General features: G+C 46.2%; 106 protein-coding genes, 15 tRNA genes, 1 rRNA gene and 1 pseudogene (1 of these 123 running past the window's edge). 89 read left to right on the plus strand and 34 right to left on the minus strand.

Annotated elements, in window-relative coordinates; translation table 11 throughout:
- The first annotated feature begins 183 nt into the window (after positions 1–183).
- The 20 genes from rrf to KNQ08_RS00100 all read left to right on the plus strand — a co-directional run bounded on the left by rrf (position 184) and on the right by KNQ08_RS00100 (position 4657).
- Positions 184–299, plus strand: a 5S ribosomal RNA gene (gene rrf, locus KNQ08_RS00005).
- Positions 300–305: 6 nt separating this feature from the next.
- A tRNA-Asn gene (locus KNQ08_RS00010) sits at positions 306–380 on the plus strand.
- A gap of 26 nt (positions 381–406) precedes the next feature.
- Positions 407–497 (plus strand) — tRNA-Ser (locus KNQ08_RS00015).
- A gap of 21 nt (positions 498–518) precedes the next feature.
- Positions 519–593 (plus strand) — tRNA-Glu (locus tag KNQ08_RS00020).
- A gap of 10 nt (positions 594–603) precedes the next feature.
- Positions 604–677: transfer RNA gene (locus tag KNQ08_RS00025), tRNA-Met, on the plus strand.
- A gap of 8 nt (positions 678–685) precedes the next feature.
- Positions 686–761, plus strand: a tRNA-Asp gene (locus KNQ08_RS00030).
- A 7-nt stretch (positions 762–768) separates the two neighbouring features.
- A tRNA-Phe gene (locus KNQ08_RS00035) sits at positions 769–844 on the plus strand.
- Between the two features lie 31 nt (positions 845–875).
- Positions 876–959: transfer RNA gene (locus KNQ08_RS00040), tRNA-Tyr, on the plus strand.
- A gap of 4 nt (positions 960–963) precedes the next feature.
- Positions 964–1034, plus strand: a tRNA-Trp gene (locus KNQ08_RS00045).
- A 9-nt stretch (positions 1035–1043) separates the two neighbouring features.
- A tRNA-His gene (locus KNQ08_RS00050) sits at positions 1044–1116 on the plus strand.
- A gap of 10 nt (positions 1117–1126) precedes the next feature.
- Positions 1127–1198, plus strand: a tRNA-Gln gene (locus KNQ08_RS00055).
- A gap of 8 nt (positions 1199–1206) precedes the next feature.
- Positions 1207–1281: transfer RNA gene (locus KNQ08_RS00060), tRNA-Gly, on the plus strand.
- Positions 1282–1287: 6 nt separating this feature from the next.
- Positions 1288–1361: transfer RNA gene (locus KNQ08_RS00065), tRNA-Cys, on the plus strand.
- A gap of 36 nt (positions 1362–1397) precedes the next feature.
- A tRNA-Leu gene (locus tag KNQ08_RS00070) sits at positions 1398–1478 on the plus strand.
- Between the two features lie 4 nt (positions 1479–1482).
- Positions 1483–1553: transfer RNA gene (locus KNQ08_RS00075), tRNA-Gly, on the plus strand.
- A 38-nt stretch (positions 1554–1591) separates the two neighbouring features.
- Positions 1592–1662: transfer RNA gene (locus KNQ08_RS00080), tRNA-Gly, on the plus strand.
- Positions 1663–1751: 89 nt separating this feature from the next.
- A complete protein-coding gene (gene queG / locus KNQ08_RS00085; protein WP_050677727.1) occupies positions 1752–2912 on the plus strand; it encodes a tRNA epoxyqueuosine(34) reductase QueG in 1161 nt (386 codons plus the stop codon).
- The gene (locus tag KNQ08_RS16940; RefSeq protein ID WP_214804341.1) at positions 2887–3366 is read left to right on the plus strand and encodes a methylated-DNA--[protein]-cysteine S-methyltransferase; all 480 of its coding nucleotides are present in this window, start codon (positions 2887–2889) and stop codon (positions 3364–3366) included. Before queG ends, KNQ08_RS16940 begins: the two co-directional genes overlap by 26 nt.
- A 3-nt stretch (positions 3367–3369) precedes the next feature.
- Positions 3370–3843, plus strand: a complete 474-nt coding sequence (trmL, locus tag KNQ08_RS00095; protein ID WP_023467320.1) for a tRNA (uridine(34)/cytosine(34)/5-carboxymethylaminomethyluridine(34)-2'-O)-methyltransferase TrmL — start codon at positions 3370–3372, stop codon at positions 3841–3843.
- Positions 3844–4090: 247 nt separating this feature from the next.
- A complete protein-coding gene (locus KNQ08_RS00100; protein ID WP_029340917.1) occupies positions 4091–4657 on the plus strand; it encodes a DUF5366 family protein in 567 nt (188 codons plus the stop codon).
- A gap of 1 nt (position 4658) precedes the next feature.
- Here KNQ08_RS00100 and KNQ08_RS00105 read toward each other — a convergent pair whose 3' ends face one another.
- Positions 4659–6434, minus strand: coding sequence for a transglycosylase domain-containing protein (locus KNQ08_RS00105; RefSeq protein WP_214804343.1), 1776 nt, complete (start codon positions 6432–6434; stop codon positions 4659–4661).
- Positions 6435–6641: 207 nt separating this feature from the next.
- On the opposite strand from KNQ08_RS00105, the gene KNQ08_RS00110 reads away from it, so the two are divergent.
- Genes KNQ08_RS00110 through KNQ08_RS00125 form a run of 4 tightly spaced genes read left to right on the plus strand, consistent with a single transcriptional unit; the run spans position 6642 to position 12834 of the window.
- Positions 6642–7802 (plus strand): glucose-1-phosphate adenylyltransferase, encoded by a 1161-nt coding sequence (locus KNQ08_RS00110; RefSeq protein ID WP_023467324.1) that lies wholly within the window; start codon positions 6642–6644, stop codon positions 7800–7802.
- Between the two features lie 13 nt (positions 7803–7815).
- Complete coding sequence (gene glgD / locus KNQ08_RS00115) at positions 7816–8916, plus strand: glucose-1-phosphate adenylyltransferase subunit GlgD (RefSeq protein WP_023467325.1); 1101 nt, start codon at positions 7816–7818, stop codon at positions 8914–8916.
- A 14-nt stretch (positions 8917–8930) separates the two neighbouring features.
- The gene (glgA, locus tag KNQ08_RS00120) at positions 8931–10382 is read left to right on the plus strand and encodes a glycogen synthase GlgA (RefSeq protein ID WP_149426891.1); all 1452 of its coding nucleotides are present in this window, start codon (positions 8931–8933) and stop codon (positions 10380–10382) included.
- A gap of 28 nt (positions 10383–10410) precedes the next feature.
- On the plus strand, positions 10411–12834 hold the full coding sequence (locus tag KNQ08_RS00125) for a glycogen/starch/alpha-glucan phosphorylase (protein ID WP_214804345.1): 2424 nt from the start codon (positions 10411–10413) through the stop codon (positions 12832–12834).
- Positions 12835–12875: 41 nt separating this feature from the next.
- Here KNQ08_RS00125 and KNQ08_RS00130 read toward each other — a convergent pair whose 3' ends face one another.
- A complete protein-coding gene (locus tag KNQ08_RS00130; RefSeq protein WP_149426893.1) occupies positions 12876–13694 on the minus strand; it encodes a sulfurtransferase in 819 nt (272 codons plus the stop codon).
- 93 nt (positions 13695–13787) lie between these two features.
- Here KNQ08_RS00130 and KNQ08_RS00135 point away from each other — a divergent pair, with 93 nt between their 5' ends.
- On the plus strand, positions 13788–15524 hold the full coding sequence (locus KNQ08_RS00135) for a phospho-sugar mutase (RefSeq protein WP_149426894.1): 1737 nt from the start codon (positions 13788–13790) through the stop codon (positions 15522–15524).
- A 137-nt stretch (positions 15525–15661) separates the two neighbouring features.
- Positions 15662–16558 (plus strand): aldo/keto reductase, encoded by an 897-nt coding sequence (locus KNQ08_RS00140; protein WP_214768879.1) that lies wholly within the window; start codon positions 15662–15664, stop codon positions 16556–16558.
- Positions 16559–16742: 184 nt separating this feature from the next.
- On the opposite strand, the gene KNQ08_RS00145 is transcribed toward KNQ08_RS00140, so the two are convergent.
- The 5 genes from KNQ08_RS00145 to KNQ08_RS00165 all read right to left on the minus strand — a co-directional run bounded on the left by KNQ08_RS00145 (position 16743) and on the right by KNQ08_RS00165 (position 20709).
- Positions 16743–16931 (minus strand): hypothetical protein, encoded by a 189-nt coding sequence (locus tag KNQ08_RS00145; protein ID WP_023467331.1) that lies wholly within the window; start codon positions 16929–16931, stop codon positions 16743–16745.
- A 141-nt stretch (positions 16932–17072) separates the two neighbouring features.
- The gene (locus tag KNQ08_RS00150; RefSeq protein WP_214804347.1) at positions 17073–17723 is read right to left on the minus strand and encodes an amino acid ABC transporter permease; all 651 of its coding nucleotides are present in this window, start codon (positions 17721–17723) and stop codon (positions 17073–17075) included.
- Entirely contained in the window at positions 17720–18487 is a 768-nt protein-coding gene (locus KNQ08_RS00155; protein ID WP_047396216.1) for a transporter substrate-binding domain-containing protein, read from the minus strand. The genes KNQ08_RS00150 and KNQ08_RS00155 overlap by 4 nt, the downstream gene beginning before the upstream one ends.
- A 163-nt stretch (positions 18488–18650) precedes the next feature.
- On the minus strand, positions 18651–19757 hold the full coding sequence (locus KNQ08_RS00160; protein WP_023467334.1) for an ABC transporter ATP-binding protein: 1107 nt from the start codon (positions 19755–19757) through the stop codon (positions 18651–18653).
- Positions 19758–19875: 118 nt separating this feature from the next.
- Positions 19876–20709 (minus strand): PucR family transcriptional regulator, encoded by an 834-nt coding sequence (locus KNQ08_RS00165; RefSeq protein WP_214804349.1) that lies wholly within the window; start codon positions 20707–20709, stop codon positions 19876–19878.
- Between the two features lie 74 nt (positions 20710–20783).
- Between KNQ08_RS00165 and KNQ08_RS00170 the strand changes: the two genes are divergently transcribed.
- Both KNQ08_RS00170 and KNQ08_RS00175 read left to right on the plus strand, forming a co-directional pair.
- Complete coding sequence (locus KNQ08_RS00170) at positions 20784–21920, plus strand: DUF445 family protein (RefSeq protein ID WP_214768886.1); 1137 nt, start codon at positions 20784–20786, stop codon at positions 21918–21920.
- Between the two features lie 20 nt (positions 21921–21940).
- A complete protein-coding gene (locus tag KNQ08_RS00175; protein ID WP_023467337.1) occupies positions 21941–22315 on the plus strand; it encodes a YlbF/YmcA family competence regulator in 375 nt (124 codons plus the stop codon).
- Between the two features lie 51 nt (positions 22316–22366).
- Here the strand turns inward: KNQ08_RS00175 and KNQ08_RS00180 are convergent, their stop codons facing one another.
- The 3 genes from KNQ08_RS00180 to KNQ08_RS00190 form a co-directional block, all read right to left on the minus strand.
- The gene (locus tag KNQ08_RS00180) at positions 22367–22579 is read right to left on the minus strand and encodes a YhzD family protein (protein ID WP_214768889.1); all 213 of its coding nucleotides are present in this window, start codon (positions 22577–22579) and stop codon (positions 22367–22369) included.
- A 58-nt stretch (positions 22580–22637) separates the two neighbouring features.
- Positions 22638–23717, minus strand: a complete 1080-nt coding sequence (gene dinB, locus KNQ08_RS00185) for a DNA polymerase IV (RefSeq protein ID WP_214804351.1) — start codon at positions 23715–23717, stop codon at positions 22638–22640.
- 63 nt (positions 23718–23780) lie between these two features.
- Positions 23781–24686 carry a magnesium transporter CorA family protein gene (locus tag KNQ08_RS00190; RefSeq protein WP_023467340.1) on the minus strand — a complete coding sequence of 302 codons (906 nt, stop codon included), beginning with the start codon at positions 24684–24686 and terminating at the stop codon, positions 23781–23783.
- Between the two features lie 104 nt (positions 24687–24790).
- Here KNQ08_RS00190 and KNQ08_RS00195 point away from each other — a divergent pair, with 104 nt between their 5' ends.
- Positions 24791–25711 carry an HD domain-containing protein gene (locus KNQ08_RS00195; protein ID WP_214768900.1) on the plus strand — a complete coding sequence of 307 codons (921 nt, stop codon included), beginning with the start codon at positions 24791–24793 and terminating at the stop codon, positions 25709–25711.
- A 12-nt stretch (positions 25712–25723) separates the two neighbouring features.
- A complete protein-coding gene (namA, locus tag KNQ08_RS00200; protein WP_214768902.1) occupies positions 25724–26755 on the plus strand; it encodes an NADPH dehydrogenase NamA in 1032 nt (343 codons plus the stop codon).
- A 60-nt stretch (positions 26756–26815) separates the two neighbouring features.
- Here namA and KNQ08_RS00205 read toward each other — a convergent pair whose 3' ends face one another.
- The 4 genes and pseudogenes from KNQ08_RS00205 to KNQ08_RS00220 all read right to left on the minus strand — a co-directional run.
- Positions 26816–27733 (minus strand): peptidylprolyl isomerase, encoded by a 918-nt coding sequence (locus tag KNQ08_RS00205; protein ID WP_050677713.1) that lies wholly within the window; start codon positions 27731–27733, stop codon positions 26816–26818.
- Between the two features lie 259 nt (positions 27734–27992).
- Positions 27993–28562: an HTH-type transcriptional regulator Hpr gene (locus KNQ08_RS00210; RefSeq protein WP_023467344.1), complete on the minus strand. Its 570-nt coding sequence runs from the start codon at positions 28560–28562 to the stop codon at positions 27993–27995.
- A gap of 83 nt (positions 28563–28645) precedes the next feature.
- A complete protein-coding gene (locus KNQ08_RS00215; protein ID WP_023467345.1) occupies positions 28646–28987 on the minus strand; it encodes a hypothetical protein in 342 nt (113 codons plus the stop codon).
- A gap of 114 nt (positions 28988–29101) precedes the next feature.
- Positions 29102–29530: pseudogene (locus KNQ08_RS00220) on the minus strand (HIT family protein); the annotation flags it as partial.
- 126 nt (positions 29531–29656) lie between these two features.
- On the opposite strand from KNQ08_RS00220, the gene KNQ08_RS00225 reads away from it, so the two are divergent.
- Positions 29657–30709, plus strand: coding sequence for a TcaA second domain-containing protein (locus KNQ08_RS00225; protein ID WP_064300384.1), 1053 nt, complete (start codon positions 29657–29659; stop codon positions 30707–30709).
- Positions 30710–30744: 35 nt separating this feature from the next.
- On the opposite strand, the gene KNQ08_RS00230 is transcribed toward KNQ08_RS00225, so the two are convergent.
- Both KNQ08_RS00230 and KNQ08_RS00235 read right to left on the minus strand, forming a co-directional pair.
- Entirely contained in the window at positions 30745–30996 is a 252-nt protein-coding gene (locus KNQ08_RS00230; RefSeq protein WP_029340936.1) for a GlsB/YeaQ/YmgE family stress response membrane protein, read from the minus strand.
- Between the two features lie 33 nt (positions 30997–31029).
- Positions 31030–31278: a GlsB/YeaQ/YmgE family stress response membrane protein gene (locus tag KNQ08_RS00235; protein ID WP_023467349.1), complete on the minus strand. Its 249-nt coding sequence runs from the start codon at positions 31276–31278 to the stop codon at positions 31030–31032.
- A 316-nt stretch (positions 31279–31594) separates the two neighbouring features.
- Here KNQ08_RS00235 and KNQ08_RS00240 point away from each other — a divergent pair, with 316 nt between their 5' ends.
- Positions 31595–32329 (plus strand): ABC transporter ATP-binding protein, encoded by a 735-nt coding sequence (locus KNQ08_RS00240; protein ID WP_133207904.1) that lies wholly within the window; start codon positions 31595–31597, stop codon positions 32327–32329.
- Complete coding sequence (locus KNQ08_RS00245) at positions 32326–33462, plus strand: ABC transporter permease (RefSeq protein ID WP_214768906.1); 1137 nt, start codon at positions 32326–32328, stop codon at positions 33460–33462. Before KNQ08_RS00240 ends, KNQ08_RS00245 begins: the two co-directional genes overlap by 4 nt.
- A 60-nt stretch (positions 33463–33522) precedes the next feature.
- On the opposite strand, the gene KNQ08_RS00250 is transcribed toward KNQ08_RS00245, so the two are convergent.
- Positions 33523–34821, minus strand: coding sequence for an ammonium transporter (locus tag KNQ08_RS00250; RefSeq protein ID WP_023467352.1), 1299 nt, complete (start codon positions 34819–34821; stop codon positions 33523–33525).
- 117 nt (positions 34822–34938) lie between these two features.
- Between KNQ08_RS00250 and KNQ08_RS00255 the strand changes: the two genes are divergently transcribed.
- From KNQ08_RS00255 to mscL, 7 genes are all read left to right on the plus strand, one after another.
- Positions 34939–35241, plus strand: coding sequence for a MerR family transcriptional regulator (locus KNQ08_RS00255; RefSeq protein WP_023467353.1), 303 nt, complete (start codon positions 34939–34941; stop codon positions 35239–35241).
- Between the two features lie 143 nt (positions 35242–35384).
- Positions 35385–36431 carry a uroporphyrinogen decarboxylase gene (gene hemE, locus KNQ08_RS00260; protein WP_023467354.1) on the plus strand — a complete coding sequence of 349 codons (1047 nt, stop codon included), beginning with the start codon at positions 35385–35387 and terminating at the stop codon, positions 36429–36431.
- A complete protein-coding gene (hemH, locus tag KNQ08_RS00265) occupies positions 36428–37360 on the plus strand; it encodes a ferrochelatase (protein WP_023467355.1) in 933 nt (310 codons plus the stop codon). Before hemE ends, hemH begins: the two co-directional genes overlap by 4 nt.
- Positions 37350–38759 (plus strand): protoporphyrinogen oxidase, encoded by a 1410-nt coding sequence (hemG, locus tag KNQ08_RS00270; protein WP_214768908.1) that lies wholly within the window; start codon positions 37350–37352, stop codon positions 38757–38759. Before hemH ends, hemG begins: the two co-directional genes overlap by 11 nt.
- A 136-nt stretch (positions 38760–38895) precedes the next feature.
- Complete coding sequence (gene cls, locus KNQ08_RS00275) at positions 38896–40347, plus strand: cardiolipin synthase (RefSeq protein ID WP_023467357.1); 1452 nt, start codon at positions 38896–38898, stop codon at positions 40345–40347.
- A gap of 75 nt (positions 40348–40422) precedes the next feature.
- The gene (locus tag KNQ08_RS00280) at positions 40423–41304 is read left to right on the plus strand and encodes a Cof-type HAD-IIB family hydrolase (protein WP_149426903.1); all 882 of its coding nucleotides are present in this window, start codon (positions 40423–40425) and stop codon (positions 41302–41304) included.
- Between the two features lie 12 nt (positions 41305–41316).
- A complete protein-coding gene (gene mscL, locus KNQ08_RS00285; protein ID WP_214768911.1) occupies positions 41317–41709 on the plus strand; it encodes a large-conductance mechanosensitive channel protein MscL in 393 nt (130 codons plus the stop codon).
- 254 nt (positions 41710–41963) lie between these two features.
- Here the strand turns inward: mscL and KNQ08_RS00290 are convergent, their stop codons facing one another.
- Entirely contained in the window at positions 41964–44126 is a 2163-nt protein-coding gene (locus tag KNQ08_RS00290) for an ATP-dependent helicase (RefSeq protein ID WP_149426904.1), read from the minus strand.
- A 246-nt stretch (positions 44127–44372) separates the two neighbouring features.
- Between KNQ08_RS00290 and KNQ08_RS00295 the strand changes: the two genes are divergently transcribed.
- Positions 44373–44870, plus strand: a complete 498-nt coding sequence (locus KNQ08_RS00295; protein WP_064300431.1) for a GNAT family N-acetyltransferase — start codon at positions 44373–44375, stop codon at positions 44868–44870.
- A gap of 49 nt (positions 44871–44919) precedes the next feature.
- Here KNQ08_RS00295 and KNQ08_RS00300 read toward each other — a convergent pair whose 3' ends face one another.
- The 3 genes from KNQ08_RS00300 to KNQ08_RS00310 all read right to left on the minus strand — a co-directional run bounded on the left by KNQ08_RS00300 (position 44920) and on the right by KNQ08_RS00310 (position 48552).
- Entirely contained in the window at positions 44920–46386 is a 1467-nt protein-coding gene (locus tag KNQ08_RS00300) for a glycoside hydrolase family 32 protein (RefSeq protein ID WP_214768913.1), read from the minus strand.
- An 86-nt stretch (positions 46387–46472) separates the two neighbouring features.
- Positions 46473–48056, minus strand: coding sequence for a diguanylate cyclase domain-containing protein (locus KNQ08_RS00305; protein ID WP_214768926.1), 1584 nt, complete (start codon positions 48054–48056; stop codon positions 46473–46475).
- A gap of 25 nt (positions 48057–48081) precedes the next feature.
- Complete coding sequence (locus tag KNQ08_RS00310) at positions 48082–48552, minus strand: GNAT family N-acetyltransferase (protein WP_214724370.1); 471 nt, start codon at positions 48550–48552, stop codon at positions 48082–48084.
- Between the two features lie 153 nt (positions 48553–48705).
- Here KNQ08_RS00310 and KNQ08_RS00315 point away from each other — a divergent pair, with 153 nt between their 5' ends.
- Positions 48706–49623: an ABC transporter ATP-binding protein gene (locus KNQ08_RS00315; protein ID WP_029340951.1), complete on the plus strand. Its 918-nt coding sequence runs from the start codon at positions 48706–48708 to the stop codon at positions 49621–49623.
- Positions 49601–50344 carry an ABC transporter permease gene (locus tag KNQ08_RS00320; protein WP_133207914.1) on the plus strand — a complete coding sequence of 248 codons (744 nt, stop codon included), beginning with the start codon at positions 49601–49603 and terminating at the stop codon, positions 50342–50344. The genes KNQ08_RS00315 and KNQ08_RS00320 overlap by 23 nt, the downstream gene beginning before the upstream one ends.
- A gap of 59 nt (positions 50345–50403) precedes the next feature.
- On the opposite strand, the gene KNQ08_RS00325 is transcribed toward KNQ08_RS00320, so the two are convergent.
- Entirely contained in the window at positions 50404–51045 is a 642-nt protein-coding gene (locus KNQ08_RS00325) for a YczE/YyaS/YitT family protein (RefSeq protein ID WP_064300371.1), read from the minus strand.
- Positions 51046–51215: 170 nt separating this feature from the next.
- On the opposite strand from KNQ08_RS00325, the gene KNQ08_RS00330 reads away from it, so the two are divergent.
- The 14 genes from KNQ08_RS00330 to KNQ08_RS00395 all read left to right on the plus strand — a co-directional run bounded on the left by KNQ08_RS00330 (position 51216) and on the right by KNQ08_RS00395 (position 64592).
- Positions 51216–51779, plus strand: a complete 564-nt coding sequence (locus KNQ08_RS00330) for a glycerol-3-phosphate responsive antiterminator (RefSeq protein WP_023467370.1) — start codon at positions 51216–51218, stop codon at positions 51777–51779.
- A 195-nt stretch (positions 51780–51974) separates the two neighbouring features.
- Positions 51975–52799 carry an MIP/aquaporin family protein gene (locus KNQ08_RS00335; protein WP_064300370.1) on the plus strand — a complete coding sequence of 275 codons (825 nt, stop codon included), beginning with the start codon at positions 51975–51977 and terminating at the stop codon, positions 52797–52799.
- Positions 52800–52829: 30 nt separating this feature from the next.
- Positions 52830–54320, plus strand: coding sequence for a glycerol kinase GlpK (gene glpK / locus KNQ08_RS00340; protein ID WP_050677155.1), 1491 nt, complete (start codon positions 52830–52832; stop codon positions 54318–54320).
- A 134-nt stretch (positions 54321–54454) separates the two neighbouring features.
- Positions 54455–56110, plus strand: coding sequence for a glycerol-3-phosphate dehydrogenase/oxidase (locus KNQ08_RS00345; RefSeq protein WP_023467373.1), 1656 nt, complete (start codon positions 54455–54457; stop codon positions 56108–56110).
- A 146-nt stretch (positions 56111–56256) separates the two neighbouring features.
- A complete protein-coding gene (locus KNQ08_RS00350) occupies positions 56257–56937 on the plus strand; it encodes a DsbA family oxidoreductase (protein WP_064300369.1) in 681 nt (226 codons plus the stop codon).
- Positions 56938–56976: 39 nt separating this feature from the next.
- Complete coding sequence (gene lplA / locus KNQ08_RS00355) at positions 56977–57966, plus strand: lipoate--protein ligase (protein ID WP_023467375.1); 990 nt, start codon at positions 56977–56979, stop codon at positions 57964–57966.
- Between the two features lie 50 nt (positions 57967–58016).
- Complete coding sequence (locus KNQ08_RS00360; protein WP_064300368.1) at positions 58017–58904, plus strand: SDR family oxidoreductase; 888 nt, start codon at positions 58017–58019, stop codon at positions 58902–58904.
- Between the two features lie 123 nt (positions 58905–59027).
- Positions 59028–60575, plus strand: a complete 1548-nt coding sequence (locus KNQ08_RS00365) for a fatty acid--CoA ligase family protein (protein WP_214804353.1) — start codon at positions 59028–59030, stop codon at positions 60573–60575.
- 67 nt (positions 60576–60642) lie between these two features.
- Positions 60643–61077, plus strand: coding sequence for a methylglyoxal synthase (gene mgsA, locus KNQ08_RS00370; RefSeq protein WP_029340960.1), 435 nt, complete (start codon positions 60643–60645; stop codon positions 61075–61077).
- Positions 61078–61173: 96 nt separating this feature from the next.
- Entirely contained in the window at positions 61174–61329 is a 156-nt protein-coding gene (locus KNQ08_RS00375; protein WP_167507527.1) for a hypothetical protein, read from the plus strand.
- A gap of 134 nt (positions 61330–61463) precedes the next feature.
- The gene (locus KNQ08_RS00380; protein WP_023467381.1) at positions 61464–62126 is read left to right on the plus strand and encodes a response regulator transcription factor; all 663 of its coding nucleotides are present in this window, start codon (positions 61464–61466) and stop codon (positions 62124–62126) included.
- Entirely contained in the window at positions 62123–63505 is a 1383-nt protein-coding gene (locus KNQ08_RS00385) for a HAMP domain-containing sensor histidine kinase (RefSeq protein WP_214724378.1), read from the plus strand. Before KNQ08_RS00380 ends, KNQ08_RS00385 begins: the two co-directional genes overlap by 4 nt.
- Positions 63506–63615: 110 nt before the next feature.
- Entirely contained in the window at positions 63616–64089 is a 474-nt protein-coding gene (locus tag KNQ08_RS00390; protein ID WP_029340962.1) for a competence protein ComK, read from the plus strand.
- Between the two features lie 95 nt (positions 64090–64184).
- The gene (locus KNQ08_RS00395; protein ID WP_023467385.1) at positions 64185–64592 is read left to right on the plus strand and encodes a hypothetical protein; all 408 of its coding nucleotides are present in this window, start codon (positions 64185–64187) and stop codon (positions 64590–64592) included.
- 43 nt (positions 64593–64635) lie between these two features.
- Here KNQ08_RS00395 and KNQ08_RS00400 read toward each other — a convergent pair whose 3' ends face one another.
- Both KNQ08_RS00400 and KNQ08_RS00405 read right to left on the minus strand, forming a co-directional pair.
- The gene (locus KNQ08_RS00400; protein ID WP_023467386.1) at positions 64636–64977 is read right to left on the minus strand and encodes a hypothetical protein; all 342 of its coding nucleotides are present in this window, start codon (positions 64975–64977) and stop codon (positions 64636–64638) included.
- A 60-nt stretch (positions 64978–65037) separates the two neighbouring features.
- On the minus strand, positions 65038–65415 hold the full coding sequence (locus KNQ08_RS00405) for a truncated hemoglobin (RefSeq protein WP_214804355.1): 378 nt from the start codon (positions 65413–65415) through the stop codon (positions 65038–65040).
- Between the two features lie 137 nt (positions 65416–65552).
- On the opposite strand from KNQ08_RS00405, the gene addB reads away from it, so the two are divergent.
- The 9 genes from addB (at position 65553) to KNQ08_RS00450 (ending at position 81112) form a co-directional block, all read left to right on the plus strand.
- Positions 65553–68984, plus strand: coding sequence for a helicase-exonuclease AddAB subunit AddB (gene addB / locus KNQ08_RS00410; RefSeq protein ID WP_214768935.1), 3432 nt, complete (start codon positions 65553–65555; stop codon positions 68982–68984).
- The gene (gene addA / locus KNQ08_RS00415) at positions 68981–72532 is read left to right on the plus strand and encodes a helicase-exonuclease AddAB subunit AddA (protein WP_214804357.1); all 3552 of its coding nucleotides are present in this window, start codon (positions 68981–68983) and stop codon (positions 72530–72532) included. Before addB ends, addA begins: the two co-directional genes overlap by 4 nt.
- A gap of 206 nt (positions 72533–72738) precedes the next feature.
- Positions 72739–73116 carry a response regulator gene (locus KNQ08_RS00420; RefSeq protein ID WP_023467390.1) on the plus strand — a complete coding sequence of 126 codons (378 nt, stop codon included), beginning with the start codon at positions 72739–72741 and terminating at the stop codon, positions 73114–73116.
- Complete coding sequence (locus KNQ08_RS00425) at positions 73097–75640, plus strand: ATP-binding protein (protein ID WP_214804359.1); 2544 nt, start codon at positions 73097–73099, stop codon at positions 75638–75640. The genes KNQ08_RS00420 and KNQ08_RS00425 overlap by 20 nt, the downstream gene beginning before the upstream one ends.
- Positions 75641–75724: 84 nt before the next feature.
- The gene (locus tag KNQ08_RS00430) at positions 75725–76105 is read left to right on the plus strand and encodes a DUF1516 family protein (protein WP_214804361.1); all 381 of its coding nucleotides are present in this window, start codon (positions 75725–75727) and stop codon (positions 76103–76105) included.
- 140 nt (positions 76106–76245) lie between these two features.
- Positions 76246–77244 carry a class I SAM-dependent methyltransferase gene (locus KNQ08_RS00435; RefSeq protein ID WP_023467393.1) on the plus strand — a complete coding sequence of 333 codons (999 nt, stop codon included), beginning with the start codon at positions 76246–76248 and terminating at the stop codon, positions 77242–77244.
- 106 nt (positions 77245–77350) lie between these two features.
- Positions 77351–78841, plus strand: a complete 1491-nt coding sequence (locus tag KNQ08_RS00440) for a phytoene desaturase family protein (RefSeq protein ID WP_214804363.1) — start codon at positions 77351–77353, stop codon at positions 78839–78841.
- A complete protein-coding gene (locus tag KNQ08_RS00445; RefSeq protein ID WP_064300359.1) occupies positions 78838–80319 on the plus strand; it encodes a phytoene desaturase family protein in 1482 nt (493 codons plus the stop codon). Before KNQ08_RS00440 ends, KNQ08_RS00445 begins: the two co-directional genes overlap by 4 nt.
- Positions 80279–81112, plus strand: coding sequence for a phytoene/squalene synthase family protein (locus KNQ08_RS00450; RefSeq protein ID WP_055966987.1), 834 nt, complete (start codon positions 80279–80281; stop codon positions 81110–81112). The genes KNQ08_RS00445 and KNQ08_RS00450 overlap by 41 nt, the downstream gene beginning before the upstream one ends.
- 421 nt (positions 81113–81533) lie before the next feature.
- On the opposite strand, the gene KNQ08_RS00455 is transcribed toward KNQ08_RS00450, so the two are convergent.
- The 7 genes from KNQ08_RS00455 to KNQ08_RS00485 form a co-directional block, all read right to left on the minus strand.
- Positions 81534–83006, minus strand: a complete 1473-nt coding sequence (locus KNQ08_RS00455) for a phytoene desaturase family protein (protein ID WP_035398446.1) — start codon at positions 83004–83006, stop codon at positions 81534–81536.
- A gap of 15 nt (positions 83007–83021) precedes the next feature.
- A complete protein-coding gene (locus KNQ08_RS00460; RefSeq protein ID WP_214804365.1) occupies positions 83022–84098 on the minus strand; it encodes a glycosyltransferase family 2 protein in 1077 nt (358 codons plus the stop codon).
- The gene (locus KNQ08_RS00465) at positions 84095–84796 is read right to left on the minus strand and encodes a lysophospholipid acyltransferase family protein (protein ID WP_251133345.1); all 702 of its coding nucleotides are present in this window, start codon (positions 84794–84796) and stop codon (positions 84095–84097) included. The genes KNQ08_RS00460 and KNQ08_RS00465 overlap by 4 nt, the downstream gene beginning before the upstream one ends.
- Positions 84765–85520 (minus strand): carotenoid biosynthesis protein, encoded by a 756-nt coding sequence (locus KNQ08_RS00470; protein ID WP_023467400.1) that lies wholly within the window; start codon positions 85518–85520, stop codon positions 84765–84767. Before KNQ08_RS00470 ends, KNQ08_RS00465 begins: the two co-directional genes overlap by 32 nt.
- Before the next feature lie 136 nt (positions 85521–85656).
- Positions 85657–86403: a CDP-diacylglycerol--serine O-phosphatidyltransferase gene (gene pssA / locus KNQ08_RS00475; protein ID WP_174316042.1), complete on the minus strand. Its 747-nt coding sequence runs from the start codon at positions 86401–86403 to the stop codon at positions 85657–85659.
- A gap of 21 nt (positions 86404–86424) precedes the next feature.
- Positions 86425–86892: a Cys-tRNA(Pro) deacylase gene (ybaK, locus tag KNQ08_RS00480; RefSeq protein WP_058265054.1), complete on the minus strand. Its 468-nt coding sequence runs from the start codon at positions 86890–86892 to the stop codon at positions 86425–86427.
- Positions 86852–88234 carry an MATE family efflux transporter gene (locus KNQ08_RS00485; protein ID WP_058265055.1) on the minus strand — a complete coding sequence of 461 codons (1383 nt, stop codon included), beginning with the start codon at positions 88232–88234 and terminating at the stop codon, positions 86852–86854. The genes ybaK and KNQ08_RS00485 overlap by 41 nt, the downstream gene beginning before the upstream one ends.
- Before the next feature lie 193 nt (positions 88235–88427).
- Here KNQ08_RS00485 and KNQ08_RS00490 point away from each other — a divergent pair, with 193 nt between their 5' ends.
- Positions 88428–89201, plus strand: a complete 774-nt coding sequence (locus KNQ08_RS00490; protein ID WP_064300354.1) for an enoyl-CoA hydratase/isomerase family protein — start codon at positions 88428–88430, stop codon at positions 89199–89201.
- Between the two features lie 57 nt (positions 89202–89258).
- On the opposite strand, the gene KNQ08_RS00495 is transcribed toward KNQ08_RS00490, so the two are convergent.
- Together KNQ08_RS00495 and KNQ08_RS00500 are read right to left on the minus strand one after the other, a co-directional pair.
- Positions 89259–90410 carry a cation:proton antiporter gene (locus KNQ08_RS00495; protein WP_214724389.1) on the minus strand — a complete coding sequence of 384 codons (1152 nt, stop codon included), beginning with the start codon at positions 90408–90410 and terminating at the stop codon, positions 89259–89261.
- 138 nt (positions 90411–90548) lie between these two features.
- Positions 90549–92336 carry a glycoside hydrolase family 13 protein gene (locus KNQ08_RS00500; protein WP_214804367.1) on the minus strand — a complete coding sequence of 596 codons (1788 nt, stop codon included), beginning with the start codon at positions 92334–92336 and terminating at the stop codon, positions 90549–90551.
- A 455-nt stretch (positions 92337–92791) separates the two neighbouring features.
- On the opposite strand from KNQ08_RS00500, the gene KNQ08_RS00505 reads away from it, so the two are divergent.
- The 7 genes from KNQ08_RS00505 to KNQ08_RS00535 all read left to right on the plus strand — a co-directional run bounded on the left by KNQ08_RS00505 (position 92792) and on the right by KNQ08_RS00535 (position 102544).
- Positions 92792–94048 carry an extracellular solute-binding protein gene (locus tag KNQ08_RS00505; protein ID WP_214805653.1) on the plus strand — a complete coding sequence of 419 codons (1257 nt, stop codon included), beginning with the start codon at positions 92792–92794 and terminating at the stop codon, positions 94046–94048.
- A 126-nt stretch (positions 94049–94174) separates the two neighbouring features.
- Positions 94175–95530: a carbohydrate ABC transporter permease gene (locus KNQ08_RS00510; RefSeq protein ID WP_133207934.1), complete on the plus strand. Its 1356-nt coding sequence runs from the start codon at positions 94175–94177 to the stop codon at positions 95528–95530.
- Position 95531: 1 nt separating this feature from the next.
- A complete protein-coding gene (locus tag KNQ08_RS00515; protein ID WP_050677686.1) occupies positions 95532–96365 on the plus strand; it encodes a sugar ABC transporter permease in 834 nt (277 codons plus the stop codon).
- 22 nt (positions 96366–96387) lie between these two features.
- A complete protein-coding gene (locus KNQ08_RS00520) occupies positions 96388–97911 on the plus strand; it encodes an alpha-amylase family glycosyl hydrolase (RefSeq protein ID WP_214804369.1) in 1524 nt (507 codons plus the stop codon).
- Between the two features lie 34 nt (positions 97912–97945).
- Positions 97946–98977, plus strand: a complete 1032-nt coding sequence (locus tag KNQ08_RS00525) for a LacI family DNA-binding transcriptional regulator (RefSeq protein WP_035398727.1) — start codon at positions 97946–97948, stop codon at positions 98975–98977.
- A 227-nt stretch (positions 98978–99204) separates the two neighbouring features.
- The gene (locus KNQ08_RS00530; protein WP_214804371.1) at positions 99205–101505 is read left to right on the plus strand and encodes a glycoside hydrolase family 65 protein; all 2301 of its coding nucleotides are present in this window, start codon (positions 99205–99207) and stop codon (positions 101503–101505) included.
- A 187-nt stretch (positions 101506–101692) separates the two neighbouring features.
- Entirely contained in the window at positions 101693–102544 is an 852-nt protein-coding gene (locus KNQ08_RS00535) for a YitT family protein (protein WP_023467413.1), read from the plus strand.
- A gap of 260 nt (positions 102545–102804) precedes the next feature.
- On the opposite strand, the gene KNQ08_RS00540 is transcribed toward KNQ08_RS00535, so the two are convergent.
- Positions 102805–103614 (minus strand): Cof-type HAD-IIB family hydrolase, encoded by an 810-nt coding sequence (locus KNQ08_RS00540; protein WP_214804373.1) that lies wholly within the window; start codon positions 103612–103614, stop codon positions 102805–102807.
- 198 nt (positions 103615–103812) lie between these two features.
- Between KNQ08_RS00540 and KNQ08_RS00545 the strand changes: the two genes are divergently transcribed.
- The 15 genes from KNQ08_RS00545 to KNQ08_RS00615 form a co-directional block, all read left to right on the plus strand.
- Positions 103813–104007 carry a YjzD family protein gene (locus KNQ08_RS00545; RefSeq protein WP_023467415.1) on the plus strand — a complete coding sequence of 65 codons (195 nt, stop codon included), beginning with the start codon at positions 103813–103815 and terminating at the stop codon, positions 104005–104007.
- A 63-nt stretch (positions 104008–104070) separates the two neighbouring features.
- On the plus strand, positions 104071–105204 hold the full coding sequence (iadA, locus tag KNQ08_RS00550; protein WP_214804375.1) for a beta-aspartyl-peptidase: 1134 nt from the start codon (positions 104071–104073) through the stop codon (positions 105202–105204).
- Between the two features lie 13 nt (positions 105205–105217).
- Positions 105218–105706: a thioredoxin family protein gene (locus tag KNQ08_RS00555; protein WP_050677692.1), complete on the plus strand. Its 489-nt coding sequence runs from the start codon at positions 105218–105220 to the stop codon at positions 105704–105706.
- Positions 105699–106478, plus strand: a complete 780-nt coding sequence (locus KNQ08_RS00560) for a phosphatidylserine decarboxylase (RefSeq protein WP_214724403.1) — start codon at positions 105699–105701, stop codon at positions 106476–106478. Before KNQ08_RS00555 ends, KNQ08_RS00560 begins: the two co-directional genes overlap by 8 nt.
- A gap of 50 nt (positions 106479–106528) precedes the next feature.
- Positions 106529–107878 carry an ArsB/NhaD family transporter gene (locus tag KNQ08_RS00565; protein WP_195865607.1) on the plus strand — a complete coding sequence of 450 codons (1350 nt, stop codon included), beginning with the start codon at positions 106529–106531 and terminating at the stop codon, positions 107876–107878.
- A gap of 136 nt (positions 107879–108014) precedes the next feature.
- Entirely contained in the window at positions 108015–108599 is a 585-nt protein-coding gene (locus KNQ08_RS00570; protein ID WP_023467420.1) for a YqeG family HAD IIIA-type phosphatase, read from the plus strand.
- A gap of 143 nt (positions 108600–108742) precedes the next feature.
- Positions 108743–109852, plus strand: coding sequence for a ribosome biogenesis GTPase YqeH (yqeH, locus tag KNQ08_RS00575; protein WP_023467421.1), 1110 nt, complete (start codon positions 108743–108745; stop codon positions 109850–109852).
- Positions 109852–110640 carry a shikimate dehydrogenase gene (gene aroE, locus KNQ08_RS00580; RefSeq protein WP_058265063.1) on the plus strand — a complete coding sequence of 263 codons (789 nt, stop codon included), beginning with the start codon at positions 109852–109854 and terminating at the stop codon, positions 110638–110640. The genes yqeH and aroE overlap by 1 nt, the downstream gene beginning before the upstream one ends.
- 2 nt (positions 110641–110642) lie before the next feature.
- Positions 110643–110936, plus strand: a complete 294-nt coding sequence (yhbY, locus tag KNQ08_RS00585; RefSeq protein WP_023467424.1) for a ribosome assembly RNA-binding protein YhbY — start codon at positions 110643–110645, stop codon at positions 110934–110936.
- Positions 110933–111502 (plus strand): nicotinate-nucleotide adenylyltransferase, encoded by a 570-nt coding sequence (nadD, locus tag KNQ08_RS00590; protein ID WP_058704797.1) that lies wholly within the window; start codon positions 110933–110935, stop codon positions 111500–111502. The genes yhbY and nadD overlap by 4 nt, the downstream gene beginning before the upstream one ends.
- Entirely contained in the window at positions 111492–112067 is a 576-nt protein-coding gene (gene yqeK, locus KNQ08_RS00595; RefSeq protein WP_023467426.1) for a bis(5'-nucleosyl)-tetraphosphatase (symmetrical) YqeK, read from the plus strand. The genes nadD and yqeK overlap by 11 nt, the downstream gene beginning before the upstream one ends.
- Positions 112064–112411, plus strand: a complete 348-nt coding sequence (gene rsfS / locus KNQ08_RS00600; protein WP_023467427.1) for a ribosome silencing factor — start codon at positions 112064–112066, stop codon at positions 112409–112411. The genes yqeK and rsfS overlap by 4 nt, the downstream gene beginning before the upstream one ends.
- The gene (locus KNQ08_RS00605) at positions 112411–113139 is read left to right on the plus strand and encodes a class I SAM-dependent DNA methyltransferase (protein WP_214804377.1); all 729 of its coding nucleotides are present in this window, start codon (positions 112411–112413) and stop codon (positions 113137–113139) included. The genes rsfS and KNQ08_RS00605 overlap by 1 nt, the downstream gene beginning before the upstream one ends.
- 228 nt (positions 113140–113367) lie before the next feature.
- A complete protein-coding gene (locus tag KNQ08_RS00610) occupies positions 113368–113976 on the plus strand; it encodes a helix-hairpin-helix domain-containing protein (protein ID WP_214804379.1) in 609 nt (202 codons plus the stop codon).
- Positions 113976–115343, plus strand: partial view of a DNA internalization-related competence protein ComEC/Rec2 gene (locus KNQ08_RS00615; RefSeq protein ID WP_214804381.1) — the 5' portion only. Its footprint extends 795 nt past the window's final position; the window shows 1368 of its 2163 coding nt (coding positions 1–1368); it begins with the start codon at positions 113976–113978; its stop codon lies beyond the right edge, outside the window. Before KNQ08_RS00610 ends, KNQ08_RS00615 begins: the two co-directional genes overlap by 1 nt.

Consider the following 115343-nt stretch of genomic DNA (forward strand, 5'->3'; position numbering starts at 1 on the left):
ACGATGAGGTAGATAGGTCACGGGTGGAAGCATGGCGACATGTGGAGCTGAGTGATACTAATCGGTCGAGGCCTTGTTCTAGCAGATGCATTGTTGATGACTTCAGTTTTGAGGGCGCGAGCCTTTCAAAAAAACGAAAAAAAGTCTTGACGTTATGTGAACATAATGTTAAGATAATAAATGTCTGGTGGCGATAGCCAAGTGGTCACACCCGTTCCCATGCCGAACACGGAAGTTAAGCACTTGAACGCCGAAAGTAGTTGGGGGCTTCCCCCCGTGAGGATAGGACGCTGCCAGGCGATCGTTCCGCAATAGCTCAGCGGTAGAGCAACCGGCTGTTAACCGGTAGGTCGTAGGTTCAAATCCTACTTGCGGAGCCATTTATTACTTCTTCACCACGTACAATGGAGAGCTGTCCGAGTGGCCGAAGGAGCACGATTGGAAATCGTGTAGGCGTCAAAAGCGTCTCAAGGGTTCGAATCCCTTGCTCTCCGCCATCATCACTTTCAATTCATAATGGCCCGTTGGTCAAGCGGTTAAGACACCGCCCTTTCACGGCGGTAACACGGGTTCGAATCCCGTACGGGTCACCATTTATAGCGTCGCGGGGTGGAGCAGTCTGGTAGCTCGTTGGGCTCATAACCCAAAGGTCGTCGGTTCAAATCCGGCCCCCGCAATTACATACGGTCCTGTGGTGTAGCGGTTAACATGCCTGCCTGTCACGCAGGAGATCGCGGGTTCGAATCCCGTCAGGACCGCCATTGTTAAGGCTTTGTAGCTCAGTTGGTAGAGCAAAGGACTGAAAATCCTTGTGTCGGCGGTTCGATTCCGTCCAAAGCCACCATCTTTATTAACAACATGATTTTCCCATTTGTGGGGGGGTAGCGAAGTGGCTAAACGCGGCGGACTGTAAATCCGCTCCCTCGGGTTCGGCGGTTCGAATCCGCCCCCCCCCACCACCATAGGGGCATAGTTTAGCGGTAGAACTACGGTCTCCAAAACCGTCAGCGCGGGTTCGATTCCTGCTGCCCCTGTTTACCATGGCGATTGTGGCGAAGTGGTTAACGCACCGGATTGTGATTCCGGCATTCGTGGGTTCAATTCCCATCAGTCGCCCTCTTATTATTGGGCTGTAGCCAAGTGGTAAGGCACTGGATTTTGATTCCAGCACGCGAAGGTTCGATCCCTTCCAGCCCAGCTTTTCAAGCGGAAGTAGTTCAGTGGTAGAATACGACCTTGCCAAGGTCGGGGTCGCGGGTTCGAATCCCGTCTTCCGCTCCAATGAGTGGCGCCATAGCCAAGTGGTAAGGCAGAGGACTGCAACTCCTTTATCGTCAGTTCGATTCTGACTGGCGCCTCCAACTATTTCTCAATTAAATAGTTTTGCAAGAGATTGTGCCGGTGTGGCGGAACTGGTAGACGCGCACGACTCAAAATCGTGTTCCTTTGGAGTGTCGGTTCGATTCCGACCACCGGTATCTTGCGGGTGTAGTTTAATGGTAAAACCTCAGCCTTCCAAGCTGATGACGAGGGTTCGATTCCCTTCACCCGCTTTATACTTTTTACACAATCTGATGTTTCACCTGATCATGCGGGTGTAGTTTAATGGTAAAACCTCAGCCTTCCAAGCTGATGACGAGGGTTCGATTCCCTTCACCCGCTTACTAAAAAAGAGCAATGTGTCGTTTTCGCTGACACCTTGCTCTTTTTGTTTAGGAATGGGATTTTAAAGAGGAAAGGAGTAGATCGTGATGGATGGTGTACAATTGAAATTGGCTTTACAAGAGTACGCAGCAGAGATTGGAATCGATGAGCTGAAGGTGACGACGGCTGATCCGTTTCTTGTTTTAAAACGTAGACTCCAAGCACAACAGGAGAAAGGATTTGCTTCTGGTTTCGAAGAGCCCGATCTCGATCTACGAACGACTCCTGCGTTACTCGTAGAAGATGCTGCTTCGATCATTGCCATTGCGGTCGCGTATCCAAGTACTCTCAAAAATGCACCTCGTGGCAAGGAAGGGGAGCGACGGGGGATTTTTTGTCGATCGTCCTGGGGACTGGATTATCACCAGGCGTTGCGACAACGCTTGACGTTACTTGAAGAAAAAATTCAAGAATTGAGTCCAGGTGCAAGGACGCGCTCGATGGTCGATACAGGAGAACTCGTCGATCGAGCAGTAGCAGAACGAGCAGGTATCGGATTCAGTGGGAAAAACTGCTCGATCATCAGTGAGGAGCACGGATCCTATCTCTATCTTGGTGAACTGATTACAGATATCGTCCTACCGCCTGATCAGCCAGTCGAAGAATTATGCGGGACATGCAATAAGTGTATCGACGCTTGTCCGACGGATGCGCTTGTTGAACCTGGCGTCATCGACGCTAAACGGTGTATCTCGTTTTTGACGCAGACGAAAACATTACTACCAGAACCATTCCGAATGGCGCTTGGGAACCGTCTATACGGTTGTGATACGTGTCAGCAAGTATGTCCGTATAACCGGAAGAAGAATGCGACACATCACGCTGAACTGCAGCCGGATCCAGAACAAGTCAAACCGCTCTTAGTTCCACTCTTATCCATGAGTAACCGTGAGTTCAAGAGCCGGTTCGGTACGTTGTCTGGCGCATGGCGTGGAAAAAAGCCGATTCAGCGTAATGCGATTTGTGCGCTCGTCCATTATCGAGACAAGAGCGCGATTGAGGCGCTACGGTTAATGACAGAAACGGATGCCCGGGAAGACATGCGGGCGCTTGCACTCTGGGCAGTCGGTCGAATTGGTGGAATTGAAGAAAAGTCATATATCGAATCACGTCTTTTAGCCGATACTGCAGTGGATGTGCAGACAGAAGGACAACGGTTACTTGAGGAGTGGGGGGAAGCAGATGCCATTTCAACAGCTCACTTATGAGTTTGGTACATTGCTCGTCGCATGGGAAAAAGAGCACATCGTGTATCTCGATTTTGGATTGAATGAAGAGCGTGCTCGAACCTATTTGCAAGAAGAAACCGACGACGGTGAATTACCGAAAGCTTGGCGCATGGCGTTTGATCGTTACGCAGGAGGCGATCGACAAGCGCTTGATACACTTCCTTGTCAGTTGCGTGTCACACCGTTTGCGGAGCAAGTGTTGCACGCTTTACGAACCGTTCCGTTTGGTCAGACGATCAGTTACGGTGAACTAGCTCGAATGATTGGGAAACCAAAGGCAGCACGAGCCGTTGGTGGTGCCTTGAACCGGAATCCGATCGCGTTAATTTATCCGTGTCACCGTGTCATAGGGGCGACTGGTAAACTGACGGGTTTTGCAAGTGGGATTGCCCATAAAGAAGCGCTTTTAGCGCATGAGATAGGAGAGAATTGAACCATGGCTATTCATGTCGTTATGTATCAACCGGAGATTCCTCAAAACACAGGAAATATTTCACGCACATGTGCAGCGACGCATTCCGTCCTTCACTTGATCCGACCGCTCGGCTTCTCGACGGACGATAAGCAGCTTAAACGTGCAGGTCTTGATTACTGGGAATTCGTCGATGTCCGTTATCATGATTCGTTAGAAGAACTGTGGGAGAAGCATCCGGAAGGTATTTTCTACTATATTACGAAATATGGAGAACAGTACCCGAGCCAAATTGACTTATCGGATGTTGAACAGGATTATTTCTTCGTCTTTGGTCGGGAAACAAAAGGATTACCGCTTGAAGTCATCGATGCGAACGCAGAGCGTTGTATCCGTCTACCCCAATCGAATCTCGTTCGCTCACTGAACGTCTCAAACACGGCAGCGATCATCGTCTATGAAGCATTGCGTCAGCAAGGCTATGCAGGACTTCTGTAACGTAAGATAAGCAAAAGCTCCATCCTGAAGTAGGATGGAGCTTTTATGAATTATTCGTTACCTTCAGGTTTTTTGTTGTAGCCTGCAGTGAAGATTGCTGTCAAAAACGCAAGACTTACGCCGACCATTAAGATAAATGCCATTTTTGTTTCCCCCTTCAGTCTCTTGAACCGATATAATCTATTATAGTATACCTGTAAGTGAAATTGTGTGCTACATATGAATTTTCTATGAATGGAGACTCCACATGCGTACGAATGTTTACCTATTAAGTTATGCTCCGCTGATCAGCATCTTGTTATTTAGTACGTCCCTTGCGATTGCAACGACGGAACTTGCATTACATTGGCTCGATCAAGTCGGCGTGTACGATGAACTACTGCAACTCTTGACGGCACGCGATACGAAGCTTGTCGTTTGGCTTGGTTTTTTGATCGTTTACTTCATGATCTTTAGTTCACTTAAACTATTGTCAGATACGATCAATCAGCTCGGTTTTGCCTTTTTTATCAAGGAACAAGAGGGTACGACACTCGGCATGTTACGTCCGGGTAGTATTCTGTTACTTATCGGAGGTTGTGTCAGCTTTGCCTTCATGACGTCCTTCTTGCATGTCGGAATCGTGTTGCTTGTGTCTTTTTTCATCTATTTTATCTTTTACACGGTACAAATTAGTAAAATGACGAGTGCAGCAGGAGCCGTCGGTTTGATTATCTTTTCTTTCTTAGCCTGGGGTGTTCTGCTTGCTGGTCTATCGTGGGTCGGTCTGACTTTATTCAATTCGTTCGGGGAAGCGATTTTATTTCCGAGTTGACTTAAGGACGTAAAATCGTCGCCCACGTCTGGACTTGTAACGTTGCATTCGCCTCAACAGGGAAGGGACGCGGGCGATCTGCCCCTAGCCAAATCCCTCCGATATGTTGATTTTTAATACCGACGAACCACATGTCTTTGTTATCGTTCGTCGTTCCTGTTTTTCCTCCGATATAGCGCGCAGAGGAATCATATCCTTTGTGTCCCGTTCCATACGTCATGACATTCTTTAAACCAGCCCGTAATTCCCGGTTCGTCTGACTGGACCAAATCCGTTGTTCTTTTTCTTGTGGTCGTTCGACCGTTCCATTTTTAAGCGTAATACTTTTGATCATCGATGCCGGTCGATAGATCCCGTCATTGACGAATACGGAATAAGCGTTCGTCAGTTCATATGGACTGATCCCGTATTGCAACCCACCTAGGGCACTCGTAAAGGCATCATCCTCACGTGTCCATTGGCTAAACTGGAATGGACGGATGGACTTCAATCCTTCCCGGAAAGAGACAGCAAATGCTCGAATTGCTGGTGTGTTATAGGAATAAGCGATCGCATCGGCAATCGTTACTTGTCCGAGAATTCGATTTCCGCTATTTGACGGACAGTATCCATCGATACAGACGGGACTACCGTCTAACGTGCTCGACAAGCGGGCTTTCGTCTTCTCAAGGTAAGGACCGTAGACAAGTAACGGTTTGATGGCTGAACCAGGTTGTCGGTACGACTGCACTGCTCGGTTGAACTGACCTGTCAAATTCGATTTGTAGCCGACAAGAGCCGTGACCCCGTGTGTTTGTCCGTCGATGCCAACATAAGCCCCCTCAATCGGGTTGGGTAGATTGCGAAGAGCTTCCTTAGCCCGTCGTTGTTCTGCTGAGTCGAGATATGTCGAGATGACCGCACCTTGTTGATGCAGATATTCTGCAGCATGCTTCTCACTCCAACCCTTTTTTTGAGCGGTCATCCGAACAGCAGCTTGAACGGTGGCATCGATATAGTCCGGATAAGGGACACTCGGTTTATAGGATCGAGGCGACACACGAGAAATAGCAAAATCTTTCGTCAGTACACGATCGCGTATTAACGCTTGAACGATTCGTTGCTGACGTTTTTTTGTGTTTTCAGGAAAGCGCAGCGGGTCATAAAGAGAAGGATTATTCGGAATTGCTGTCAGAAAACTGATTTCAGACCAACTTAACTCGCGTGCCGGCTTATTGAAATAGGATTTTGCGGCAAGTTCGATGCCATAAATATTATTCGCGAAATAGGCTTGATTGACATACGCTGTCATCAGTTCTTTTTTCGAATATTTTTGCTCCAAAGACACAGCAATTAACAACTCTTTTATTTTTCTAGTATATGTTTTTTCGTTTGTTAGATATGTCATTCTTGCTAGTTGTTGTGTGATCGTACTGCCACCTTGAGATTTAGAATCAGACTGGTTTTTCGTAAACGCGCGTAAGATTCCTGTGATGTCATATCCGTCATGTTGATAGAAACGCTGATCTTCGATAGCAACAAACGCTTGCTCGACTTTTTTCGGCAATGTTCGAGGTGTTAAGTCATCCCGTCGCAATCCGTCATAGAGCTCGACCCGTTTGTTTTCATAGGTTACGGTGATTGGTTGGTAGGAGGTCAGTGGATGTCGTGTCGTCTGTTCATCGGCCCAGAAAAAAAGTGTGCGTGCTGTTTTTAACTCATCTTTAATTGAAAATAAGGAAAACAGAAGCATCATCGTAAGACCAAGTAAGACGAGATATCCTGTCGTAATTCGCATGAGAACTCCTTTCAAAAAGCCATTTCATTCCTATTATCGGTCTTTTATGGAGAAATCAATAGATTTTTTTTCGATTTTTGTATTTTAATAAACCTATTTTGCAGGAATGTTATATTAAAAAGAGAAAAGATTGGGTATATAGAAGTATCTGTGGATTTTAGAACGCGAGTCATCTGTAAAAAAAGAGCATAAAATGGAGGGGACGAAATGGCTAAAAAGAATGTCGTTGCGATGTTACTTGCAGGCGGAGAAGGGAAACGTCTGGGAGCTTTGACGAAACACACTGCGAAACCAGCTGTTGCATTTGGAGGAAAATACCGGATCATTGATTTCCCACTTTCGAACTGTACGAACTCAGGAATCGATACAGTTGGCGTGTTGACGCAATACGAACCATTAGAGTTGAATCGATATCTTGGCATCGGAAGTCCATGGGATTTGGATCGCCGTAATGGCGGATTAACGATTCTTCCACCATACCAAGCACAGAACGGCAAAAACTGGTATGAGGGCACAGCAAATGCTATTTATCGAAACATGAGTTATATCAATCAATTTGACCCTGAATATGTTCTTGTTCTATCAGGCGACCATATTTATAAAATGGACTACGAAAAGATGATTGAGGAACACCGTGTGACAGGTTCTGATGTCACGATTTCCGTACGTGAAGTACCATGGGACGAGGCACCGCGATTTGGTATCCTCAATACGGACGATGACTTACGAATCAATGAATTCGAAGAAAAACCAAAAAATCCGAAATCAAATCTTGCATCGATGGGGATTTATGTCTTTAACTGGGATATCTTAAAACGCCACTTGATTCAAGATGCCGGCGATGCGGAATCAAGCTTTGACTTTGGTAAAAATATCATCCCGAACATGCTTTTTGAAAATCTCAATATCCGTGCGTATAAATTCAAAGGATACTGGAAAGACGTCGGGACGATTCAATCCCTTTGGGAAGCGAACATGGATCTATTGACGGCAGAGCCTGAATTCGATTTGTATGAACCGTCATGGAAAGTACATTCGGTCAACCCGAATCAGCAACCACAATACATTGGAAACGCTGCGACAGTCGAGACATCGATCATCAACGAAGGATGCCACATCGAAGGAGAAATCAATCATTCGGTTCTCTTCTATGGTGTCGATGTAGCAGAAGGATCACTCGTCAAAGACTCGGTCATCTTCCCGAACGTCAAAATCGGACGAGACGTCACGATTCACCGGGCGATCTTAGCAGATGGCGTGATCGTAGAAGATGGTGCAACGATTGGTTCTCCAGACGGAGAAGTTTTCGTCATCGAAGCAGACAGTATCGTCAAGAAGAACGAAGTCATCAAAGAAGCGATTCAATAAGGGGGATATTCGAATGAAGGTCGATTTATTAGGTGTCATCAATCTGAGTGGGGAAGAAGGCTTTTTCAAGGAATTGACGGAGCATCGTAACTTAGCGGCAGTTCCATTTGCAGGGCGTTATCGGTTGATCGATTTTACATTAACGAACATGGTACAAAACGATATCGCGAACATCGGGATTTTTACGCTCGAGAAATATCGTGGAATGATGGATCACCTTGGATCAGGAAAGGAATGGGATCTTGACCGTTCAAACGGCGGACTCTATATCTTCCCACCTGCATTGTCACAAGATGCGAACGAGTTCCGTGGGGATCTATCGAACTTCCACCTTCACCGTGATTTTTTCCTTCGCAGTAAAGAGAATTATGTCGTCGTCTCTGGTTCAAACATCTTATCCGCGGTGGATTATCGCGATGTATTACGTGAACATAAAGAATCGAATGCGGATATTACGGTCGTCTATACGAAGCGTGAACTACCTTGTAAATACTGCCGCCCGATCCGTTTTGGTGAACAGAATCGCGTGACAGCGATTGGATCACGCGGATTCCAGCCGACGGATGAGACGTTCTACATGGAGACGGTCGTTCTATCGAAAAATCTCTTTGTTCGTTTAATTGATGAAGCGATTGCTCGTGGTGAGTACGATTTACTTCAGAGTATCATTCGTTCGCAACTGAACCGTCTACACGTGCACGGTTATGAGTACAGTGGTACATCACAAGTCATTCACTCGCTTCGTTCATACTATCGTGAGAGCATGCTGTTGCTTGAACAATGGGGAGCAATCAATGACTTCCAGCACGTCTATACGAAAATCAAGCATGAGCCACCGACACGTTATCTACCGGGTTCTGACATCAAGAACTCACTTGTCGCGAACGGCTGTAAATTAGAAGGAACGACGACGGACAGCATCTTGTTCCGTGGTGTCAAAGTCGGTAAACACGCTCGTGTCAAGAATTCGATCATCATGCAAAAATCAGTCATTGAAGAAGGCGCGGTCGTCGAGTACGCGATTCTCGATAAAGAAGTCACTGTCAAACGCGGTCAAGTCATCCGCGGAACGGCAGAAGAACCAATCGTCATCAAAAAACAAACAATCGTTTAAAGGAGATGTCACTTATGAAGGTATGGTTTGCTGCCACGGAAGCGACACCCTTCATCAAGACAGGGGGGCTAGCTGACGTCGTCGGCTCGCTCCCTTTAGCGCTTGCTGAGGAAGGTGCAGACGTTTCAGTCGTTTTACCTAATTATGGTCAAATCAAGGAACAGTATAAATCAGAGATGGAGTTTTTATTCGACTTCATCGTGCCTGTCGGCTGGCGCCAGCAATTCGGTGCAGTTCTCCGTCTGAAACAAGATGGTGTGACGTTCTATTTCATCGATAATGAGTACTACTTCAAACGGGATGGCGTCATTTATGGACATTACGATGATGCGGAACGGTTTGCGTATTTCTCACGTGCTGTCCTTGAGATGATTCAACATTTGGATCGAAAGGAAGTACCGGACGTCATCCATTGTCACGATTGGCAAACAGGTGTGATTCCAGCGTTCTTACGCATCCATTATCAACACCTCGAGCGCTATCAAGACATTAAAACGGTCTTTACGATTCACAATCTACAATACCAAGGTGTCTTCCCGGAAGAAGTGCTTGGTGACTTACTTGGTTTGAGTCATGAACATTTCACAGCGGATGGGATTGCTCATAACGGGCTCGTCAATTACATGAAGGCAGGACTCGTCCACTCCAATCAAATCACGACAGTCAGTCCAACGTACCGTGATGAAATCATGGATCCGTATTACGGTGAGACACTTGAGCCGGTCTTGCAACATCGCGCTGTCGACGTGCGTGGCATCTTGAACGGGATCGACTATCGTCAATTTGATCCTGCGCATGATACGCATCTCGTTGAGACGTATTCCGTTGATACCGTCACGGAAGGAAAAGCAAAAAACAAGGCGGCTTTACAAGAGGAACTAGGTCTCCCAATCAATCCGGACGTACCATTGTTCGGTTTCGTATCTCGTCTTGTCGACCAAAAGGGAATCGATTTACTCGCGCATATTTTACCAGACTTGTTCGAACTCGATGCGCAGTTCATCATTCTCGGATCGGGTGAAGCGGAATATGAAGGATTGTTCCATCATGCGACATCGATTCGTCCAGACAAAATCGCTTCTTATATCGGATTTGACGTTGGTCTCGCACAACGGATCTACGCGGGCAGTGATGCCTTCTTGATGCCATCGCGTTTTGAACCGTGTGGTCTCAGTCAGTTGATTTCGATGAAGTATGGCTGTTTACCGGTCGTTCGGGAAACAGGTGGGCTCCGTGATACGGTCAAACCGTTCAATCAGTTCACATTAGAAGGAAATGGATTCTCGTTCGCGAATTATAATGCACATGAGTTTTTAGAAGCGATTAAACGTACGATTGAGGTGTATCATGATCGACCAGTCTTTGATCATTTGATTGAGACAGCGATGAATGAGGACTTCAGTTGGTTGCGTTCAGCCGACGAATACTTGGCGTTATATCGTTTGATTGCACCGTCCGCCACTTGATCGTATCACTGGGAAAAGGGGTTACGTCATGTTCAAAGATAAAGAGAAGTTCAAGGAGAGGTTTACGGAACGATTCGTTTCGATGCATGGCAAGGCAATAACGGAAGCAACAGAAAACGATATTTATCAGACACTTGCCTATCTGGTACGCGAGACGGTCACGACCGATTGGTTACGGACGAAGGAAACATATATCCATAAAAAAAGTAAGCAAGTCTATTACTTCTCACTCGAGTTTTTACTCGGACGTTTCCTGCATAACAATCTATTGAGTCTTGATGTCTTAAAGGATGTCGAGCGGGGACTTGAAGAACTCGGATATCAGCTCAGTGATTTGACGGAAGAAGAGCCGGAACCTGGACTTGGGAACGGGGGTCTCGGACGTCTCGCGGCGTGTTTCCTTGATTCCCTTGCTGCGCTCGGTCTTCCTGGACACGGGAACGGGATCCGGTATCAGTATGGTCTCTTCAAGCAAAAAATCATCGATGGTTATCAAGTCGAGTTACCGGATAACTGGCTGAAGAACGGGAACATGTGGGAAATCAGACGTTCTGATAAAGCAGTCGATGTTCCATTCGGTGGACACGTTTGGCTTGAAGAGGTCGGTGATGGATATCGCGTCCATCATGAACCGGCTGAAATCGTCCGTGCTGTTCCGTACGATATGCCGATCGTCGGCTATCAAAACAATGTCGTCAATAACCTGCGACTTTGGAGTGCTGAGTCTCCACTTGATGATGATGAATTACTTAGCCAATACCGTGGGAACTATAAAGATTTACTGGCACATAAACAATCGATTCAGACGATTTCAGAATTTCTGTATCCGGATGATACGACGTATGAAGGAAAAGAGTTGCGTTTGAAGCAACAATATTTCTTCGTCTCTGCTGGATTACGGAGTATCTTGACGTCCTTTAAAAAGCGAAATCATTCATTGAAGCAACTCGGCAACCATATCGCTATCCATATCAACGATACACATCCGGTCGTCGCGATTCCAGAGTTGATGCGGATTCTTGTCGATGAAGAAGGATTTGGCTGGGAAGAAGCATGGCGCATCACGAAGAGTGTCATGTCGTTTACGAACCACACGTTACTGTCAGAAGCACTCGAGCGCTGGCCGATCGATTTGTTCCGTCGCTTATTACCGCGCATCTACCTCATCATCGAGGAAATCAACCGACGCTTCTGTAAGGATGTGCTTGCGAACTATCCACACATGGAAGCGCATATGCGAGATATCGCCATCATCGCGGATGACCGGATCAATATGGCGAATCTGGCTGTTGTCGGCACGCATTCGACGAATGGTGTCGCTCAGATTCATACTGAGATTCTGAAGCAGCGCGAGATGCGCCTATTTTATGAGATGTTTCCGCTTCGCTTTAATAATAAGACGAACGGAATTACACATCGTCGCTGGTTCCTCTCATCAAACCCAGCACTGGCAAATCGTGTGACAGAAGCAATTGGGGATAGTTGGATTCAGCATCCGTCTGATTTGCAAAAGTTGACGAAATGGGCAGAGGATTCAGCATTACAGAAGGACATCGCCGAGATCAAACTTCAGCGCAAAGAAGAATTAGCGTTGCTCATTGAAAAAGAAACCGGTATCGTCGTGGACCCAACCTCGATTTTTGATGTTCAAGTCAAGCGATTGCATGCGTACAAACGTCAACTCTTGAATGCGTTACACATTCATTCGCTCTACTATCGTCTGAAGGAGGACCGTTCCTTCACGATGACACCGCGGACATTCATCTTTGGTGCAAAGGCGGCGCCAGGCTATCATTATGCAAAAGAAGTCATTCGTTATATCAATGCGTTAGCTCGCTTGATCAATCAGGATCCAGACGTCAGTCCATACTTAAAAGTCGTCTTCCTAGAAAACTATCGTGTATCGCTTGCTGAGAAGATTTTCCCGGCAAGTGACGTCAGTGAACAGATTTCGACTGCAAGTTATGAAGCCTCTGGAACCGGCAACATGAAATTCATGATGAATGGCGCATTGACGATTGGAACGCTCGACGGAGCGAACATCGAAATTCGAGACGAGGTCGGGGATGTGAACATCTTCATCTTCGGCTTAACACCGCAAGAAGTCATGAATTATAAACAATACGGCGGTTACAGTGCATACGATCAATACAGTGCCCAACCCGAGCTACGACGGATCATCGATAGTCTCGTCGATGGAACATTATTTGCTCCAGGTGAATTCCAAGCGATTTACGATTCATTATTGACGTATAATGATGAGTATCTGATCCTGAAAGACTTCATGTCGTATCAACAAGCGCAAGAACGAATCGATCGGATGTATCAGCAACCAGAAGAATGGTATAAACGCGTCATTCTTAATATTGCACGGTCAGGTGTGTTCTCAAGTGACCGCACGATTAAAGAGTATGCGAATGCGATCTGGAACATCAAACCGATTCAACTCTGAACAAAAAGACACTGACAGATGTTTCTGTCAGTGTCTGATGCTTACGAACGGGAGACATCTTCACCACGGCTGACCCAATCACTATAAGAGCCGGCGTAAAGCCGGACATCGGTTTTCCCGAGTGAATGGAGAGCGATGACATTGACACACGCTGTCACACCACTTCCACAATAGAGGATAGGGGCTGTGACCGGTAGGATGTCGGCGTACAATTCTTTCAAATCTTCCGCGTCCCGTAAGCGACCATCTGGTGAGAGTGCTTGTTCAAAGAAACAATTCACGGCACCTGGAATGTGGCCGGCGACGTGATCGAGTGGTTCGATTTCTCCACGGTATCGATCGGGCGCACGGGAATCGATGACCATCGTTTCTGTCAGCTGATCTTTCAACTCTTCGAACGAGACGAGCATCTCATCTTGAAAACGAGGCGCGTACTGAGAAGGTTCATAAGTAGGAACGTCGTCCGTGACCGGAAGATCGAACGCTAGGTAAGAGGAGAATCCGCCCTCAAGGACGACGACACGCTCATGTCCGATCCATTTAAATAACCACCAGGCACGAGCGGCATACGGAAAACCATCGTCATACAAGACGACGAAGTCGTCCGGTGTCACACCATGCTGTTCCAGTGTGTGTTGCCACGCTTCTTTTGAAGGAAGCGGATGCCGACCGCCGACCTCATCGATGGGACCGGAAAGGTCAGTTGTTAAATCCAGGTGCTGTGCACCTTCGACGTGTTGTTCCAAGAAAGCATTTCGTCCATATTCAGGTTGTTGCAAGTCATATCGGCAGTCAAACCAGCGAATCTGATCCGTTCGGACGAGCTGTTGAAGATCTGCCATTTGAATCGTAGGAAACATGCCTCATCACCTTACCCTTTCTAGTGTTAATCATATGAAAGGTATCGCATCATCGCAAGTCTTACCCTCATTTAAAAAAGGAGTCGATTTACCATGTCATGGAAAGAAACCTACCAAAAATGGGATCAGTTCGCTGATTTAGACAGTACATTAAAAGAAGAGTTAGTCACGTTAGCAACGGATGAAAAAGCAGCCGAAGAAGCATTCTATAAAGAACTCGAGTTCGGAACAGGTGGTATGCGTGGGGAAATCGGTGTCGGGACGAACCGGATGAACGTATATACGGTCCGAAAAGCATCACAAGGGTTCGCGGCATTCATTAAGGCGTCGGGGGAAGAAGCGGCAGCAAAAGGAATCGTCATCGCACACGATTCACGCCATTTCTCACCAGAATTTGCGCTAGAGGCGGCACGTACGCTCGCAAGCAACGGCATCAAAGCGTATCTGTTTGACGGTCTACGTCCGACACCGGAACTTTCGTTTGCAGTTCGGTCTTTACAAGCAGCGGGCGGGATCGTCATCACGGCGAGTCACAACCCACCAGAGTACAATGGCTACAAAGTATATGGAGATGACGGTGGACAACTTCCGCCAAAAGAAGCAGATGAACTCGTTTCGTACGTCAGCCAAATCGAAGATGAGCTATCGATTGAACTTGAGCAAGAAGAAGTCCTTCGCGCGAACGGTTTGATCGTCCGTGTCGGAGAAGAGCTCGACGAGGCGTATCAAGAAAAATTACAAACGATTCGTGTCTTACCTTCGATTCAATCGGAATTAGCGGATCCACTTAAAATCGTCTTCACACCACTTCACGGAACAGGTCTTGTGCCGGTAACAGAAGGCTTGAAACGGTATGGATTCGAACACGTGACAGTCGTTAAGGAGCAAGCAGAACCAGACGGTGCGTTCCCGACCGTGACGTCACCGAACCCGGAAGAACATGCTGCCTTTAAACTGGCGATCGAATATGGTGACCGGACAGATGCCGACATCTTGATTGCGACGGATCCCGATGCTGACCGTGTCGGAGTCGCAACACGTGATGCAGACGGAGAATGGACAGTCCTGACAGGGAATCAGACGGGAGCGTTATTGCTCGACTACATCCTTTCACAAAAAGCGGCGCAAGGAACACTGCCAGCGAACGGATTCGTCGCGAAGACGATCGTTACGTCGGAACTCGGCGCGTTGATTGCACGTCACTATGATCTTCATGTCGAGAACACGTTGACAGGCTTTAAGTTCATCGGGGAAAAAATCAAACAATACAACGCATCGGGTCAATATGAGTATCTCTTCGGATACGAGGAGAGCTATGGTTACCTTATCGGTGACTTCTGCCGAGACAAGGATGCCGTCCAAGCGTGCTTGTTAGCTGCTGAGATGGCTGCGTACCATAAGAAAGAAGGACGGACGCTCTATGAGGCATTACAGGCGATTTACGAGCAGTTCGGGTACTTTGAAGAGTCACTCCGCTCTCTGACACTCAAAGGGAAGGATGGCGTGGAACAGATCGGTCGTATCATGGATACGTTCCGTGAGAATCCGCCAAAACAAGTGGCTGGAGAACAGGTCGTCTTATTCGAGGACTATGATGCGAGCATCGCCCACGATTTGAAGACACATCAACCTTCACCGATCAACTTGCCAAAATCCAACGTACTGAAGTTTACGCTTAGCGATGGATCATGGTTCTGCCTTCGTCCATCGGGTACGGAACCAAAAATCAAATTCTACTTCAGCGTCACGTCACCAGATGCTGCTGAGACGACACGGAAACGTCAGCAAATCGAAGATGAAGTCATGCAAGAAGTCGAACAAATTCAATAAGTCCCATGCAGGATCACGTCATCGACGGGGTCCTGTTTTTTGTCTGAGAGCATCAAAAAGTGAAATCCGTGCAACCGGTACCATTTTGGGGTACAGTAAACAAGATAGAGTTTATACGATAGGGGAGTGGAAGATAGATGGAACGGATTCAACTAACAGAAGATTTATCATTCTCACGCATCATTCACGGCTTATGGCGATTGAATGAATGGGTGATGACGAAAGAAGAGCGGCTTGAATTGATCGAAGCATGTCTTGCTTTAGGAATTACGACGTTTGATCACGCAGATATCTATGGCGATTACACGAATGAACGCTTATTCGGAGAAGCGCTTGCTTTAAAACCGGAGTTACGTGACCGAATGGAGATCGTTACGAAGACGGGCATCAAGATGAAAGGGAATCATTTCTCGGATCAGTCGTTGTCATTCTACGATACGACGAAAGAGCATATCATCAAACAAGTCAACCGTTCTCTTCAAGAACTCGGTGTCGAGTACGTGGATACGTTGTTGATTCACCGTCCAGATCCGTTGATGGACCCGAACGAGATTGCTGAAGCGTTCGTAGAGTTGAAGGACGCAGGAAAGGTACGGACATTCGGTCTCTCGAACCATACACCTGCGCAACAAAGTCTGATTCAGTCGCGCTTACCATTCATGCTCGTGACGAACCAACTCGAGTTGTCGGTTTCGGAACTGAAACATTTCGAGGACGGATCCGTTGATCTCTGTCATGAAAATGAGATGCCGTTGATGGCATGGAGTCCGCTTGCGGGAGGTCGTCTCTTCAAGGACGAGCAATATGCTCCGTTACGCGAAAAATTAGCTGAGATCGCAGAGACGATCGGGGCAGAAGAAATCGACGAAGTCGCATATGCATGGTTGCTCAAACATCCAGCACGTATCATGCCAATCGTTGGTTCTGGTAAGATTGAACGCATCGAATCTGCGGTTCGTTCGACGAAATTGTCGTTGACACGCGAACAGTGGTTTGAGATTTTGAAGGCATCACGTGGTCGTGACGTCGATTAATTGATTTTGAGATAGAAGCGGATCAATGCGTAAATTGTCCGTTAGCGAAATAAAGTGAGGGGATCGTTTCCGATATATCATCCGGAAGCGATCCTTTCTTTCGCTTACGTATAGAACATATGTCAAAAAGTAAACAAAAAAAGCCCCATCTCAAGGGGGAGGAGAGATGGGGGAATCTATGAGGTTAAGCTTCTAAGCGAAGCATCTCCTGACGGTATTTATCTAAACGATCTTTACTTGCTGACATGGCAGCTTGGTCATTGGCTTGAATCGCATCGAAGAGCGTACTGAGCTCATAATCGATTTCGAGACGTAGCACTGGAATTCGCTGCTCTGCATCTTGTCTACGGAAAGCTTCAATTACTTGTTTCATCTCGGCCACGCTCCTTTATAAGTTGTCAGATAATTCTGATTTTTATTAGTATACTTGATTATTCCCGGATTGCCTAGTGCTAAACCTAAAAAAATCTAAAAAAACACACTTGAAATCCTGACGGTTCCAAGTGTGGAAAATTCATTCTGGAATGCTGAATCGTGCCTCTAAGCGATGTTGAACACTTTGAATGAGCGTTGACATGATCCAGTAAATCGCAGCTGAGAATAGCAGCAACGGCATGACGAGATACGTCGTAGCTGAAATCTGGTCAGAGACGTATGTCAATTCTTCGACAGCAACAATCGTACCGAGTGATGTCGATTTGATGATATCGATGACAGAGTTCGAAAGCGGTGGAATCGCCCGAGATAGTGCTTGCGGCAAGATGACGTCCTTGAATGTCTTACGACGCGGAATACCGAGCGAATCAGCTGCTTCCCATTGTCCACGATCGACAGAGGAGATGGCAGCTCGGAACGATTCTGAGATATACGCAGAAAAGTGAAGCGATAAGCCGAAAGCGAGAGCTTGGAATCCAGTCAATTGAAGGACAACGAGACCATTGTATAAAATCAGGATTTGTAACAGCAATGGTGTTCCTCGGAAGAAGGAGACGTATAAACGTGCAAAACCGCTAAAGACGGCAAGACGGCTATCACGCAAGACGGCAAGAATCAACCCGAGAATAAGCGCAAAGACGATGGCGAGACCACTTGCTAGAAGGGTCGTACCAATCGCCTTTGCGTAGACGTCCGAGTTATCCCGGACGATCGTCAGTAATTCACTCACTTACTGATATCCTCGTTGAAATACTTCTCACCGATTTTTGCAAGAGTGCCGTCTTCTTGCATCTCAGCGAGTGCTTTATTAAAGTCTTCTGTATACTTGCTGTTTTTCGCCATCATGAAGCCTGATTCGTTCTTATCGAACGTCTCACCGACCGCTTTGACTTTATAGCCTGCTTTTTTCAGCTCCGTTAAAACGAAGAGACGATCGTTCATAGCAGCATCAACACGACCTGCTTCAAGATCTTTTAAGACTTGGTTCGCACCTTTGTAGTACTTCACTTTCGCGCCAGCTTCTTCAGCCGTTTTGGCATAAAGTGAACCTTGTGTCGAACCGACTGTCTTTCCTTTTAAGTCGTCGAGTGTTTTGATGTCGTTCGTTTTATTGTTGACGATGATCGTTGAACCAGAGACTGTATACGCATCAGAGAAAGCGTATTTTTCTTGGCGCTCAGGCGTGATTCCCATTTGGTTCGCGATGACATCGATTCGTTTTGAATCGAGTGCTGGGATGAGTCCTTTGAAGTCCATCGCTTTGTAATCGACTTTATAGCCGGCACGTTTTGCGACTTCGTTCATGACGTCTACGTCATAACCTGTCAATTTTCCTTTTTCTTTATACGTGAAAGGTGGGTACGTTGCTTCTGTACCGACTGTAATGACTTTTGACTCTTTATCAGAACCTGCGTTGTCGTTCGAAGCGCCGCATGCTGCAAGCACCCCCGCTGTCGATAATGCTGCTACAGCTAATTTCAAACCGTGTTTCATAGCGCTCTCTCCTTTATAAATGAATGATTTCAATTCCTAGTTTTCGAATAGGATTAATTTTAAGCTACAAGCAGTATCATACAAAGTTACAGGAACGTCTGTCAATAAAAAAGACTGCCCTTAAAAGGACAGTCTGAAACATCGTAACTGATCGATGATGCGATTAACGGATCGTTGCTTCCGTCGCAGAGTCGAAGAAGTGTGCTTTCGTCATATCGAAGAAGAGATCAAGCTGCGATCCCATCTCGACGTGTGAACGCGAATCAACACGTGCCGTGAACGCTTGTTGTCCGACTTTTGAGTAGAGGTAAGACTCTGCACCCATCAATTCGGAGACTTCGATATGTGCTGGGAAGCGGTGTGCTGTTTTCGTGTCTTGGTAGATCAATTCCGCATGGATGTCCTCTGGACGAATTCCGAGGACGAGATCCTTGTTCGTGTAACCACGGTCGCGGAGAACTTTCATTTTTCCTTCTGGTACTTCGAACTTCTCTTCTGTTCCTGAAACGTGGAAGAGACCGTCTTCCGCTAATTTACCTGTCAAGAAGTTCATCGATGGTGAACCGATGAATCCGGCAACGAACATGTTATCTGGGTGATCATAGACTTCTTTCGGCGTACCGACTTGTTGAATGATACCCGCTTTCATGATGACGATTCGTGTCGCAAGCGTCATCGCTTCCGTCTGATCGTGCGTAACGTAAATCGTCGTCGTCTCAAGACGTTTGTGTAACTGAATGATTTCCTTACGCATTTGTACACGTAATTTAGCATCTAAGTTCGAGAGCGGCTCATCCATCAAGAAGACTTTAGCATCACGAACGATGGCGCGACCAATCGCTACCCGTTGGCGCTGACCACCAGAGAGTGCTTTTGGCTTCCGCTCGAGGTATTCTTCAAGACCGAGGATACGAGCTGCGTTATCAACGCGTTGCTTGATTTCATCTTTAGGGAACTTCCGAAGCTTTAATCCAAATGCCATGTTATCGAAGACGTTCATGTGTGGATACAGCGCGTAGTTTTGGAAGACCATCGCGATATCGCGATCTTTTGGCGCTACATCGTTCATGCGTTTACCGTCGATGATGAAATCCCCACCTGAGATTTCTTCGAGCCCAGCGATCATCCGGAGCGTCGTTGATTTACCGCAACCTGATGGTCCGACGAAGACGATGAATTCTTTATCTTTAATGTGAAGGTTGAAGTCATCAACCGCTTTTGCATCACCTGAGTAGATTTTATCGATATGTTCAAGACGAATTTCAGCCATGTGTAGTTCCCCCTAATGTAAATGATGAAATAATAACGCTTACAAGATTTAGTATAAAAGAAGTCAGGGAGTCTGCCTATGGACAACCTGACTAAATGCAAACGTTTTCAATTAGGCATCATGCTACAAGAAGTAAGGTATAGAGGAAAGTAGCACCTTCAAATGAGCGAACATCGATTCCAGTCTGCTCCGTCAACCGGTCGAGTCGATACTGGAGGCTATTTCGATGTAAGAATAGATGTTTTGCTGTCAGAGAGACGTTCAAATTAGATCGACAAAAAGCAAGGATTGTCTCACGAGACTCTGGCTCGAGGGAACGAATGAACTGATCGACGAGTGTCGCGCGGTGCCGGTCATCTAGACTCGCAAGACGAATCATGGCAGGCAAGAAACGTTCGATGTGCATCGAAGGAACGAAAGCAAGCGCTGCTTGTTCAAGTTGGAACTGAACGGCGATATCGCCTGCAGCACGTTGTTGACCAAGCAATACCTTACCGTCGAGTACAAAATCAGATTGTAACGCTAAAAATAAATCGGATAGTTCAGACTCAATGACAAACTCTTCGCGTTCGACGACCGTGAAGCGGTGTGTGCTAAAAGGAATAAGGATGCTCGTCTGCGAAAAGAAAGAGGAGAGCAATTGTTGAATTTCTTCACTTGTCCGTTCATCGGTTGGATTGAACAAAAAATGGACAAGTCGGAACGACTGATCTTCGAGGGCATGAGCAGATTGGATACGCTCTCGCCATAGATCGATATCAGACTGCGACGTCGTAATGATGCGTTCAGCGAATACATCAAGCAGTTGTTGTTCGCGGTCAGAGATGGCGGTCGCCTTGATTCCAAAACAGAGTCCATCTTCAAGGCGATATACGCTATACTGTTCCTGGCAATAAACATTCGGATCGGTCGTAAGCTGGTCATTGAATACAGTCATCAGTTGTCGTAACACACGGCATCACTCCTAAATCGTACATAACTATCTCGACTTTACCATAAGTCGAAAATCGGAAGGAATGATAACTTATGTCAGATACGTTTTTACTCGTATTGAAACTTGTCGGAATCATTGTCATTGGGGCCCTGATTGGCGCAGTCACGAATCATCTAGCGATTCGGATGTTATTTCGACCACTTGAACCGAAATACATCGGAAAATTTCGCGTACCCTTTACGCCGGGTCTGATTCCTAAACGGCGGGATGAACTGGCAGCGAATCTCGGACGGACGGTCGTCAAGCATCTTTTGACGCCAGAAGGGATCGGGAAACGTCTCGCATCACCAGCTGTTCGTGGAGCCGTCACGCGACTTGTCGAACAAGAAGTCATGAAATGGACACGCTCGGAAGAGACGACGGAAGCGTGGATTAGTCGCTTCATCGACGAACCCAAACAACGGATCCAAGGGAAAATCAGTTATCACTTGGAGCAGGAGTTTTCGCTTCTCATGGGTAAATGGCGTGAAAAATCCTTACGCGAGTTGATCGGGGAAGCCGGAGAACAAAAAATCGAGGAGGTCATGCCAAGACTCATCACATCCGTATTGCACCAAGCAGAGGAATATTTTGATGGACCAGAAGGACGTCTACAACTCGAGGAAACGGTTGCTCGTTTCATCCAACAGCGACTCGGAGGTGGGATGTTCGGGATGTTGCTCGCGAACGTCAACGTCGTTGATATGATTCAGCCGGAGCTGAAACGGGTACTTCAATCAGAGTCGACGTCTCAGTTCATCCTTGCCTTATTACGTCAGGAATGGCAAAAGGGACTGGATCGTCCACTGTCGTCCTATATGACGGAAGAGACGGAGTCGCGGATTCGACAGACCGTCAAAGAACAAGTCTTGGCGCGTTTACCGATTGAATCGATGCTTGCTACACCATTACGCGTCTGGTTGAATCCACTCGAATCACAATTACTCGAGCAACATGTCCCTGTCGTCATCGATCATCTATTCGAACGGACGACGAATCAAATCGGGCAAATCTTGCAGACGCTCGATCTCGAAACGATTGTTCGAGAAGAGGTCGGTTTGCTGGATACTGCATATCTCGAAGAAATCGTCTTATCGATTTCTAAGCGAGAATTCCGGGCTATCACTTGGCTTGGAGGGTTGTTAGGTGGTTTAATTGGATTGATACAGGCGGGGCTTTATCTCGTCTAAACAAATTGGAGGTTTTACTCATGGCAGAAACAAACTTATACGATCACGCGTACACACTGGAGCGTGCATTACGTGAAACTTCGGAGTATACGACATTAAAAGACTTGTACACGCAAGTTAACGCGGATCCGGAATCAAACGAATTGTTCGCGTCGTTCCGTAACATCCAACTCGAATTACAACAAAAACAGATGCAAGGTGAAGAAATCACACCAGACGATATGGCATCTGCCCAAACAAAGATGCTTGAAGTACAAAACAACCCACTAATCAGTCAGCTGATGCAAGAAGAGCAACGGATGCACACGATGCTGACGGAAGTCACACAAATCATCATGAAGCCGTTAGAAGAACTCTACGCGCCAATGATGGAGCAACAAGACGACGTTCAATAAGTAATCAAAAGGAAGACGGCCATAGTGGCGAGTCTTCCTTTTTTGTATGGCTCAAGATGAAGTAGGGACGATCCGTGGCAAATAAGCGCGCTCGAAATGAATGAGACGACCGGAACGTGTGACACGTGCTGCATGATGGGCGTACCCACTCTCATTAAGACGCCGAATCCCTTTTTCTCGTGCCTGTCCATCTGTTTCTGCTTCAAAGACGTCATCGAGTAACGTTTCACCACGATCTGAAAAGACTGTAATCGTATACTGCATACTTGTTCCTCCCTTGTCCGATTGGTCTTGTATTTAGTATAGTGAATCACTATTCATTTTACAAGCGTAAGTCCATATCCTGCCACGTCAGTTGTCTCGCAGCTGGAGGAGTAGTCAGGTGACTGACCGTCATACCAATCAAGCGGATCGGTCCGTCGAAGGTGATGCCATTGAACAGTTTCGTTGTTTCCTCAAGTAATCGTTCTTCGTCCGCCGTCTCTTCTGAAAATGTATGCCGTTTCGAACGTGACTGGAATGTATCGGTCTTCCACTTGATCGTGATCGTCCGGCAGACGAGTTCTTTTTTTTGAAGACTCGCAATGACGGATTTTGATTCTCGAATCAACGTCTCAAATATCGTATCGATATCCTCCGTATCTTCTTCAAATGTTGTCTCAGAACCAATCGATTTTCGCTCGCGTTCCGGACGAACCGGACGCTCGTCGATCCCGTGTGCCATCGCATGCAGTTCCGTTCCGCGATCACGTCCAAGTATTGCTCGTAATTGTTCGACCGGCATTGCTTGGACATCTGCGACGGTTTCAATCCCTTGCTTTCGTAACGCTTGTTCCGTGACTTTTCCGACGCCATGTAAATCTCCAATTTTTAATGGAGACAAGAAACTGAGGACGTCCTCTGGAGGAACGACCGTCAAGCCGTTCGGTTTCTCGTATCCGGAAGCGACCTTCGCGACGAGCTTAGAGTTCGAAACACCAGCAGAGGCCGTCAGACCTGTCCGTTCTTTAATTTGCTGAAGAACATATTGCGCGATATAGGTCGCACTTTTTTGATCAAAATAATTTTCCGTGACGTCAAGATACGCTTCATCAAGCGAGAGAGGCTCGACGAGCGGTGTCACTTCTCGAAAAAGCGCCATGATTTGCGCACTGACAGCTCGGTAGACGTCAAAGCGGGGACGAATGAAGACCGCACGGGGGCAAAGCTGGAAGGCACGTCTTGACGGCATCGCGCTATGGATCCCGTATTTCCGTGCTTCATAGGAACAGGTCGCTACGACACCACGTGCATGAGGCGGTCCACCGACGACGACGGGAACACCTTTTAATCGAGGACGATCGCGTTGCTCGACGGAAGCGTAAAAGGCGTCCATATCAATATGAATGATTTTTCGTTCCATCGTACAAGCGTCTCCTTTCAGTAGATATGATACAATTAGTATAACGAACTTATGTTCTGATATCTATTTTTTTGGTCGACTGTTCTTTGGCATCCGAACAAGAGCGCCTAACCATCCGCGCCAGCGCATCCAGTAGAAGATGCCACCGGTCGAGAGAAAGATCAGTCCTAGGGATAGGGCGTAACCGTATTTCCATTCTAATTCCGGCATGATTTTAAAGTTCATCCCCCAAATCGCACCGAGAGCCATCGTTGGTGTCGCGACGGCAGTAAAGATTGTTAATGCCTTCATGATTTCGTTTCCACGGAAGTTCGAGACGGTCGTCGATAAGTCGAGCAGGACCTCAATGTCTTTTTGATAATGTTCGATGAGCATCAACAGACGGCGGACACGTTTCGTAGCTAGTTTCAACGAGAGATCCTCGAGATACGCGTCCTCATCGAGAAATGATTCTTCGCCAGCCATGACGAGCTCTTGAAACGGAACGATTAAATCGGACCAGTTCTCGATCGTGTCGCGTAAAGCGAAGATGCTATCGAGTGAATCTTCATTGATGCTACCGCGCAGTTCATCTTGTCTTGAGAACAGTTCCGTCTCAAACTGATCGATACCGGCAAAATACGTGTTCAGCTGTAAAGCAAGAATCGTATAAAAAGCCGCAAAGGGATGCGCGGGAGAATAGGGAGCGACCAGGGACACGATTGAATCCGACAATCCGATTGTGATGAGTTTTTCTTTCGTTACGTAAAAGCAAATCGAGCGGCGGTCACTTTTGTCGACAGGATTTTGCCAGGTGACGACAGCGCCATAGAGAACCCCTTTTTCCGAGCGGGTGAAGTTCATGTCTTTCGATCGCAGCTGTGTGACCCAGTCCATTTCGGATTGGTCGACGGCAGCCGTCGGAAAGGTTTGTTCATAGTCAGCTAAATCGAGATAGCGGGACCAATTAAATTGAGGTTCCAGTTCCATGTTCATGACTCCCATATAGTAGAATGAAATAGTATATGCCTTAAGTGTAGTCAATGGAATATAAAAAAGACACCTATTTTACAGATAAAGGACGTGTTTCAAGTATGAAAGGAATTGGTAAATTAGCAGTTGGAGAAACGCTCGATCAACGAGCGATGATCAAGCAAGCGGTCAAAGGAATTGCAGCAAATGGGAAACCATACTTGACGCTCATCTTGACGGATAAGACAGGCGAAATCGAGACGAAGATGTGGGATACGAGTGATCTTGAAAAATATGCGCCGAAGTCGATCGTCCATGCTGCTGGAGAAGTCATGGACTATCGGGGACGGACACAACTCAAGCTCAAACAAATCACGGTCCTAGCGGAGACGAATGTCGAGGACTATGTCCAATCCGCGCCGATTCCGCGAGAGCAGATCGAGACGGAAGTACTCGCGTTCGTAGAATCGATTCAGAACAGTGATATGAAAAAGCTCGTTAAACATTTGATTACTTCACGATTCGACGCCTACTTCACGCATCCGGCAGCGGTCAAGAACCATCATGCTTTTTACTCGGGGCTGTCATACCACGTCCTTTCGATGTTGCGTCTAGCGGATCAAATCGCTCAACTCTATCCGACCTTAAACCGTGACGTGCTAATCAGTGGCATCATTCTGCACGATTATGCGAAAATCAAGGAGTTATCCGATCCGGTTGCACCGGAATATACGTTGCCTGGTAAACTCGTCGGTCATATTACGATGATGGTAGCGGAACTTGAGAAAGTCGGAGCAGAATTACAAATTGACGCAGAAGTACTGACGGTCTTGCAACATCTCGTCTTAAGTCATCACGGACGACCGGAATGGGGTTCTGCCGTCGCACCACAGATGCGCGAGGCAGAAGTTTTGTTCTTGATCGATAACCTTGATGCACGGATGACGATGATGGATCGTCTCCTTGAATATGTCGAGCCAGGACAGTTCTCGGAACGATCATTTGCACTAGATAATCGTGCTTTTTATCGTCCGAAGCTATAAGGGGGAAAAAAGATGAAGACGAAGTTGTTTGATACGGTTCAACTCGGAACGTTGACATTCCGCAATCGGGTCATCATGGCGCCGATGTGTATGTACAGTGCAAAAGAAGATGGACTCGTTACGGATTGGCATGTCACGCACTATGCAACCCGTGCAATGGGTGGTGTCGGTGGTGTCATCTTAGAAGCGAGTGCCGTCACGCCAGACGGTCGTATTTCAGCCGGTGACCTTGGGATTTGGTCAGATGCGCATATCGAAGGACTACAACGGATCGCAGAGCAAGTCAAAGCAGCGGGGGCAAAAGCAGGCATTCAACTGGCCCATGCTGGGCGCAAAAGTACGACGGCAGAACCACCCGTCGCACCGAGTGCTTTACCGTTTGATGACACATACGGTCATCCGCGAGCATTAACGCTTGAGGAAATCGCAACGATCAAACAACAGTTCATCGATGCAGCACTACGTGCGGAACGAGCAGGGTACGATTTCATTGAAATTCATGGGGCTCATGGTTATTTATTGAACACGTTCCTCTCTCCGTTATCGAATGTCCGCGATGATCAATACGGTGGATCGATTGAAAATCGGATGCGCTTGTTGCTAGAGATCATTGATGGGATTCAGGACGTCTCGAAGCTTTCGATTTGGGTCCGGATTTCAGCAGCGGATCACGCAACAGGAGGAATGACGGCAACGGACTATATTCCACTTGCAAAAGAACTAGCAGCACGTAACATCGATCTACTCGATTGCAGTTCAGGGGCTGTCGTCGCCAATGCCGTACCGGAAGTGTATCCAGGCTATCAAGTGAGCTATGCAGAAGAGTTGAAACGAGAGACAGGTATTGCAACAGGCGCGGTTGGATTGATTACGACAGCTGCCCATGCAGAAGAAATCGTCCGTAACGGTCGAGCAGATATAGTCCTGCTCGCACGTGAACTACTTCGCCAACCGTACTGGGTCTATCATGCGGCAGCCGAACTAGGAGACACGGTCGCCTTGCCGAAACAATACGAACGAGCACCGATTCGGACGGTACGCTAACTATTAATCATATGAAAAAACGACACAAAAAAGGGAAGCCCTAAAGGCTTCCTTTTTTGATTACTGCTGTTGTTGTTGCATCATCTGTTGTTGCATTTGTTGTTGTTCTTGTTTGTCTAAATCAAAAGCATCCTTGAAGTCTTTGTTTTCGATTTTAACATCGTATTCTTTCATGAGTGAACGGTAGATATCGTTCGGGTTGACTTGTGCTGCTTTTTCTTCAGCAAGTGCTTTTTTGATGCGTGATTTTTCTTTATCAAGTGTAAAGTCTTTCTTTTCTTTACGATCGACTACTTTGATGATGTGGTAACCGAACTGTGTTTTAATTGGATCGGAGATTTTACCTTCAACGCCATCCTTGAACGCATAATCTTCGAATTCCTTGACCATTTTACCTTTTGTGAAGTATCCAAGGTCTCCACCTTTTGTACCGCTACCTGTATCTGTTGATTTCTCTTTTGCGAGTTTCGCGAAGTCTGCGCCGTCATCCAATTGTTTTTTGATGTCTTTTGCTTCTGACTCTTTCGCAACGAGGATATGGCTTGCTTTAACTTCGACTTTTTCTTGGTCAAAACGCTCTTGGATTTCTTTATCTGTTACTTTTGATTTCGCAGATTTTGCTTCCGTTAAGAGCATTTGTGTGCGAAGAACTTTCTCGAATTCTTTTTCGTTCTTGATTCCAGCAGATTTCAATGTTGTACTGAACTGCTCTTTATCCGGGAACTGGTCCTTTGTCTTCTTGACTTCTGCTTCGACTTCTTTATCCGTGACTTCTTTGCCGTATTTCTTCTCAAGCAATTTGTTCATCGTTTGCTGGAAGGCGATTTGAGCACCAGCTTTTTCGTATGCTTCTTCTTGGACGTCAGCCTTGTTGACTTCGCCACCTTTGTAATTGATGACGGCTTCGTCATTTGATCCACATGCTGCTAACGTAAATACACTTGCGACTGCTGCTGCGCCTAACAATTTCTTTTTCATACATACACCCCTAATTTACCATTTATTTCAACCGTTTTATCATATCATATTCTCGTCTGGTTGACAGCTGTATCTTGTCATGCCGAGAGATACTTGCTCTTTTCCATGCTATCACATCCAAGTAGCCGGTTGAGGATAATTTTTATGGGAAATTGTGAGGGAAATAACGCTCTTGAGACATAGTAGTAATGTCCTTGTCATGAGGAAAAAAGACCTAAAAAAAGCATTCTAGCTAGAGGCTAAAACGCTTTTAGTAAGGTTATGCTTTTTTGATTGAGTCCATGACTGGATCTTGAGGGCGACGATCTGCTTCTTCTGTGATCATCTTTGATGTCTCAGCGAATATGTCCATGAAGCTGTCGCCATACAAGCGACGTACGATCGCAGAAATGTCCGTTAATTCCGGGAACTTCCCGTACAGTTCCTGAAGAGGAAGTGATGCACGGAAGACACCGTTTTCTTCAGGGCGGAACGCTTGAATCGTCTCAAGCAAGAGTGATTCGCCCTCTGGTGTCAACTGGACGTAGGTATTTCGTTTATCTGTTTCCTTTTTTGAGAACGTCAACAGTCCGCGGTCTTCTAACTTCTTCGAGAAGTTGAACGCCGTCGAGACGTGCATGACACCATACTTCGCAATCTCTGAAATCGAGGCACCGCCTAGCGCGTGCGAAATCCACAAGATATGATGTTCATTGATGTTCAGATCAAAAGGCTTGATCCAATTTTGCCAATCTTTTTCTACCGTTTTCCATAGTGCTTTGCTTAACTGGACAATCTTGTGGCTATACAACAAAGCCTCTTGTCCAGGATATAACTTTTCGTGTTCCATATCTGACTCATCCTTTCGAAAGGTGACAATGGCTCAAACGCGCAAAATGCAAACTATACAAAAACAAATCGAAGCAACGGATCTTACTTTTGTGGAGAAAGCTGGTCTGCTTCCTGTTTCGCTTCATCAGCGAGAGACTGGATCTTCGTGAGCGATGCTTGGACTTCCGTTTGGTATTCCGAGACGCTCTGCATGACTTCTTCTTTGAAGTGCATACCAGACGCTTTTGCTGTCTCTACTAAGTTCTTGCCCTCCTGGGTCAAATCCTGCACATTCGTTACGATTGTAGAATAAGAATTTCGACGTTGATGACCGTTCGAAGAGTCGCTTTTCGTACCTTGGCGAAGCGCCTTCAGACCGTAAAAAGTCACAAGTGTTAGCGTAGCACCAAAAGCGACCCAGTTACGGGCGGGACGCTTCGACATATTGAACCTCCTTTTTAATATTAAAATATTTGTTTCATATTATTTTACCGAAAATCGAATGAAAGAAACCTATTTCGGCAATATTTTTCTAAGAATAGAAGAAAAAGAACAGACTTAGATGCGAGAAGCGATCGAGTTAGCGAGTTCAGCCAATTCCTCTACCGTGTAATCGTCATTATGAACTTCCCATTTCGCGCCGAAACCGTCTTGTTTATCGTGACGCGGAATGAGGTGCAGGTGGAAGTGGGAGACCGATTGACCCGCTACTTTTCCTGTATTCGATAAGAGATTCATGCCAGCTGCCTCTGTCTCTTGTTGAAGCGCACGACTGATTTGCGGGATCGTCGCAAATACGTCTTGTGCTTGTTCAGGAGAAAGATCATACAAATTATCGGCATGTTGTTTTGGGATGACGAGCGTATGTCCTTTCGTCACTTGTGACAAATCGAGGAAGGCGAGAACTTGTTCGTTCTCGAATACGATATGACCAGGGACTTCTTTGCGAGCAATTTTACAGAAGATACATGACTCTTTTTGCATGGAACGTTCACTCCTTTGGGTAAGATAACATTAGTATACGGAAAGTTTCCGACTTCCGCACGATTGACAGTCAAATTGAACCCGATACACTTAGAAACATACAGCTACTGAAGGGAAGGAGCGAACTGCATGGCATCACGAGTAGCCTCGACGGCACAAAAAAAGCGAAAACGGCGTCTGCTCGTCGGTAGCGTTATCGTCGTCGGTCTTTTCTTATTCGTTGCCTTTTGGTTTGGGCGTAACATGCAAGAAGCGGCGAAAATGGAGAAAACAGACGAGCGTCTTGCTACCTTGTTAAAGGAAAAGGATCAGCGTGGATTCCAAAAGCTAGTCACGATGAACGATAAGTCACTACCGATGAGTGAGGCGACGCGACTCGTTAACTGGTTGACGGCTGATGCAGAGCGGACGGACCGGGTCATCGCACAAGTCAAACAGGATCAAGACGCAGGTAAGCAAGTGAAGACACATCTGTTTTCGTTACAAGAAGAGGATGGATGGCTTTGGTATGACCGGTACTCTCTCGATGTGAATCCTCAACGGTTAACCGTTTCGAGTGATCTACCGGGAACAAAGGTTTCACTAGATGGAGAAGAAGTCGGGACAATCGATCAGAAATCTCTTGAAGTCAAGCGTTCTCCTGGAGAGTACGATGTTCAAGTAAGTGCGGAACAATCAGGACAGACCGTCCAGGAATCAAAGACTGTACAACTCGGAGATGAACCGAACGCGACAGTCGACTTTAAATTAGCTGATCGGTTCAATACGACCGTTTCGAACGAATATGCAGTCGATATCAAAACGTTACTTGAGACGGAAGTGAAAGCCCGGACTGGAAAAAGTATCGATACGATGACTGGCTATCTTGGACGTTCGCGTGACTCGTTTGAGAATACGTTCGGCACGCCTGATTCGACCGTTGCCAATCGAGCGCGGTACGATGGATATGAAGTAACCTATCAGTCGGGGCAGGTGGAAGAATTGTTAATCCGATTGAATAAGACTCCGGATGAACTTGAAGCCATCGCTGGAAAACCAGAACGAAAGAAGCGAGAGCAAGTCGGTACGGTTTGGGAATATCCGTCTAGTTTTCTCGAAGGTGTGTTCGAATGGTTGAATCTGCGAGCAGAAAAACGTGTCGTCGAGCGAGAAGACGGTATGTGGTTACAATTAAAAGACTAAAAAAATCCTCGGACAGAACGTCCGAGGATTTTTGGTTATCGTTTATTCACCGCACGGAGAATGAACGATACGATGAGGATAAGAATGATAGCTCCGAGTAAAGCAGGTACGATTGCGAATCCAGCAACCATTGGACCCCAATCTCCGAATAATGCTTGACCAATCAATGCACCAACGAAACCAGCGATGATGTTACCGATAATACCACCTGGAACATCTTTACCTAAAATCAAGCTTGCTAACCAACCAATAATACCACCAACGATTAATGCCCATAAGAATCCCATTTAAAACACTCCTTTTCAATTTAAGATATATGATTACTTACGTACTGCCCGGAGAATAAGTGAGACGATGAAGATCAAGATGACTGCTCCGAGAATAGCCGGAATGACTGCGAAACCAGCGATTTTTGGTCCCATTGAACCAAAGATGGCTTGACCGATCATCGAACCGATGAAACCAGCGATAATGTTACCGATGATGCCACCCGGCACATCTTTCCCGATAATTAAACTTGCGATCCAACCGATGAGACCACCAATGATGAGTGCCCATAAGAAACCCATTTTAAAACATCTCCTCTACATATTAGTTTTACCTGTTTTCAGGCAGTTATAAACACGTGCGAAAATGAAAAAATCTGAAATCGTTCATTCTTTAAATGACTAGACAATTAGACCACTTGATAGAGAATGAATGGACGATTCATTGATTTCACTTTCAATTTACATGTAAATCGTTTTCATATATTGATGTAACGATTACACTTAGAGTAATTGCCGAAAAAACAAGTATTAAAACATTATATTTTAAAAAACTAGGCGTTAAGCTAGAAAAACGAAGCAAATCTACTTTACGATGAGCCTAAAGGGAGTGGCGAACATGTTATTAGATATCAAAGGTTTATCAGGCGGATATGGATCGAAAACCGTCCTTCATGACATTAATATCGAAGTGGATCGGGGTGAACTCGTTGGTTTAATTGGTTTAAACGGTGCTGGGAAATCGACGACTATCAAGCACATACTCGGTCTTTTGCCAGTCAAGACGGGATCAGTTCGAATCAATGGAATGGATTTAGCAACGAACGAAACCGAGTATCGTCGCCAAGTTGCATACATTCCAGAACAACCGATGTTATATGAACAACTGACATTACGGGAGCACCTTCGTCTGATGGCGCAAGGATATGATGTCGAAGAAGCGATCGCGACAGAACGCGCGCAACATTACGCTGAACGACTTCGGATGACGAAGCAACTCGAATGGTTTCCAAGTGTCTTCTCAAAAGGAATGAAACAAAAAGCGATGATCTTGTGCGCACTCGTCACAGGGAGTGAGCTGTTGATCGTCGATGAACCGTTTGTTGGACTAGATCCGCTCGCGATTCGCGAGTTATTACAGATTTTTAGTGAACTGAAACAGGATGGAAAAGGGATCTTAATGTCAACACATATCCTTGAGACAGCAGAACGGCATTGTAATCGTTTCGTACTCTTACATGAGGGTCACATTGCAGCGGAAGGGACGACAGCTGCTTTACGCGCACGATATGGACTGCAAGATGGAACGCTGGATGATCTGTACGTCGCTGCAATCGAGGAGGCGGAACGATGAGCAGCCAGTCCTTATGGAGGGAACGGTATCAGGCGGCGATGACCGAGACGGTGAAATACACAAGGTATATGGCGAATGGTGGACTATTATTCACCGTGTACTTCGTTATTTTGTACGGTTTAGTCGTATACGGTCGTTTCCTCGACCAACTCGATCCATCGTTTCCTGGTCGGTTCGTCATGGCAGCCTTGTTTCTGATTTTACCGCTCTACCGGACGAGTCGGACGTTTCTCGTTGAGGCGGACCAAGTGTTTTTGTTACCGGTATTAGCGAAGTTATCAGGGTTTATGCAACAAGTACGAGCGTACAATGCGGTCTTTGGTATCATCCGTGCCGTGATTCCATTTTTAGCTGTCGTTGTTCTCTATGTTCGAACGGAACAGACGACACCACTTGAACTTGTTTTACTTGGGGTAGCACTTGCTTTGTTCGGAGCGGCTGCGAATTTATCCAAGCTTGAAGGCATCGCACATCGGACGGTGTTGCTGTATGCGTTCGGAGCGGCGCTACTCGTCATCATCGATATGGCGTGGATGACAATCGTCGTCGCACTTCTCTTAATGGTCGTACTCCATTTGAAGCGTCAGGACCATCTTCCTCTACGCGAATGGATTGCACTTGAGCAGGAATCGCGCGATCGTTTTTACCGACTAGCAAATTGGTTCGTCGATGTACCTCATTTGACAGCAACGTATAAACGCCGTCGTCTCTTAAGTAACATGGTCGAGCGGATTCCACATCGAGCGCAAACGACATTCGATTACCTGTATGTCAAACAGTTCATCCGGAGTGGGGACGGCATCGGATTGATTGTTCGTTTGACATTGATTGGGGTCGTGTTCATGTGGTTGGCAAACGGTAACGAGTTGTTCGTTGCGCTTGCAATCCCTGCGTTTGCAGGACTTACAAGCTTTCAGCTAGCACCGTTCACGAAGGCAGTGGACCAACACCTATTGACTCGTCTATTACCGTTTGGAAATGCTGTACAGGCGAAACGGAAAATCATCCGCTTCGCAGCAATCAGTCAATGCATCGTCCTGACGCTACTTGGATTCTTCTTCAGTGGATCCCTCTATGTCGTTGGTGGGGCAGCCTTGGCGCTTGTGATTGGTGAATACTACGCTCGAAAGTAATAAACAAGAAAGAGCCTACGCGATGAATCCATCGTGTAGGCTCTTGTTCTTTACTAATTATTAATTGACACGTTCGTTTGAGAGGTCTTCTTCTTCAACCATACGTAATTCTTTGCTGACAGGAGCAGGGAGATCGTAAGAAGATTGACCATGTTCTGCAACATCCAATCCGCGGAGTTCATCTTCGCGTGTGATCCGAAGACCAATCGTAAGGTCGAGAACTTTTAAGAATGCGTAACTTAAGACGCTGACGATGACGACGGCAAAGACGACACCAAGTGCTTGAACGCCGAGTTGCGTAAAACCGCCACCATAGAAGAGACCAGCTTGTCCGATCCCTGTGATTTCAACGAGTCGTGGTGAAGCGAAGAATCCAGTTGCGAGTGTACCCCAGATACCAGCGACGCCATGAACGGAGAAGGCACATAATGGATCATCCACACGGCTTGCGAGAAGAATGCTCGTTCCATATGTGATCACACCAGCGAGGAAACCGATGACGACAGCTGCCCACGGTTCGACGAAGGCACAGGCTGCTGTGATGGCGACGAGTGCAGCTAACACGCCGTTGATGATCGAAGGGATATCTGCGACACGACGGTGCCAGAATGAGATGGCAAGAGCACCGAGGGCACCTGCTGCAGTCGCAAGTAACGTCGTCAAGGCAACGTAACTAAAGAATCCATCGGCAATCGTTAGTGTCGAACCAGCGTTGAAGCCGAACCAACATAACCAGAGGATGAAGGCACCAACGACAGAATAGATGACGTTGTGTCCAAGTAACGGTGTTTTTTCAGCACCGATTCGTTTCTTGAGCAGTAAAGCGGCAACGAGTGCGGCAATCCCACCTTGTAAGTGAACGACCGTTGATCCAGCGAAGTCTTGCATCCCGAGCGAACCAAGGAATCCACCTGCCCAAACGGAACGTGCGATGATCGGATAGATGATAGCAACGAAAAACGTTCCGAACAACAGGTAGACGGATAATTTAGCACGTTCTGCGAATCCGCCCCAAGCGATCGCGAGGGAGACAGCGACGAATGAGAGTTGGAAGAGGAACTTCACATCAATCGTGATGTTCGACCAATCAAGACTGCTGAATCCTCCTTGTAAAAAGAATCCTTCCGTTCCGATGATAGAATTGCCATCACCGAACGTCAATCCGAATCCGATGGCCCAAAAGGCGAGAGCGGCAACCGAGAAGCTGATGATTTGTTTGACGGCGACGTGCCCCGCGTTCTTCGCCCGTAACATCCCTGTTTCTAGAAGTAAGAATCCGATTTGCATCGTAAAGACGAGCAGTGCTGCGAATAAGACATAAAACGTATCGACTGAGATAGCGAGTTGTTCCAGTTTCATTGTCGTTCCTCCTTTATCCATTTAAAGTATGTGTTTACTTTAGACGGAAATACTTTCAAAGAAACGTGTTGTGTCAGAAAATCTGACATGGTATTTTTGTGGAAAGGAGTGACGAAGATGAACTACCGCGAAAAAAAGGTGATGTCGATCGGAATCGTCTGTGAATTGACCGGCTTGTCAGAACGTCAGATTCGTTACTATGAGGAACGGAAGCTAATCTTTCCAGAACGGACAAATGGAAAGACACGAAAATATTCGTTTACGGATGTCGAGCGACTCGTCGAAGTCGCGGAAAAAATCGAGGATGGCTGGCGCACGCACGAAATTCGAGAAAAAGAACGCAAGGTAACGGAACAACAACGTTCTGACTTGATTCGTGGTCAGTTGAATGCTGCATTCGGTCTTTACAAGAAACAGTGAACATTTCATGAACTGGTAACAGAACTGTCATTTTGTAAACGATTTATTGGCACAGACTTCTTAATTTCAGATATAATGTTTCTGTGTTCACAAACTTATCGTACGTTTTTTTGGGGCGTTAGAACGAGTATAAAGGGGTAGTTATGATGAAGAAATTCAATGATACGTTTTTGCGGGCGATCCGTGGCGAGCAGATTGATCACGTTCCCGTCTGGTACATGCGACAAGCAGGTCGTTATCAAGCGGAATATCGTGAAATCAAGAAGACGCGGACGCTTTTCGAGATCACACATGACTCGGAACTAGGCGCATATGTGACAGAACTACCTGTAAAACAATTAGGGGTCGATGCAGCGATTCTGTATAAAGACATCATGACGCCACTTCCATCGATGGGCGTTGACGTCGAAATCAAGAGTGGTATCGGTCCAGTCATCGCGAACCCGATTCGCACGATGGCAGATGTCGAAGCATTACAACCATTTAACCGTGAAGATATTCCATATATCTATGAAACGATTCGTTTGTTACGGGAACGACTCGAAGTACCGTTGATTGGTTTTTCCGGGGCACCATTCACGCTTGCGAGCTATATGATTGAAGGTGGTCCTTCGAAGGGATACCATAAAACGAAAGCATTGATGTATGGACAACCTGAGGTATGGCATGCCTTAATGGAGAAACTAGGTGACATGGTCATCGATTACATCAAATCACAAGTGGATGCAGGAATCCAAGCGTTCCAAATCTTTGATTCATGGGTCGGAACGACAAGCCGGAAAGATTATGTCCGTTACATCAAGCCAACGATGGAACGCATTTTCACGGAATTAAAAGATACAGGCGTGCCGATGATCATGTTCGGTGTAGGAGCGAGTCACTTGGCAGAAGAATGGCACAGTTTACCGTTAGACGTCGTCGGACTTGATTGGCGTTTGTCGATTGACGAAGCACGTGAGCGTGGACTGACGAAACCTGTCCAAGGAAACCTCGACCCGTCTTATCTGTTAGCACCATGGGATATCCTTGAAGCAAAAACGAAGGAAATTCTCGACATGGGAATGAAGCAACCAGGATTTATCTTTAACCTCGGTCACGGCATCTTCCCGGAAGTCGATCCAGAAGTATTGAAACGTTTGACTGCATTTATCCATGATTATTCGAAAGAAAAAATGGAGGTAGGAAAATGAAGACGTTAGGACTACTTGTTATGGCGTACGGTACGCCATATAAACCAGAAGATATCGAGCGTTATTATACGCACATCCGTCGCGGGCGCAAACCGTCTCCAGAAGCATTGGCAGAGTTGACGGAACGTTACGAAGCCATCGGTGGTGTCTCACCACTCGCACAAGTCACGATTGATCAGGCTGAAGAGCTACACCGTCAACTGTCTGAGAAATATGCTGGTGAAATCGAGTTCAAACTCTATCTTGGTCTGAAACACATCGAGCCATTCGTTGAGGATGCTGTCGAGCAAATGGCAAAAGACGGCATTACGGAAGCGGTCACGGTCGTTTTAGCACCTCACTATTCGACGTTCAGTATCCGTTCATACAATGGTCGTGCGAAGGAAGTCGCGGACCAACACGGTATTCGTCTCGCATCCGTCGAATCGTGGTACAAAGAAGAAGCGTTTCTCGATTGGTGGGGTAAAGAAATCCGCAAGACGTTCGACGCTTTACCAGTACCTGAAGAAAAAGCCGTTCTCGTCGTTTCAGCACACAGTCTACCTGAAAAAATCATTGCAAACGGTGATCCATACCCAGAACAATTGAAGGAAACAGCTGAATTGATCGCGCAACGTGCTGGTGTACCGCATATGATCACAGGCTGGCAATCGGCTGGACAAACGCCAGAACCATGGCTTGGACCAGATGTTCAGGATTTGACACGTGACGTCTACGAAGAAAAAGGATACGAAGCATTCGTCTATGTACCCGTTGGTTTCGTTGCCGATCACCTAGAAGTATTGTTCGATAATGATTACGAGTGTAAAGTCGTCTGCGACGAACTCGGAATTCACTATGCGCGACCTGTCATGCCAAACGCGGATCCAGCTTTCATGAAAGCTGTCACGGAAGCCGTCGCGAAACAGGTGGGTAGTTATGTCCAGTAAACGTCTCGTCATCGTGGGCGGTGGTATATCAGGACTTGCAGCCGCCTATTATGCAGAGAAGCAGTTTCCGGAGATGAACATCACGTTACTCGAGGCAGAGGGTCGTCTCGGTGGTAAGGTGGCGACATATCGGGACGAAGGATTGACGATCGAGCGGGGACCGGATTCATACGTCGCACGGAAACACGTGTTGACGGATCTCATCGAAGAGATTGGATTAGGGGAGCAACTCGTTCGCAATAACACGTCGCAAGCGTATATCTTGGATGCGCGCGGTCTCCACCCGATTCCAAAAGGTGCCGTCATGGGCATCCCGACCGATTTAGAGTTATTCGCAGAGACGTCTCTACTGACGGAAGAAGAAAAGGCAGAGGTGACAGAACGCTTGCTTCACCCTGCTCCTGATTTGACGATTCCGGAAACAGACATCCCATTAGGGGAATACCTGCGTCCGCGTCTTGGAGATGCGCTCGTCGAGAAGTTGATCGAACCGCTTCTTTCAGGCATCTATGCGGGTGATATCGACCGGATGAGTACGTTCGCGACCTATCCGCAATTCGTTGCGAATGAGCAAAAGGCTGGAAGCTTGTTCGAAGGGATGCGCCTCATGCGTCCGCTTGATCAACAACAAGGTCCGACGCTCAAAGCGACAGGTCAATTCCTATCACTTGCTACTGGACTCGAGTCTCTCGTCGAGCGTTTAGAAGAGGTGCTCGAACGGACAGAGATTCGTCTTGAGACACCGCTTCGCTCCATTGAACGGGAAGAAGACGGGCGATATCGTCTCGAAACGGATCATGGTCCAGAATATGCCGATGATATTTTGTTGACGATTCCGCATCGCCAAGTCGTGTCCCTGTTACCAGATGCGACGCTTCCAGGGCTTGCGAACCTTTCAACACACTCGACGGCGACGGTCACGTTGATTTTCGATAAGGAAACTGCGTTACCGATTGATGGAACGGGATTCATCGTCAACCGTCGGGCGCCGTATTCAATTACAGCATGCACGGCGATTGATCAAAAGTGGAATCATGCAGCACCGAATCATACCGTGCTTCGTGCCTTCGTCGGACGCCCCGGAAAAGATGCACTCGTTCGTGAATCAGACGAAGTGATTGAACGCGTCGTCTTAGAAGATCTTGAAAACATCTGTGGTCGTCCTTTGCAACCGGAGCGTGTCGTCATTAGTCGTCTCTTAGACGGCTTACCGGCCTATACGGTAGGACATGCACAGCGGATTCAAGAAGTGCGAGAAATCGTCGCTTCTCATTATCCGCACATTCATTTAGCCGGACTCGCCTATGATGGTGTTGGATTGCCAGACTGTGTAGCAGGTGTCAAAGCGACGCTTGAACAAATGGCGTTACAACAACTGGAACCTTGTCCAGAATCATGACACGCCTAAACCTTTTTGAAGCTAGCAGTGCTTCAAAAAGGTTTTTTTGTCTTCAGAAGAATGACACGGAAGGAAACGGGAATAAGAGACAGAGGAATCAAAATCGAAGAATACCGTTGAAGCGGGAGGGAATCGTATGGTGGAAGTATGGAGTACGTTCACGATCATCATCGTCTACGGATTGCTTATCATGAATATCTTGGCTGTTCTGACGGTTATTTTTCTCGAGCGGCGCGATATTGGTGCGACGTGGGCATGGGTATTCATCTTGTATTTCGTTCCGCTCGTTGGATTTCTCGTCTATCTGTTTTTCGGAAGATTGTTGAAAAAAACGAATTTTTATCGTGTCACGGATGAAGAACAACTGGAACAGGATAGACGGATCGCCTTACAGAAAAAAGAACTTGTAACGATGGGACGGCACCCGATGATTCAAAAGCACCGGGATATGATTCGGATGAACCTGATGTCGAACGGTTCCCTGCTCAGTCTCTCGAATCAACTGCAGATTCTTTCGGATGGCGAGCAGAAGTTCAATCGGATGATTCAAGATATCCGCCAGGCAGAGCATGAAGTGAATATCCAATATTACATCATTCAGAAAGATCGTCTCGGGTTAGCGTTGATCGATACATTGACCGATTGTGCCCGTCGCGGGATCAAAGTACGTCTATTGTATGATGCTGTCGGATCACGAAGTCTCAAACGGACGGATTTTAAGGATTTACTCGCACACGGAGGAGAAGTGTTTGCCTTTTTCCCGTCGACGATTGGATTCGTTAATTTTCGATTGAACAACCGCAATCACCGTAAATCCTGTATCATTGACGGTCGAATCGGCTACATTGGTGGGTTCAACGTTGGTACGGAATATCTCGGTATCGATGAAAAGTTCGGCTACTGGCGGGATACACATTTTCGCTTGGAAGGTGACGTCGTTCATGATCAACTCGATCGCTTTATTCTCGACTGGAACCAAGCAAGTGACGTCTATACGGAAAAATCTTTGTTTTACTATGGAACGCATAGGATTCAGGATATATTACCGATGCAAATCGTCACATCGGGTCCGGATTCCCGTTCAGAGTATTTGAAGCTTGCCTTAATCAAGATGATCAACGAAGCAAAACGGACGATTTATATCCAATCGCCTTATTTCATTCCAGACACGAGTTATTTAGATGCATGTAAGGCAGCCCTTCTGTCCGGAGTGGAAGTCCGCATCATGATTCCGAACAAGCCGGATCACCCATTCGTTTACTGGGCAACGACTGCTGCTGTAGGAGAGTTGTTATCGTACGGAGCTAAAGTCTACACGTATGAACCTGGATTTTTACACGCAAAGACGATCGTCGTCGATGGCGAGATTGCTTCAGTCGGGACGACGAATATCGATGCGCGAAGCTTTCGGTTGAACTTTGAAATGAACACGATCGTCTATGATCAGGCAATAGCGATTGAACTAGAACGTCTCTTCCTCGCTGATTGTGAGGTATCAAAGCTCATGACGGTCGAGTCGTATGCCGCGCGTTCAAGAACGATCAAATTCAAGGAAAGTATTTCGCGTTTATTGTCACCGATTTTGTAAACCGCGTTTACGACCAGTCAAAATGTGAAAAATGGTATAGTGGTATGGAAATAGAAAAAGAGGAGAGTGAAGACGATGGCAAATTCAATCAAACTACTCGTATCAGACATGGATGGAACCGTTCTTTCGGGCAAGCAACGAATTGAACCGGAGACGATTCAGGCAATTGAAGCGGCACGCGAACAAGGTGTCGAATTTGCAATCGCGACAGGACGTAACTACTTAAATGCAAAAGAATTAACAGATGCAGCAGGAATCCACTGTCCGATCATTGCTTCAAACGGGGCACGTGTGATGACCGTAGATGGAGAAGAGTTGAGTGCGACGACGTTGACGACGGAACAAGCACAGCAAATTTACGGTATCATCAGTCAATATGAAGTTTTCTTCGAGATGTTCTGTGATCGAGGACTCGTGACAGCACAAGGAGCGACGATCGACGCAGCCTATGATTCCCTGAAAGAGTTGAGTGAAGAAAGTGATCGGGCAAAACAAGTGCTTGATTTCTTCCACGATCGTTATTATGTCCACGAAGACGTCAAGATGATTGATGGATTCCGGTCGTACATTCGTAACCAAGCAGGAAAAGTATTTAAATTCATTTCATTCTCGTTTGATCAAGAATTAATGAAAAAAATCTGGCAGGAAATCGAGCAGAAGGTCGACGGTGTCTATGTCACGTCGTCAGGACACGATAACATTGAAGTCATGGCAGTCGGTGCCGATAAAGGAACGGCAGTTAAAATCCTCGCAGACCACCTCGGTGTGCCAATCGAACAGGTCGCTGTCATCGGTGATAACCTGAATGATCTTCCAATGTTCAAAGTTGCCGGCAAAGCGATCGCGATGGGGAATGGTCATGATGAGGCAAAAGCGATTGCCCATCACGTGACGAAAACAAATGATGAGCACGGCGTCGGATATGCGATTCAGCAGTTGGCGTCCCGTGCTTGGTAAGGGGGACGTTTCATGTTTAAGGCATTCAAGGAATTCGCATTTCGAGGAAATGTGATCGACTTAGCGGTCGGAGTTATTCTTGGTGCTGCGTTTAGCGGGATCATCAAATCCCTTGTTGACAGCGTCTTCATGCCACTGATCGGTATCATCATCGGGGGCATTGATGTCAAAGGATTGTCGGTCATGGTCGGAAATGCAGAGTTGCAGTACGGTCAATTTCTTCAAGCGAGCATCGAATTCTTGTTGATCGCCTTTGCGCTGTTTATATTCGTCAAAGGCATCACTTCATTCCGGAAGAAGGAAGAAGTCATCGAAGAAGAAGCGGTACCAACGACAGAAGAAAAATTATTGACAGAAATCAGAGATGCCTTGATTCATCAAAATGAGTCGTCGACGAAAAACTGACGTATATAATTGGGATTAACTTAAAAAGAAGGACTCGTCTTTTCACGCCCTTTCCTCAGGCGAGACACAAGCCAGTTTTCCTGCTTCATTCAAGCAGGAAAGCGGGTCTTGTTTGTCTCTGACAGCGCGATGCGCTTTTTCCTGTAGGAGTGTCGTGAAACGAGGCCTTCTTTTTTTACGAGATAAGGGTGGCAGATCATCATTCTGCGACCCTTATCTTTATGGAGACTGACTTATGAATCAGTCCATTTAAATCATAAAATTTCGAGTAATGCATTTTCAGAGCAGACTTGTAACGAAAGCTGTTTTTTCATTCCTTGATCAAATGAAATTTCTAGCACGTCGTCAACCAGGTGCAAGACGGTTCCGGGACCAAATGCTGTATGCGAGACACGCATGTTCTCAGTGATCGGTAGTGGGGGGACGCTAGCTCGCGCTGCAACAGCAGTTCGCTTGCGCTCTACTTTTCGTTTTGCAGCATCAGGCGTGACGAGGCGATGAACGTCTTCGACGAATGGCGAGACATCAAATGATTTCGATTTAAAACGATAGGACAGAAGATGTAGTTCGTGTCGCGCCCGTGTCATGCCGACGTAAAACAAACGTGCAGCTTCTTCCATATCATCGAGTTGTCCATTCTTGTACGCCTTGATCGTATCAGCTGATGGAAGAATACCAGAAACGAGATCAATCATGAAAACGCGATCGAATTCAAGTCCTTTTGCACTGTGAAAGGTCGAAAGGGTGACCGCATTTTGATTTTTATTTTGTTTCGCATCACGCATCAATTGTTCGAGATGCGTGATCCGTTCACGAAAAGCGAGTAGCGTTGGTACATCACTTGCGATGTTATCAATCGTATTCAATGTTTCAAGCAGGTGATCGAGACTAAAACCGAGACTCTCACTCATTTTCCGCAAATTCTTTTCGTAACCCAGTTCATGACGAATCAGAGAGAGGGCAGCAGAGGGTCGAACGGTTTGGATGGAAGCGAACGTGCGCTTCATTTGTTGAAGTTGTTTCTTTTGATAAAACTTCATCTCGATTTTGTTTATGAGTAGATCAAATACAGATTCGCCCGTACCGAACTGCTGCAATTGAGAAAGTTGCGCTTTTGAAATGTACCCGGCGAATTTCGTATGAATAGTTGCTAACACATCGATATCTGTCGGATCTTGTGCGAATGTCATGAAGTTTAAGATATCCTTCAAAATCCAATGACTGAAGAATTTATGATCGACATCCTTAATATAAAACGGAATATTTGCTTGATCCAAAGCATTCATGACGTTGATCGAAGAAGCATTGTTGCGATATAAGATGGCCACTTCGCGGTAATTCGTCTCTGTCCGTAGTTGATTCAACAGATAGCGAGTCTGATCCTCGTAAGTTGGTAACGTCTCTAAGATGATCGGACGAACAGCAGCGTTCTCCGTGAACATCTGTTTCGGATAGCGTGCTTTATTGCGCTGAATGAATTGGTTCGCGACGGATACGATGTCTTGAGACGAACGATAATTTTGTTCCATGTAAAGAATCGTCGCATTCGGATACGTATCTTTGAAGTGCAAAATTTTAGAAGCGTCCGCGCCACGCCAGCTGTATAGCGTCTGATCATCGTCTGCAACGACACAAAGTCGGTTATGCGGTAAGGCTAACTTTTCGACCAATTGATGTTGAACGAGTGACGTATCCTGGCTCTCATCCGTTAGGATATAGTCAAAGCGACGCTGATAATGTTGCAACAGACGACGGTCTTGCTCCAAAATCGTATTCGCATACGTCAACATATCATCAAAGTCGAGTAACGGATGTAAGGGATCACGCGACTTGAATTGTTCATACGCCACATAAATATCAGGGAAATGTTTGATCGTCGTCGGTACTGCCTTGATTTCCTTTAAAGAAAGAAGACGGTTCTTGACAAAGGAAATCATTCGTAATAACTCATCCATCTGGTCGTCGGTAATGACACTCCGATTAATTTCCTGGAAAATACGCCGGAGTAACATACGTTTATGTGGCGCATTCGGATGTTGTTGATCCATTGGTCCCTCAATGATCGTATAGGAAAGACGCTGCTGGGATGTATGATCCCGAACGACTTGAAAAGCAAAGCTATGAATCGTCGAGAATGCCGCTGTCGTTCCAATTAATTCGTGAAATAGATGATAAAAACGATCCGCCATCTCGCGAGCTGCTGCCTTACTGAAGGTCAGCCCTAAAATACGATGTGGTTCGATCTTTTTTTGTAAAATCAAATAGGCAATCTTAAAATTAAGCGTCGTTGTTTTTCCAGAGCCGGGTGAGGCGAGTAACAGCAACGGACCATGGTCATGTTCGATTGCCTGTTGTTGGACAGGATTCAGTTGAATGCCGGTCAATCGCTCCATCTGTTCGAAAAAATCTTCATGCATGATACAGTTCACCTCGAGCGTATTTATTTCTCGTCCAATAATCGAACTTTCCCTAGTGTATCATTTTTAGTGTCAGGATTGGATTACGGAAAGAAGAACCGTGGAATAAAGAGACAAGAGCCTATTGGATGTTATGTAAGACGAGTACCCTAAAAGACTAGGCAAATGGATACAAAAACATTAAAATGGGAATAGATGTAAGAGAGTACTCTCTTGTCCTGTACAAAGAGGGAAGGCGGAATGAGAATGTCTGTAGTGAAATTACACATGTATACGAATGAACATTATGAACAATGTGATGCGTTCATTCTTCCGGAAGAACAAGTCCAGTTTACTTCTTTTCCGACGGATGTCGTCACAGATGCAGTTGCCCATCCAGATAAATTCCCGGTTGTCATCAAAAAAGACGAGCTCGTCGTCGGATTTTTTATTCTTCATCTTAACCCCCCTAAAACACATCGAACACATGAACAAAGTGTCCTATTACGTGCCTTTTCCATTGATGCACGCCATCAACAGCAAGGATATGCGAAAGAGGCAATGATGCAGTTGCCAGAGTTCGTCCATCATCATTTTCCAGAAGTCACAGCGATTACACTAGCGGTCAATAAAAAGAATATTGCTGCAAAATCACTGTACTTCAAGACGGGATACGTCGATACGTTACAGTCCGTCATGGGTCCGATTGGGGAGCAACACATCCTTGCCTTTGATTTAGAAAAAGAACTACGATTGAAGCATTGAATTAAAAAAAGCATTTTCCTGATTCTATTCAGGAAAATGCTTTTTTTACTTAAGATAAATCGTAGAGTGATAGATGCGCACCTGCTTCACCAGAGAAGACAATCCCTCGACTGGATGTTTTCGGGAAAATCCGTCCAGATGCAACGGCTTCTCCGTCATTCAGGAAAAGTTCAAACGAAGAACGATCCACGAACAAACGTAATGTATGCAAGTCCTTCGCAAGAATCGTCGATCGCGAAGTACCGAATGATTCAGCAGGGACTTCCGCACCTGAACGGCTTCGATCGATTGTAAATTGACGTGATACAGCATCGTAGTGGAATACCGTCTCTTCTGTAGCGTCTTGACGAATCGAGAAGCGGAACGAGTCCGACGACAGTTTTAAGTCTGTCATCACGAGCTCGAAAATCTCGGCTTCCGCAATTGTCACGTCTTGTTCGAAAAGAATCGTTTCGTCAAACAGCGTCTCTTTTCGTAGCTGTGTCAGTTCACGGACAGGTCGTTGACGAAGTTGCCCCTGTTCGATCGTTAATTCACGTGGCAATGTCAAAGCATGTGCCCAGTTATAGATGTCAGAAGGATAACTGATATCCGGTAACCCCATCCAACCAACAAGAATCCGTCGACCATCTGCCGCCTCAGTTGTTTGTGGCGCGTAGAAGTCAAATCCGAAATCGAGTTCTTGGAACGATTCGTGTGTGAATGTTAAGTCGGGTAAAGCTAACGGTTCGCCGATGAAATAACCGGACTGGAAAATATTTTGATAGTTCTGACCATCTGGTTCAATCCCTTGAGGGCTAAAGAGGAGGATTCCTTTTCCATCCAGCTCGAAATAATCAGGACATTCCCACATATAACCGAATGTCGGGTAGTTCGTCTGTAACTCACCGAGGAATGTCCATTGCTCTGCATCTTGAGACTGATAGATGACAGTACAGCCCGTCAAGTCACTGCGCTGTGCACCAATGATGCAGTACCAGATGCCCGATGCATCTTGGAAGACTTTCGGATCACGGAAATGTTCCGTATATCCTTCAGGAACGTTTGGAATAGCAGGTGGTAAATGTTTTTCGATTCGTCCATCCGAGCGGAGATGACCGACGATTTGGCTCGTATGGCGATTCCAATCCGCATCCCGTTTATTACCGGTGTACATGATGTGCACTTGATCATCTTTAATGAAGCCACTACCGGAATAAGCACCGTGCGAATCTGGATCGTCATTTGGGATCAAGGCGGCTCCTTCATCGAACCAATGTACAAGATCTTTTGATGTCATGTGATACCAGTACTTCAGCCCGTGTACGGGTCCGAGTGGAAACCATTGATAAAACAAATGATAGAGACCATCATGATAGACGAAGCCGTTCGGATCATTCAAAAGTCCGGTCGGAGGTTGAATATGGTAAGAAAATCGCCAAGGAGATGTTCGAACTTCTTCCTTCATCGCTTGGTAAACGCTCGGATCGACATCCGAGAGGGGACGGTATCGTGCTTCACGTGTCCATTGATTCATGTTGACAGCTCCTCGTTGAAAAATTATACGCTTCTCGTTCACCTTACGGAGGAGAGCTGCGCTTGTCAATCCTCCGTCCTGAATGGTCAATGAACGGACATACATCCTCTGCCGTTTTGCTTCGAACGATAGAGCGCTAAATCAGCGCGATGCATGACTTGTTCAAGTGATTCTCCTGTCACCTGTTCGGCGACTCCGATACTCATCCCGATGTGGACGGTTTGTTCTTCTAAGTGATACGGCATCGAGACGTGAGCGATCCATTGTTCACCTAAGTATCGTGCTTCTGTTAAGGATTGAGTGGTCAAGACGATGATGAACTCATCGCCGCCCAGACGAGCCACGAATCCACCAGGTGGAAGCAACTGTTCGAGACGTTGACTGACCTCGATCAGCAGGAGATCACCTAGCGCGTGACCATACGTATCATTGACTGCTTTAAAGCCGTCTAAATCAAGGCAAAGATAGATAGAATGCGTTTCTGCAGGCAATTGTTCGATGTATTGAGCAAGACCGTTGCGGTTCGCGAGACCAGTCAGGCTATCGCGTTGTGACAAGCGTTCAAACGTTAATTTCTCTTGTTCGGTATGTAGCAAGCGATGAATCAGTCGTTGTAAGGCATCCGTCAGTGTCTCGATTTCTCGGATTCCACGATGATTCGGGAGTGATTTTGAGGGATCATCCTGCATCTGTTGGGCGGCATGTGTGATTTTTAATAATGGTCGTGTCAATAGCTTCGCTAACATCCAGCCAAGTACGGCTGTAACGAAAGAGGCAATCAAACCAGCGATGAAAATCGTTTGACGTAAAGCATCGGCATCAGCGAACGCAATCGAAGTCGGTTGACGTACGAGAACCGTCCAACCTAAGCCATCGTAATCCTTGTAACCTCGGCTTGTGCTTTGACCAGAGACAAATTCTTTCCCTTGCCAGGAAGCGGTCGCAGAAGCATTCGAAGTCAGCGTTACGCTATCGGGTAATGTTTTACCGCTCCATCCGCTTGGTCCAAGTAAAATCGTTTTTCGATCTTGACTAATGATGAAGACATCGACTTGTTGGAGAGAGGACGTGGCGCTTTGAAAACTTTGTTCGATCGCTTTTGCCCATTCGAAGCTGAGATGTGTCGCAAGGACACCAGAAAATCGACCCTTATCATACAAAGGTGTACTAATATCGACGAACTGTAACGGTTCACCGCTTGGGTTCGGCAATAATTTTGCGAGTAGGACAGCTTCATGGACATCTCCGATGAATGGTTGTGATAAGGCTTGTTGGAAGACGGGACGTTCCTTGATCGATGTTCCTTCCAGAATCTGATTCGTTGACGCAACGACGTTACCTTCCGTATCTAATCGACCAATCCAAGAAAAGTCAGGAATCTGCCGTTGTAACTCTTCGAGTGTCCGTCGCGTTTCTGTTTTTTGTTCTGTTTGTTGAATCGTTGATAAGGAACCCAGCAATTTTACTTCGGCATAACGTGACCACATGTAATGATCAAGCTTATCAGATAGTTGGTGAGCGGTCGTTGACAGATTCATCCCGACTTCCGATTGGAGTCGGTTTGTTGCATGTTGACTAATGAAGAAAGTTAATCCGAGCGTCATGCTAAAAAATAGCAGGGAAATCAATCCCGCTAACAAAACATCAAAGCGAAGTGAGGGTTTGGACATTGTGTGATACTCCATTCATACGTTTTCATTTGTTTTTACTTACATCATACACGTAGACGTCTACGAGTTGTTCGCGGTTCGAGAAACTCGTTCGCGCGTATCGGAAATCGTGTTTTTCCCAAAAACGACGGGCTCTTAAATTATCAGGTAAGACCGCGAGATGAATGTGAGGTTCCTGACTTAGGAATCGATCACAAAAAGCGGATAGTAACCGACTGCTAATTCCCGTACCGTGTTGAGAAGCATCCATTAAGAATAAACCGATCCAAGGTGTACCGTTTTTTGGATGCTTCGGTAGGTAGTCAATCAGTAAGACGGGTTCTCCGTCCACATATCCAATCAGCGATACGGTATCGGGATTTAAAAACTCTTCCTGTAAGGTCGAATCAGAGAGCGGAAGCACTCGTTCTTCTAAGAGCGCATATTCAGGAACGCTCGCGTACAACGATTGGATGATCGGAAAGTGATCATGTGTTACTTGTTCAAAAAGAATCATCTAGCGACTCCATTCTTTATTTTTAGTATAAAATTTCTGCTGTTACGCCTTTTTAATTGGAATCGGATTACATATTTGTAAGAAATGAAACTTATCCTTTAAAATCACGTACACTAATAGCATAGACAAAATATGAATGAGGAGGAAGAGCAGATGTTAAAGATTGAAAATATCTCAAAGCGTCTCGGGAAAGAGCAAATTTTAAAAGACGTCAGTTTTGAGGTATCCCCAGGAGAAGTGTTCGGCTTCCTCGGACCGAACGGAGCAGGGAAGACGACGACGATTCGCATCATCACGGGACTACTCGAGCAGGATGCAGGGAAAGTCACGGTCAATGGATTTGATGTCGTAGAAGAGCGTTCGAAAGCGTTGACGCAAATTGGAGCAATCGTGGAGAACCCAGCGTTTTATCCTTATCTGACAGGAAAACAAAACTTGGTTCATGCAAAAAACCTCATTCCGGGACTCGGTCAAGTTGATTATGATGCACTAGCACGACTCGTTGGTCTTGAAGGAAAGCTTTCAAAAAAAGTCGGAGAGTACTCACTCGGAATGAAGCAACGACTCGGAATTGCTCGTGCCTTGCTACATAACCCGCGCGTCTTGATTTTAGATGAACCAACGAATGGTCTGGATCCATCCGGGATTGCGGAGCTTCGTGAATATTTACGCCAAATGGCGCGTGAGCAAGATATCGCGATTTTAATTTCAAGCCATATGTTGAGTGAGATGGAACAAATCAGTGATCGTTACGCGATCATCGATCAGGGTGTCATCAAGTCGGTCGAGTCCGTTCGTAATGAGACCGGAGCGAAAATCGCTCTTCGTGTCAATGCGGAAGCGATGACAGATGTACTCGATGCCCTTCGCGTCGCAAACTACCCATCAGAAGTACTCGAGAATAAAATCATTATCACCGCACCGGAAAGTGAATGTCCAGCTATCGCTCGACTCGTCGTGCCGATTGCCGATTTACATGAACTGACCGTTAAACGCTTGACGCTTGAGGAACAATTCCTGCAAGTAACGAAAAAAGAGGGGGATTCACATGCTTTCGCTCATACAAAATGAATGGATGAAATGGTGGACGACTAAAAAAGCGAAAATCGTTTTAGCGCTATATGTCGTTATTGCAGTTGGTATTATCATCATTGCAAAGACAAATGATTTTGAGTTCACACGTTATGATTATTATTCATTAACGTTCCTTTTACTGACATCTCTATTAGGAATCATCACGATTGTCTTCACGGCAGAAGCCATCGGGAATGAAGTACGTTATGACACGATGAAACACTTATTAATGAGTCCGTATTCACGAATGACGATTTATTTCTCGAAACTTATCTTTTCGATCTTGATCATGTTGCTCCAATTCGTGTTCATCGCTGCGATCGTCTACGCAGGCTCATTTGCGTTTTCAGAGGCAGGAGATCCAATTCTGTTCCGCGATACGATCGTCGAAGTTGTCAGTCCGATTTTTACAATATTCATGACGTTATTCTTCTCATTGTTGTTCCGTTCTGTTGGAATGATTATCGGCTTCACCGTACTAGCACAGTTCTTTACGAGCATTGCGGGTAACTTACTGGTTGGTTTCAAACCAGCAATCGCTAAGTGGATCGTATTCATGCATTTAGACTGGTCAATGTATTTCAAGGATTCTATGACCTATGGTACGAGTGAAGCGATGGGAACAACTTTGACGTTCTCCGCCTTGTTCGTATTGGCTCATATCATCGTCTTGTTAGGTGCATCGATTCTTGTCTTCCAAAGAAAATCATATACGTAAATGAAAGAGTTGCTACTGATAGATGAATTTGTCTATCAGTAGCAGCTCTTTTACAGTATTCAAGAACTTGTCCGTTTAGGTGGACGTGCCGTAATCGGGAACAATCGCTGAAACCATTCGATCAGTGGACCGTTCAATAAGAGGAAAATGAAAGTTCCGACTCCGATGCCGATCAGTTCGCGTTCAATCAGTGAAAAGAGGCAAGCAATCAAAAAAGGAATACCGAGGCTGATCGTTGCTCCGAGCGATGTACTTTTAAAGCGGCTGATCAGTGACTTCATCAAGTAATCCGGTGGCATCAATACGAATCCGATTTGGAGATAGAGGGCGAGTCCAAGTGAAATCAATGGCATACCGATCAACATGTACACGGCGCGCATCCAAAGTCCCTGTGGTGTGTAAATCAATTGATGGATGGATAAGAAGAAATCAATCGCAGCGCCGAAAAGGACGACGAGTGCAAAACTGAGAACAATCGTCCACCAACTAAATCGACTCCCGAGAGAAAGTGCTGCAATCAAAGCAAGCACATGTAAGACGATGATCGCTAGTCCGACAGTTAAAGGTGAGATGGCCGCGACGGCCTCACTCGCTGAAGTCCAAGGTGCACTCCCGATCGAGGCGGTCACCATGAAGCTGTTTCCTAAGGCGTTAATTAAAATAGAGAATAAATAGATGACAATCCGTTTTTGCTGACTCATTGACGTGCACAGACGGTAGGACTGCGCGTTCACCTCCTGAAAAAAAATCGTTTCGTTAAGCTATACCCTAATCGTAGCGCTCTTTTCACTTATTTTCATGAAAAGAGCATTGCCTATTCCTCCTATTTCACGACATACTTAGGACACATTACGAATCAGGGGGAGAACATATGACATATTTTGGACAGAAGATCCTGCCTTCCGTTAGAAAATTAGAAGACTTTGAAAAGATGCTGAAGAGTCCATATGAATATGGGGTCTTACTCGAAATGCACGTATCGCGCTTAAAAGCAGTCTATGAGATGGCGCATCGTTACGACAAAAAAATGTTTTTGCACATGGATCTCGTTCAAGGATTAAAAAATGATGAATACGCAACGGAATACGTCTGCCAAGAATTAAAGCCGTATGGTGTCATTTCGACGAAGGCGAGCGTCATCTTGAAAGCACGTCAAAAAAAGGTCAAGACGATGCAACGCATGTTCTTACTCGATTCCAGTTCACTCGAAAAAAGTTATCAACTCATGGAACGGACGCAACCTGATTACATCGAGGTGTTACCTGGATTAATGCCAAAGTACATTCAAGAAGTGAAAGAAAAGACGGGGCGTCTCGTATTCGCCGGTGGACTCATCGATACGGTCGAGGAAGTGGAACAAGCAATTGAAGCAGGTGCCTCAAGTATCACAACATCGAATAAGGACTTGTGGCGTCATTTTGAACCACGCTCCTAACCGGATTGTGATGAAAATCATTCAGATTGTTTGACAGCGTTTTCACTGATTGTTATAGTGATATCAAGTTGATACAAAGTGACGGAGAAAAGGGAGATTCACGTGTGAGTCCTGCTTGAAGAACATTCAAGTATGAACTGACGTGGATCTCCTTTTTATGTTGCTTTTTTCACATAACCAAAAGGAGGAACACATATGTCACCCATTTTAGCGGAATTTTTAGGCACAGCTTTGCTTGTCGCGCTTGGGAACGGTGTAGGTGCAGGCGTTAGTTTGACGAAATCGTTTGCAAAGGATGCAGGCTGGATCGTCATCACGTTTGCGTGGGGTTTTGCCGTGGCGATTGCAGCGTATGCCGTCGGTCAATTCAGTGGAGCACACCTTAACCCAGCAGTAACGCTTGGTTTAGCCTTTGACGGTTCATTTGCATGGACGGACGTACCAGGCTATATCGTCGCTCAAATTGCCGGCGGGATACTTGGTGCAAGTCTTGTTTTCGTCCATTACTTACCACATTGGGCAGAGACGAAAGACCCAGCAGCGAAACTCGGCGTCTTTGCGACGTCACCAGCGATTCCACATACATTTGCCAATCTAATGAGTGAAATGATTGCAACATTCTTACTTGTCATCGGGTTGTTGTCGATCGGAGCGAATAAGTTCTCAGATGGTCTGAATCCATTGATCGTCGGTTTCTTGATCGTCAGCCTCGGTATGTCATTCGGAGGCACGACAGGATATGCGATGAATCCGGCGCGGGACCTTGGTCCACGTATCGCTCACTTCATCTTACCGATTCATGGAAAAGGATCATCGAACTGGGGATACTCATGGATTCCGGTTCTCGGACCAGTTCTCGGTGGAAGTCTTGGCGGATTGTTTTATCGTTCGGTCTTCACAGGAAAAGATACACCGGCTTTTTGGATTGTAGGACTTGTGACAATCGTCATATTAGGCTTATGCTATAGATTCGGTGTTCGTCCGAACAAAACAACGTCAGTGGAGTCAAAGTCAGCTTAACTTATTTAGATACAAAAGGATGGGGAAGAGATGGAGAACTACATTTTGTCATTGGATCAGGGAACGACGAGTACACGTGCGATCCTGTTTAATCGTGCCGGCGAGATCGTCCATTCAGCGCAACAGGAATTCACGCAGTATTTTCCGAAACCAGGTTGGGTCGAACACAACGCAAACGAGATTTGGGGAAGTGTCCTTGCTGTCGTGGCGACTTGTCTGACGGAGGCGAACGTAAAGCCGTCGCAGATTGCTGGTATTGGAATCACAAATCAACGTGAAACAGCTGTCGTTTGGGAAAAAGAAACAGGGAAACCGATTCACAATGCAGTCGTGTGGCAATCGAGACAAACGGCTGAAATCTGTGAAGCGCTTCGAGCAGCCGGTCATGCCGAGCTCTTCCGTGAGAAGACAGGTCTATTGATTGACGCTTATTTCTCTGGTACGAAAGTCAAATGGATTTTAGATCATGTCGAAGGAGCACGGGAACGTGCTGAACGTGGTGAACTACTGTTCGGTACGATCGATACGTGGCTCATCTGGAAATTATCCGGCGGAAAAGCACATGTGACCGACTATTCGAATGCAAGTCGTACGTTGATGTATAACATTCATGAATTAAAATGGGATGACGAGTTACTCGGCATCTTAGATGTCCCGAAAGCCATGCTTCCGGAAGTACGACCATCTTCTGAAGTGTACGCAGAGACAGCAGGGTATCACTTCTTCGGAGAAGCAGTTCCAATTGCTGGAGCAGCAGGCGATCAGCAAGCCGCATTGTTTGGCCAAGCATGTTTTGATACAGGAATGGCGAAAAACACATACGGTACGGGTTGCTTCATGCTGATGAACACAGGGGAAGAGGCTGTGAAATCAGATCACGGATTGCTGACGACGATCGCGTGGGGCGTCGATGGAAAAGTGGAGTATGCCTTAGAAGGAAGTATCTTCGTCGCAGGATCTGCGATTCAGTGGTTACGTGACGGCTTACGTCTCATTGATGATGCCAAAGAATCAGAAGGATACGCAACACGCGTCACGTCTTCAGACGGTGTCTACGTCGTACCAGCATTCGTTGGTCTTGGTACACCTTACTGGGATTCAGACGTTCGTGGTGCCGTCTTCGGTTTGACACGTGGTACGGAAAAAGAACATTTCATCCGCGCGACACTTGAATCACTCGCTTATCAGACACGCGACGTCCTATCTGCGATGGAGCAAGATTCAGGCATCGAGATGAAAACGCTCCGTGTCGATGGTGGAGCAGTTAAAAACGACTTCTTGATGCAGTTCCAAGGTGACATCATCCAAGCGCCAGTTGAGCGTCCGGAAATCAATGAAACGACGGCGTTAGGTGCAGCGTACCTCGCAGGTCTTGCTGTTGGATTCTTTGAGAACCGTGAACAGATTGCGACGCAATGGAAAAAAGAACGTCGTTTCGAGCCGAGTATGGCGAAAGAAGAGACGGATGCGCTCTACGGTGGATGGCAAAAAGCTGTTCAAGCTACGATGTTGTTCAAATGATGTGAGGTATGTTATAGTAAGGTCAAGTTAATAAATCGGTCGGAGAATATGGAGAGACCACAGCAGCAGTTGACATAGTCAGCGTGTTTGTTGTGGTCTCTTTTTTTTTCGAACCTAAACAGGAGGAACTATTCATGGCTAACCAACCATTTTCAAGCAAAAACCGTGCAGATGTCTATAATCGATTAACACGTGAAGAACTCGATCTACTCGTCGTAGGTGGCGGTATCACAGGTGCGGGGATCGCCCTCGATGCAGCGTCACGCGGTATGAAGATTGGCCTCGTCGAAATGCAGGATTTCGCGTCCGGTACGTCTAGTCGTTCAACAAAATTAGTCCATGGTGGTCTACGTTATTTAAAACAATTCGAAGTTCAGATGGTCGCTGAAGTCGGTAAAGAACGTGCGATCGTTTACGAAAACGGACCACACGTCACGACACCAGAGTGGATGTTGCTTCCGATGCATAAAGGCGGTACGTTCGGACCGTTCAGTACGTCAATCGGTCTTCGTGTTTATGACTTCTTAGCAGGTGTTAAACGTTCGGAATGGCGGACGATGTTATCTGCGAAAGAAACATTAGCGAAAGAACCACTCGTCAAACAACAAGGTCTTAAAGGTGGCGGTTACTACGTTGAGTACCGCACAGATGACGCCCGTCTAACAATCGAAGTCATGAAAGAAGCGGTTGAACACGGTGCACGCGTCGTCAACTATACAAAAGCGGAAGAAATCATCTACGATGCTGGAAAAGTCGTCGGCATGCGTGTGACGGACCTCTTGACAGGTGACGTACATGAAATCCGTGCGAAAAAAGTCGTCAACGCGACAGGTCCATGGGTCGATGAATTACGTGAAAAAGATGGCTCTAAAGTCGGGAAACAACTTCGTTTGACAAAAGGGGTCCACGTCGTCATCGATCAATCGAAATTCCCACTCAAACAAGCGGTCTACTTCGATACACCAGACGGTCGGATGATTTTCGCGATTCCACGTGATGGAAAAGCGTACGTTGGTACGACAGATACGTTCTTCGATAAAGATACTGCACATCCGAAGTTCACAGTCGAAGACCAAGACTACGTCCTAGACGCGATTCACTATATGTTCCCAGAGGTTAAAGTGACAGCGGAAGACGTGGAATCAAGCTGGGCTGGTGTACGTCCATTGATTTATGAAGAAGGAAAAGATCCTTCTGAAATCTCTCGTAAAGATGAAGTATGGCAGTCTGAGTCAGGTCTCATCACGATTGCGGGTGGGAAATTGACTGGATACCGTAAAATGGGTGAGCACGTCGTTGATCTCGTCGCTAAACTCTTGAAAAAAGAAGAAAACGTCGCGTACGCACGTTGCTCGACGAAAAACATGCCAATGTCTGGTGGACACGTCGGCGGAGCAAAAGGATTTGCTGAATTCCTAAAAGCTCAAACAGCAACGAACGGTCTAACGACAGAAGAAGTTCAATTCCTAGCAAAACGCTACGGTTCGAACTTACCGAAAGTACTGGAATACGCAGCAGCATTCGATGCAGCAACGACAGCTCTTCCACGTTCTGTCTATGCACAACTCCACTACAGCATCGAACATGAAATGGTCGCTCGTCCGATCGACTTCTTCATCCGCCGTACAGGTGCTGTCTTCTTCGATATCGCTTGGGCTCGTGCTCATAAAGATGCCGTCATCGAAGAGATGAAATCTGTCTTGAACTGGACAGCAGAACAAACAGATGCTTATACGAAAGAACTCGATATCGAGATCGAAGATGCAGCACATGCACTCGTGACAGAATAAGCTCTCTAACTCATCAAGGAATCAAGATCAATATGATCTTGATTTCTTTTTTTACATATTCGTATTGACGCGGGCGGAAAGATTGCAACTCTTTCTAGAGGCGACTATGCTTAATGTATGAAATTGCACAAAAGGAGAGAACACAGATGAAAGTAGAAGTATGGTCGGATTACGCATGTCCGTTTTGTTATATTGGGAAGCGTCGTTTAGAACAAGCAATTGCGAACGAAAAGTTAGATGTCGAGGTCGAATTCAAGAGCTTTGAACTCGATCCAGATGCACCAGCAGTACCGACGCAAGGATTATACGAAATTCTTGCTTCAAAATATGGAACGACTCTCGAGCAAGCACGGAATATGTCGCAAGGTGTCGTTGATACGGCACGTCAGGAAGGCTTGCACTACGAGATGGATCGTGTCATCCCAGCCAATACATTTGAGGCTCATCGTCTGACTCAATTCGCTAAAAAACATGGTAAGATGAATGCAGTATCAGAAGCCTTGTTCACAGCGTACTTCATGAATGGAGAAGATCTGAATGACCGAGCTATTCTGACACGGATCGCAGTAGATGCTGGACTTGCTGAGGCAGATGTCAAAGCGTTTCTTGCGTCAGAAGAACTGGCGACAGATGTTCGAGAAGAAGAAGCGATGGCACAACAACTGGGTGTCCGTGGTGTACCGTTCTTCGTCTTTGACCGGAAATATGCCATTTCTGGCGCACAACCAGTGGAAGCCTTCGAACAAGTCTTCGCGAAGATGCGCCAAGAACAAACACTTGAAGTCATCGCTGAAGGTGACGCGTGTGGTGTTGACGGCTGTAACTGATCACATTATGATTCCATCACAAAGGAGCACGAAACCCTTATGAAATTCATCTTCCATCCTGAGATTCGCGATGCGCGAATCAATCTCGCTGTCGAAGAATTCATCTTGAACAACCTGAACGTTAATGAAGAAGACTATTTCTTGTTTTATATCAATGGTCCGTCGATCATCGTCGGAAAAAACCAGAACACGAATGAAGAAGTCAATTTGAAATATGTCGAAGAAAACGGCATCCACGTCGTCCGTCGTCTTTCAGGTGGTGGCGCGGTGTATCATGACGAAGGAAACTTGAACTTCAGTTTCTTGACAAAAGATGACGGTGATTCGTTCAACAACTATAAAAAGTTCACGGAGCCAGTCGTACAAGCGCTGCATAAACTCGGTGTCGAAGCGGAGTTATCTGGACGAAACGATATTCATGTCGGAAGTCGGAAAATCAGTGGGAATGCTCAGTTCACGACTAAAGGGCGGATGTTTAGTCACGGTACACTGATGCTCGATTCGAACATCGAAGAAGTCGTCAATGCGCTTGTCGTCAGTGAAGAGAAGATGCGCTCTAAAGGCATTAAATCAGTCCGGAGTCGTGTCGCGAATATCTCGGAATTCCTGTCAGAACCATTGACGATGGAACAATTCGTCGATCATCTCCTTGCTTCGATCTATGAAGGGAAAGAGATTGAACGGTATATCTTAACCGAAGAGGACTGGGATAAAGTACGTGCCATCTCGGCAGAACGTTATGGCAACTGGGAGTGGAATTTCGGGAAATCGCCGAAATTCGACGTCATTCATAAAAAACGTTTCCCAATCGGTACGATTGACTTCCGATTAAACGTCAAAAAAGGCATCATCGAAGAAGCGAAGATTTACGGTGACTTCTTTGGCGTCGAGGATGCAGAAGAAATCGCACGGGCGCTCGAAGGTTCGCGCTATGATCGCGCGTCACTTCGCGAAGTGCTCGGTCGGTACGAATTGAAAAAATATTTCGGTGCCGTCGAACTAGATGAGGTGCTAGACGTTTTAGCGTAAGTCTTTATGGGAAAACTCCTTCTATCAACTGCATAGGGGGAGTTTTTTTCATGGGCTATAATAAAGATAATTTTTTAGAAGGTTCGTTGACGGACTTTATTGATTTCGAACGGATTTCAGAACAGTTACCAAAAACGGAGGATGAACAGCCGTTACCATATTATGAGCGTGATGATTATAAGGCAGCAGGAAAATTAGAGGGGAAAGTCGCGATCGTCACGGGCGGCAACTCTGGAATCGGGCGTGCTGTCTCAATTGCTTATGTCCGAGAAGGAGCGAAAGTTGTCATCGCCTTCTACGGTGATCAAGAAGGGGCAGAAGAAACAAAGGCACGCCTTGAGGAATTAGGAGGCGAAGTCCTACTTTCTAAAGGAGATATCGGAGATGCGGATTACTGTGAAACACTGGTCCAAAAAACAATCGATCGTTTCGGTCGCTTAGATATCATCGTCAACAATGCGAGTATGCAAAAACCAGAAGATAGTCTGAAGGATATTACAGACGAGTCGATGGAAAAGACGTTCAAGACGAATATCTTCGGAATGATGCGTCTTGCCCGTGCTGCCTTACCGCACCTTTCACTCGGTTCTGCCATCATCAATACGACATCTTCAACGGCATACGAAGGGAACGCGCTTTTGATTGACTATTCTGCGACGAAGGGCGCAATCGTCAGCTTCACGCGGAGTCTTTCGATGAACTTAGCGAAGGAAGGAATTCGTGTCAATGCCGTCGCACCGGGTCCAATCTGGACACCGCTCATCACGGAAACGTTCCCGCATGAATCAGTCAAGACATTCGGGAAAAATACACCGATGGATCGCCCAGGGCAGCCGGCTGAGATGGCATCGGCATATGTTTTCCTCGCGTGTAACGATTCAAGTTATATGACAGGACAAGTCCTTCACTTGAATGGTGGCGTCATTGTCAACGGTTAAAAAGAAACTCTGTGAAAACGTTTCCAAAAAGTGTTACACTATCCATACGGTCGCTTTTGACTACGTATGGATTTTTTTACGTAAAAAATGAATAGTCATTCATTCGAAAGGGGAATTTTGCTCATGCTTGGATTGATTCAATCCGTCGAAGAAACTGCTCGAACACATCCGGATTCAACGGCATATGTGTTTGAGGACACGCAAGTCAGCTATCGTGAGTTTGTCGAGAAGTTTCACCGGGCAGCCGGTGCGCTTGAAGCGAACGGGATCCGAAAAGGCGATCATGTCGCGCTGATTTTAGGGAATAGCCCAGCATTCCTAGTGGCATATTACGCCATCATGAAACAAGGGGCAATCGCGATTCCGATCAACCCTACATACACACCGGATGAAATCGGGTATATCCTGATGAACGGTGATGTGAAGGGGATTTTAGGGATTGCACCGCTCGTCGAAGCTGCAAAAGATCGTCTCGTGCATTTACCGAATCTTAAGATTGTCGTCTCTGTTCCTTACGCGGATCAAGAAGGACCAAACGAAACACATCAACAAGTGACGTTCATCACGCTCGATCGCTGGCTCGAAATCGAACATCCCTTGACCGAAGTGACGAATGAACTGGACGACATCGCTGTCATTCTCTATACGAGTGGAACGACAGGAAAACCAAAAGGTGCGATGTTATCCCACCGTAATCTGACGTCGAATGCGCGCTCGATTGGGGATTATCTACATGTATCCAGTAACGACCGGACACTTGCCGTATTACCGATGTTCCATGTCTTTTGTTTGACGGTCGTCGTCAATGCGTCACTCGCACATGGAGCGTCAATCATCATTGCTTCACGTTTTTCACCACAAGAGACGTTTGAGTTAGCGAAAAAAGAACAGGTGACGATTTTTGCGGGTGTACCGACGATGTATAATTTTTTACTGCAAACCGTGAAGGCTCATCCGGAATATGCGACCTATTTTGAATCAACACGTTTGTTCGTCTCAGGGGGAGCGAGTCTTCCAGTGCCGCTTCTTGAAGCATTTGATCGAACATTCCAATGTCATATCCTCGAAGGATATGGTTTATCGGAAGCATCACCCGTCACTTGTTTCAATCCGGTCAATGGTGTTCAAAAACCAGGCTCGATTGGAACATCGATCGTCGATGTCGAAAACAAAGTCGTCGATGAACTCGGACAAGAATTACCAGATGGTCAAGTCGGAGAATTGATCGTTCGGGGACCAAACGTCATGACCGGTTATTACAAGATGCCGGAAGAGTCGCAAGCGACGTTACGCGATGGCTGGTTATATACGGGTGATTTGGCTCGTCGAGATGAAGACGGGTATTTCTATATCGTCGATCGCAAAAAAGATATGATCATCGTCGGTGGGTACAACGTCTACCCGCGTGAAGTCGAAGAAGTCCTCTACCAACATCCGAACGTCATTGAAGCCGCCGTCATCGGTATACCGGATGAGGAGATGGGCGAAGCCGTCAAAGCATTCGTTGTTGCTCGTGAGACGATGACGGAAGAGGAAACGCAGGCATTCTGTGCTACATCACTCGCGAAATATAAATGTCCGACACAGATTGAATTCATCGAGCAATTGCCTCGTAACACGACCGGAAAGATTTTACGGACCGTGTTGAAGAAACAACCGACGAACTCATGAGTGGAATCAAGAACTTCAGGTTTCTGAAGTTCTTTTTCTGTGCATAGACCAGAAGGAGGGGATACGAATGAATATTGCATTGATCGCACATGATGAAAAGAAAGATGAGATGATGGGCTTTACACGGGCTTACGCCGCATTCTTTAAGAAAAATACGTTATACGCGACAGGAACGACTGGACAACGGATCATGGAAGCAACAGACTTGCATGTCCATCGTTGTAAATCTGGACCACTCGGTGGGGATCAAGAAATCGGCGCCCTCGTGGCACAAGGGAAAATCGATATCGTGATTTTTTTACGGGATCCACTGACGGCACAACCGCATGAGCCGGACGTCTCCGCACTCATTCGATTGTGTGACGTGTACGATCTGCCGCTTGCGACGAATGTCGGAACTGCTGAAATTTTAATCAATGGACTCGAACAAGGACAATTCGATTGGAAGGAAATCATCCGAAAGCGTCATGAACTGGAACAAAAAAAGTTTTTAGACGATTAATTTCATGAGAACGCTTCTCATTTTCGATTGAGCATGCTATAGTCAGTTTGAGGATGATACTGATTATCAATTGCGATGGAAAAGGTGGCGAAGAAAATGGAGATTCTATTAATGACGGGTGTAACGGTATTGCTAGGAGGCGGCGTTGGATTCTTGACGCACGTCGTAAAAATGGAACGTCGTCAACAGGCAACAACTGTGACTTCAAAGAACGAGCAAGTAGCGTATCCAGCGCTCCGTCTCGTCAAATAATAGAAAATTTACGACTTCGCCTTTCTTTTCTTTTGAAAAGAAAGGTTTTTTTGAATTATTATCCACTCTCCCATAATTTTGCGGAATTCCTTTGATACACTGAAACAAAGCACATTAGTCGAGGAGTGAGAGCCATGCATACAATCTATTTAGTTGATGATGAAGTGAACTTGAATCGTGTACTCGTGAAATATTTGGAGCAAGAAGGATGGCAGGTGAAATCGTTTACGTCTGGTGAGGCAGCAGCCTCTGCCATCGTTGAAAAGCCTGACTTATGGATTTTAGACATCATGCTACCGGATATGGATGGTTTTCAATTGATTAAGCGGATCAAGGCACATGATGAGACGACACCTGTCATCTTCATCTCGGCTCGTGATGAGGACATCGATAAAATCATCGGTCTTGAGATGGGATCGGACGATTACATCGCAAAACCGTTCCTTCCGCGAGAACTCGTCATCCGCGTCAAAAAGATTTTGGCACGAACGTATGCGACACCAAAGAGTGGTGTCATCCAATACGGTGATTATATGATTTATCCAGAGAAACGAATCATCGAAGAGAATGGTCAAGAAATCGATTTGACGTCGAAAGAGTACGATTTGTTGATTTTATTCGCCACACAAATCGGGACGCCGATGTCACGCGAGCAGATTCTCGTCAGCGTCTGGGGTGACGATTATTTCGGTTCGGACCGAGTCGTCGATGATCTCGTTCGTCGCGTCCGTAAAAAATTATCGAAACTCGAGCTCGAAACGATTTACGGGATCGGTTATCGCTTGGTGTCTGCATGAAAAACCGCAGTCTCGGATTCCAGATTTGGGCGATGTTTCTGCTCGTCATCGTCACGCTTTCTGCGGTCATTCTCCTGGTCATTCGGTCATCGATCGGAAATTTCATCGATGAACAGGTCTATGCGACACTTGAGAATAGCGAAGTCTTCTTCTCGAAGGACGCCTCCGTCATCGAGATGCTTCAGGATAATCCGATTGAATTTGACCGCCGAAAACAGGAGTCCCGTTCTGTTAATATCTTACTCCTTTCTAAAAACGGAAAGCTCTATTACGGTGGAGCACCACAACAGCTGATCAATCAGATGTACCGTGATGCGATTGATCAAAAAACAGTTACGGCAAAGTATACGACGCGTCTTGATAAAGAAGATGTATACTACAGTATTCGGAAAATCGAGGATAGTGGTGAAACGTACTATCGTGTCTCTTATGTTTGGGATGCGTATCGACAAGAACTGATTACGCAGTTATTCTCGAAAATCGGATTCGTCGTCATCATTGGAAGTATCTTTACGCTATTCATTGCGTTTTGGTTAGCGCGACGGTTGACACAACCACTCGTCGAAATCGAGGGAGCGGTCGGGAAGATCGCGGCTCAGAAATGGGATACACCACTTCCACTTGATCGCGGGGATGAAATCGGACGACTCGCACGATCCGTTGATGCGATGCGGATGGATCTTGAAAAACAAGATAAGGCACAAAAATCATTACTTCAAAACATCTCCCATGATTTGAAGACACCGATCATGGTCATCCGAAGTTATGCTCAATCCATCTCAGACGGGATTTATCCGGATGGTGATTTGACCGGATCCGTATCCGTCATTGATGAAGAAGCGGAGCGGTTGGAGAAAAAAGTCGCAGCTCTACTTTATGTCACGAAGCTCGACTATTTCGAGCTCGATCGTTCGACATGGGACAATGTTGACATCGACCGGATGGTGCATCTGTTGAAAAATCGCTTTTCTGGGACGAAATCACTTGACTGGCATGTCAGTGGAGAAGCGGGAATCGTTCTTGGTGAAGGAGAGCAGTTACGTGTTGCGCTCGAAAATGTCATGGACAATGCGATTCGTTATGCCGAAACACGAATCGATATCCGATTGTCCGGAACAGCGGATCAGGTGCATATCGAAATCGAAAATGACGGACCACCGCTTGACGCCTCCTCGCCACTGTTCCATCAATTCTCACGTGGCAAGGAAGGAAAGTTTGGGCTTGGTCTCTATATCGTCAAACGGATCGTTGAGCGTCACGATGGAACGGTCGCAATCGAAAACCGTTCTGCGGGAAATGGAGTTGGAAAAGTTTGTGTGATTTTTAATTTCCCACGTCATTTTATTGAGCAAGAGGAAAAAAAACCAAAAGAATTTTAAAAACGGGATCTTTGGATCTCGTTTTTTTCGTTAGGAAATAATCGTTCCGTTCATGCAAGGCAAAAGGAAGTTTGATATAACCAATATAATCCAGGAAGGGAGCGAAGGAGATGTCATACCCAATCACGGAAGAAACGTTAGCCTTGATCCCGCGATACGGTCAATACGGTGAACCGCAGACACTCGTCATCAAGGAACATTCTGAAAGTATTTTAGATGGTCATCCCATTAAGTTGATTGAAGAATCCTGTTTGTATTTTGGTTCGTCCATGCGTGGAAGAATCGAAGCAGCGCGGCATATTCTTGGTCCGAACCGAAAGACCCCTGTTTTAGTGGATTGGCAAGCACAAACGATTTTCTTTCCGACGACCGCAAAAGAAAAGGCGGAATGTATTTGGATTAATTTCAAACAGATGAAGACTGTTCAGAAAAAATCCGGCAAAGTACAAGTCGAATTTCAGACGGGTCAATGCATCGATACGGATGCATCTGCGTATAGCATCGAACGACAACGGATTAAAACACTGGAATTGGCGTATGAAATGCAACGTCGTTTTCAGTTGCCGGAGTTTAAGAATCGGTGAAAAGTGGAAACACATAACAGGAATCTTACTTACGTAAGGAGAAACAGTAGAGAGAAATCATAGGGAGGTGAAGCGGTAACTTTTACCGCGACACGATGAATGAATCATACGAATGGTTAAATCGCCGAAAATTACAGCCTGGATTTGGTGCGACTGGAGGCAGACGCTTTATCAGTTCCCGCATCGTGCGTCCGGAAAATACACCGGGTAAACGAATCAAAGGAATTAAACGGGCGCGACAATTGGTCGTCGATGATGCTGGAAATCGCCGTTGGGTCACGAAACGCATCGTCGTGACGGATGCTGCGAAACACGTCACGATGAACCGTCGGACATCCATCGCCTTGAAAGAGACGAATGAGTCCCGCCTTGAGCAAGTCAAACAAAAACTAGCATCCAACAAAAAGGTCTTATTACCGATCTTGGCGGCAACAGGGATCGCTGTCGCAGGTGGCGTTCTTGCTTACGTCCTTCGTCGGAAGAAAAAACAATCTGATCAATAAAAAATAAGCCGTTCTCCAATCGGAGGACGGCTTATTTCATACATTACAAGAATCGTTTTCGTAAAGAAGTCGAGAGTGCTTTTTCTGCGATTTCTTCTAGTTCCGTCAAGTTTGTCGGATCAAAGCTATCATTGTAGAAACGACCTACGAAGTCGACACGGTCGTAATCGAGTTCCTTGAAAATCAAGTGTTTATGGTCGTCATAAAAAACGACACGATAGTAATCAGATCCGCGTTCAAGGGTTACGAGACCTTTGATGTGATCCAATTTTTTTTGTTCTTCGGTTTGCTCTTCCTCGAGCGTGTCATCCTCGTTCGTCGATGCTTCTGCTTGCTCGATCGCATTCTTTACGAGTTCAGGTCGTTGTTCTTGTTCTTCCGTCATGTTTTATCGCCTCCAATTATTATTTTACATGGAAATGGACAGATGAGAAAGAAAAATCCCTCAGTCCATCTGGTGTGCTTCACAAACGCGTAGTACATTCATCGCGCCAATTCGTAATCGATCGAGTAGTTGGAGTCGTGCTTCTTCATTTGGAATTGTCTCAAGAGAAGCTACTTCCATCAGTTCCAACCAACGGATGGCATGTTCTTTTTGAATCGGTAATAACCGGTGAATCATCGCCAAACTCGCCGGCGGTTGATCCGGGTCGCGCGGTCCTCCTGTCAATTGGGTCAAGAAGACGAGTTGTGCCTGTTCGACACGTTGTCGATCGTCAGGGAACAACGGTCGCAATAGTGAATCATGGTAGACTTGATGATAGAACGAGCGAACCAAGGATGTGAGTACATGCTCGCCTCCGACGGTTTCGTAAAGTGACAAGGAGCATCACCTGCCTTACATAGGATGTGTCCTGATTATAGCAAATTTATACTTAGAAGACATGCGCCAAAAACAGTACATTTGTTCTTGTTTGTGAGATACTAAGAGTAAAGAAAAACGAGGAGGAGGTTTTCTTGATGAACCATATGCATATTGGTCGTGCCGGTAGTGGGAAAACGACACAATTGATCGAGCGCGTCGTACAAGAACTCGAGCAACGACCATTAGGGGAGAAGATGTATTTCATCGTTCCGGATCAAATGTCATTTGAAATGGAGCGGCGGATTGCGACAGATGAACGGATAGCAGGTCTTGTTCGTCTTGAGGTCATGAGTCTACGGCGCTTTGCGTTTCATATCTTACGCGATTACGGGAATCAAGCGATTCCATTTCTCGATGAGACGGGGACACAGCTATTACTGCGACAGGTCGTCGAGGAATCAGAAGACGAACTGAAGATTTTTAAACGAACTAAAAACATGCCAGGATTTTTCCAAGGACTTGATGAGCTCATCGCGTCGTTTAAACGCTCGTTGATTGAGCCAGACATGTTGCGTCAAGTGAGTGATCGCTCTCTCGAACGGTCACCGAAATTAAACGACCTTGCGTTGATTTATGAGCGCTTTACGGAACGAATTGTCGATAAAGCACTCCATGCAGACGATTACTATACGACGTTGCTCGAATTACTTCCAAAAGCGCGACTGGATCAAGCGACGATCATCGTCGACGGATTTTATGAATTTTCGCTCCAGGAACAACAAGTTTTACTCGCCTTGATGCAACAAGTGGCTGAAATGCATATTAGTTTTACGATGGATGCAACGGATCCTTATGCGAAACAAACTTCTTTTGGTGTGTCTCAGCGGTGCTACATGCAATTGATCGGTCAGATGCAGGAACTGTCGATTCCATATGAAGAAATTTTGTATGATCAACCAATCAAGTTTCAATCAGAAGGGCTACGACATTTGGAGCAGGCCTTGTTGAAGCCGGGATATCCTCCTGTCGATCATGACATTGAGGGCTTTCAGATGACAGCTGCAGTTAACCGTCAAGTTGAAGCAGAATCAGCCGTGCGGAAAGCGATTCAACTCGTTCGACAAAAAGGGTATCGGTTTCATGAGATGGCATTCGTCGTGCGACATCTTGAGCCGTATGCGGATCACTTGGAACGAGCCTTCCACATGTATGATGTTCCATATTTCTTGGATCAACGTGAGTCGATGGTTCATCATCCACTCGTTGACTTGATTCAATCTGCTTTAGACATCGTAACGTCGGGTTATCGGGAAGAAACGGTCTTTCGTTTACTGAAGACGGAGCTCTTGCCGATTCCCGCAGAAGATGCGCGTCTAGCGCTCGATCGTTTTGAGACCTTCGTGCTCGAACGCGGCATCAAAGGGTCGATGTGGCAACAACCGTGGCAATTAAAGCGGCGCCTAGCAGAGGAAGTTCGCTTAACGGAAGAGGAGCTTGCGCAAGAAGAAGAACTGAACCATTTACGAACATTCGTCGTCGACTTGATTGAACCGTTGCACCGTCGGCTGAAACAGGCGAAGACGATGAGCGCGTATACGAAAGGTCTTTATCAATTCCTTGAAGAACAAAAAATTGCAGAACGTTTAATGGAATGGCGTAAGCAAGCACTAGAGCAGGATCAATTACTTGTTGCGCGCGAGCATGATCAAGTATATGAAGCGATACTTCATCTATTCGAGCAGCTAGAAGCTGCTGCGCCTGAGCATACCTTATCAACGGATTTGTTCGTCCAGATGGTCGAGACAGGACTTGAGAGCCTTCGTTTTGCACTTGTTCCGCCATCGCTCGATCAAGTCATCGCGACGGACTATGTCCGTGGACGATTACAACGAGTAAAAGTCGTCTTTTTACTCGGAGCGAATGATGGTCTGATTCCGTTCGTTCAAGATCAATCAAAGTTACTGTCCGAAAATGATCATGACTTTTTACATGAGCATGGTATTCCGGTTGGAAAAGCGTCTCTTGATGTGTTTGATGATGAGCTGTTTTACCTGTATCAAGGGATGATGGCTCCAAGTGAAGCCTTGTATGTCAGTTACGCACTTGTCGATGAAGAAGGTAAGGCGCTTCAGCCGGCAGCGATCACAAAACAATTAAAGCGACAATTGTTGCTCGATCGTCCGATCAAAACACACTTTGCGGAAGCTGGGGAACACGCACCGCAAGAACAACTTGATTTCGTAACGAGTCCAGATCGCGCGGCAGCAGCGACGGCGATCGAGCTGCGCCGTTTGCAACGACGTTATCCGATTCAGCCGATTTGGTTCGAAGTGTACAATACGCTTCTCGAAAACGGACAGGGACGTGAACGGATGGGGTTATTCTCGAGTGCCTTGTTCTATCAAAATCAAGCGGAAGCCTTGCCGGAAGGTTTGGCGCATCGTCTATATGGTGATTCACTGCAAGCGAGCGTTTCGCGTTTTGAGACCTATAACGCCTGCTCGTATAAGCATTTTGCTCGATACGGACTTCGTTTACGCGAGCGGAAGCTGTATAAATTTGAAGCACCGGACATCGGGAATCTGTTCCACGGCGCATTAAATGATCTGTCGCTCAGTATTAAAGCTTCTGGACGACACTGGCGAGAGATCGACGGCGAGACGTGCGGAACACTTGCGAAGGAAGCTGTCGAAAAGGTGACACCGGAAATTCAGAATGCGATCTTGATGAGTTCGAGTCGGTTCGGGTATATCAAGAAAAAATTGACGGATGTCGTCGAACAAACAGCTAAAATGCTTGTGGAACAAGCAAAACGAACAGATTTTGAACCTGACTTATTTGAAATCAGTTTTGGGAATGCGACGTTCCCGCCATTACGCTTTACGTTACCGGATGGAACAGAAATTGAATTCACGGGTCGCATCGACCGGATTGATCAGGCGACGATTGGTGATCAGCTATACGTTCGAATCATTGATTATAAATCAAGTGCTCGAGGACTTGATTTTGCGGAAATCTATTATGGGCTTGCGATTCAGATGTTGTTGTATTTGAAGACGGTCGTGGAGCAATCGGAGCTGCTCTATCAACAGCAGGCAAAACCAGCTGGTGCGTTATATTTCCACGTCAAAAACCCGATGTTACGGGGCGATTTATCGGCTGACGAAGAAGAGCGCAACCAACTGTTACTCGAGTCCTATCAAATGCAAGGCGTCATTCTCGAGAATGACGAGGTACTACGAGCGATGGATCATATTGCGTACGATGAACGAAAAAAATCACCGCTCGTCAAAGTGACATTCACAAAAAACGGACTGCATAAGACGCAGACGAAAGGTGTCGTACAAGAGGAAGATTTATCAGCGCTGATGGATCATGCATGGGAGGCATTAAAAGACAGCAGTCAAGATATCTATGATGGGGATATCGCCATCAATCCATTCGATTATCAGGAACGGACACCGTGTAGTTTTTGTGAGTATCGTTCAGTCTGTCAGTTCGATGAATCGCTTGGGAATCAGTATCGCCCATTAAAACCGATGTCTGAAAAAGAGGTACTGGAACGGTTGAAGGAGGAAGAAGAATGAGCGTGCGTTGGACGGAAGAACAACAACAAGCCATTTCAGCTAGAGGTGGACATATCCTCGTCTCAGCGGCAGCGGGATCAGGGAAGACAGCGGTCCTCGTTGAACGGCTGACGCAACGATTGATTGATCCCGAAGATGAGTTGTCGGCTGATCGGATTCTCGTCGCTACCTTTACGAATGCGGCAGCACGTGAGATGAAGACGCGGGTCATTGAGGTGATGGACCAGCGCATCAAAGAGGCACCGGATGATTTGTATTTGAAAAAACAGCGTCAATTAATGAACCGGGCACAAATTACAACGATTCATTCGTTCTGTTTGTCGATTCTGCGCGAGAATTATTACCGGATTGGTCTAGATCCTGCGTTTCGAATTGCCGATGAATCTGAATTACTGTTATTGCAAGACGATGTCTTAGAAGCGGTCTTTGAGTCCTTTTATGCTTCTGAGGACCCGGGATTCTATGATTTGATTGATAGTTATACGTCAGATCGGGATGATCAAGCGATGCTGACACTGATTTCGAATCTCTATCGGTTTTCCCGTTCCTTACCGGATCCGGAAGCTTTTTATGCACATTTAATCAGTCAGTACGATCAGCCAATTGACCCGGATGATTCTCCACTCATGCAACGACTAGTCGAATTAGAGTGGGAAAGTCTCTCGAATTTATTAGGACGTTACCGAGAACTTGCTTTTGAGCTGGAGCAGTCTGGTTATACGGAAATGGGACAGATGATGCGTCAGGACATTGCTCCTTTTACCTCGCTTGAGACGTCGGCACGCCACTGGTCGATGGTTGCGCTTGCTTTTCAAGCAGTAGAGTTCGGTCGCTGGAAGAGTCCACGCGGGGATGAAGGAATCAAACCGTTTCAAGCAGAGCGGACGCGACTCGTAGCGGAATTCAAGAAAATGAAAGAGCTGTTCGTCCAAAAGACTGGTGTTGATTACTTGGAGGACTTGCGGTCGCAGCTTCGACACGTGGAGACGATCGTGACACTCGTACGTCAATTTGCAAGCGATTATCTCGAAGCGAAACAACAACGTGGTATCGTCGATTTTTCGGATCTTGAACATTTTGCATTAGAGATCTTGACGGACGAAGGACAACCGTCAGACGTGGCAAAACTTCTGAAGGAACGTTTCGTCGAAGTACTCGTCGACGAATATCAAGATACGAACGAGGTTCAGGAACGTATCATCCAATTGGTCTCGAAAACAGATGAGGCAACAGGAAATCTCTTCATGGTCGGTGACGTCAAACAATCCATCTATAAATTTCGCCATGCAGAGCCAGGACTGTTCCTTGAAAAATTCAAACGATTCCAACAGACCGATGTGGGAACACGGATCGATTTAACAAAAAACTTCCGGAGTCGTCTTGAAGTGCTGGATGGAACGAATCAAATTTTCCGCCAAGTAATGGATGAGACGGTCGGGGAGATTGATTACGATGAAGCCGCTCACCTTCGACTCGGGAATCTGAGTTATCTCGAATCGGAGCAAGTGGCACCTGAATTACTTTTGATTGATCCACTTGATAGTGAAAAGGAAGAGGTTGAAGCACGAGCGATTGCAACGCGAATTTTAGAACTCGTTGATTCGAAACATCCACATTTAATCTATGATGCGAAAGCCAACCGATTCCGGACCTGTGAATACCGCGACATCGTCGTCTTAGCACGGTCGCGTGGTAAGCGTGTCCAAGCGCTTGTCGAAGTGCTCGAACAGTATGAGATTCCGGTCTATGCGGATACGACAGGCGGATACTTCCAAGCGACGGAAATTCAAATCATGATGGCATTGCTCAAGACGATCGATAATCCGCTTCAAGACATTCCATTCGCGAGTCTGTTACGATCGCCGATTTTTGGGGTGACGGATCGAGATTTAGGACGGATTCGAGCAAAACAAAAAGAAGGAAGCTTTTATGAGGCAGCACTAGCAATGGCGGCAGAGGAATCATCACTCGGAATTCGAATGGATGAAATCATCCGTCAGATTCAATCATGGCGAACTGAAGCACGTGGGAGTGCCCTACCTGCCTTCATTCGATCGCTCTTTGATCAGACCGGCTATTTTGAATACGTCGGCTGTCTCGCCGGAGGCAAAAGTCGTCAAGCCAACTTGAACGCTTTATATGAGCGAGCGAAGCAATATGAGACGTCCGGTTATCGTGGCCTCTATCGTTTCCTTCGTCTAATCAATCGATTAATTGAACGAGGAGAAGACTTCGCAGAAGCCCGTTCGCTTGGAGAAGACGAGGACGTCGTTCGCATCATGACGATCCACCAATCAAAGGGACTCGAGTTCCCCGTGACGATCGTCAGCCAATTGACGAAGCAATTCAACAAACAGGATCAAATGCAGGCGATTCAGTTGCATAAGACGTATGGCATTGCCCTAGATGCGATTGATCCGATTCGTCGTTTGCGATCTGGGACACTCTTAAAAGAAGTCATCCGCCGGGAAATGGATCGAGAGATGAAGGCAGAAGAGATGCGCGTCTTGTATGTTGCGATGACTCGAGCGAAGGAAAAGCTGATTCTCGTCGGGACAGTCAAGGATTTAGAGGCTCAACTGGCGACCTGGCAGATGACGCCACCAGATGAAGTCTTACTACCTGAAAATGATCGACGCCAAGCGAAGAGTTACGCGGAATGGGTCGTTCCGGCAGTCTTACGCAGTAGTTTACTACGTCCGGATGAGACGGATTGGTCGATTCGTGTGATGTCGTTAGAGGAGTTAGCACCGTATCAAGAAATCTCAACACTCGTGGAGCAACTCGAACATGTTCAGAAGCTTGAAAAAATCGATGTGCCGGTTAATTCACAAGTCAAAGAAATCGTCGAAGCGGCATTTTCGTATCAGTATCCGCATGCGCTTGCGACAGAGACGGCAGCAAAACAGACCGTCACGGAACTGAAGCGGGCGGAGCAACTGGAGCGTGCAGCATTCGAAACGACATATCGCCAGACGACGTATTACCGTACGCCACAATTCCTAGGACCTGTTTTAAGTGGAGCGGAACGAGGAACGGTCTTACACTTAGCGATGCAATTATATGAACCGGACGAACCGATTTCGCAACAAATTGATCAGTGGGAAGCAACGGAACGCATTACGCCGATTGAAGCGACGACGATGCGGGAAGCGACAACACAGTTACAAGGATTCCTCGACTCTGAAATCGGACAATTGTTCAGCGAACGATTACGGACGAACCACGTCTATCGAGAGTTGCCATTCACATATAAGATTGGGGCATCGCGTTTCCGGAAAGACTGGACAGGTCCAGTGGATGACGCAGTCATGCAAGGAATCGTCGATTGTTTGATTCAGGATGGAGAGTCCTATATCTTGCTCGATTATAAATCGGATCAAATCGTTACGGCGGAAGTCGGACAGACAGCTGCTGATGTGTTACGGGATCGGTACGCAACTCAGTTGAATCTGTATCAAGAAGCGTTAGAAGCGATTCTTCATATTCAAATTTCACGCAAGGTCATCTATGCGTTTGCTTTAGAAGAAACGATTGATTTAGTTTAATTTAATTTTGATACGATCGAGACCTTCCTCGTCCTCCTACTTCAGGTAGAGATGAGGGAGGTTTTAGTATGGGTCGAAAGAGGGATGAGGAATAAGGAGATAAAATCAGTTTCTAAAGTGATTTCCGTTTCTTATTGTGAAAGAACTGTGTAAAATAAAGAAGATATGTTACTTTGGTGATGGATAATTTTGGGAGGTTTTAATAGATGGCACGTATTTTATTAGCAGAAGACGAAGATGTCTTACGAATGTTAGTACTCGATACACTAGAAGATGAAGGATATACGATCGACGAAGCGACGGACGGTGACGAAGCGTATCAAAAAATCATGAACGCTGAGTATGATCTCGTTTTACTCGATTACATGATGCCTGGAATGACAGGGATTGAAGTCATCGAGAAAGTCCGACAACATCCAGATAAGCAACACTTAAAAATCATGATGTTGACGGCTAAAAGTCAACAATCAGACCGCGAACGAGCAGAAGAAATTGGTGCAAATTACTTTTTCTCGAAGCCATTTAGTCCGTTAGAACTGATTGATGTCGTGGGAGGAATACTGAGTGATCACCAAGTGGATTAATCGAAAACTCGGGCGCCAACTCATGGCCTCCTTTTATGTCGTATTAGCTACATTGATGATTTCATCATTGATCGTCTACAACTACACCGATACGAAACTGCAGGCGACTCGGGCGAAATTAGAAGATATCCGTGACCGGAGTGCACGTGCGGGTGCTTTATGGGAAGAGTGGCAGGATGTCCAGTTCAACATGCGCGGTTATGCCTTGATGGGGAATGGTGATCTATACAATCAAGTCATGGCTCAACAAGATAAGATTGATCAGCAGACAGAATGGTTCGAAAAAAATGCGATTTATGATCAAGGAAAGGCATTCGCCCAGTCCTCGAGAGAATTGTATGGTTATTATTTCGATGCGATTTTGCCGCTTATTCAATCCTATGTCCAAGCGAAAGAATCTGGAGATGTCACGGAATCCTTCTTAAAAGGAACAACACTTGCTGAACTGCCACTTGGTCAGCAATTATTAGCTGAAGGTAAGATTCAATTAGATGCTCAAGGAAACATTGATGTACTTTCGGAAATCAATAAGAGCGAGCTAGCACTCGGCGGTTATCGTGAATTTTTGGAGGATTGGGCACAACGGACGAGCGACCAACTGGAACGGGAAATCCGGACGACACAGCTGATTTGGTTAGCGAATATCGTCGTCTTACTTGCCGTCTTGATTTTCTTTATTTATCCGTTTATTCGCCGCATCACGATGGAATTATTATCTCTCGTCAAGAACAGTCAACGGCTTGCGAACGGTGAAGATGTTTCGAGCGTCAAAGTACCGAATCGTAAAGATGAAATCGGAATCCTGGCGTTATCCTTCAATCAGATGGCAAGTTCGATTTCCGAGAACAAGCAGCATTTATTAGCGAAAAATGAAGAATTACAGGCGCAACAGGAAGAATTACAAGCACAGCAGGAAGAATTGCAAGCACAGCAAGAAGAACTCGAAGAAGCATTAGAGCTGACGATGCGGAATGAGCAACATTTGCAGTATCGGAATGATTTGACAGAAACGCTCGCGGCACGTGAGTCGTTGACTGCTTATCCAGAAATCATTGAGAAGCTCGTCACGATCACAGATTCTGAGATTGGTGCATTAGTATTTGTTGATGAAGAAGATAGTTATTCTGTCGTTACGTATGGAATGACGGATGAATTGGCAGAACAGCTGCTTCAAAACGATGCGTCTCTCTTAAAACGAGCTGAGTCACTAAAGTCACCTGTTCATTCTTCTAAACAAGTCGCAAGCAATCATCCACTGCCGTACCCGTACTATATGTACGAAACAGCTGTACCGATTCTTGAACCGACGTCTGGTGACATCATCGCGTATATCTACCTTGTCCGTTATCGCGATCAGTTTACGAACGAACAGATGCGTGATGTCATGTCCTTCTCCCGTCAATTATCGCTATCGCTTTTACGGATGCGGTTGTTTGACGAGATGACGAAAGAGAAAACGAAGACAGAGCGGATTCTCGATTCGATTCGAGAGGCGGTCATCTATCTTGAACCGGGTAAAGAAGAGGTCTTCGTCAATCGACCATTATACGATTTATTCCCGGAATTACGTTATGGTGTTCAGACTGAACAGGAGACATTGCAAACGTGCTTAGAAGTCATTCGATCCGTCGTCGACGAACCAGAAGTCTTTAGCCGTTATGTTGATTCAGTTCTGCGTGGAGAATTACCGACCGATAGTTTACAGTTCTCGATTCGAAACGAAACGGTATTCATTCAATTTTATGTCGAGGTGATCCATATCCATCACGTACATAAAGGAACGATGCTCGTCATGCGTGATGTAACGAAAGAGACTGAAATGGATCGTTTGAAATCAGAACTCGTTTCAACCGTCTCTCATGAACTTCGGACGCCACTCTCTTCGATTTACGGATTTACAGAACTCATGCTCAACCGAGACATCGAAGAGTCGCGCCAAGATCGATATTTGCGGACGATCCATTCCGAAACGGAACGTCTTGCGAATCTCGTCAATGATTTCTTAGATGTCCAGCGCATGGAGTCGGGCACACAATCGTATAAAAAAGCATCCGTGAACATCTATACGATTGCTGAAGAAACGACACAATTTTATGCGGCTTCGACACAGGCTCATCGGATTACGTTCCGTCACGAGGGAAATCAGTTGCCTGTCATTGAAGCAGACGAAGAAAAAATCAGACAGTTGCTCAATAATTTATTGAATAATGCGGTGAAATATTCACCATCTGGTGGTGCGATCGATGTCGTACTCATGACATCACTTGATCAAGTCATTCTTCAAGTTCGAGATGAGGGAATCGGGATTCCAGAACAATCGCTGAGTCGTCTATTCGAAAAGTTCTATCGCGTCGATAACTCGGATAGTCGAAAAATTGGTGGGACTGGTCTAGGACTAGCTATCTGTAAGGAAATCGTCACGGGTCATGGTGGAGAAATTCATGTCGAGTCAGTCGTGAAGGAAGGTAGTCTTTTTACCGTCAAATTTCCACTTGTCCAGTCTACACATGTGACGATCTCCTGAAAAAACCATATATCAACAAAATAACACTAGGTGTTCGTCCTGAAATCAGATACGATGAAATAGGAAAAGAAAGGAGGAAATGAAATGACAATCACAGCATTCGTTCACACACACGTCTTACTTTGGGTACTTTTATTGGTTACGTTCTTCGTCGCTTTTTCGATGTACAAGAACAACAAAAAAGCTGCAAAAGGGATTCATATGGCGTTCCGTCTGTTGCTTTTATTGACATTCGCGACAGGTCTTTATCTGTACATCAAAATCATGGGGATGTCTGAAAATCCAGACCCACTCTACCATGCGAAGATTACACTCGGCTTATTGTCGCTCATCTTCGGAGAGTTGACACTTGTTCGACTTAAAAAAGGAAAAGCTTATTCCGGTTTCGTCATCGGATTCATCGTGCTTGTCCTTGTGACAGTATTCCTAGGCTATTCACTCCCATACGGTATGAAATTCTTCTAAGTTCATGCGGGATCAAAGAGTCCTTTTCGACCTCATAGGTTGAAAAGGGCTCTTTTTGTCATGTTCGTTAGTAATTTTTGTTTACAAGTGGTTGTTATTTGGGAAAAGGGATGTATTACACAGTAGAGAGGGGAACGCTTGTGGCACAGTTGAAGGAATGGACGAAAGTTTTCCGGGCACGAAAATGGATGAAACGCGCAGAACCGGTGTTACCACTTTGGCATGGGTATATCGGTTATAAATATGGATTATTCGATGCTCTTCAAACAGGAGCAACACAAGCAGAGGCACAGCTACGGATGCAGCGTCCGCTGACACAGGAAGCGTTATCCCGCTGGTTCGAAGTCGGCGTCGCAGTCGGTCACTTGAAGAAAAAAGATTTACGCTATACAGCGACTCGCCATGTTCTTCCGGAACTCTCTCAATCAGACGATCGGAGTATCGGATTCATGTTATCGGAAATGATGGAGCTGCACTTGCCAGCACTATTCTCTTATCCTCAATTTTTAGAAGAGGGTCAACAAAAGACCTTTAATGGAGAGGAACATGGAGACATCGTGGCTGAAACTTCAGCTCTCGTTGAGACTGTTGCTTTCCCAGCAGTACGCCATATCATTCGGAGTCGTAATCTGACCTCACTTCTTGATATTGGTTGTGCTTATGGTGGGTATCTCCGTAAAATCCATGAGGCATTGCCGGACTTACGACTCGCCGGAATCGATATTGAAGAATCCGTCATCGCAGAAGCAAAACGACGAGATACGAGCGGAGAGATTGATTTTGTCGTTGGAGACATCAAAACGTTTGATGTCAAAGAGACATATGACGGTGTCATGATGAATAATATTTTGTATTACTTCCCGCAACCGGAACGCCTTGCACTATTAAAAGGAGTTCGTCGTTTCGTCAAGGATGATGGAACAGTCATTCTCGTCACACCATTACGTGACAGTTCACATGGTGCACCTTTCTCAGCAGCATTCAATGCCTTCATGACGTTGCATGAGAATCTGTATCCATTACCAAGTAAGGAAGAATTGAAAGAAGATCTAACGAAAGCTGGGTTTGAAAACATTTCGATCACACCATTCTTAAAAGAAGGTGCCTGGTATATCGTCACTGCAAACGCCACTTCCTAAGCGAAGTCTGGCGTTTTTACAGTTGGAAGACAGTTCAAATTTGTTGCTTTTACTATGTGCTTAGTATAATAGTTGAAACGATGAGAGATAAAAAGGAGAGATTTGGGTGAAGCGACGCGTAGCAGTGATTGGAGCAGGACCTGGGGGACTTGCATGTGCCTTGTTATTAGCAGGAAAAGGAGTAGACGTCACCGTTTACGAAAAACAAACGCAAGTCGGTGGACGAACTTCTGCCGTCAAGCTAGGTGACTATACGTTCGATCGAGGACCAACATTCCTTAATATGCCGCATATTTTAGAAAACGTTTTTCACGAAGCCGGTTTACGATTAGAAGATTATTTAGATTTAAAGGCGCTTGATCCGATGTATACACTCTATTTCAAAGGCGGAACAGAGGAGTTTACGATGACGACGGATCGGGACCGGATGAAAGAGGCAATCGAACGACAATTTCCTGGAAACGGGGAAGGGTACGATCGATTCATGGCAGAGCAAGCACTTAAGCTTGGAAAACTCATGCCAATCTTACAGACACGTCACGATCGGCTGACGGATTACTTATCACCGCGTGTCTTAACGGCACTTCCGCGCCTATCGCTCGGACGATCGCTTTATGATGTTTTATCCGACTACTTCACGAGCGAAGAATTGAAGTATTCTTTTACATTCCAAGCGAAATACTTAGGCATGTCAGCTTGGGAATGTCCAGGTGGTTTTTCGATCTTGTCTTACATGGAACATGCTTACGGTGTCCATCATCCGATTGGTGGAATGCATCAAGTACCGCTTGCAATGCAACGTGCGATCGAAGAGCTAGGCGGAACCGTACAGTTAGGTGCGGGCATCGAACAATTGATCTTAAACGGAAAAGCTGTCGAAGGAGTCATCCTCGAGTCAGGTCAACATGAGTTATTCGATGAAGTCATCATCGGTGCTGATTTTGCGCATGCGATGAATCATCTGGTGCCGGAAGGGGTTCTGAAAAAATGGTCCCGACCAAAAATTGACCGTAAAAAATTCTCGTGTTCGACGTTCATGTTATATCTTGGTGTCAACCAGACGTTCGATGCACCACACCATACGATTTACTTTGCAGAGGATTATGAGAAAAACGTTCGCGAGATGACGCAGACTTTAGAATTATCGGATGACTTTTCGTTCTATGTCCAAAATCCATCCGTGATTGATCCAACGCTAGCACCTGAAGGCAAGTCTGCTATGTATGTCCTAGTGCCAGTGCCGAACAATTACTCTGAACTTGATTGGTCGATCGAAGGACCGAAACTACGTCGTCGTGTTCTGGACGCTCTTGAAACGCGTTCACCGTATAAAGGGATTGAGGCGGCAATCGAAGTCGAAGAGATGTTCACGCCAGACGACTGGGAAGCGATGGGGATCCATCAAGGCGCGACGTTCAATCTCGGTCATCAGTTGACACAGATGATGTACTTCCGCCCGCATAATCAATTTGAAGAGCTCGATCATCTGTATCTCGTCGGAGGTGGCACACATCCGGGTAGCGGATTACCGACGATTTTCGAATCCGCGCGTATTACGGCAGAACTCGTGCTCAAAAAAGAAGGGGTGCGGACATGAAGATAGGATTCGTAGGAGCCGGTGTCGGTACACTGCATGCAGCGCTTTTGCTGACAGCAAGACATCCTGGAGTCGAGATTACGATTTTTGAAAAAGAAGCGCATGTCGGTGGTCGATTACGATCCGTCGATTTTGAATCGGGTGGCCGCATCGATGAAGGTCCGACGATCGTTCTGATGCCAGGCAAGTTAAAAGAGCAGTTAGCAGAAGCCGGCGTGACGGGAGTAGAACTTGAACGGGTCGATCCATTGTATGACCTTCACTTCGACGATGGTACCGTCGTCACGAAAGTAGCCGATGTCGTGGATCAAGCGATCGCGATCGAACGTCAATTCGGTGAAGGTCGTGGATTTTATGAATTCATGCATCAAAAAGAAAAGGATTATGAGACGAGTGTATCGAAATTTTTAGAACGTGGTTATCGTCGGAAGACGGAGTTGTTGCACCCAGACATGATGCGTCCATTATTACAGATGCATGCTCTAGAGACTGCACATGACCATTTGAAGCGATACTTCAAGAGTAAATATTTGCGCATGGCATACAGTTTCCCAACATTTTATATCGGCGGAAACCCTTATACGACACCGTCGATTTACGGTTTGATTCCGTACCGGGAACAAGCAGAAGGTGTCTGGTATGTAAAAGGTGGCTATTTCTCGCTTGCTGAACGCATGTACGACACATTAGTCGAACGTGGTGTCCGATTCGTCTTCGAGGCACCCGTTGAACGAATCGTCGTCGACCAAGGACAGGCAAAGGAAATCGTCTTACAAGATGGCACACAGGAAGCATTCGATCAAATCGTACTAAATGGAGAGTTTCCATTGATGGAACGCCTTGTAGAAGGTAAACAGCCTAAGACCTATACACCTTCAGGCGGTACGCTATTGCTATATTTCAAGATGAAAGGGAAAGTCGATTTACCGGTGCATCGCTTTTTGATGCCAAACGACTTGGAACCGCTCATGACGAATATCTTTAAAAAAGGACGATTACCTGAACATCCGGCAGTCTATCTGTTCCATCCGAGTCGGATTGACCGTAGTTTAACAGGAACGGACGATAGCGTCGTCTATTCATTAATTCCTTCTCCGCGTGGCTATGGTGTAGAAGATTATGAAAAAGTAGACTTCATTGAGACCGTACTTGAAAAAATCGAGCATCATCATCCGGGATTCCGGGAAAAGATACAAGAAATGAAGATTCGTACACCGAATGATGCACAGGCCTTTGGATTATATCAGGGAGGTAGTTTTGGGATTGCGCCGACGATTCGCCAATCGGCTGCCTTAAAGACACAGGCAAAACCGTATCCGGATATCGATCGATTATATGCTGTCGGTGCATCGGTGCATCCGTGTGGAGGAGTACCAGTCGTCATGATGGGCGCAACGATACTCGTAAACCGAATGGAACAAGAGATGGGGTGGAAACATGAATTCAGTGACGATCCAGAACGCGTATATCAAATGTGAGGAAGTCATTCAGTCCGGATCTAAGACGTTCTATAAAGCCTTTTCACTCTTACCAAAAGCAGATCGACAAGCTGTTTATGCCATCTATACATTTTGCCGGTTCCTCGATGATACCGTCGATGAGTCGGATACGCCGAAAGAGAGTTTACTAGCTTTCTTGAATGAATTCAAACGGTTCCGTGATGGCGAAGTACTAGACAAACCGTTATGGATTGCGTTGGCAGACGTATTTGAACGTTATGAAATGGATGAGACACCATTTCTTGAGCTCGCGGAAGGGATGCGTTGGGATATCGAGAAAAATCGTTATCAGACGCTTGAAGAGACAGAGCAATACAGCTACTACGTAGCGAGTACTGTCGGTTTGATGTTGTTGCCCATCCTTGCACCGCAACAGCCTGATCTCCGTAAGTCTGCTATTGATCTTGGAATCGCGATGCAATTAACGAATATTTTACGAGATGTTGGTGAAGATGCCAAGCGTGGTCGTATCTACTTACCACATTCTTGGATGGAAACGTATGGTGTCACAGCAGAATCGTTACTCGCTGGTCGTCCTTCAGGAGACTTTATCGGTCTCTGGGAAGAGGTTGCACTTCGAGCAGAGCATCTGTATGACGCAGCGATTCCATCGTTTGAACGGTATCCACGAGAGAGTCGGCGTGCTCTGAAGGCTGCTGCCTTCCTGTACCGTGGTATACTCGATGCAGCGCGGGATAATCACTATGACGTCTTTACAAAACGGGCGTACGTCAGCCGTTGGCAAAAAATGAAGTTACTTGCTACGATTTAATACATGACCATAGAAAAAAGACCTTGGCGGGGACCAAGGTCTTTTTTCTATGGTCTGAGACCGGGGAGTCTCAGATTACTTCTAAACCAGAGCGAACATCTGGACTACGAGATAGGTCTGTTTCGACCACGGGGATGGTCTTTTCTTTATCGAGCTATCTGTGGACCATTCGGATGAGACGATCTAAGGGGGAACGTCGTAAGTCATGCGAATGGACACACGATGAGTCACGTGATGAAATGGGTGGGTCCCATTTGATTTCGCTGGTTAGAAAAAGTAAGTTCTTCAACGCTCTTGACTCGGGGAAGTCACCTTGCGCTTGATTGAGGATGTGGGGTCAATCACTACCTCTTGAACTCGAAGTAATCGTATCAAATCTTAGTTGTCCGTACAAGTGATTGATATGCAATTCACATAACGTTCACAGGGTAGCGGCGACAGCAGAGACGATTCGTTCACTTGCTAGTTTTCCTGAAAGCGTCACCATTGGACTACCACCACCAGGATGCGTTGATCCACCGGCAAAAAACAAATTGTGAACATTCTTTGAACGGTTGCTCGGACGGAGGAAAGACGACCGGATGCCATTGGATGACAAGCCATATAACGAGCCGTGATAGGCAAAGAAGGTTTGTTCGATATCCTGTGGTGTGACCCGTTGTTCGAAGACGACATCAGATGAAATATCAATTCCAAATGACTGCAATCGCTGATTGATCAGTTGATCATACGTATCAAAATCAATTGCATGTCCAGTATCCGTTGCAGGTGCATTGACGAGCACGAATAAGTTATCACCCGCTTGTCCCATTTCTGGTGCTGTGACGGAAGAATTCGAGATATAGATCGTCGGCTCCTCAGCGTAACGTTTTTCATCAAAGAGTGCCTTGAACTCAGCTTCGTAATCCGAAGAGAAGAAGACGTTATGATGAGCCAGCCCTTCGATCCGACGTGAGAGACCGATACATCGGACATAGGCAGAAATCGACGGTTCGACTTGAGCAGGTGTCGGATTTTTAAAATCAGGTCGTGCCGTTTCTGAGATCAGACGTGGATATTGTGTCAACAAATCACCGTTCATGACGACGAAGTCAACCGGGAGATATTCCAAGTGATTCAATTCAATTTCCGTTGCTTGTCCATCGACGACTTCGATCTGTGTCACTTCATCGCCAAGACGGAAGACGACACCTAGTTCTTTTGCACGTCGGGCGAACCCTTCTGCGATTGCTGTATTACCACCATTTGTGAAGTAGACACCGTCATTTAGTTCTAAATGAGCGATTAAACTGAAGGTAGCGGGTGTTTGATACGGACTACTCCCGATATACGTCGCATAACGATCGAGTGCCTGAATTAACCCTTTATCCTTAAAGTAGTGCTTATGCAACCCATGAAGGTTTTGAAAGGGATGCACTTTCAACATGTCTCGCCAGAGGGAGGGGCGGATATACGAATCAATATTCGTAAAGAATTGTTGTTTTGCGATCGTATGCAACTTCGCCACTTCTTCTTGGTAACCTGTAATATCGTTCTTCGCCAACTGACCGTTCGTGAAACGATCTACTTCTGTCCGCATCGCTTCGCGTCCAGACGAAAATGTTAATGTTCTTCCGTCGGAAAAATGATTGACCGTATGACGTTCAAGTTTCGTGAATGTAAAGTACTCATCGGGATCCGCACCGGATTCAAGAATGACAGACTGAAAAACTTCCGGCATCGTGATCGTATTCGGACCAAAATCGAAGCGATGTCCTTCTGTGACGATCGGCATCATTTTACCACCGATATGTGTATTGCGCTCGATGACCGTGACGCGAAATCCTTTTGCTGCTAATGAGATAGCAGCGCTGAGTCCACCAAGACCGGCTCCGATGACAGCTATATGTTTCATGATACTGATTCCTCCTTATGAATAGGTCCTACCCTTCCATGTGATTTCCCGTTTCCTAAAGCTTCGAATCATCGCACTTGCTAGCAAGATGACATAAAGGAATACCGCCAGTGGATGGAGCCACCAAACATGTCGGATTCGTGCCGCACGATCGATCCGGAATCGTGCTAAATAAAGAAGAATCAGTGCGCCACCCATCTGCCAGGATGGGTGGAGGATGAGATAAGGTAGGACACTTGCTTGAACCAAGTAAAAGAGTAGAAAGTATGATCCGACGATATAAGAATTGTTCATCCCACGAAAGACATTCTTTAGAAAACCTTGCCAGACTTCTTCGTTCGTGGCGTACATATCGCAAGAAACTGCTGGGGCGACTTCGACGAGCGTCGTCGTCAACCCGTGTCGTTTAAATGTACGACAAAGTTCTAAATCGTCAACGAGAGCCGATTGGATGCTTTCATGTCCACCGACTTGGTCATACGCGTGTCGTTCGACGAGAACGACCATGCCGTTGGCTGCAGCAAACGCTGGATGTTTCACCTTGCGAAACGGAATCGGAAGATGCTGCGCGATAAGAACATGTTGCATCGGAATCAAACACTTCCCTAGAAACGTCGGTACAGGAAAGGACGGGAAACCGGAAAGGAAAACAGCTCGTTCTGTTCGTAACGTTCCGTATAAGCGACAAATCGCATCAGGTGTCAATGTCACATCAGCATCGAGAAATAACAGATAGTCCTCTGTCGTTCGTTTCGCGAGTTGATGACACGCATGGACCTTTCCTGCCCAGCCAGCTGGTAAGGGAAGACCATCAATCACTGTAAAACGGTCGTCTTGACCGATTCGATCGAGCAATAACTCGCGCGTCCAATCGGTCGAGCGGTCTTCATATAAGTAAACGTGCATCCCTGGTGTCAGAGCGGGTTCTAATGCGTCTAATAATTTTCGTACATTACGCTCCTCATTACGTAAAGGGATGCAAATTGCTAGACTATCTGGTTGAACGGGAGCCGTTAATCGTGGTAGAAAAGCTAAATTAATCCATGTATAGAGACAGACAGCTAGAGCGAAGAAGAGAAAGAACCAACTCATGACCGAAGGGCCCGTAACCAGCGCTCCGTTCGTGCAGGAAGTGGTTCCCTTCGGGTAGAGATACAGCGATACAAATCAACACGTTCCGCAATTGCATCTGCTCGAATGTCGTCGTATAAAGCAGTTAGTTCTACCGTCAGTCGTTTTGCCTGAGCACTTGACCGTTCGTTAGGTAATGGACGAAAGCGACGCGTCCGGATATAGACGTCCGGTTGCTGTTCATGACCATATGAATAATAAAAGGCGACGAGAGACACGTGATCCGTATGACGCGTCAAATGTGTGGCACCACTTGCTAAGCGAAGCGGACGGTCCTCTTGATGACGTTCCTCGCCTTGAGGAAACATCCAGACGCTGCTGCCATTTTGAAGTCGTTCTTTTGCATAATGAAGGCTTGTCTTGATATCAGCGAATGATGTCCGGTCAACAGAGAAAGCTCCGAGACGGGAGAAGAACGGGAAACGAGCAAGCCCTGCTTGATCAATCATGACATAGGGGTCGTGATGGAAACAGGTCTGATCCAAATGAAAAAGAATCATACCGTCCCACCAAGAACTGTGTGTAGCAAGCATGAGACCAGGGACAGGTAGATCGTCTGCTCGATATAAGACACGGTGGAAATGACGTCGGATCAAAGCATGATCGACATACGTATGAAATACGGATTCAGCTAATTTGCTTTTGTTTGCTTCTTTCAACGATAACCCCTCGTTTCACAATGAAATAGACGATGAATGCACTTAAGCTGACCAAAGTGACGCCATAGAGACCAGCAACTCCTGCTGTTACACCGAATAAAGTGTGCAACATCAAAAAGAGATACTGATTGTTTTGTTCGAGTGCGGCATCCGTCGCCTTGACTTGATATCGATTGATGAAAAAGGAAAAGACGAGCGCCGTTCCATACCACCCGAAGAAATTCTGTGTTGGAATATCGTAATACCAGCCACCGTCTTGCCAAAGCCAATACGATTTCACGTTAGCAGCAACTGGATCGATCGCTAAATCGAGCCAGACGGCAAACAATGGAACGAGAATCAATGTACTATAGCGAAACGAGAACAAACGGGAGAAAGCGAGACTCGCCCCCATGACCGATAGCCATGCAGCCCCGATCGTAATCGGCACACCTAATAATTGGACACCGAAATCCGACTCGTAACGATATGTTCCGAACGGCCAACCGGTATGGACCCCAATCGACTCAATGATGATCGAACCAAAGAAGATGAAGGGGATGACAAGACGTCCCTTCGGTAAGACATGCCAAAAATAGAGAGCTGCGTATAAGCCGGAAGCGAATAAAAAGACGGCATTGGCCCACTCGAGCCAAGGGGGAAGTAACGAAAAACCGACTAAGATCAAGCCGATGGTGAACCAAATCGAAAAGAAAATCCAAAGACGTTTATGAAACTGCTCCATGCGTGACATTCCTCCATTTCCAAAATAGCTTCTGTCATAAGTATACCCATATATCTTGAAAACGAGCGAGGGAGAAGCGGTCTTATAAAAAAAGTGGTCCGGCTTCTCACAAGAGAAACCGAACCACTTCCTATCATCATCCGTTTGAATGTTGTTTTTGCTTCTTCTTTTTGATGAACGAGAAAAGGAGAAACGCGATATACAACGGAACAGCAACGAACCAAAACGTCGACCACTCATTGCTACGCGCAATCATGACATACGTCACGTACAGCAACGTAAAGGTGATGACGAACGTATGGCGCGGAACGGGAATGTCTTTAAAACTTGGAATCTTGACACGACTGACCATCAAGAAGGCAAGACCTGTAAAGACGAGTGGGACCATCAAGTCGTTCATTCGTCCGCTAAACAACGTGACGACGGCCAAAATACCACCTGCCGCTGTAATCGGTACACCTGAAAAATAAGCAGATGCCACATTCGTTGCCGATAAATTAAACCGAGCAAGACGAAATGCGCCAAACAACGGGAACAGAGCAGAGATTAGTAAACCAACTTCTCCGAATTCATAGAAATACGTATAGTAGGCCATCATTGCAGGTGCGACACCGAATGTCACGATATCTGCTAATGAGTCCAGTTCTTTTCCGAAGTCGCCTGCTACACCAAGCATCCGAGCAAGACGTCCATCCAGACTATCAAGCATCATCGCGATGACGATTAGTAAGGTGGCATTTTGAAAATCACCTTTTGCTGCCATGACGATGGCTAAAAAACCACAATACAGATTTCCGAACGTAAATAGGTTGGGTATTGAATTACGAACACGATCTTTCCACAAAATGATTCCTCCTGCCACTTCATCGATACTACTCATCATACCATAATTAGGAGATGGAATTCAGCCGTTCGTAAAGAGAATCCCCTGAGTGAAAGATAAAAAATCATGAGGATTCAACCGAACTTGATGTCCACGTTTTCCAGCGGATATGATGATGAATGGTTCATGGATAGCACGATCCGATAAAAGAACCGGAAAATTCTTCTTAGCACCGATTGCAGAGACACCGCCTCGAATATAGCCAGTCAGACCTTCTAACTCCTTCATCGGAACAAGCGCGACTTTTTTCGAATGCAATGCTTTAGCCGCTGCCTTTAGAGAGAGTTCTTCTTCCCCCGAAATGACGACGAAGACATATTTATTTTCGACCATTTTCAAAACAAGGGTTTTAAAAATGGTCGAAAGGGGGTAATTAATCTTTCTAGCGACGGCTTCAGCAGATAAATCATCAAGATCAACAGGATAAGTGAGGGATTCGAAGTCAATCTTAGACTGCTTCAGAAGCCTCTCGACGTTCGTTTTGCTCATGTGTTTCTCCTTTGACGAGAGAGTATTGGACCCATTTCCGTCCATGCCAACGCTTCATGGCGAAAATGCCACGGAACCATTCGTCAGCAGAGAAGGCAATCCAGATTCCAAGTAAACCGAGACCGAAACCAAGACCAAGTGTATAACTGAGGACGACCGCGATTCCCCACATCGATAGAATACCGATGGCGACAGGGAAACGAACATCTCCTGCCGATTTAAGAGTTCCCATGAGCACGATGTTCATCGCGCGACCTGGTTCAAGAATGACGCTTGCCCAGAGTAGTGGGATACCGATTGCAATGATTTCAGGACTCGATGTGAACACTGATAGAATCGATGAACCGAATGAAGCAAGAGCGACAGCTGAGATGAAGCTTGCGAAAACAGCAATCTTCAATGTTTTCACAGCACGTCCATATGCTTGTTCAAATTGTTGCGCACCAACTTGGCGTGCGACGAGTAATTGCGTTCCTTGAGCGATGGCAAGCGTGAATAGGAAACAAAGCATCGTGATGTTTGATACATAAACACGAGCAGACAACGCTGCTTCACCAATTGTTGCGATGAATCCTGTGATGATGAGTTGTGAGAATTGATAGGAGATCCCTTCACCAGCAGATGGGATTCCGATGTTCATGATTCGTTTCACATCCTCACGATTGAAATGAATCAAGTCTTTTACTGTAAAACGTAAAGAAAGTTTGCGGTAAACGACAAAGAACAACACAAGGACAGCGATTGTTCGAGCGATGACGATCGACCAAGCGACACCAGCAACACCGAGAACGGGAATGCCGAAGAGTCCAAGAACAGCGATGACGTTACCAAAAGCACTAACGAAATTCATGAGTAGCGTGACGTACATAGCATTTTTTGTGAATCCATGACTCCGGAGAATCGCACCCAGTGTCAATGAGATGGCTTCTAAGAAAAGGAATAGACCAACGATCTTAATGAACGTTTCGCCATAGACGAGCGTCTCTCCTTCTAACGAGAAAAACCCAAGGAGTTGTCTTCCGAACAACACCACGGTCAGAGAAACGATGAGACCGGTATACAAGTTAATCGCAAAAGCAGAACGAGCCGTTTGACGAGCGTTTTGCGTCTTTCTTGCACCGAGGTACTGACCAATGATGATCGTTGCACCGACCGAGGTGATGTTAAAGAGAATAATGAAGATGTTCAAAATTTGATTGGATACACCGACTGCTGCAGCGGCGCTATCTGAGTAATAACTTAAAATCAACGTTGCAATGATCCCAAGGCTCATGTGCAAGGCAATCTCGATGAATAATGGCCACGTAATGTGGAATAAGCTTGGTTGCTTGACTGTTTTCATAAATAAATCCCCTTTGTTTCATAAAACGAATAGTGTTTCTTTATCTTTTTGAAACTATACGCCTTCGATTTTCATAATGAAAGAGGGTTTTTTGTCTTTCATCGAAAAAAAAGAGATTTAAAAGGATTTTCATAAAATATCACGAATACATCATAATGAACAATCATTCATTTTTTAAAGGTAGGGGAATCCGATGAAACGAGAAATGCATTATGTCGTCAAGGATCAAATTGCAACGCTAACGCTAGCTCGACCCAAACAACTGAATGCATTAACGTCGAACTTACTAGAGGAGTTGGCAGACGCTCTAGAAGAAGCGAATCAGGATGAGGAAGTACGTGTCATCGTCTTGACTGGTGAAGGACGTGGATTTTGTGCAGGGCAAGATTTGAAAACCGTCTCGCCTGAGCTCGATCATGGTGAATATCTACAGCAGTATTACCATCCTGTCGTTCGGGCACTCGCTAAATCGAAGAAACCGACGATCGCTGCCATCAATGGTGTAGCGGCAGGTGCTGGGTTATCACTAACGCTCGCCTGCGATTTCCGGCTCGTCCACGCTGAAGCGAAATTGTCGCTCGGATTCATCAATATCGGTCTCGTCCCGGATGCAGGAGCGCCGTATTTCTTACCTCGGCTAATCGGTGCGGCAAAAGCAACGGAGCTTGCGTTACTCGGTGACACGATTTCAGCAGACGAAGCCGTTTCGCTCAACCTAGCAACACGAAGTATCGAATCAGAGAAATTTGTAGAAGAGGTCACAGCGTTTGCTCGTCAGCTGGCAGATCGTCCGACAAAAGTGATCGGGTACATCAAGCAGCTGCAAGCAGCGAGTTATGAAAATAACTTGGAGGAAATGCTTGCTCAAGAAATCATCTATCAGTCACGTGCTGGAAAAACGGAAGACCATCGCCATGCTGTTGAATCCTTCATCGAAAAAAAACGCCCTGTTTTTGTCGGACGATGAATCGAGCATACTTTATAGAAGAAAGACGTCGGAAACGCACGATGCGCCGACGTCTTTTTAATTCAATTTCTTTTTGATTTTTCGTGCGGTCGCATGTGTACGGTTCGTCAATCCTGTAGAGATACGGAATAGTAGAATTCCGAGAAAAGCAGAAACAAAAATGTATATCCCGGTCAACGTCACGAATGCACCACTAGCGAGCGTGATGAAAAGTATCGAAAATTCACCACGTGGACCCAGACAAAAGCCAGATTCGATCGCATGATAATTCGATAAACCAAAGGACCTTCCGCCGAGGTAACCGACTAAGAATTTAGAGACGACTCCCCAAATGACAAGAGCGAAGAAAAATAGATCAATCGGTAATCCGTCAGTCAACTCGAATGACATTCCGAACGTGATAAAGAACAATGGTAATAATAAGTCTTGGAACGGCGTGACTAGTCGTCTAAGATAACGCGTCTCATCCAGTTCGGTTAACAAAATACCGATGATGAAGGCACCAAGTACTTCGGATAGACCAAATAAGATTCCAATTCCAGAAAACAATAAGATCAAGCCGATGATTCCGATGCCGGCATCAGGATGTCGATAGAGGGAGTCGACTAACCGTCCACGTCTTCGGATAAACAACGTCATGATCATCAGAGCAATGAAGAAGAAGGCGAACCCGAGAAAGATGATGCTGATTTTGGCAACCGAGAACGTCTCAGTCCCTAAAACGAACGGGGCCGTCGTCAGTAGGATTGGTGCCATCAAATCTTCGAAGACGAGTAAGGACAGCACGAAGCGATTCACATCCTGATGTTTATCCGGTTCCCGATCGAGCAGCCGAGCAGAAATCGAAGAACTCGTCGCATACAAGACACAGCCAATCAAAAACGATTCGGCGACTGAAAAGCCAAACGATAGGGTCAATAGGATAGTCCCACCAAACGAAAGTAGAATATCAATGACTCCCGCTTTCCAAATGGAACGGAGCTGAATCAGCAAGTCCGCCACTGAAAATTTTAGACCGAGTAAAAAGAACAGGACGATGATGCCCGCTTCTCCCCCGAGTTTCAGCTCTTCGGGAGGGTCGTAATAGAATCCAAGGACGATTCCGATCAAGATGAAGGCCAGAATACTCGGGACGTGGAATCGTTCACTCAAGTAACTGATCGTAAATAAGCCGATGAGGATGAGACCGGCGTAAAAGAAAATTTCCATGGAGGATGTCCTCCTTTCTGTACCCTATACCCTAATTCGATGGCATTCATTAACTTGTTTCTCTCCTGAAGAACGGATACAGAAAAAGCCTGGACACAAACTTCTTTTTAGAAGGTGAGTGTACAGGCTTTTAGATAATTATAAGACTTGAACGATCGTTCCAGAATACGCAGGGAGAGAGACATCAAGTGTCTGCTGGTGCGTGTTCGTCAATAAATCAAGCCCCCGACCAGCTTGTGGAGCGGTCAACGAAACGGGAGCATCTGAATTGTTGAAGTAGATATAATACAATCCTTCCGGGCTCATGCGACGCATGATGATTGTATTCGTCTCATCATTCGCATGAACGAAAGAGATATGTCCTTTGTTCGCAAGCGTCTTATGCTGCTTTCGAAGCTGTAACAAATGTCGCGTATAGGCGAATAACTCCTGATCCTGCTCCTCTGGATCCCACGGCATGCATTTTCGGCAGCCTGGATCTTGATCGCCATCGAGACCGATTTCATCACCATAATAGATGACGGGACTACCTGAGAACGTCAACATCGATAACAAGAGAAGGCGAAGCTTCTGTTTGTTATTGCCAGCGCGCGTCAACGCACGTGGTGTATCGTGTGAACCGATCAAATTAAAGGTCACTTCATTGACATTCATCGTGTTTGAGAACAATACATGCGACATATCGTTCGCATACGAGCTTGCTTTAGTCTTATCCAAGGCAAAGAAGTTCAAGGCGGCATTCGTAAATGGATAGTTCATGACGGCGTCGAACTGGTCACCGAGCAACCATTCCTGTGAGTCATGCCAAATTTCACCAAGGATATACGTGTCAGGGTTGACTTCCTTGACGACTTGACGGAAATCACGCCAAAATGCGTGATCAACCTCGTTGGCGACGTCGAGTCGCCAGCCATCGATTCCGAATTCTTCGACCCAATAGCGGGCGACATGGAGTAAGTATGACTTTACTTCATCGTTCTCGGTATTGAATTTCGGCATTTCAGGTACGAAAGCAAACGTATCGTAGTTCGGCAATGGTTCTGTCACGAGCGGGAAATCACGCAGATGGAACCATTCTTTATAGGTTGAATGACTACCATGTTCACGGATGTCAGCGAATGCTTTATGGTGGAAGCCGGCATGATTGAAAACGGCATCTAACATGATGCGAATCCCGTGTGCGTGTAACAGATCGACCATTTCCTTGAATTTCTCTTTCGTACCGAACTGTGGATCAATTTCTAAGTAATCGATTGTGTCATATTTATGATTCGATTTCGCCAAGAAGATCGGGCAGAAGTAAATACCAGTGATACCAAGTTCAACGAGATAATCGATGTGGTCGATGACTCCTTGGAAATCTCCACCGAAAAGATTCGTCGTCGTCGGTGCTGTACTATTCCATGGAAGTGTACCAGCTGGATCATTCGTCGCATCGCCATTTGCAAAGCGATCTGGGAAGATTTGATACCAAACTGTATCCTGGACCCAATCTGGTGCAGTGAATACGTCGACTGCATTAAGGAAAGGAACACAGAAATAGTAGCCTGTATCATCGAGCGGTTTTTCATCGAACCATCCACGTTCCGTGAATACATGACTCGTTGAACCGTCATGGAGACGGAAACCATATCGTAGACGACGGAAAGGAGGTACGACATCGATGAACCAATAATCGTATAATTCATCTGATCCACTTCGCTTCATCGGTGTTTCAAATGTATTCCAGTAGTTTGATTTTGAGGGATCGAAGTTCCAATCGGCAGCATCTGGGTTTTCAGTATGCCAATCGTATGGATCGCCCCAAATCAAATCGACGCGATCAACGTCATTTTTTTTCGTTTGTAAACGGATGTGGATTGTTCGCTCATCGTACTTATAGACGAATGGAGACATCGCACGGTGAAACACAGCTTCTTTGAACATGGCAGTCACTCCTTAACGCAATCGCTTGCATCGTATTGATTATGTCTTCGACCTAAGAATAGTAAAGCGCTTTCTTAAAGTCAATTCCAATCCCGTGAAATCAAGGATTCCTGATAAAAGTCGAGAGTATGATGCAATCGTTTGCATCATTTTGTGCAAACAATAAAAATGAAAACGTTTTCTTTTTATTCACTTATTCTTTTTAGCGTTTGATTCAAATAATGAAATCAAAAATAAAAAGTTTTTGAAATGTAAGAAAATAATTGAATAAAAGGACTTGTCAAAAGGATTTTAGATTGTATAATAAAAATGTAAAGGTGATGCAAACGTTTTCATAAAACGCTTACAACCACTCGGTTGTTATCATGAGAAAATGGTTGTGCCTTTATGCAAACGTTGTGCATTAAAACTTATCATTCATAAGTTAACTTGGGGAGGAAATTTCAATCATGGAAATGAAAAAATTCGTAGCAGGTCTCTCTGTATCTGTCATGGCAATCGGTGCGCTTGCAGCTTGTGGCGGTGGATCGGATTCTGAATCATCATCTTCAGAATCAGGTAGCAAAAAACCATCAAAAATCGTCATCTGGGAAGACACTGACAAAGCTGAAACGACTAAAGCGGCAGCTAAAGCGTTCGAAGAAAAAGAAGGCGTCAAAGTCGAAGTTAAAGAAGTTAAGATGACAGATCAGCAAAAGAAAGTAGCACTTGACGGACCAGCAGGTAAAGGACCGGACATCATGCTTCTTCCGCACGACCAAATCGGTACAGTCGTTGACCAAGGGTTGATCGCGGAACTCAAGGATGGTGAAAAAGCACTTGAGCCATTCATCGATACAGCGAAGTCAGCAGTAACGTTTGATGGTAAAGTCTACGGATATCCAAAAGCAGTTGAAACACCAATCCTCCTTTTCAATAAAGATGAATTAAAAGAAGCACCAACTTCGATGGATGACCTATACAAGCTGTCTACTGAAAAGAAAAAAGACGGTCAGTACGGTTTCCTCGCACTTTGGGATAACTTCTACTTCGCACACGGTCCAATCGGTGGATACGGTGGGTATGTCTTCAAAGACAACGGTGGCAAATTGGATCCAGCAGATATCGGCTTGAACAATGAAGGTGCTGTCGAAGGTATGGATTATATCGGAAAATGGTACAAAGAAGGTCTCTTCCCGAAAGGTCTCATCGGTGGTGGCGGTGCTCAAGCGATGGATCAACTCTTCGGTGATAAAAAAGCAGCAGCTGTTATGAACGGTCCTTGGGCTGTTGCAGGATATAAAGAAAAAGGTATCAACCTCGGAGCATCTGAACTTCCGAAACTTCCAAACGGTGAGCCGATCAAAACATTCGTTGGTGTAAAAACATACGCGATTTCAGCATACTCGGAAAATGCAGAGTGGGCTGAGAAGTTCTTGGCATCACTTACTGGTGAAGAAAACGCTAAGACAATGTTCGAAAAATACAACGAAATCCCACCAGTCACTGCTCTTCAAGAAGATGCAGCAATCAAGGATAACGAAGTCGCAGCAGCAGTCTTCGCACAAGCGAAAAACGGTGTACCAATGCCGAACATCGCTGAGATGGGTCAAGTTTGGGAGCCAATGGCAGCAGCACTCCAGCTTGTTGCAACAAACAAACAAGACGCACAAAAATCAGCTGATGATGCTGTCAAACAAATCAAGCAACAAATCGAAGCAAACAATCAATAAGCGTAAATGGAACGCATGAATCCATGACAAAGAGATAAAGAGAGGGGGATCTTGGATTCCCCCTCATCTTTATGGTTGGAAGAGAAGCCTGAGGTCAGACATGACCTTTGGAAAGGAGAACGGACGATGGCTGCGATTGCAACACCACACCCGACGAATCCAACGCCTGAAAAAAAGACGAACCACCGCACGATTGCGGCGCTGATGTCGATCATTCCAGGAGTAGGACAACTATACAATAAACAGTTCCTTAAAGGCGCGACGTTTTTCGTCGTCGTACTATCATATTTTCTCGTCAACTTTGAACTGTTCTTCAAAGGAGCCGGAAATGGTCCTGGCGATCGCGGAGCGATCTGGGGCTTGATTACACTCGGTGAGGTACCAGGCGTAAGAGGGGATCACTCGATCTTTCTAATGGTCGAGGGCATCATTGCCTTGATTTTACTTATCTTTGGTATTGCCATTTACGTCTGGAACTTTATCGATGCGTATCGAATCGGTAAGTTACGTGACATGAACCTTGAAGTACCTTCCTTAAAGATGCAACTACGGAACTTCCGCGATAATGGATTCCCGTATGCGATGTTGATTCCTTCATTAGTACTTTTAGTATTCACGGTCGTCTTACCGTTAATCTTTACTTTCTTGATTGCTTTTACGAACTATAAGTTCAACAACTCGCCTCCTGCAAAGCTGGTCGACTGGATCGGGATTCAAAACTTCTTGAACATCTTTACGGTTGATATTTTCCGTGACACGTTCGTCAGCGTTCTTGGTTGGACGCTTGTCTGGACCGTTGCTTCGACGACAGGTGTCATCGCGATCGGTATCGGACTTGCAGTCTTGCTTAACCAAAAAGGACTCAAAGGGAAACGGTTCTTCCGTTCCATCTTAATCCTGTCATGGGCAGTACCAGCCTTCATCACGATTTTGATCTTCCGCTCGATGTTCAATGAGACATTCGGTGTCTTCAATACGACATTGTTACCAGCGATTGGTCTCGATAATGGTATCGAGTGGATGACAGATCCAACGTATACGAAGCTTGCTTTGATCGGGATTCAGTGGTGGTTAGGTTTCCCGTACATCATGACACTGACGACGGGGATCTTGCAGTCGATTCCAGAGGATCTCTATGAAGCAGCAACAATCGATGGTGCCACTTCAGGCGAGAAATTCCGCTTGATCACATTGCCGATGATTCTTTTCGCAACAGCACCGATCTTGATTACGCAGTATACGTTCAACTTCAATAACTTCAATATCATCTATCTCTTCAACAACGGTGGACCGGCAGTACCTGGTCAATCGGCTGGTGGAACGGATATCTTGATTTCGTGGATTTACAAATTGTCGCTTGGCTCGAACCCGCAGTATGGATTTGCAGCAGCGATCACGCTTGTGTTGTCGTTCTTCATCATGACGATTGCCGTCATTCAGTTCAAGCGTTCAAAATCATTCAAAGATGAGGATATGATCTAATATGAGAAAACAAAACCGAATCAACATGGCGTTGTCATATCTCATTTTGACGATCGCCTCCATCATTATCGTTTATCCACTTCTTTGGGTTGTTGGTACTTCACTTAACCCAGGGAAAAGTATTACATCGGATATCTTTCCAAGTAATCCGACTTTGATTCACTACTTCGATTTGTTTGATCCATCAAAAACGGATTATGGCATGTGGTATTTAAACACAATCAAGATTGCCGTCATCACGATGGTCGTCTCCGTCGCTCTAATCACGTTAACAGGATACATTTTTTCACGCTATCGCTTCGTCGGTCGGAAAAATTCACTAATCTTGTTCCTCGTGTTGCAGATGGTACCGCAATTCGTTGCCATTATTGCGATTTATGTCTTGCTTAATATGTTAGAATTGTTTGATACGCATCTGGCGCTCATCCTACTCTACTCGGGTGGCGCGATTCCAATGAATACGTATCTTGCAAAAGGATATTTCGATACGATTCCAAAAGAACTCGATGAGGCGGCACGGATGGATGGTGCCGGTCACTTACGAATCTTCTGGCAAATCATCTTACCGCTCGCAAAACCGATGGTCGCCGTCATCGCGTTGTTCAACTTCATGGCACCATTCAACGACTTCATTTTAGCATCGCTCGTCCTGCGTTCTCCTGAGAAACAGACACTTGCGGTCGGGTTGTACAACATGGTGTCGGAGCAGTTCGACAATAACTTCACGTTATTTGCGGCAGGTGCCGTATTATCAGCAGTTCCAATCGTTCTTCTCTTCTTCGCATTCCAGCGCTTCTTCGTGTCTGGATTGACAGCAGGTGGAACGAAAGGATAATCATAAGGGGGAAATCAGCGGCATGAGACGAGGCATAATGCTTCTCCTCTTGCCGCTTCTCTTGTCTATCGGACTTCAGCCGATGACGGGTGAAGCAGCAGGTTGGGAAAAAGAACGAATGTATTTCATCATGGTGGACCGGTTCGAGAATGGTGATCCGAGTAATGACCGAGAGGCGGATCCTGAAAATCCAAAAGCGTTTCAAGGTGGCGATTTAGCAGGCGTGACGAAACGTCTCGATTACATCAAGGAAAAGGGATTCACTTCGATTTGGTTAACGCCGATCTTTAAGAACCGTCCGAATGGTTATCATGGATACTGGACGGATGATTATTACGAGATTGATCCGCACTTCGGAACAAAGGAAGAGTTTAAACGTCTCGTTAAAGAAGCACATGACCGGGATATCAAGGTCGTCCTTGATCTTGTCGTCAATCATTTAGGACCAAATCATCCGATGGTGAAAGAAAAACCGGAGTGGTTCCATAAAAATCAACCAATCATGAACTGGAATAACCCGTCGGAAGTCGAGAATAACTGGCTGTTCGATTTACCGGACTTCAATACGGAAAATCCGAAAGTCGTTGATTATTTAGTTGATGTCGCGAACTACTGGGTCGATGAAACGGGTATAGACGGATACCGGCTCGATACGGTTCGCCATGTGCCAGCCTCATTTTGGGAAACGTTTATCCCAGCAGTAAAAGAAAAGCATCCGGACTTATTCTTGTTGGCTGAAGTATTCGATGGAGATCCGCGAAAAATCGCGTCCTATTCAAAATTAGGTTTTGATTCCGTGACGAACTTCCCGTTTTATTATGGAGTCAAGGATCAGTTTGCCCGCAAAAATGGTTCAGCGGAAGAGCTCGATTCAGTTTATAATCGAGATACTACGTTTAATCCGAATGCCAAGGGACTTGCAACCTTCATTGATAATCATGATGTCAAGCGCTTCATCACGGAAGCAAAGATTGGTGGAGCAGACGAAGAGGAACGGCAGCTTCGATTGGCGCTGTTTGCACTCTATGCTGCCCCGGGGATGCCGATCGTCTACCAAGGAACAGAGGTGGCGATGCCAGGTGGCGAGGATCCTGGAAACCGGATGATGATGACATTTGATCAAAACAAGAAGATGCAACAGTACGTAAAAACGTTGAACGAGATGCGTCAGGACTACCCAGCGTTTGCAACAGGGAAGCAACGCTTGATCGCAAAAACCGATCATATGGCAGTCTACTCACGGGAGACGAAACAACAACAAGTCGTTTACGCGATCAATCTTGGAGAAAAAAAGACGAGCTTACGCGTGTCTGCGAAAGAAATCGGTGATGACCAGCGTTTAAGAGGACTTTTATTCTCAGACTTGGTGCGTCAAGATGGTGACGCCTATGAGATCACGCTTGATGCAAATAGTGCGAACAGCTATGTCATCGAAAAGTCACAAGTCAACTGGTGGTCGATCATCGCAATTGGTGCGATTGCTCCGATTTTAGCGCTCATACTTCTTCTCGTTCACCGTAAACGCATGCAACGTCAAACAAAATAAAATACTTAACTAGGGGAAATGTGAGGTGAAGGGGATGCAGGTAACAATCAAGGATGTAGCACGGGAAGCGAATGTCGCACCCTCGACGGTATCACGCGTCATTGCGAATAGTTCACGCATCAGTCAAAAGACGAAGGAACGGGTGCGGCAGGCGATGGATGAGCTCGGATATTATCCGAACGTTCATGCTCGCAGTCTAGCGAATCGAACGACACAGGCGATCGGTCTCGTCATGCCAAGTGCTGCAACGAAAACACTACAAAACCCGTTCTTTTCGGAGGTCATTCGAGGAATCAGTACAAAAGCGCATCAAAATGGATATTCGTTATATATGACGACAGGTGTCTCGGAAGAAGAAGTATATGAAGGTGTCGTCTCGATGGTTCAGGGCCGTCGGGTCGATGGTGTCGTCGTACTGTATTCCCGTACGGATGACAAAGTCGTTCAATTTCTGCAGGATTCGAAGTTTCCGTTCGTCGTCGTCGGAAAACCATTCAGTGATTCATCACATGTCACGTATGTCGATACGGATAATTATCTAGCCGGTCGCGAAGTGACGAAGTACTTGCATCAACTTGGGCATGAGTGTATCGCATTCGTCGGAGGCGCACAGGACTTAGCTGTGACGCAAGAGCGTGTCGGGGGTTACAAGACGGCTCTCATGGAAGAGGGCATCCCGATTCAAGAATCCTACATCGTCAGTGCACCATTCATGACGACAGGAGGCGCCGAGGCAGTCAAACGACTGATGTCGCTTGAACATCCGCCGACGGCTGTCGTCGTAAGTGATGATATGATGGCACTTGGTGTCATGAGTACCCTCAATGAGATGGGGATCGGTGTGCCGGATCAAATGGCCGTCGTCAGTTTCAATAACTTGTTCATCGCAGAATTCTCAAGCCCACCGTTGACTTCTGTTGAAATCAACATTTTTGGACTTGGTTTTGAAGCGACGAATTGTTTGATTGAACAAATCAATGAAGATGCGACACCTTATGGGAAGCGCGTCATCGTCCCGCATTATCTCGTCGTCCGTCAGTCTTGTGGCGGAAAATCTGAAGCATGAAACGACAGTCTATTTTTAAGCCGATTGGTTTGAAAATAGACTTTTTTTGATTCAAATCGACGTCTATTTCTAGTAAAAGGAAGCGGTTGCAGAAAAAGAAATTTATTTTCGTGCAAACGATTGCATTGGTGCTTTTTATGTGTACAATAAAGAATGTATAGTATAGATGAAACGCTTACATGATCAGGGTGACCGACATGCGTAGCATAAAAAGGAGCGACTTGACGATGAAACGACTTTTTGAGGTCAATGAGTGGAAAATTACAGAGCTTGGTTTTCATCCAGAAGATAATCGATTGGCAGAATCGATGACATCGATCGGAAACGGTCATATGGGAATGCGCGGGACGTTTGAAGAAGAATACACAGGGGACACGCATCAAGGCATGTATGTCGCAGGTGTTTACTATCCGGATAAGACACGTGTCGGCTGGTGGAAAAACGGTTATCCGGAGTATTTCGCGAAAGTACTCAATGCTGTCAACATCATGGGCTTGAAAGTATCTGTCAACGGAAAAGCTGTTGATTTGAATACGTGGGAAGTCATCGACTTCAAACGCGAACTTGATATGCAACACGGTGTGTTGACACGGACGATGCTATTGAAGAATGGGGTAGAGGAAACGAAAGTCGAATCCAAGCGTTTCTTCTCGATCGTCGATAAAGAAATCGCTGCCTTGCAATATACGGTGACACCTGTCAATTTTGAAGCAGAAATCGTCATTGAATCGTATCTCGATGCGGATGTTGAGAATGAAGACTCGAATTATGACGAGAAGTTCTGGCTTCCTGTCGAACACGGAATTGAAGAACGGTTCGGTTATGTCACATCAAAAACGAAAAAGCTCGATTGGCATGTAACGGCAGCGATGATCACGGATGTCGAAGGCGCACGGTGCGAAGTCGTCGATGGCAATACGCAGTACGTCGCGAATCGTTTCACGAAACAAGCCGCAGTCGGAGAAGGTGTCACAGTCGAAAAATTCGTCGCGCTCGTAACGAATCGCGATCATGAAATCGATGCGTTACTGGAGCAAGCGATGAAACGTGTTCATGTCGCATTCGAATCAGGCTTTGAATCATTGCTTGCGACACATGAATCAGCTTGGTTGCACCACTGGGAAGAAGCGGACGTGAAGATTGAAGGAGATGTCGAGGCACAGCAAGGGATTCGTTTCAACATCTTCCATATGTTCCAGACCTACACAGGTGAAGATTCACGCCTCAACATCGGACCAAAAGGATTCACGGGCGAGAAGTATGGTGGTGCGACGTATTGGGATACAGAAGCGTACTGCTTGAACTTCTACCTTGCGACGTCGAAACCGGAAGTGGCTTGGAATTTACTCAAGTATCGCCACAATCAATTACCGCAAGCAAAAGAAAATGCGGATAAGAATGTTGGGATGAAGGGTGCACTTTATCCGATGGTGACGATGAACGGAGAAGAGTGCCACAACGAGTGGGAAATCACACATGAAGAAATTCACCGGAACGGCGCAATTGCGCATGCGATTTATAATTACACGAACTACACGGGAGACACATCGTACCTCGGACAATACGGGTTTGAAGTGTTAGTCGAGATTTCTCGCTACTGGGCAAGCCGTGTCAATTACGTCGCGCATAAGGACGTCTACATGATTCTTGGCGTGACGGGACCGAACGAATACGAGAACAACGTCAACAACAACTGGTATACGAACCTGATTGCGGCATGGTGTCTCGAATATACGCAGACCGTCCACCGTCATTTGGCACAAGAAGAGCCAGAACGTCTGCAAGAACTTATGCATCAATTAGCGTTGACGGATGAGGAGCTGGAGAAGTGGGCAGATATCGACGCGAAGATGTATTATCCAAAAGATGAGGCAGCCCCTGGAATCTTCATGCAACAGGATGGCTTCATGGATAAGGAACAAATCTTGGTCGCTGACCTCGATCCAAAACATCTTCCGCTAAACCAGAATTGGTCATGGGACCGGATCCTTCGCTCTGTCTTCATTAAACAAGCAGATGTCTTACAAGGTCTTTACTTCTTGACGGATCGCTTCAGTGTAGAAGAGAAAAAAGCGAACTTCGATTTCTATGAACCACGCACGGTTCATGAATCGTCATTATCACCATGTATCTACTCAATCATTGCGGCGGAAGTCGGTTATGAGGAAAAAGCGGTCGAACTGTACCAACGCTCAGCACGACTTGACCTCGATAACTACAACAATGATACGGAAGACGGTTTACACATCACGTCGATGGTTGGATCATGGATGTCGATCGTCCACGGATTCGCTGGATTACGGGTGGCGAACGATACGTTATCCTTCAAGCCGATGTTGCCAAAAGGCTGGACGAGCTATACGTTCCGGATGCAATGGCGCGGTCATCATATCCATGTCCATGTACAGCCAAATGCCGTCGAAATCGCCCAAACAGAAGGCGAAGCATTCAGCTTAAACGTTCATGGAACAACTGTTGAAGTTCCGGCAGGAGGACAGATTACAGTTCCTGCTTCGATGACAGTATAAGAGAGAAAAAAGAACCGATTTTTGAGTCGGTTCTTTTTTTGTGTGTAACAAGAAGCAGGACACCTTTGTCACAAATGAAAACGCCATCATGAAAAAGAACATCAATCTTTGGAAATCTTGACTATCCGACGACATTTGAATGTGCTAAAGTGTTTCAAGATAGTTATGAATGAGAGGAGAACGGCGTGTGACAGCAGTAGTAAAGGAAAGTATGTTAAAAGTGATCGTGGCTTCGATTGGGGGATTCGTCATTGCCGTTGCCATGAACTGGTTTTTGATTCCGAGTGGTGTCTATTCGACTGGATTTACAGGACTTGCCCAAATCCTGACGCAAGTCCTTCAAAATACAGCATTTGCGTTTGGTGAGAACGTCTGGTTCTTGGCGTTGAACATCCCTTTGATCGTGCTCGCATGGATCATGTTAGGTCGGAGTTTTACAATCATTACGTTGGTTTCGGTCTTGGCAACGACGATTTTCATTGGTCTTATTCCTCAATATGCTGTCATACCAGGTGATCAAACACTGAATGCAGTGTTTGGAGGTGTTTTGCTTGCGATCGGTACCGGTATCACGATTAAGTTCGGTGCTTCGACGGGTGGGTTTGATATCGTCGCCCTCATCTTTGCTCGTTTCTCCGATCGCAGTGTCGGCTTGTATCTGTTCGTCTTGAATTTCTTGATCGCATTATTAGCAGGAGCGTTGTTCGGTTGGTCGACTGCTTTATACACGATCGTCTTCATCTACGTGACGTCTAAAGTCGTCGATGAGATTCATACGAGCAATCAGCGTCTAACGATTTTCATCGTCACGAATCATGCGGATGACATCACGACGGCTTTGCATCAGCACATCATTCGAGGCATCACGCAAATTCCTTCGATTGGTACGTATTCTCGAGCTGAAAAAGCGACGTTGATGATGGTCATCGAGCGTCATGAATTACGGGACATTGAACGGATTTGCCGGGAAGCGGACGAGACGGTCTTCATCAACGTCGTCGCGACAGACTCGGTTGTCGGATACTTCCGAAAAGGATAATGAAAAGAGGCTGACACAAAAGTCAGCCTCTACAAAGATAAGGGTGGCAGAATGATGATCTGCCATCCTTATCTCGTAACAAAAAGAATGACGCGTCACACGCCACTCCTACAGGAACAAGCGCATTTATGCGCTGTCAGAGACGAACAAGACCCGCTTTCCTGCTTCAACGAAGCAAGAAAACTGGCTTGTGTCTCGCCTGAGGAAAGGGCGTGAAAAGACGCGTCATTCTTTTTTTGAGTCAGCCTCTTTATCTGTTTTCATGCGAGCCCGAGGACGTGTCTCAAGTAATACGCGATCCCGTCATCCTCATTTCGCTTCGTCGTGCCGTTTGCCAGATGCTTCAGCGCGGGGATGGCATTACCCATCGCGACACCATGTCCAGCATACTCGATCATCTCTAAATCGTTTTCCTCATCACCGAAAGCAATGATTTGTTTAGAGTCAATTCCAAGGTGGTCGGCGATATGGGCAAGACCGACCGCTTTGCTTGTACCTTTTCGCATCACTTCGACCATGAATTCAGGCTTCACCCATTGACGATTGAGTACCGTCTCGGCATGGATACCAGATAGTTCGGAGCGGATCTCATCGACGTGTTCTCCTTTGGCATGAATCAAAAGAGATGTTGGTTCATGCATAAGCACCTTTCGTAAATCTCCGGTCGTGACGGATAAGGCATGGTCGGTATAGAATTCGTAAATGCCGACCGGGTCATATTGAAAATAGACATGATCCGTGACTTCGCAGACGATATTTTGTGTTTTCGTCTCAGCGACAGATTCTAAAATATGTTGAACAGTTTTTAATGGAATCGGATGATGCTGAACTTCAAAGTGGATGTCTTGTGGATGATGGACGAGACCACCGTTAAAATTAACAATCGGTGTCGTCAAACCGAGCTGTTCGTAATATTTTCTGGCGTGACGAAATGGTCGTCCGGTTGCAATGACGACTTCGTGACCGTTCGCACGTGCACGCTGGAGTGCAGCGATGTTCGCAGCGCTGATTGTCTTATCATCTTTTAAAAGGGTGCCGTCGAGATCGACAGCGATTAAGTGACGGGTCATGATGAAATCCTCCGCTTTCTTTTCGTTAATTCTACTGTAGCATATGAAGCGATTGTCCTTCGTATGAAACGATTAAGTTTTTCAAGGAAAAGAAAGCGCTTGAAAAAATTAGAGAAAAGCTGTTGCTTGGATTAAAAAATGGTATACTACAAATCGTAGGATAACTCTATAGTACGTTATGGAAACGGAGGGGAAATCATGCGTTTTCTCGTTACATTCTTTTGGTCATTCTTACTCGTGAACACGGCTGTGTTCATCGTATCGGCAGTTGATGCAGTAACGTATAGCTTCGGATTCGCGACAGCTATGTCTGTCGTCACTTCACTTGTCGTCTTCGCACTCGATGCCGTCAATGAAGATTTAGGTCTTGGTCAAGGGACTAAGGCAGAATAAGGAAAAGCGAGATGTCGTCACTTGGGCGATAGGCTCGCTTTTTGTCTTAAGGAGGAATGAACGATGATCGTCATCGAACAGGTTCTGTGGCAAGAGATGCCGCAAAATGTCTACATCGCAGGGAATCAGATCATCGGAATCGGTTCCTACACCATAGATGAAGCACTGATCACGCAACGGATTGATGGTCGCAACAAACGGCTAGTCCCCGGATTCATCGACGGACACTTACATCCGATTGGTGGAGGTGGAGAAGGTGGATTTGCCACGCGAACGGCTCCGTTGACTGTTCGTGACATATTCGAAGGCGGTGTCACGACGGTCGTTGGATTACTCGGAACGGATGGTTGGACACGAACAGGAATTGACCTACTGGCACACATACGGGGATATGCTGCATCTGGTATCCGTCCCTTTCTATTAAGCGGAAGTTATATGGTTCCGCCGGTCTTCCTGACGCAATCGACAGGACATGATATCGTCCTCATCAATGAAGTGATTGGCATCGGAGAGATTGCCATCAACGATCACCGATCGACACAACCGACAGCTCATGAACTCGCGCGATTAGCGTCAGAAGCCCGAATTGCCGGCATGGTCAAAGGCGTGTCGGGAACGATGAACGTCCATATCGGAGACGGGAAACAAGGGCTCGATCTATTACATGAAGTGATCGACACGACCGATCTACCGATTCAACAATTCCTTCCGACACATATCAATCGGAGTGAACGGATTTTTGAGGCAGGACTCGCCTGGGCGAAACGAGGAGGACGGATCGATTTAACGACGTGTACGACGGAAAGCTTCATTGCGGAAGGCGAGATTCCAGCAGGACAGGCTGTCGCCCGTGCTTTAGCAGCGGGAATTCCACTCGAGCAGATCACGATGTCGAGCGACGCTGGCGCAAGTCTTCCGGCATTTGATGAGGCAGGTCGATTAGTGCGAATTGATACAGGAAAACCCTCTTCCTTGATGCAAGCCGTACGCGATGCAGTGGAGCATGGTGTTACTTTTGATCAGGCAATCGCGATGATCACGCGACATGTCGCGGATGCATATGGTATACCGGGCGGGCGAATAGCGGTTGGAGAACGAGCGGATCTGTTACTGATTGATGACGCTTTGCAAATCGATACGATTCTTGCGAATGGTCATGCTATAATGGTTCAGAAAAAATGGCTAATACCAGAATGACGGAGGGATAGACGTGTCAAAGAAGTCGAAACGTAAAAACACGAAAAAACCGCAATCCAAGGCGAATTGGATTACAGCCGGAGTCATCGCCTTGATCGTATTGGTGGGAGGATTACTTCTCGTCTTCACGGATCGAGAAGATTCTGCATCGAAGAACGGCAACCTAACGGCTACACAAGTCGCAGATAAAGTAAAATCCGGTGATGAATTCTATACGTATTTCTATCAAACAGGTTGTTCTCACTGTGAAAAAGTAAAACCATATCTCGTCCCGCTTGGTGAAAAACAGGACATCCCATTCGAACAGATTGATCTTGCTGTCGAACAGTCGGCTTGGGACACGTTTGGCATCGAGGGTACACCGACGGTTGTTCATTTTAAGGATGGTAAGGAAGTCGGACGTGTAGCAGGAGAGCAAACGGAAGACAGCTATAAAGAGTTCTTCGCTGGAAAAGACGTAAAGGACTCAAAAGAAGAATCATCCGGTGATCTCAATGATTAAAAAATGGTTTTACTCTCGCGTGTTCGAATTAAATGGACACCCGCTTGTTGCCAAACAACTGAAACGTTTTGCGATGAGCCGTATCAGTCGTCCATTCATCCGTCCGTTCGTTCAGGCATACGATCTAAATATGACAGAAGCGACTCGGAATTTAGAAGCGTATTCGAGTTTACATGACGTTTTCATTCGTCATGTCAAACCGGAAATGCGACCGATTGATCAATCAGAAGGCGCATTCGTCAGTCCGTGTGACGGTGTGCTATCCGTCGTTGACGACTTGACGGCTGATAGCCGCTTTACTGTCAAAGGACAATCGTATACGGTATCTGAGTTACTCGGTTCCCATCACGAGGCACAGCAATACGTTGGTGGACGTGTGATGATCTTTTACTTAAGTCCGCAAAACTACCATCGTGTTCATGTGCCGATGGATGGAACAGTCCGGACGAGCTATACGCTCGGTCGCGATTCAGCACCAGTGAATGAGATCGGTCTCACACATGCGCTTCGTCCATTGACGCGGAACTACCGTCGTGTGACGCGCATCGTCCAAGGGAAACATGCGCTTGAACATGTCATGGTCGGCGCACTGAACGTTAACTCGATCGTTCGGACGAACGAGTCGAAGGACCTTCGTCGCGGGGATGAGTTTGGATACTTCTCATTCGGTTCGACGGTCGTCCTGATTTGTCCGAAAGACGCATTGACGTTAGACAGTCAGGCGATTGGACCAGTTTTAATGGGGCAGCGCCTCGGACAATGGCATTCATGAAAGCGAGGCGCCCGTTTTGGGCGTCTCCTTACGTTTAGGAGGAATGAATCATGCCGGCACTGGCATTAGCAGAAATCGGAAGTACACAGGTCCAAACGTATATCGCACTCATCATTTTTTTAGTGACCTATGGCTTCATCATCAGTGAAAAAGTAAGTCGGGCGATCGTCGCCTTGCTTGGAGCGCTCGCGATGGTCATCATCGGTATCGTGGATCTCGAGACCGCATTGTTTGAATATATTGAATGGGGAACGATCGTCTTATTGATCGGCATGATGATTCTCGTCACGATTGCCAATCAATCTGGCTTGTTCGAATACATTGCGATTCGTGCGGCGAAGACGACGAAAGGTGATCCAATCAAGGTATTGATTTTACTGTCCGCATTGACGGCACTTGGATCTGCATTCCTTGATAACGTCACGACGGTTCTATTGATCGTTCCGATCACATTTTCGATTACGAAGATACTTAAAATCGCGCCGTTTCCGTTCTTGCTCGCAGAAGTCCTATTTGCGAATATCGGTGGGACGGCGACCTTGATTGGGGATCCACCGAATATCATGATTGGTGCTGCGAATCCACACTTGACGTTCAATGCCTTTTTAGTGAATCTTGCACCAATTATCCTCGTCATCACGGTCGTAACGATCGGCATCCTGTATTTCATCTTCCGGAAGCAGTTGCATGTCGAAGCGGAAGATCGACAAAAACTGATGGAAATCGATGAGAAGAGTTATATCGTCAGTCGAAAATTGGTCACGCGAAGTAGTATCGTTCTCGTCAGTACGATTGCGCTGTTCGTGTTACATCCGGTGCTTGATCGAATCGGACTTCATCTCGAAGCACCAGCGATCGCGATCCTTGGAGCGACCGTTCTGATGCTGCTGACGATTGAAAACGATCATCAGTTAGAGGGAATCTTTGCCCGTATCGAGTGGACGACAATCTTTTTCTTCGCCGGATTGTTCGTGCTCGTCGGTGGGATTCAGGAAGCGGGCATCATCCGTTACCTCGCCGAAAAGACGATTGATCTGACAGGCGGTGATATTCAGACGACAGCAACTGCTGTGCTTTGGTTGTCTGGTATCGCCAGTGCGACGATCGATAACATCCCATTCGTTGCGACGATGATTCCACTCATCAACGATGTGGCTGCTGGAATTGGATTATCACCAGCAGATGCGAAAGTGGACGTGTTATGGTGGTCCCTCGCACTCGGTGCATGTCTCGGTGGTAACGGGACATTGATCGGTGCATCGGCGAACGTCATCGTCGCGGGTCTCGCAACACGACAAGGTGAAAAATTCACCTATATGCGCTTTTTGATTTACGGAGCACCGATCACGATCGTAACGTTGATTCTATCCCAACTCTATTTGTGGATTCGGTATTATTAAGAAAACGGAAGGTCCGCCTTCCGTTTTCTTTTGTGCGTCGCTCTTACTACCTGATTGTGCTATAATCGAACGATAAGAGCATAACTGTTTCTTAAACTTAACTATAGAGCTAGACCATTATCTGGAGGTTTTATTCTTGTTCAAACGACTTTATCCGAAACATTTCGTGGCTTCGATCTACGATATCGACCTTGAAATGCTCAAACGAAACGGTGTCAAAGCGATTTTGACCGATCTTGATAATACGCTCGTCGCATGGAATATCGCAGATGCTCCAGACGAATTGGTTGCTTGGCTGGATATGGTGAATAATCAATATGGTTTCGACGTCATCATCGTATCGAACAATAACGGAGACCGCGTCAAGAAGTTCGCGGATCCACTCGGATTGCATTATATTGCGCCAGCTCGAAAACCGCTTCCTATCGGGTTTAAACGGGCATTGACGGAATTCGGTTATCACGCGAAGGAAGTTGTCTTCTTAGGAGACCAACTCTTCACGGATGTACTCGGTGCAAACTCCGTTGGAATCGAAGTCATCCACGTTCAACCTGTCGTTAAGACGGACGGTGTCGTCACGAAATTCAATCGCCTGATGGAACGTGTCATTTTCCGCCGGATGAAACGCAAAGGAATCTATAAATTGACACAACGCGTCAAGGAAGATCCTTCTGCACTGGAGCATCCGATCGAAACACTTCGTCAGGATAAGCAACAATAACCCTGTCAGATCGGTAGATGAAAGGGAAGGCAGCAGTCGCAACATGTACGGCGAGAGGTCGGAAGTTACGCTCTTGGAGTAGCGAGCAGGGCGCTACGGTGAAAAGAGAAGGGATATCGTTCCCGCATGCGGCTCAACATAATATGATCGAAGAAATCCACTGCGCTGGCTGTGGTGTCGCCATTCAAACGGAAGACACAAAAGCACCAGGATACGCACCTAAATCTGCACTTGATCGTGAAATGGTCATTTGCCAACGTTGCTTTAAATTAAAGCACTACAATCAAATTCAAGATGTATCGTTATCGGACGATGATTTCGTTAAAATCTTAGACGGAATCGGTCAAAAAGATGCACTTGTCGTTAAAATCGTTGATATCTTCGATTTTAATGGAAGCTGGTTACCGGGATTACATCGGTTCGTCGGTAAAAACGACGTCTTACTCGTCGGGAACAAAGCCGATTTATTACCGAAGTCACTCAACCCGAACCGTCTCATGAACTGGATGCGTCAAGCATCGAAAGAACTTGGATTACGTCCAGTCGACGTTCATCTGATCAGTGCGAAAAAAGGGCACGGAGTCGATGAACTCGCTGAAAAAATCGATTATTATCGAAAAGGCCGCGACGTCTATGTCGTTGGTTGTACGAACGTCGGGAAATCGACGCTGATCAACCAAGTCATCAAACGCTTCGGTGAAGAAGATGAAGCCGTCATCACGGTCAGTCACTTCCCAGGAACGACACTAGACTTGATCGACATTCCACTCGACGATAACTGTAACCTGTATGATACACCGGGGATCATCAATCATCATCAGATGGCTCACTATGTTGATGCAAAGGACTTGAAGCTGATCACACCGAAAAAAGAGATCAAGCCACAAGTCTTCCAAATCCACCCGCAACAGACACTCTTCTTCGGAGGTCTTGCACGATTGGACTATATGGAAGGGAACAAGCGTTCATTCGTCATCTACATGTCGAACGAATTGAAAGTTCACCGGACGAAGCTTGAAAAGGCAGACGATTTATACGCGAACCACAACGGTGAGCTGTTGTCTCCGCCAAACGAAAAGACGCGTGAGATGCTACCGCCGCTTGTCCGTCATGAATTCAGCCTCCGCGACAACATGAAGACGGATATCGTCTTCAGTGGACTCGGGTGGGTTGCGGTTCACGGAAAAGGTGGACGTGTCGCTGCTTACGCCCCGAAAGGTGTCGCTGTATCCTTACGTGAGGCGCTCGTCTGATGCGCTTTGCCGTCATCGGTCATCCGATTGCCCATTCACTTTCACCTGAGCTGCATACAGCTTGGCTGGAAGCGGCTGGGCTTTTCGGCTGTTATGACCTCATCGATGTAACGGAGCAGCAATTGCCGCAAATCATTACGAAATTACGCACACATCAGCTAGACGGAATCAATGTGACGATTCCGCATAAAACAGCAATCATTCCGTATCTGGATCGGCTAGAGCCGGCAGCTCAAAAAGCAGGCGCCGTGAATACGGTATATCGGCAGGATGGGCAGTTGATTGGTGCGAATACAGATGGAATCGGATTCGTCCGCGCGTTGACAGAACGTCGTCCGTCATTTCAAAAGACGCTCGTTCTTGGTGCGGGCGGTGCGGCGCGAGGCATCATTGCTGCGTTGCCCGGAGATGTGACGATCACGAATCGTACAGAAGAACGCTCTAAGGCAGTTGCCGATGAATTCGGAGCAACCGTTCTACCATGGCAAGAAACATTTGATTTAACGAGTTACGACGTCATCATCAATACGACTTCTGTCGGGATGGCGCCACATATCGAGGCACGTCCGATCGAATTGACGGAGACGCACGCCTTGATTTGTGATATTATTTATCGACCGACGCCGACCCGTCTATTGCGTGAAGCGACCGAAAAAGGTCTCGACACACTTGACGGCGTCCCGATGTTCGTCTTACAAGCGGCTGAAGCATTTGAACGCTTCACCGGACAAGCACCTGACCTTGCACTTGGCGAGCAGGTGATACGAAAGCAATTGGAGGAATTTTAATCATGTTAACAGGTAAACAAAAACGTTTTTTACGCGCGACAGCTCACGACTTAAACCCGATTTTCCAAGTCGGTAAAAATGGAGTCGGAGAAGCGATGTGCGCTGATTTGATGGATGCGCTCGAAAAACGGGAACTCTTGAAAGTACAAGTATTGCAAAATTGTGCGGACGCACCGAAGGATGTCGCACAAGAACTCGTCGCAGGAACGAATGCTGAACTCGTTCAAGTCATCGGAAAAGTCATCGTTCTCTATAAAGAATCAAAAGAGAACAAGACGCTCGAATTGCCACGATGAAAATCGGACTGATGGGCGGAACGTTCGATCCTCCGCATATCGGTCATCTCCTGATTGCCGAACAAGCGCAGGAACAACTCGAACTCGATGCGGTCTGGTTCGTACCAGCGAATGTGCCACCGCATAAACAACGTACAGTCACAGACGCAACCAAGCGTTTACGCCTTGTAGAAGAAGCAATTGCATTGAATCCTGCTTTTTCCGTCTCAGCAATCGAGTTTGAGCGCGAAGAGCCTTCCTATACGTATGATACGATTCGTGCACTCAAGCATCGGTACCCGGAGCATGAGTTTCTGTTTCTCGTTGGAGCAGATTCACTCGTGAGTCTCGATACGTGGTATCAAGCCGAACGGTTATACGAGGAAGTCGTCTTTGGTGCCGTCGCTCGACCGGGCAGTCGGTATCTGATTCCGCGTGGTGCCCGTGTGAAAGCGGTCGATATGCCATTGCTAGAAATTTCTTCGACAGATATCCGGCAACGGGTCGCGCGCGGACGGAGCATTCGCTACCTTGTACCGGAAGCCGTTCGACAACGGATTGAGGAGTGGAATCTATATGCGCCTTGAAGAAGCACGTCAAATCATTGAGCGTACGTTGCCTGAGCGACGCTATGTGCACACATTAGGTGTCGTCGAGACAGCGCGACACTTGGCTCTTAAATATGGTGTTGACGAAGAAGAAGCAACACTTGCTGCTATGCTTCATGATTATGCGAAATACCGCGATACGAATGAGATGCGTTCGATTGCCGTTGAATTGAATCAACGTGTTTTACTCGATTATGATGACGAACTGCTTCATGCGCCAGTAGGTGCGGAGCTTGTCCGTCGAGAACTTGGTCTTGATTCAGATGTGATTTATCAGGCCATCGCAAATCACACGACGGGGGCACCCGGTATGCCGTTGCTCGATCAAATCATCTTCGTCGCGGATGCGATTGAACCAAATCGCAGTTATCCAGGTGTCGAAGCGCTTCGTGAAGTAGCGGAGCAGGATTTGACGGACGCTGTCATTGCAACACTCAGTCAGACGATTCATTTTTTATGTAAAAAACAAGCCATCATCTTTCCGCGTACGATTGAGACTTATAATGCCTTCGTCGCGGCCAAACGAAAGGGGACCGTCCTATGACAGTCGAACAAGAATTACAATTAATCGTAAATGCCATCGATGATAAACGCGCTGAAGATATCGTCGTCCTGAATATGTCGAGCATCTCACCAGTTGCCGACTACTTCGTCATCTGTGAAGGGAATTCAGAAAAACAAGTACAGGCAATCGCACGTGAACTCAAAGAAGTCGCGCACGAACATAACCTGCCGATCAAACGTCTCGAAGGATTCGATGCGGCACGTTGGGTGTTAGCGGATCTTGAAAACGTCGTCGTTCACGTCTTCCACCGTGACGATCGTGATTACTATAATCTCGAAAAACTCTGGGCAGATGCTCCAAAGGTTGAAGTCGAGGTCAACTAATGGCATACGAACAGTTCGCCTACATCTATGATGAATTGATGCAAGACGTCCCGTACGGTCAATGGGTCGACTGGGTCAAAGCATACGTTCCGACTGGCAGTACGATTGCTGATATCGGATGTGGAACGGGTACGGCGACGCTTGCATTAGCGGCACACTATGAGATGCTCGGAATCGATTTATCGGAAGAGATGCTCGAAGTCGCGCAGGAAAAAGCGATGGAAGAGGGATTACGCATTCAATTCTGGGCGCAAGACATGCGCGAAATCGAATTGCCGACACCTGTCGATGCCGTGACGATCCTATGCGACTCCTTGAACTATCTCCGGACGGAAGAGGATGTCAAACAGACGTTTACACATGTAGCAGCAATCCTCAAAGAGGGTGGACGTCTCTTATTTGATACACACTCTCCATACAAGATGGAAACGTTGTTCAATGGAAAGACATATGCGACACATGCGGAGCAAAGTTCGTATATCTGGTTCGCGGATCCTGGTGAAGCACCGCTTTCTGTCGTCCATGAACTGACTTTCTTCATCGAGGAAGAGGACGGTCGCTACGAGCGTGTCGATGAAACGCATCATCAGCGGACATATCCTCCAGCACAGTACGTGACGTGGTTACGCGACGCCGGATTCCGGGTTCTTGCGGTCACAGGCGATTTTGGACCGGATGCTCCTTCTGAGACAGCCGAGCGGATTTTCTTCGTTGCTGAAAAAATGTAAAAGTGATCTCATCCGTCTTCTTTAAGCGATACACGTTCGTGTTGCTTGAAGGAGACGGATTTTTTGTTCGTCAAACAGATGCTAATTCAAAGTTACGGTATGGATGATATGATCTTTATCCGACATAACACACCGTATCATGTTGTAAAAGAGTGGTTAGTGCGTATTCCTTCGTTTCCTGAAGTCCGTAGCGACCTGTTAGAGTCGTGGAAAAAGGAGGGATTCGTCTTGACCGTTCCACGTTTGCAACAAATCGCAGGTCTCGTCGTCGTCCTGCTACTCATCATTTTATTGTTCGTACCATTACCCTCTTGCTCGAATGAAGCGATGGTCGATCAACCGTCCTTAACGGATAAACAACAAGAGGCAAAAGCAGAGCCAGCAGAAAAGGAGACCTCGATTCGTGACAAACTCATCATGGTCGATGTGAAAGGGGCGGTAGAAGCACCTGGACCCTATCAATTCCATCTCGGTGATCGAGTGAAGGATGCAATCGAAAAAGCAAAGACGACTGAGAAAGCTGACATTCGACAAATGAATCTCGCGGCACGTCTCATTGATGGACAGGAAGTCATCGTGCCGGTAAAAAAGACGAAAGATCAGCCGAAACCAACGAAACGCTCAAAAGCAGAGATACCAAAAGGACTGATTGACCTCAATGCGGCAACGGCGGAACAGTTGATGGAGGTTCCGGGAATCGGTCCTGCCAAAGCAGAAGCGATCTTAGCCTATCGTGAGGAGAAGGGAGGATTTGCGACGTATGAATCACTCGGAGATGTGAAAGGGTTCGGGGAAAAGACGTTAGAATCGCTTAAATCCTACCTGATCGTCTACTGATGCCGCTTCATGCGCTGTTCGTTCTCTTACTCATTGTCGCCATTAAAGAATCGATCTGGTGGTTAGTGACGCTGATGCTATTTACTGTCATGAAGTCATGGTCTTTTTCAATCGGTCGTCTTTTCTTTTTGTTCATTCTGAGTTGTCTATTCATCGGAATGGGTCATCTGTCACCTGAACCGCACGACATCTCGTCTGTTGACATCTTATCAGGTAAGCGTAATGGGGATCGAATTCGCTATGATGCGGAGAGCAATGGTCAATCGGTTCTATTGACGGCAACGATTGCAGAAGGTGAGACAGGATACGAACGAATCGGTTACTCCTGTCACGTCAATACGGAACCGCTCGATGTCCGCCAACAATCGAATGCGGGAGGTTTTGACGAACTGCAATTCATGCATACGCATCGTTACGCTGGAAAGTGGGAAGTACGTTCGTTTGATTCCTGTCATCCGACACTTGGGTATGCGGCAGAAGGAAGACGGGTACGTGAAGCATGGTTGAAACGGATAGAAGACTTGTTACCACAAAAGCAAGCATTCTACGTCGAAGCACTTGTATTTGGTGAGGATCGATTAATGGATCAAGTGACGCTCGAACGGTTTAAGAAATTCGGCTTATTACATGCGATCGTCATTTCAGGATCACATATCGCTTTTTTAGTAGTTAGTCTGCTGTACGTCTTACGAAAAATCAGAATGACAAAAGAAAAACGACTTGATATCGTTCTGATCTTACTGCCGATTTACGGATGGTTGACGGAGTGGAGTCCTCCAGTCACGCGGGCTGTGCTCGTCGCTATCATTCTGTTGCTCGGTCGTCGTTTCCACAAACCGTTAGATCCGGTCGAGGTCATTGCGGGGGTCGCAGCTTTTCAATTAGCGATTCAACCAACTGTCATTTACGATATCGGATTTCAATTGACGGTCGGACTGACGCTGTTTCTTGTGCTGTCGAGACGACTCATGGGTTCGGTTCGTCGTCCTTGGAACTGGCTGCTTATCAGTGCTTGGGCACAGTTTGGAACACTCCTCTTTTTACAGGGTATTGAACAGACGACGGTTTCAATTTGGTCGCCATTCTTGAACTTATTGATTGGTGGCTGGATTGAATGGGTGATTCTGCCGGGATCGTTCATTCTTGCGACACTTCCGTTCTTACCGATTCGTTCAACGTTTCAGATCGCGCATCAGTATGCGATTCAATGGATGGATCAAGCGTTACGACTGGCGGAGGATCTACCGTTGGCGATGGTTGCCGTTCCGGCATTTTCTCCTATCGTCTTGACGATTGTCGTTGTCGGAACGGGAATCGCTTGGTTCATTGCTGAGCGGAGATGGTGGGGGCATGCTCTACCGTTGATC

Source organism: Exiguobacterium sp. s46, assembly GCF_018618875.1.
Classification (GTDB): domain Bacteria; phylum Bacillota; class Bacilli; order Exiguobacteriales; family Exiguobacteriaceae; genus Exiguobacterium_A; species Exiguobacterium_A abrahamii.

What these genes read in the sequence shown, in the direction of transcription:
- queG (WP_050677727.1), top strand. Translation starts at nt 1,752, where the DNA reads ATGGATGGTGTACAATTGAAATTGGCTTTACAAGAGTACGCAGCAGAG.
- KNQ08_RS00280 (WP_149426903.1), top strand. Translation starts at nt 40,423, where the DNA reads ATGGCAAATTCAATCAAACTACTCGTATCAGACATGGATGGAACCGTT.
- KNQ08_RS00195 (WP_214768900.1), top strand. Translation starts at nt 24,791, where the DNA reads ATGAAAGGAATTGGTAAATTAGCAGTTGGAGAAACGCTCGATCAACGA.
- mgsA (WP_029340960.1), top strand. Translation starts at nt 60,643, where the DNA reads ATGAATATTGCATTGATCGCACATGATGAAAAGAAAGATGAGATGATG.
- KNQ08_RS00510 (WP_133207934.1), top strand. Translation starts at nt 94,175, where the DNA reads ATGGCTGCGATTGCAACACCACACCCGACGAATCCAACGCCTGAAAAA.
- KNQ08_RS00215 (WP_023467345.1), bottom strand. Translation starts at nt 28,987, where the DNA reads ATGTCGAAGCGTCCCGCCCGTAACTGGGTCGCTTTTGGTGCTACGCTA.
- KNQ08_RS00225 (WP_064300384.1), top strand. Translation starts at nt 29,657, where the DNA reads ATGGCATCACGAGTAGCCTCGACGGCACAAAAAAAGCGAAAACGGCGT.
- hemE (WP_023467354.1), top strand. Translation starts at nt 35,385, where the DNA reads ATGATGAAGAAATTCAATGATACGTTTTTGCGGGCGATCCGTGGCGAG.
- KNQ08_RS00345 (WP_023467373.1), top strand. Translation starts at nt 54,455, where the DNA reads ATGGCTAACCAACCATTTTCAAGCAAAAACCGTGCAGATGTCTATAAT.
- KNQ08_RS00485 (WP_058265055.1), bottom strand. Translation starts at nt 88,234, where the DNA reads ATGAAAACAGTCAAGCAACCAAGCTTATTCCACATTACGTGGCCATTA.
- KNQ08_RS00390 (WP_029340962.1), top strand. Translation starts at nt 63,616, where the DNA reads ATGTCATACCCAATCACGGAAGAAACGTTAGCCTTGATCCCGCGATAC.
- KNQ08_RS00295 (WP_064300431.1), top strand. Translation starts at nt 44,373, where the DNA reads ATGTCTGTAGTGAAATTACACATGTATACGAATGAACATTATGAACAA.
- KNQ08_RS00375 (WP_167507527.1), top strand. Translation starts at nt 61,174, where the DNA reads ATGGAGATTCTATTAATGACGGGTGTAACGGTATTGCTAGGAGGCGGC.
- KNQ08_RS00560 (WP_214724403.1), top strand. Translation starts at nt 105,699, where the DNA reads ATGATTAAAAAATGGTTTTACTCTCGCGTGTTCGAATTAAATGGACAC.
- KNQ08_RS00135 (WP_149426894.1), top strand. Translation starts at nt 13,788, where the DNA reads ATGTCATGGAAAGAAACCTACCAAAAATGGGATCAGTTCGCTGATTTA.
- KNQ08_RS00170 (WP_214768886.1), top strand. Translation starts at nt 20,784, where the DNA reads ATGTCAGATACGTTTTTACTCGTATTGAAACTTGTCGGAATCATTGTC.
- KNQ08_RS00110 (WP_023467324.1), top strand. Translation starts at nt 6,642, where the DNA reads ATGGCTAAAAAGAATGTCGTTGCGATGTTACTTGCAGGCGGAGAAGGG.
- KNQ08_RS00100 (WP_029340917.1), top strand. Translation starts at nt 4,091, where the DNA reads ATGCGTACGAATGTTTACCTATTAAGTTATGCTCCGCTGATCAGCATC.
- KNQ08_RS00490 (WP_064300354.1), top strand. Translation starts at nt 88,428, where the DNA reads ATGAAACGAGAAATGCATTATGTCGTCAAGGATCAAATTGCAACGCTA.
- hemH (WP_023467355.1), top strand. Translation starts at nt 36,428, where the DNA reads ATGAAGACGTTAGGACTACTTGTTATGGCGTACGGTACGCCATATAAA.
- KNQ08_RS00365 (WP_214804353.1), top strand. Translation starts at nt 59,028, where the DNA reads ATGCTTGGATTGATTCAATCCGTCGAAGAAACTGCTCGAACACATCCG.
- KNQ08_RS00320 (WP_133207914.1), top strand. Translation starts at nt 49,601, where the DNA reads ATGCTTTCGCTCATACAAAATGAATGGATGAAATGGTGGACGACTAAA.
- KNQ08_RS00130 (WP_149426893.1), bottom strand. Translation starts at nt 13,694, where the DNA reads ATGTTTCCTACGATTCAAATGGCAGATCTTCAACAGCTCGTCCGAACG.
- KNQ08_RS00540 (WP_214804373.1), bottom strand. Translation starts at nt 103,614, where the DNA reads ATGACCCGTCACTTAATCGCTGTCGATCTCGACGGCACCCTTTTAAAA.
- KNQ08_RS00145 (WP_023467331.1), bottom strand. Translation starts at nt 16,931, where the DNA reads ATGAAACAAGTAATTGAAGCTTTCCGTAGACAAGATGCAGAGCAGCGA.
- KNQ08_RS00230 (WP_029340936.1), bottom strand. Translation starts at nt 30,996, where the DNA reads ATGGGATTCTTATGGGCATTAATCGTTGGTGGTATTATTGGTTGGTTA.
- KNQ08_RS00400 (WP_023467386.1), bottom strand. Translation starts at nt 64,977, where the DNA reads ATGACGGAAGAACAAGAACAACGACCTGAACTCGTAAAGAATGCGATC.
- mscL (WP_214768911.1), top strand. Translation starts at nt 41,317, where the DNA reads ATGTTTAAGGCATTCAAGGAATTCGCATTTCGAGGAAATGTGATCGAC.
- KNQ08_RS00235 (WP_023467349.1), bottom strand. Translation starts at nt 31,278, where the DNA reads ATGGGTTTCTTATGGGCACTCATCATTGGTGGTCTCATCGGTTGGATC.
- KNQ08_RS00450 (WP_055966987.1), top strand. Translation starts at nt 80,279, where the DNA reads ATGAATTCAGTGACGATCCAGAACGCGTATATCAAATGTGAGGAAGTC.
- nadD (WP_058704797.1), top strand. Translation starts at nt 110,933, where the DNA reads ATGAAAATCGGACTGATGGGCGGAACGTTCGATCCTCCGCATATCGGT.
- KNQ08_RS00325 (WP_064300371.1), bottom strand. Translation starts at nt 51,045, where the DNA reads ATGAGTCAGCAAAAACGGATTGTCATCTATTTATTCTCTATTTTAATT.
- hemG (WP_214768908.1), top strand. Translation starts at nt 37,350, where the DNA reads ATGTCCAGTAAACGTCTCGTCATCGTGGGCGGTGGTATATCAGGACTT.
- KNQ08_RS00520 (WP_214804369.1), top strand. Translation starts at nt 96,388, where the DNA reads ATGAGACGAGGCATAATGCTTCTCCTCTTGCCGCTTCTCTTGTCTATC.
- KNQ08_RS00245 (WP_214768906.1), top strand. Translation starts at nt 32,326, where the DNA reads ATGAGCAGCCAGTCCTTATGGAGGGAACGGTATCAGGCGGCGATGACC.
- KNQ08_RS00140 (WP_214768879.1), top strand. Translation starts at nt 15,662, where the DNA reads ATGGAACGGATTCAACTAACAGAAGATTTATCATTCTCACGCATCATT.
- KNQ08_RS00605 (WP_214804377.1), top strand. Translation starts at nt 112,411, where the DNA reads ATGGCATACGAACAGTTCGCCTACATCTATGATGAATTGATGCAAGAC.
- KNQ08_RS00160 (WP_023467334.1), bottom strand. Translation starts at nt 19,757, where the DNA reads ATGGCTGAAATTCGTCTTGAACATATCGATAAAATCTACTCAGGTGAT.
- lplA (WP_023467375.1), top strand. Translation starts at nt 56,977, where the DNA reads ATGAAATTCATCTTCCATCCTGAGATTCGCGATGCGCGAATCAATCTC.
- KNQ08_RS00315 (WP_029340951.1), top strand. Translation starts at nt 48,706, where the DNA reads ATGTTAAAGATTGAAAATATCTCAAAGCGTCTCGGGAAAGAGCAAATT.
- KNQ08_RS00395 (WP_023467385.1), top strand. Translation starts at nt 64,185, where the DNA reads ATGAATGAATCATACGAATGGTTAAATCGCCGAAAATTACAGCCTGGA.
- KNQ08_RS00470 (WP_023467400.1), bottom strand. Translation starts at nt 85,520, where the DNA reads ATGGAGCAGTTTCATAAACGTCTTTGGATTTTCTTTTCGATTTGGTTC.
- KNQ08_RS00515 (WP_050677686.1), top strand. Translation starts at nt 95,532, where the DNA reads ATGAGAAAACAAAACCGAATCAACATGGCGTTGTCATATCTCATTTTG.
- KNQ08_RS00350 (WP_064300369.1), top strand. Translation starts at nt 56,257, where the DNA reads ATGAAAGTAGAAGTATGGTCGGATTACGCATGTCCGTTTTGTTATATT.
- KNQ08_RS00240 (WP_133207904.1), top strand. Translation starts at nt 31,595, where the DNA reads ATGTTATTAGATATCAAAGGTTTATCAGGCGGATATGGATCGAAAACC.
- KNQ08_RS00310 (WP_214724370.1), bottom strand. Translation starts at nt 48,552, where the DNA reads ATGATTCTTTTTGAACAAGTAACACATGATCACTTTCCGATCATCCAA.
- KNQ08_RS00420 (WP_023467390.1), top strand. Translation starts at nt 72,739, where the DNA reads ATGGCACGTATTTTATTAGCAGAAGACGAAGATGTCTTACGAATGTTA.
- KNQ08_RS00105 (WP_214804343.1), bottom strand. Translation starts at nt 6,434, where the DNA reads ATGCGAATTACGACAGGATATCTCGTCTTACTTGGTCTTACGATGATG.
- KNQ08_RS00460 (WP_214804365.1), bottom strand. Translation starts at nt 84,098, where the DNA reads ATGAGTTGGTTCTTTCTCTTCTTCGCTCTAGCTGTCTGTCTCTATACA.
- KNQ08_RS00335 (WP_064300370.1), top strand. Translation starts at nt 51,975, where the DNA reads ATGTCACCCATTTTAGCGGAATTTTTAGGCACAGCTTTGCTTGTCGCG.
- KNQ08_RS00500 (WP_214804367.1), bottom strand. Translation starts at nt 92,336, where the DNA reads ATGTTCAAAGAAGCTGTGTTTCACCGTGCGATGTCTCCATTCGTCTAT.
- KNQ08_RS00255 (WP_023467353.1), top strand. Translation starts at nt 34,939, where the DNA reads ATGAACTACCGCGAAAAAAAGGTGATGTCGATCGGAATCGTCTGTGAA.
- KNQ08_RS00525 (WP_035398727.1), top strand. Translation starts at nt 97,946, where the DNA reads ATGCAGGTAACAATCAAGGATGTAGCACGGGAAGCGAATGTCGCACCC.
- KNQ08_RS00290 (WP_149426904.1), bottom strand. Translation starts at nt 44,126, where the DNA reads ATGCATGAAGATTTTTTCGAACAGATGGAGCGATTGACCGGCATTCAA.
- KNQ08_RS00190 (WP_023467340.1), bottom strand. Translation starts at nt 24,686, where the DNA reads ATGGAACTGGAACCTCAATTTAATTGGTCCCGCTATCTCGATTTAGCT.
- KNQ08_RS00505 (WP_214805653.1), top strand. Translation starts at nt 92,792, where the DNA reads ATGAAAAAATTCGTAGCAGGTCTCTCTGTATCTGTCATGGCAATCGGT.
- yqeK (WP_023467426.1), top strand. Translation starts at nt 111,492, where the DNA reads ATGCGCCTTGAAGAAGCACGTCAAATCATTGAGCGTACGTTGCCTGAG.
- KNQ08_RS00175 (WP_023467337.1), top strand. Translation starts at nt 21,941, where the DNA reads ATGGCAGAAACAAACTTATACGATCACGCGTACACACTGGAGCGTGCA.
- iadA (WP_214804375.1), top strand. Translation starts at nt 104,071, where the DNA reads ATGATCGTCATCGAACAGGTTCTGTGGCAAGAGATGCCGCAAAATGTC.
- KNQ08_RS00445 (WP_064300359.1), top strand. Translation starts at nt 78,838, where the DNA reads ATGAAGATAGGATTCGTAGGAGCCGGTGTCGGTACACTGCATGCAGCG.
- KNQ08_RS00385 (WP_214724378.1), top strand. Translation starts at nt 62,123, where the DNA reads ATGAAAAACCGCAGTCTCGGATTCCAGATTTGGGCGATGTTTCTGCTC.
- glgA (WP_149426891.1), top strand. Translation starts at nt 8,931, where the DNA reads ATGAAGGTATGGTTTGCTGCCACGGAAGCGACACCCTTCATCAAGACA.
- addA (WP_214804357.1), top strand. Translation starts at nt 68,981, where the DNA reads ATGAGCGTGCGTTGGACGGAAGAACAACAACAAGCCATTTCAGCTAGA.
- dinB (WP_214804351.1), bottom strand. Translation starts at nt 23,717, where the DNA reads ATGGAACGAAAAATCATTCATATTGATATGGACGCCTTTTACGCTTCC.
- KNQ08_RS00155 (WP_047396216.1), bottom strand. Translation starts at nt 18,487, where the DNA reads ATGAAACACGGTTTGAAATTAGCTGTAGCAGCATTATCGACAGCGGGG.
- ybaK (WP_058265054.1), bottom strand. Translation starts at nt 86,892, where the DNA reads ATGAGCAAAACGAACGTCGAGAGGCTTCTGAAGCAGTCTAAGATTGAC.
- KNQ08_RS00495 (WP_214724389.1), bottom strand. Translation starts at nt 90,410, where the DNA reads ATGGAAATTTTCTTTTACGCCGGTCTCATCCTCATCGGCTTATTTACG.
- glpK (WP_050677155.1), top strand. Translation starts at nt 52,830, where the DNA reads ATGGAGAACTACATTTTGTCATTGGATCAGGGAACGACGAGTACACGT.
- namA (WP_214768902.1), top strand. Translation starts at nt 25,724, where the DNA reads ATGAAGACGAAGTTGTTTGATACGGTTCAACTCGGAACGTTGACATTC.
- yhbY (WP_023467424.1), top strand. Translation starts at nt 110,643, where the DNA reads ATGTTAACAGGTAAACAAAAACGTTTTTTACGCGCGACAGCTCACGAC.
- KNQ08_RS00205 (WP_050677713.1), bottom strand. Translation starts at nt 27,733, where the DNA reads ATGAAAAAGAAATTGTTAGGCGCAGCAGCAGTCGCAAGTGTATTTACG.
- yqeH (WP_023467421.1), top strand. Translation starts at nt 108,743, where the DNA reads ATGATCGAAGAAATCCACTGCGCTGGCTGTGGTGTCGCCATTCAAACG.
- cls (WP_023467357.1), top strand. Translation starts at nt 38,896, where the DNA reads ATGGTGGAAGTATGGAGTACGTTCACGATCATCATCGTCTACGGATTG.
- KNQ08_RS00530 (WP_214804371.1), top strand. Translation starts at nt 99,205, where the DNA reads ATGAAACGACTTTTTGAGGTCAATGAGTGGAAAATTACAGAGCTTGGT.
- KNQ08_RS00180 (WP_214768889.1), bottom strand. Translation starts at nt 22,579, where the DNA reads ATGCAGTATACGATTACAGTCTTTTCAGATCGTGGTGAAACGTTACTC.
- KNQ08_RS00210 (WP_023467344.1), bottom strand. Translation starts at nt 28,562, where the DNA reads ATGGAACACGAAAAGTTATATCCTGGACAAGAGGCTTTGTTGTATAGC.
- KNQ08_RS00380 (WP_023467381.1), top strand. Translation starts at nt 61,464, where the DNA reads ATGCATACAATCTATTTAGTTGATGATGAAGTGAACTTGAATCGTGTA.
- KNQ08_RS00430 (WP_214804361.1), top strand. Translation starts at nt 75,725, where the DNA reads ATGACAATCACAGCATTCGTTCACACACACGTCTTACTTTGGGTACTT.
- glgD (WP_023467325.1), top strand. Translation starts at nt 7,816, where the DNA reads ATGAAGGTCGATTTATTAGGTGTCATCAATCTGAGTGGGGAAGAAGGC.
- KNQ08_RS00545 (WP_023467415.1), top strand. Translation starts at nt 103,813, where the DNA reads ATGCGTTTTCTCGTTACATTCTTTTGGTCATTCTTACTCGTGAACACG.
- KNQ08_RS00330 (WP_023467370.1), top strand. Translation starts at nt 51,216, where the DNA reads ATGACATATTTTGGACAGAAGATCCTGCCTTCCGTTAGAAAATTAGAA.
- aroE (WP_058265063.1), top strand. Translation starts at nt 109,852, where the DNA reads ATGCGCTTTGCCGTCATCGGTCATCCGATTGCCCATTCACTTTCACCT.
- addB (WP_214768935.1), top strand. Translation starts at nt 65,553, where the DNA reads ATGAACCATATGCATATTGGTCGTGCCGGTAGTGGGAAAACGACACAA.
- pssA (WP_174316042.1), bottom strand. Translation starts at nt 86,403, where the DNA reads ATGATGAGTAGTATCGATGAAGTGGCAGGAGGAATCATTTTGTGGAAA.
- trmL (WP_023467320.1), top strand. Translation starts at nt 3,370, where the DNA reads ATGGCTATTCATGTCGTTATGTATCAACCGGAGATTCCTCAAAACACA.
- KNQ08_RS00360 (WP_064300368.1), top strand. Translation starts at nt 58,017, where the DNA reads ATGGGCTATAATAAAGATAATTTTTTAGAAGGTTCGTTGACGGACTTT.
- KNQ08_RS00300 (WP_214768913.1), bottom strand. Translation starts at nt 46,386, where the DNA reads ATGAATCAATGGACACGTGAAGCACGATACCGTCCCCTCTCGGATGTC.
- KNQ08_RS00455 (WP_035398446.1), bottom strand. Translation starts at nt 83,006, where the DNA reads ATGAAACATATAGCTGTCATCGGAGCCGGTCTTGGTGGACTCAGCGCT.
- KNQ08_RS00250 (WP_023467352.1), bottom strand. Translation starts at nt 34,821, where the DNA reads ATGAAACTGGAACAACTCGCTATCTCAGTCGATACGTTTTATGTCTTA.
- KNQ08_RS00565 (WP_195865607.1), top strand. Translation starts at nt 106,529, where the DNA reads ATGCCGGCACTGGCATTAGCAGAAATCGGAAGTACACAGGTCCAAACG.
- KNQ08_RS16940 (WP_214804341.1), top strand. Translation starts at nt 2,887, where the DNA reads ATGCCATTTCAACAGCTCACTTATGAGTTTGGTACATTGCTCGTCGCA.
- KNQ08_RS00125 (WP_214804345.1), top strand. Translation starts at nt 10,411, where the DNA reads ATGTTCAAAGATAAAGAGAAGTTCAAGGAGAGGTTTACGGAACGATTC.
- KNQ08_RS00305 (WP_214768926.1), bottom strand. Translation starts at nt 48,056, where the DNA reads ATGTCCAAACCCTCACTTCGCTTTGATGTTTTGTTAGCGGGATTGATT.
- rsfS (WP_023467427.1), top strand. Translation starts at nt 112,064, where the DNA reads ATGACAGTCGAACAAGAATTACAATTAATCGTAAATGCCATCGATGAT.